Raw genomic sequence first — 108,491 nt, 5'->3', positions numbered from 1 at the left:
CTACGGGTACCTGCCGGCGAAGCCCGGAGCTGGAATCCCTGTACACGTGTCGAGAGTGCGTCGTCGAGACCGTTGAGCCGGATTTGCCCTTGGCGGGCGGCGTTCCGTATGGGGGTCGCTCACCGCATCAGTTCGCCGAGCGGGATGTGCCTGTCGTTTCTCATGATCGCCTGCACGACTGATCGCGACGTCGAGGCACCCGTGCAGACGACCGTGAAAATTCAGATGCTCGAGGTCATCTGCACAACAGGCAGAGGTATCGCACTCGGGGGCCTCTCGAGCGACGGCTGAGGACGGTCAGGAATCGCGGGTTGGAGACCCCGCTCGGGCACGACGCTCGAGCGGGGTCGTGATCAGCTGTGCCGTCTTCAGTTCTGTCCGCCGCTGACGAGGAGTTCACCGCCGCTGACCCAGCGTGCGAGCGGGCCGACGAAGAACTCGACCGCGTCGGCTACGTCATCGACCGAGCCCATCCTCGATCCGAGGGGGCTGGCGGTCTGCACCAGCGTGCGGAGCGGGTCATCATCGGACGCGGCGGCGAAGTACCCGGCGCCGTCCGTCGCGCTGGCGATGATGGTGTTGACGGTCACGCCACGCCCTCCGACCTCCTGAGCAAGCACCCCGGTGAGGTACCCGCCGACCAGCTTGCTGGACGCGTAGAGCCCGAACCCTGCGACGGGTCGCAGTACGGAACCCGATCCGATGTAGAGAATCGTTCCGCCCCGGTTCACCGTGCGTGCTGCCTGCTGGAGCGTGAAGAACGCACCCTTGGCGTTGACGCCGAACATCCGGTCGTAATCCGCTTCGGTGACGTCGACGATCGGTCCGCCGGTTTCATCGATACCGGCGTTCGCCACGACGACGTCGACACCTCCGAACCGCGCTAGCGCTGAGTTGAACAGCGAGTCGACCTGCCTCGGATCCGACACGTCGGCCTGGAAGGCCACGGCGTTGGAGCCGGCTACCGTGATGGCGGCGACGGTGTCTGCTGCTCCTGCTGCGTCGCGTGAGTAGTTCACGACGACGCTGGCGCCGAGGAGGCCGAGTCGGATTGCGATCGCTTGCCCGATCCCTCGGCTGGCCCCGGTGACGACCGCCACCTGGCCGCTGAGGTCCGTCCAAGAGGGTCCGCTACCGCGGGTCGATCCGTTGTCGGTGGTTGTGTCGGTCATGTGCGTTCCCCCTGCCTCAGGCGCCGGCGCCGCCGTCGACGGGCACGATGGCGCCCGTCACGGCTGAGGCTCGGTCGCTCAGGAGAAATCCGGCGACTTCGGCGACCTCGAGGGCGGTCGCCATGCGGCCGAGGGGGCTGGCTGCGTTGTTCGCCTCGATGATGCCCGGCGTCCTCTTCTCCCACTCGTCCATCATCTCCGTTGCGGTTCCACCTGGCGTGATCCCATTGACGCGGATGCCTTCCCCGGCCCAGGTCACGGCCGCGGTCTCGGTGATGCTGTTCAGTGCTCGCTTCATCGCCCCGTAGGCGGGCAGGGGCGGAACGGCGCGGCGGCTGCCGATGCTGGAGGTGTTGACGATCGCACCTCCTCCGGATCTCCTCATGAGGGCTGCTTCGGCGAGCATCCCGACCCAGTGAGCACGGAAGTTCACCGCGAACTGCTCGTCGATGTCGTCGTCGGAAGTGGTGTCGAGGGGACCGACGTTCTGCTGGTTCACGCCGCCGTTGTTGAAGGCGCCGTCGAGGCGTCCGTGGAGCTCCTCGACGTGGTCCACGGCGGCGCGGATGCTCGCCCGGTCAGCGAGGTCCATGGCAACGGCATCAGCCGTGCCGCCCTGACCGCGGATCTCGTCGACGATCGAGCCGAGCGCTTTCGTGTTGCGGGCCGCCAGCACGACAGCGGCACCCTCGCCGGCGAAGAGGCGAGCCGCTGCGGCGCCGATGCCACGGCTGGCTCCGGTGATGAAGATGACTTTGCCGGTCAGCAGGCCGATCGCTGTGGATTCGTTGGTGTGTGTCATACGAACACCGTCGCCGCCCGAAGAATCCGCATCCAGGCACAAACGGTACGAGGATCCATCGCCGGCTCAGGCGCACACTGGGGAGCATGGACAAGGGTGAGCTTGCAGCGTTCCTCCGAAGTCGCCGCGAGCGTCTTCGGCCGGAGGACGTCGGATTACCGTCGGGACCACGCCGCAGAACACCGGGACTGCGCCGGGAGGAGATCGCCGTTCTCGCGCACATCTCCACCGAGTACTACGCCCGTCTCGAACAGGGCCGCGCTCCTCGACCCTCGGACGTCGTCCTCGGTGGTATCGCTGGTGCTCTCCGTCTCACGTCCGAGGAGTCCGACCACCTGCACCGGCTCGCCGGCACCGCTCCGACCCCGTCGGGCTTGCACCGTCGCGACGTTCGACCGAGCGTCCTCGCGCTCCTCGAACGACTCCCGCACACCGCCGGCATCGTCCTGTCCGCCACCTTCGAGGTGCTCGCGTGGAACGATCTCGCAGCAGCCCTCATGGAGGACTTCTCGTTGCTGCCGCCGCGCGACCGCAACCTCGCGAGGAAGACCTTCCTCGCCGCAGAGCAGCCACCGGAAGCGATCTACGGCATCTCGGACGAGATCGCGTTCCAAGAGGGCGTCGTCACGCAGCTCCGCAGCGCTCACGCCACGTATCCCTCGGACCCCGTCGTCGCGGAACTGATCGAGGACCTCCTTGCCGGCAGCGCCGAGTTCGCACGGCTCTGGAGACGGCACGACGTCCAGACGCCGCCACCCCTGCGGAAGACGTTCCGCCGTACACCCGTGGGGGCGATCACCGTCGACTGCGACTCCCTCGCCATCACCGAACGCGACCAGCATCTCGTGCTCTACACCGCGCCGGCAGGCTCACGGGACGCCGAGAACCTCGCCTTGCTGGAGGTTCTCGGCCCCGAGCCGCTCACCGCCCGACGAGACCTCTGACCAGCGAGCTCAGGGCCGGCGCGTCTGTCGAGTCGAGCGGTGGGCGAAGTGAGTCCGATGAGAACTCGTCACCCCAGTCCAAGCCGGCGCGCTTGTCCCGTGAGGGGATTCCTCATCGGGACGGCGAGGAGTCCTGCGCGAGCCGCTCGAGCACCTGCATCAGGGTCGCGCGATCGATGCCGTCGGTGCGATCGACGAGGTGCCTGCGGACAGCGGCGGCGTGGATCGGCCGGGCAGCGCGGACGGCATCCCGCCCCTCATCGGTGATCTGCACGTGGACGCCGGCGTCCGCGCTCCGACGACCGAGCAGACCGCGCTGCTCCATGCGGGTCAGTTGGTGCGAGAGCCGGCTGCGATGCCACTGCATCGAGGTGGCGAGGTCGCTCTGGCGGAGCTCCCCGCCGCCGAGCTCGACCAGGCGCGTCAGGATGCCGAAGTCCGGGTCGGAGAGACCCGTGCCGGTCTTGATCTCCTCGGCGACGCGCTGCCGGACCTGGTCCGCTGCGATCTTCCACGCATGCCAGAGAAGTTGCTCCTGCTCGCTCAGCGGTGCGGTCATCCGCCCAGCCTACGGCGCCGGTGTTGACACGACAACGGCCGGAGCGCAGAGTGTTGACATGACAACACTCGGAGATTCTGCGACGAAGCTCGCCCTCGTCACCGGCGGCAACAAGGGCATCGGCCTGGCCATCGCGCGCGGCCTCGCAAGGCAGGGGTTCACCGTCCTGCTCGGAGCGAGGAGCGTCGACGCCGGCCGGGACGCGGCGGGGACCCTCGACGGCGACGTCCGGCCCGTCCTTCTCGACGTCACCCGGCAGGACCACGTCGATGCCCTCGCGGCGCGCGTCGCGGAGGAGTTCGGGCGTCTCGACGTGCTGGTGAACAATGCCGGCGTCAACACGCTCACCTTCCACCCGATGGATCACCTGCCGACGCCGACCGAGGAGACAGTCGACGACATCAGGAGCGTGTACGAGGTCAACGTCTTCGCCGTCGTGCGGATGATGACGGCGTTCCTGCCGCTCCTCACCCGGGCGGAGGATGGGCGGGTGGTGAACATCACGAGCAAGCGCGGCTCGCTCGGCGAGGAGGGCGCCTGGGTGGGCCAGCCCTCCATGGCCTACTCCAGCTCGAAGACCGCCCTCAATGCGCTGACCGTGCACTACGCCCGCGAGTTCGCCGCCACGACGCTGAAGATCAACGGCGCGGCCCCGGGGCACGTCGCCACTGACTTCAACGACTTCCGCGGCAGCAGGACACCGGACGAAGGCGCGGCGGTCGCCGTCCGCCTGGCAACCCTGCCCGCTGACGGCCCGACCGGCGCGGTCTTCGAGGACGACCGCCGGCTCGCCTGGTGAGCGATCGGCAGGCCATCGCTGACCGGTCACCGTGAGCCGATCGTCTTCACCGACCCGTCGTTCACGACGAAACGGCCGCCGGCATGGTGCCGGCGGCCGCTTCTCGGTCGGGACGTACTCAGGCGCAGCGAGCGAGGTACTGCTTCACGTCGGCGCGGGTGAGGGTCTTCAGTGCGTCGAGGTCGTGGTGGCTGCGGAGGTAGGCGCGGGCGGCGGCGGTGGCCTTGGCGAGGGTGAGCTTCGAGCGGTCCAGGCAGGGGGCGGAGTCGAGCGGGTTGGTGCGCACGGTGCGCAGGTCGCCGTCGATGCCGGTGATGGTCTGGCCGAGTCGCGTGATGGTGAGGGTCTGCGCGCCGTTCATGTCGGGGGAGTCGGGCCACCACTTCTTGTAGGTGGCGTCAGGGCCTCGATCGTCGAAGCCGATGATGTAGTCGGCGGGCTCGAGGCCGCCGACGGTGTAGTCGCCGTTCGCGTCGGTCGTCGTGGAGAAGTAGCCGCGAAAGGGGCCCTGGTAGGCGGACACGACGATCGGCTTCCCGTCGTCTGTGTCGACGTGGCCGCTGATGGAGCCGCCGATCGGGAGCACGTAGTCGGGAAGAGTCAGCGTCCCGCCTGCTGTGAGAGGGAAGGAGTCACCGGTGCCGTCGCGGATCGTGTCCGACCCCAGGTCGATCGGGACGTGGACGCCGTCTTCGTACTCCGTTCTGACGGAGTACGTACCGGCGGCCAGCCCGTCGAAGGTGAAGGTGCCGTCGTCGGCGGTCGTCGCGGAGTAGCCGATCGGATCGAACGTGTTGTAGGTGACCACCTCCGTGCCTGCGGGGGGCGGAGTGTTCGGTGTGCCTTCCAGGATGAGGTGGCCGGTGACGGTGCCGGTCCCTCTGTCCGGGTCTGCGACGGAGGGCGTGGCGAGTGCGGTGGCGGCGACCAGGACGGCGGCGGCGAGAGCGAGCGAGCGCCGGACGGCGCCGCGCGAGAGCGAAGACATGTGATCCCCTCAGCGGGGGCACTGCGCGCCCATCGCTGCCGACACTAGAGGTCGAGCACGACGCGGAGCGAGCACCCGCGCCTCAGGAGAGCCGGAGATCACCGACGCCTTTCCGGCTCGGCGCCCTGCTGAAGGACGGCTCGGCGGTCCGTGTCGTTCTGACGCCGACGGGCGTCGATGAGAGAGAACAGGAAGACGAGGGCGCCCGCGACTGCAAGAGCTGTGGAGACCGGCGCGCATCATTCGGGCAGGCGGTCACCGAGCATGAGGACGCCGAGAAGAACAGTGATCGAGATCGCGAACAGATATCGGCTCAGCAGGACCATCGCTTCAGGCTATCGACGGGTCAGGAGCACCACCCAAAACGTCCGTCAGCCGATGGATCACCGAGACGGCGGCTGGTCGGTCAGCTCCGTGCGCCACCAAGCCGACAGATGGTCGAGCGCCGCCATGCTCGCCTTCGTCAAACGCGTGCGGGTCGCTTCCCGATCAGCACCGGTGAGGACCGCGTCGCCGATGGCTTCGGTGGTCTGCTGCACGACCGCGACGAGTGCGGCTGCTTGAGCACGCCGAGTCATCGAGTCCATCCCCGTGCCAGCCAATTCCGCTGCAACCGCGGTCGTGGCGTCGCTGTAGAACTCCAGAGCCCGGCGCCGGAGCACTGTGCTGAGTCTGCACTGAGCGGGGAACTCCCCTCGTGCCAGGGCCGGATCCTCCTCGACGTACCGATCGATGTCCTCGAGGACGACGGCGCGCATCGCGTCGGCCGGGGACTGCGGGGCGCCTCGCTCGGCGACCGCGGCTCGGATCCTCTCGAGCACCTCGTCCGCTCGATCGAAGACGAGATCGGGCTTGGTCGGGAAGTAGTTGTAGACCGTCTGATCCGAGACGGCAGCGGCACGCGCGACGTCCGAGATGGACACCTCGTCGTACCCGTGCTCAGCGAAGAGCCGCGCTGCGACGTCGCCCAGGCGCGCGCGGGTCTCTCGCTTCCTGCGCTCTCGAAGTCCCGACGCGACGACCGTGCCTGCTTCCCCCATTCCTCCAGTCTGCCATGAAGAGTTGAGTGACTCAAAGTTTCTGTTACGGTGACGAAGTTCGAGTCACTACACATTCGGCGGGAGCCGGGGAACGAGGATGTCCGATGAACGCGCACAGGCAGAGGCGAGTGCTCATCTCGGGAGCGAGCTTCGCGGGGCTCGCGACGGCGCTCTGGATGCGCCGGCTCGGCTACGAGGTCACGATCGTTGAGATCGGATCCGGCCTGAAGCGAGGAGGCACCCCGGTCGATATCCGCGACGACACCATCGCGATCGTCGAGCGGATGGGCCTGCTCGAGCAGATCTCGGCGAAGGCACTTGCTCCTCGCGTGACGGAGTTCACGACGCCGGAAGGGGACCTCATTGCACGGATCGACCCCGAGCCGCCCGCAGCGGACGCGGTGGGCGACGGCTACGAGATCCACCGTGATGATCTGCTCGACGTCCTCGCCGCGGCGACGGAGGGCGAGGTGGAGATGCTGTGGAGCAACTCCATCGCGTCGCTGCACGAGCTCGACGAGGAGAGCCTCCGCGTCACCTTCCGTGACGGCACCGAGAGGAACTTCTCCCTGGTGTTCGGCTGCGACGGCAATCACTCCACGGTGCGCCGACTGCACTTCGGTCAGGAAGCGCTCTACAGCCACTTCCTCCAGACGTACTTCTCCATCGCGACCCTCGACAGCCTGATCATCGCCCCTCAGACGACTCGGATCACGACCTCTCCGGGCGTGACGATGCTGGTGAACTCGTACGACTCCACCACCGAACTCGTTCTCGGCTTCCGCTCCGAGAAGGAGATCCCGTACGACCACCACGACGAGGAGGAGCAGAAGAGCATCCTCCGCGAGCACCTTCTGCAGGCCGGCCCGCCGTTCTCGGATCACGTCGACCAGGCGCTGGACGTCGAGACCTTCTACTTCGACAAGCTCAGCCAGATCAAGATGCCGGCGTGGACATCAGGACACGTCGCGCTCGTCGGCGACGCCGGCTACTGCGCATCGCCTGCCGCGGGCATGGGAGGGTCGCTCGCCATAATCGGCGCCACAGCGCTTTTCGACGCCTTCCGTGCGGCGGATGGCGATGTCGAGCAGGCGTTCGCCGCCTACGAGCAGGCACTCCGACCGGTCGTCGATGAGATCCAGCACAACGCCGAGCACATCGGCGTCAGCAGCTACTTCCCCGCGACCGAGGAGCAGATCAGGGCCCGCAACAGCATGCTGCTCGGGCACTGAGTAACTCGGTGTCTTGCTCGGTCAGCCCCAGAGGACGATGACGTCGATGAACCAGGCTGCACCGTTGCGGTCGGTGAGCCTGCCGCAAGTGGCTATCGTCCCGCGCCTTCCACCAGGACTCTCCCTCACGCTCCATGAAGCCGCGATGCAGAGGCGTCATTCGGCGAAGCGAGCGTCCGATAGCCGGTTGTTCACCGGACGCTTTCGAGGCGTGGTGTCGTTTCTCACGGTCGCCTGCACAACTCTTCGCGCCACCGCGCCACTCGTGCAGACGACCGTGAGCATTTAGATGTTCAAGGTCCCCTACACACGCGACGCGGGCGCCACTGAACCGTTCCGTAGGGGGATCGCTCACCGGTCGTATCTTTTCGGCCGCGAGGCTGGGTTCAGGTGGCGGGCGCTGTGGTGATGTCGATCGGTAGTTCGACGTCGATCGTGTCACCGCTGTGTGTGCGCAGGGCGAGTATGGCGGGGCCGGTTTGCAGATCGGCGGGGAGGTCGAAGGATGCGTCGACCGTCGACCGTTCGCCCTTCGGGATCGGTCGGCCAAGCAGTATTTCCTCGCCGCTTGCGGAGGGGGTGATGGTGACCGTGACGTCTGAGGCGGCGCGGCTCGTGCCTCCGGTGTCCTCGCAGGTCTCCCAGATGAAGTCGGCGCTGAGGTGGACGACTCCGGTGGGATGCAGAGATGACTCATGAAGTTCGACCACTTTGGGCGAGCAGGATCCTGCCGAGCTCGATGTGATGTCGGTGCAACCGCTGACACTCAGCGCGATGGCGGCCGCGGCGACGAGAGACGTCGCTCGTCCTGTTCGTCTGTGCGTCATGCGGGTCAGTGAAGCACTCCGTGCTGCCGCCTGCATCAGGAGTACAGCGAACGTCATCAGATCGTTGAAAGGTTGACTGATCAGCGTTCCGTTAGGGGATCGTCATCCGGGCTTTGAAGCGAGGGGCATCGACGTCACTTGCGCGCATCGCGTCTAGCAATCGATCCTCGACAGCATCGACGGTTTCGTGGGGTATGGATGGGGACGACATCCGGAAAGATGTATCTCTGCTCGTTGCGCGGCTTGCGTCCGTATGGGGATGGGTGAGCGGGACGCTTGCGAGCCGGGGAAAGCGTCAGCGTCACACCGTCGTCGCCTCCCGGGCGAGCAGCTGCTGGATGACCGGTCCGACCGTGGCGACGATCCGGTGGAGATCCGCGGCGAGCAGGGCCGGCACGCCGACGACGCGGCGGCCGACGACGACGCCGATCAGCATCGAGGCGGCGAGGCCTGCGCGGAGCGTCGCGTCCTCGCCCCGGCCGGCCGTGCCGTGGGTGAGCCGGGACTGGATGAAGTCCCGCAGGGTCTCGCTCGCCTGCGCGTTCGTGACGGCGCCGCGGAGCATCGCCATCAGCGGCTCCGACTCCGCGTCGTCGCCCTCGAAGGCTTCGAGGTAGGCGCGGACGACCCGCTCGCCGAGGTGCTCGTCGGCGCCGTCGAAGGCGGTGTCGAAGCGGTGCAGCGCGGAGGCGGGGACCGCCATCACCGCGGCGAACAGCTCGTCCTTCGAGCCGAAGAACTGCATGACCTGGGACGGGTCGACTCCGGCATCCGTCGCGATCCGGCGGATGGTCGTTCCGGCGTAGCCGTCAGCGGCGAAGCTCGCCCGAGCCGCCGTCAGCACGGCGCCCCTCGTGGTGGCGGAGCCGGGGCGTCGACCGGGGCGTGCCGACCGCGGAGTCTCGTTCATGCTCCGACGCTACCTCGCCGTGCTCATGTTCTCAACGCCTGTTGAGTTCGTGACCGATCGGACGTACGCTCGGCCCGACGCGAGCCCACGGAGGACTCACCGCACGATCGCCAGAACCTGGAGCACGCCATGACCGAGAAGATCTACACCGCCTCCCACCCGCTGCCCGCCGTGCGCAGCGGAGTGCTCACCGCGTTCGAGCCCGGTGCCCGCGTCCTGGAGGCAGGCTTCCGCCTCGCCCCGCCGTTCCGGGAGCTGCCGGTCGACGTCGTGCTCGAGAAGGACGTCGCTGTGACGCTGCGCGATGGAGTGACGATCCACGTCGACGTGTTCCGCCCAGTCGGCTCGGAGCCGGTCCCGGTGATCGTCGCGTGGAGCCCGTACGGGAAGGGTCAGGGCAGCTCGCCCAGCGTGATGGGAGTCTTCGGGCTGGTCGGCCTCGACAACGGCGTCGTCTCCGGGCTGGAGAAGTTCGAGGGCCCGGACCCGGCGTACTGGTGCGCCCGCGGCTACGCGATCTGCAACCCGGACGTGCGCGGCGTGGTCGACTCCGAGGGCGACAGCGTGCTCTGGGATCGCCAGGAGGGCCGCGACTGCCACGACCTGATCGAGTGGCTCGCCGAGCAGGAGTGGTGCACCGGCAAGGTCGGCATGTCCGGCACGTCCTACCTCGCGGTCTCGCAGTGGTTCACCGCGGCGGAGCAGCCGCCGCACCTGGCGGCGATCAACCCGTGGGAGGGCGTCAGCGACGTCTACCGCGACCTCGTCTTCCGCGGCGGCATGCCCGACACCGGCTTCGCGCGGCAGCTGCAGGACGGCAGCTTCTTCGGCAGGAACCGCAAGGAGGACGTCCTGGCCGAGGCGGAGGCGCACCCCCTCGTCGACGAGCTGTGGGAGCAGAAGATCCCCGCGTTCGAGAGGATCACCGTCCCCGCCTACGTCGTCGCCAGCTACTCCAACACCCTGCACACCGCCGGCACCTTCCGCGCCTGGCGCCGGATCGCGTCCGAGGAGAAGTGGCTGCGCATCCACAACACGCAGGAGTGGCCCGACTACTACGACGAGGCCAACGTCGAGGATCTGCGCCGCTTCTTCGACCACTACCTCCGCGGCGAGGACTCCGGCTGGGAGCACACGCCCCGGGTCCGCTACTCCCTCCTCGACCTCGAGGGCGGCGACCGCGTCGGCCTCGAGGCGGAGTCGTTCCCGCCCGCGGACGTCGTGCCGACGCGGTACTACCTCGACGGCGCAGCCCGCGTGCTGACGGCGACCGCGCCACCTGCTCCGGTCGAGGCCGCGTACACGGTCGACGCGAACCCCAGCGCCGTGTCGTTCCTGACCCGGTTCGACGAGGAGACGGTGCTCGTCGGCTACCCGAAGGCGCACCTGTTCGTCGAGGCGCGCGGTTCCGACGACCTCGACCTCTTCGTCCTCGTGCAGAAGCTCGACGCGCACGGCACCCCGCTGCAGGCGTTCACCGTGGCGAACCGCACCGCCCGGGCGCACGACCTCACCGACCACGGCGCCACGATCCTCCGCTACAAGGGCTCCGACGGACGCCTGCGCGTCTCGGCCCGCCGCCTGGACCCGGCGCTCACGACCGACGACGTCCCCGCGCACGCCTTCGACCGCGTCGAGAAGCTCGCCGACGGCGAGATCGCCGAGGTCGAGATCGACCTGCTGCCGCTCGGCCTGCTCTTCCACCCGGGGGAGCAGCTGCGCTTCGTCATCAGCTCGCGCAACCTGATGGGCACCCTCATGCCCGGCATCCGCGAGTACGTCGGTGCGAACGCCGGGCAGCACATCGTCCACACCGGCGGCGAGCACGCCTCCTCCCTCCAGCTGCCCGTCCAGAGCCGCTGACCGTCCTCGAATCGAAGGAGCACCCCTCCTGACCGTCACTCTCGTCGATGTCCGCCTCGCCGCTCTCGACCCCTCGCTTCCCGGGGGAGCGGTGGACGTCGAGTTCGACGGCACGATCCGCGGCATCCGCCGCTCGGGCAGCGGGGTCGCGCTCGGCGACGTCATCGACGGGGCGGGCCGGTTCCTCGTGCCCGGGCTGATCGACACGCATGTTCACCTCGGCTCGCGCGGCGCGCTCGAGTCCGCTGCCCGCGCGGGCGTGACGACGATGATCGACCTCGGCACGCATCCCGACAGTCTCGTCGCCGAGCAGCGGATGCAGCGGGGTGCCCCGTCGCTGCGGAGCGCCGGCTCGGCCGCCTCGGCGCCGGGCAGCACTCAGATCGCGCTGATGGGGAACCCCGAGGAGAGCGCGGTCACCGGCGCGGCGGACGCCGAGCGGTTCCTCACCTGGCGGAGCGACAACGGCTCCGACCTGATCAAGATCATCATCGAGGACCCGGACGCGACCGACGTCCCCGCCCTCGACGTCCCGACGATCACCGCTCTCGTCGAAGGCGCCCACCGCCGCGGCTGGACGACCGTGGCGCACGTCGTGACCGCGAACGCGTTCTCGCGCGGTCTCGACGCCGGCGTGGACGTCCTCACCCACGCGCCCCTCGATCGGCCGCTGCCGGAGGAGACCGCCGCAAGGATGCTCGCGCAGGGGACGATCGCGTCGCCGACCCTGATGATGATGCAGGTCATGGCCCGCGCCCGCCTCGGCGACCGCGCCGACGCGGCGATCGGCAACGCCGTCGAGAGCGTGCGCCGGATGCACGCCGCGGGCGTCCGGATCGTCGCCGGTACCGACGCCAATGAGAGCCCGTTCGCCCCCGTCCCGCACGGCGCGTCCCTGCATACCGAGCTCGGCCTCCTCCGTCAGGCCGGTCTCTCCGCTGTCGACGCGGTCCGCGCCGCGACGAGCGGAGCCGCTTCCGCGCTCGGCCTCGCCGACCGGGGAGTCGTCGCCGTCGGCCGACGCGCGGACCTGCTTCTCGTCGACGGCGACCCCGTGAGCGACGTCTCCGTCCTGACCCGGCCGGTCGCCGTCTGGATCGCCGGACAGCCGGTCGCGTGACGACTCCACTCCGCTGCCACGGCACCGACCTCTCCGCCGCAGCCCTCATCCACTGATCCTGAGCAGCGTCGAGTTCCGCTGATGGTGCGTCCCGAAAGGGGGTGGCTCACCGGACGCGATTCACCGCCGTCGCCTCCGGCGACGTCGCCTGTGGATCTCGGCGCTTCATGGCGGTGTTACCACTGGGCTTCGCGTCGCTTGCCGACCGGCTGACCGAGCAACCTGGGCATGCACCCTCGGCCCGTCGGCGTGGAGAGTTTCAGCGTCGAAGCGCCGGCGGCCTCCCAGCGGGCAGAGGTTCAGGTGATGGACATCAAGCAGAGCTCAGCGCTCGTCGGTCCGCGGCGGGGGCCAATCGAGTGCTGGGAAAGCAACTTGGAGCGCTGTTGGTGGCGCGGTCCAGTTCGCGACGTCGGGGAAGGGATCGTAGGTTGAGAAACCTGCGTCCACGATGTCGTGCTGAGACAGGCGTACCGCGTTGCCATCGAACGGGCCGGCGTAAAACACCAAGTCCTCGTTGCCCACGCGACGAAAAAGGGCGATGACTCGTTCGAACGTCACTGAGTACAACCGCTTGTGCCGGTCGCGGTCTGACACGACCCAGATCATCGACGGCCCGTCTGCGGACGTGGGATGGAAGTCGAGGATGAACGAGTGGATGAAGAGCGATACGAACTCTTTCACTGTGAGCTGGGTTTGCTGCCTCGACGTCATGTCGTAGTGCTCCCAGAAGGACCACCGATCGTAGATCCGCGGTATGCGCCCGCTGAGTGGATGTACGCCGCAGGAAACTCGCTCCTGAGGCAAGTTCGATGACGTCTTCGCGGACTCCATCAAACGCCTAATGGCGAACATGCCGTTGATCAAATCCCGCTCGACCAGGAAAGATGTCCGCTGGTTCCACCGGGTCGATCTCGATCTCTTCTCGAGCGCTGTCGCGGAGCGGCAAAGATGCTCGCGCCATGGGACGGAATCCGAGATCATCCGACCAGTGTCTCAGGAACCGCCTGATCCACGCGTAAGACCGACGCGGTGTGCTTCAACGCTCCGAGTCCGCAGCTTGGAGGATGCGACGGATGGATGATCGACCGTCCCTTAAGGGAATCGATCAGCGGGGTTGAACCTCAGGCCCGCGGTCGTCGGTGACGCCTGTAATTGAGAACAATGATCGCTACCAGTGACGCAACCGTGCCGGCCAGCCCGACGATCCACATCGTGTTGAGGAGGAGCAGCACCAGTTCGGAGCCGGGAAGCTGTAGACGTTCGCGATCACGAGCGCCGCTGTCGCGCTGATCACCGCGACTACTAGTACGTAGGTCCAGGTTCGAAACGTCATCAGGCTCACGATATTCGTGGTCAACGGTGGATCTCGTGCTCCGCGCTTGGTCGAAGCCCGGGCCGTGCTCGGGAACGTCACCCGGGCCGTCTCGCGATCGGACCTCAGCCAACGCGACGACGCGAGCTGAGGACCAGGGCGATGGCGGCCGTCGCGCTGACAACGCAGACTCCGAGACCGAGCAGCATGGTGTTCCACGCGGCGCCGAGCTCAGGCGTCCGGACCGTGTTCTCCGTGGGCAGCGAATCCACCAGGACGGCGGATTGGATGGCGCCCTGCGCCAGCACGACGAGGCCAGAGAGAATCGCGGCGCCCAAGATGACCAATGCGGTGATGAAGATTGTCTTCGAGCTCGAAAATGCACCGCTTCGCGGGCGACGACGAGAGGACATGCCTCGAGTGTGCTGCGCTCGTCACGGCAGGCGCATCAATCAGCTGGGGGAGTCGTCAGCGAGCAGCCTGTCCGTCTCGTATGGGGATCGGTGACCGGTCACCCCGAGTTGATCGTTTCCCACGGCCTGTCTGCGATGAAGCGGTCGCAGGCGTGGTGCCGGCGGCCGCATCTCGGGTGGGTCGTGTTCAGGCGCAGCGGGTGAGGTACTTCACGTCGGCGCGGGTGAGGGTCTTCAGGGCGTCGAGGTCGTGGTGGCTGCGGAGGTAGGCGCGGGCGGCGGTGGTGGCCGTGGCGAGGGTGAGCTTCGAGTGGTCCAGGCAGGGGGCGGAGTCGAGCGGGTTGGTGCTCGGGGTGCGCAGGTAGTCATCGCCGTCGTCGCCTTCCTCGGAGGCTCAGCAGCCGGAGCCGTCCGCCACCGCGCCGAGCGCCGCCGCCGTGCCGAGCGCGATCAGCGACTGGTCGGTCGCGACGGCGACCCGCGGGAAGCCGAGCGCGCGCAGCTGCCGGGCGCGCTCCTGGTCGCCCGCGTAGGCACCGGCGACAAGGCCCGCGTTCCGGGCGGCCGCGGCGATCCTCGGCAGCGGGTCCTCGGGTCCATCCGCGGCGAGCAGGTCGGGCAGCTCCCGGCCGAGTCCGATCGCGAGGTCGAACGGGCCGACGAAGACGCCGGCGACCCCCGGCACCGCGAGGATCTCCTCGACGGCGTCGAGGCCGGTCTGCGTCTCGATCATCAGCCAGAGCGCCGGCCGCGCCTCGGCGGCCGACGGGGGCGCGGCGCCCCAGAGGTCGGTCATCGGACCCCAGCTGCGCCGGCCGAGCGGCGGGTAGTGCGCGGCGCGGACCGCCGCGGCCGCGTCCTCGACCGACTCGATCATCGGGACGACGACGACGTCCGCTCCGGCGTCGAGAGCCCGCCCGATCAGCGGGTCCGAGAGCCCGGCGACCCGGACGGCGACGGGCGGCCGCTCGCTCACGGTCGCCAGCGCCCGCATGGTCGCGAGGACCGCGGCGTCGTCGAAGGCGCCGTGCTGCGCGTCCAGGCAGAGCCAGGCTGGCCCGCCGCGCGCGATCTGCGCCACCGTCAGCGGCTCGCCGAGCCGGCACCACACCCCGTCGGCACGACCGTCTCCGAGTACCCGCTCCGCATCCACGGGTCCGATCCTCGCGCATCGGGGGCGGCGGCGAGCGAGGGCCCTCCGGTGCCGATGTCGGTGGGGTCGACCTACACTCGGACGTATTCGAACACATGTTCGATCCCGTGAGGAGGGCCGAGAATGAGCGTGACCGTGGTGGACCGCATCGCGACCCCGGCCCGGGACGCCGTGGCCGTCTCCCTCCTCGTCCCCGCCGACGCGGTGGCGGCGGGCTTCCCGTCGCCGGCGCAGGACTACTTCGACGGCTCCCTCGACCTCAACGACCACCTGATCCGGGACAAGACCTCGACGTTCATCGTCCGCGTCTCGGGCGAGAGCATGACCGGCGCCGGCATCAGCGACGGCGACGAGCTGGTGGTCGACCGCTCGCTGACCCCGATGCACGGGAGCGTCGTGATCGCGATCCTCGACGGCGAGCTGACCGTCAAGCGGCTCGAGCTGAGCCCCGGGGGAGTGGTGCTGCGCGCGGAGAACCCGGACTATCCGCCGATCCTCGTCGCCGAGCTGAGCGACCTCCAGATCTGGGGCGTCGTCACCGTCTGCCTGCATCGGTTGCACCGTGCGCTCTGAGCGGCGGATCGGCCTGGTCGACGTGAACAGCTTCTACGTGAGCTGCGAGCGGCTGTTCGACCCGAAGCTGCAGGGGCGGCCGGTCGTCGTCCTCTCGAACAACGACGGCTGCGTGGTCGCCCGCTCGGACGAGGTGAAGAAGCTCGGCATCGAGAACGGCACGCCCTGGTTCAAGGTCGAGCCCCTCATCCGCTCGGGCCGTCTCCCGGAGGTGATCGCCCGCTCCAGCAACTACGAGCTGTACGGCGAGCTGTCCGCGCGGGTGATGGAGCTGCTGGGCCGCTACTCGGCCTGGCAGGAGGTGTACTCGATCGACGAGAGCTTCCTCGGCGTCGACGGGGATGTGGCGGAGCGGGCGCGGATCGGCCGGGCGATGCGGGCGGCCGTCGCGAAGAACGTCGGCCTGCCGGTGTGCGTGGGGTTCGGGCCGAGCAAGACGCTCGCGAAGTTCGTCAACAAGGGCGGCGCGAAGAAGCACCCGCGCCTGGGCGGGGTCTGCGACACCGACTGGTACACGCCCGAGCAGCTCGACGCACTGATGGCCTGGCAGCACGTCACCGAGCTGTGGGGGGTGGCCGGCCGCACCGGGAAGCGCCTCGCGGAGCTGAGCATCCACACGATCCGGGACCTGCGCGACGCCGACCCGGCGCTGATCCGGAAGAAGTTCTCGGTGGTGCTGCAGCGCTCGGTCTACGAGCTGCGCGGGGTCGACTGCATCCCGCTCGAGGCGGCCCGCACCGTCCGGGACCAGCTGATCTTCTCGCGCTCGTTCGCTACTCCGGTGACGACGATCGCGGACATGGAGCAGGTGCTCTCCGTCTACGCGCAGCGTGCCGCGCACCGCCTGCGCGCGCAGGGGTCGGTGACGAAGACGATGAGCGTCTTCGCGTCGACGTCGCCGTTCGCGGACGCGCCGTACGAGTCCGCGGGCGGCCTCGCCGGCTTCCCCGTGCCCACGGACGTCCGGTGGCGATCGTCAAGGCCGCGATCGGCACGCTGCGGCCGCGGCTGCGCGAGGGCGCCCGCTACGTGCGGGCCGGCGTGATCCTGACGAACCTGTCGCCGCGGGACTCGCACGCCCTCCTCGAGGTGTTCGACACCGCGTTCGACAGCAAGGGCCTCGGCGCGACCATCGACGCCGTCACCAAGCGCCACGGCCGCTCCGCCGTCGGCCTCGGGCTCGCCGGGATCCGCAAGGGGCCGGTCTGGACGATGAAGCGCGGCGCGCTGTCGCTGCGCGCGACGACGCACTGGGGGGAGCTGGCGACGGCGCACGCGCGCTGATCCGCTCAGGTCGGCGGCCGACGGACGTCAGGGAAGGTGTGCGGGCTGGTGCGGCCGGTCGTCCTATCGCTCCGGCGGCCGCGCGACGGTCCTGGTCGAGGAGTTCGGCCTGGATCGCTGCGGCGACCGCCTCGCGGAGGGGGCGGACGTTCTCGGCGCTCCAATCGGTCGGGTCGAGGAGCGTCCATCCCACGAACCGGCCGGACGGAGTTGCGGGCAGGGTGAGGCCGGTCTTCTTCCCGAGCCTGACCCCGCGGCAGGGGAGTTGGGCCGCACGACCTTCTTGCCGCGAAGGAGCTCGATCCTGCTGGCAGCCACCTCGAGTCCTCGGGAGTCAGCGTCGGCGCGCGGCGGGGGTCAGCTCGGTGGCGCCGTAGCTGTTGTCGTCGGGGTTGAGGGTGACACCCGGGGCGACGAGTTCGTCGATGCGGTCGAGGACCTCGGCGGCGAGGACGACGTCGGCGGCGGGCAGCTGAGACTCGAGCTGCTCCCTCGTGCGCGGGCCGATGATCGCGGAGGTGACGCCGGGGTGGCGGATCACGAAGGCGATGGCGAGCTGGATCAGCGGGATGCCGGCGCTCTCGGCGAGGACGGCGAGCTCCTCGACGACGTCGAGCTTGCGCTGGTTGGCGGGGGTGCTCATGTCGAAGCGGGCGCTGGGTCGGGCCGAGGAGGTGGGGGTGCCTGCGGCGTCCTTGCGCCAGCGCCCGGAGAGCCAGCCGCCGGCGAGGGGGCTGTAGGTGAGGGTGCCCATGCCGTGGCGCTGAGTCGTCGGCAGCACGTCTTCCTCGATACCGCGGACGAGGATCGAGTAGGGAGGTTGCTCGGTGACGAAGCGCTCGAGGCCGCGCTCGCGGGCGGCCCACTGCGCTTCGACGATCTGGCTGCCGGAGTAGGACGAGGAGCCGATCGAGCGGACCTTGCCCTGGCGGACGAGGTCGGTGAGCGCGCCGAGGGTCTCCTCGACGTCGGTCGTGGGGCTCGGGCGGTGCACCTGGTAGAGGTCGATGTAGTCGGTCCGCAGGCGTCGCAGCGAGTCCTCGACGGCGCGCAGGATGTACTTCCGCGAGCCGCCGGAGCGGTTGGGTCCGTCTCCCATCGGCATGAAGAACTTGGTGGCGAGGACGACGTCGTCGCGGCGGCCCTGGAGTGCCTCGCCGACGATCTCCTCGGAGACGCCGCCGGAGTAGACGTCGGCGGTGTCGACGACGTTGATGCCGGCGTCGAGGGCGGCGTGGATGACGCGGATCGAGTCGGCGCGGTCCTCGTTGCCCCAGGGGCCGAACATCATCGTGCCGAGGGCGAGGGGGCTGACGGACACTCCGGTGCGTCCGAGGGGGCGGTACTCCATGGGGTTCTCCTTGCGTCGAGGGGGTGTGTGGGGCTCAGCGTGAGCCTGGGTCAGTCATCGGGTGTGCAGCGTCAGCTGCGGTCCTGCGTGCGGACCGCCGCCGGAGACTCCTGCCGGCGAGCCGTGGCGCGCAGCGAGGCGAGCAGGGCGAGGGCGTCGTGCGAGCGGGTGCCGGGCTCAGCGGAGTAGGCGATGAGGGTGAGGCCGTCGTCGCCGGGGAGCTGCATGGCCTCGAAGGAGAGCTCGAGGTCGCCGACGTCGGGGTGGTGGAACTGCTTGGTGCCGGTGCGGTGGAAGCGGACGCGGTGCGAGGCCCACATGCTGCGGAAGTCGCTGCTGCGGGTGGAGAGCTCGCCGATGAGGTTCGACAGTTCGGTGCTGTGCGGGTCGCGGCCGGCCTCCTGGCGGAGGATCGCGACGACGTCCTCGGCCATGCCGCGCCAGTCGGCGAGCTCGTCGATCGAGGCGGGGTCGAGGAAGAGGTAGCGGGCGAAGTTCTGCGGCTTCGCCTCCGGGTCCTCGTCGCGGTGGTAGAGCGCGCGGGCCAGGTCGTTCATGCCGAGGACGTCCAGCCGTCCGTTCTGGACGAAGGCGGGGATCGTGGTCATGCCGTCGAGCAGCTGCTGGACGCTCGCGCGCAGCTTCGGGGTGCTGCGGCGGCGTCCGATCCGCGGTCCGCTGCTCGCGGCGCGGGCGAGGTCGAAGAGATGGGCGCGCTCGGCGTCGTCCAGGCGCAGGGCGCGGGCGAGGGAGTCGAGGACGCTCTCGGAGGCGCCGGCGAGGTTGCCGCGCTCGAAGCGGTTGTAGTAGTCGACGCTGATCCCGGCGAGCAGGGCGACCTCCTCGCGGCGCAGGCCCGGCACGCGGCGGGTGCCGCCGCCGGGGGAGAGGCCGACCATCTCGGGGGTGATCCTCGCGCGGCGGGAGCGGAGGAAGTCGTGCACATCGTCATTCGTCACGTCTTCGACGGTAGGCGCGACAGCGCCGTCGTGACAGGTACGGGCGTTACCGGTAAGACCCGTCACTGCCTGCCTCTGGGTGTCGGCGCTTCACTCGAGGAGTAACTGACCGACCCCCTCGAGAGAGCCCTGATGACCGACACCTCCTCTTCACCCGCCGCGGGACGGCAGCGCTGGATCGCGCTCGTCGTGATCTCGCTGGCCCAGCTCATGGTCGTGCTCGACGCGTCGATCGTGAACATCGCCCTGCCGGACGCGCAGCTCGACCTCGGCTTCGACGACGCCCTGCGCCAGTGGGTCGTCACCGCGTACAGCCTCGCCTTCGGCGCCCTCCTGCTGCTCGGCGGCCGCGCCGGCGACCTGTGGGGGCGCAAGCGCTCCTTCCTCATCGGTCTGGTCGGCTTCGGTCTCGCCTCCGTCCTCGGCGGGCTCGCCCCGAGCATCGGCGTGCTGCTGACCGCGCGGGTGCTGCAGGGCGTCTTCGCGGCGCTGCTCGCGCCCGCAGCGCTGTCACTGCTGTCCCTCGCGTTCCCCTCCGGCCGTGAGCGGGTGACTGCGTTCGGCGTGTTCTCGGCGATCGCCGGTGCCGGCGGAGCGATCGGACTGCTGCTGGGCGGCGTGCTCACCGAGTTCGCGACCTGGCGCTGGACGCTCTACGTTAACGTCGTCTTCGCGATCGTCGCCGTCATCGGCGCCGCGCTCGTCATCCACGACGACCGGGCTGCACGCAACCGCGACCGGCTCGACGTGATCGGCACCGTTCTCGCCTCCGTCGGGCTCGCGGCCCTCGTCTACGGGTTCACCCTCGCGGAGCAGAGCGGCTGGGCCGCCCCGACGACCCTGGTGACGTTCGCGGTCGCGGTCGTCGTGCTGGTCGTCTTCGTCTACAGCCAGACGCGGGTCTCCGCGCCGCTGATGCCGCTGCACGTGGTCGCGGACCGCGACCGCGGAGGCGCCTACCTCTCGGCCGCTCTCGCGATGGCGGCGAACTTCACCCAGTTCCTCTTCCTCATCTTCTACTTCCAGCAGGTCCTCGGCTTCTCGCCTCTGGCCAGCGGCTTCGCGTTCCTGCCCCTCGTCGCCTGCCTCGTGCTCGGCACCACGGTCATCGGCGCCCGCCTCGCGGCCCGCTTCCCCGTCCGCATCGTGATGGGCGCCGGCTACCTCGTCGCCGCGATCGGCATGGCCTGGCTCACCAGGATCACGACCGACAACGACTACGTCACGGTCGTCGTGCCCGGCGCGATCCTGATCGGCCTGGGCATCGGCACCGCGCTCATCTGCTCGATCACGACCGCGACCTCCGGCGTCCGGGCGCAGGACGCCGGCGTCGCCTCGGCCCTCGTCAACACGTCGCAGCAGGTCGGCGGCTCCGTCGGCACGGCGCTGATGAGCGCGATCGCCGCCGGCGCCACCGCGAGCGTCCTCGCGGCAGGCACCGGCACCGCCTCGGCGGCCTCGGTCGCCGGATACAGCGCCGCGTTCTGGATCGCCTCCGGGATCCTCGTGCTCGCCGCGGCCGTCGCGTTCCTCGTCATCGAGGGCGACCGCAGCGACTCCGGCTCGACCGCGGACGCCGAGCAGACCCCGACCGCCGGCTCCCCCGTCCACTTCTGACCCCACCCGCACCACCGACGCAAGGAGACACCATGGATTACACCCGACTCGGATCCTCCGGTCTGACCGTCAGCCGCCTCGCCCTGGGCTGCATGAGCTTCGGCGACACCTCCCGCATGCCGTGGGCCCTCGACCACGACGCCGCGGAGCCGGTGTTCCGCACCGCCGTCGAGCTCGGCATCACCTTCTGGGACACCGCGAACATCTACGGCCTCGGCAGCAGCGAGGAGATCGTCGGCAAGGCGATCACCGAGTACAGCGACCGCGAGAGCATCGTCCTCGCCACCAAGCTCTTCTCCACGATGCACGAGGGCCCCGGCGGCTCCGGCCTCAGCCGCAAGGCGATCCTCGAGCAGATCGACGCCTCGCTGACGCGCCTGGGAACCGACTACGTCGACCTGTACCAGATCCACCGCTTCGACCCCGAGACCCCGGTCGAGGAGACGATGGAGGCGCTGCACGACGTCGTCAAGGCCGGCAAGGTCCGCTACCTCGGCGCCTCGTCGATGTACGCCTGGCAGTTCGCGAAGCTGCAGTCGACCGCCGACCTGAACGGCTGGACCCGCTTCGTCTCGATGCAGGACCAGTACAGCCTCCTCATGCGCGAGGAGGAGCGCGAGATGTTCGGCCTGCTCGCCGACCAGGGCGTCGGCTCCCTACCCTGGAGCCCCCTCGCCGCGGGCCGAGTCGCCCGCCCCTGGGGTGCCGGCGGCACCGAGCGATCCGACTCCAACCCCGCCGTCGACTTCGCAGGACGCCCGCTGTTCCTCGACAGCGACAAGGGCACGGTCGACGCCGTCCAGCGCATCGCCGCCGAGCGCGGAGTGGCCATGGCGACCATCGCCCTCGCCTGGGTGCTGCGCAACCCCGTGGTCACCGCTCCGATCGTCGGTTCGACCAAGGAGCACCACCTCACGGACGCCGCCGCCGCATTCGAGATCGAGCTGACCGACTCGGAAGTCGCGGCCTTGGAGGAGCACTACGCCCCTCGTCAGCCCACCTACTTCTGATCCCGATCCACTCCGAGGAGCGACGATGACCACCGAGAAGCCCGACGCCGAGGACGAACTCCTCGATCTGCTGCACGAGCAGCACGACGCGATGGTCGCCGCGAGCACCGAGCGGCTCGCCGCAGTTCTCGCGAAGGACTTCGTCGCCGTGCACATCACCGGCGACGAGCAGAGCCGACAGGACTGGCTCGCGCAGATCGCGTCAGGGCGGATGCGGTACCACGGCATCCGCGAGGAGTCGGCGAGAGTCGCACTCGACAGCTCCGGCGATCGCGCCCGAGTCCTCTCCCGCGCGCACGTCGACGCCACGATCCGGGGCAGCCGCGCCACGTGGCCACTCGAATCGCTGGCGGACTGCGCCCGCATCGACGGCGCCTGGCGGGTCGTCCGCTCCCGCTCCATCACCTACTGACCCCTTCGAACCATCCACGACAGGAAGAAGAAGCACCATGACTCAGGAGATCGCCGTCATCATCGGCTCCGGCAGCATCGGCGTCGCCATCGGGCGTCGCGTCGGCGTCGGCCGTCACGTGATCCTCGCGGACTTCAACGAGCAGACCATGGCCGGCGTCGCGGACATCCTCCGCGGCGAGGGCTACGACCTCTCCACGCACCGCATCGACATCTCGGACAAGGACTCGGTCGCGAAGCTCGCCGACGACGCCGCCGCCCTCGGCGACGTGACGAGGGTCGTCATCGCCGCCGGTGTCTCGCCGGTGCAGGCCAGCACCGAGCGCGTGCTGCACGTCGACCTGCTCGGCACCGCGTACGTCCTCGAGGAGTTCGGCCGCGTCATCGCACCGGGAGGCTCGGGCCTGGTCATCGCGAGCATGGCCGGCCACATGGGCGACGGCTACTCGAAGGAGATCGAGCACGCCCTCGCCTGCACCCCCACCGCGGAGCTGCTCGAGCTCGACTTCCTCGCCCCCGAGAAGGTCGGGAACTCCGGCGCGGCGTACACGCTCGCCAAGCGTGCGAACGCGCTGCGCGTGCAGGGCTCGGCCGTCACCTGGGGTGACCGCGGCGCCCGCGTGAACTGCATGAGCCCCGGCATCATCTCCACCCCGCTCGCGCAGGACGAGATGTCCGGCCCCAACGCCGCCGGCTACGCCGCGATGATCAGCACCTCCGCGGCGGGCCGCATGGGTACACCCACCGACGTCGCCGACGTCGCCGCGCTCATCATGGGACCGCAGGGAGCCTTCATCACCGGCTCCGACCTGCTGATCGACGGCGGCGTCATCGCCGCTATGCGCGCCGGCCGCCTGGGCTGAGCGCACCGGACGGTGGCGCCGGCAACGGCTCGGCGCCACCGTCCCCACTACCGCCGACGAGACTGCCGAAGAAGAGGAGCACACCATGACCTGGACTCAGGACGAGCTCGAGCGCATCGGCCGCGCGAGCGAGCTGCGCATCGCCGGACGCCGGAAGGACGGCACCCTGCGCCGCCTCGTGATCATCTGGGCGGTTCGCGTCGGCGACGCGATCTACGCCCGCTCCGTCTACGGACCCGACGGCGGCTGGTTCCGCGGCGTCGAGTCGACGTGGACGGGCAGGGTCGAGGCGGGTGGCGTCGCGAAGGACGTCGACTTCACGATCGACCACGACCACGACGCCGAGATCGACCGCGCCTACCGTGCCAAGTACGGCAACGGCGGCCCGGTGCAGGCCATCACCAGCGACCTCGCCACCGAGACCACCCTCCGCATCACCCCCGCAGCCTGACGCCCCGAGGGAACCCTGAACCGTCAGGGCAGACCACGATGCTGTCGACTCCCTCATCTGGACCGGCATCGCCGACGAATCCGCGATCCCCAGGTCAGCGCGGGTGTCGCGTGAACCACCGTCGACGAAACGCCGCCGCTGCGGTCAGGCCGCCGAGCCGGCGAGCTCCGCGCGGACGATCGCCGCACCGGCGGTCAGCGCGCTCAGCTTCCCGAGGGCGACCCCGCGGGGCAGGGGAGCCAGGCCGCAGTTCGAGCTCGGCAGGAGGTCCGCCGCGTCGACGAAGCGGAGGGCCTTGCGGAGGGTGTCGGCGACCTCCTCCGGGGTCTCGACGGTCTCGCTCGCCACGTCGATCGCGCCGAGCATGACCTTCTTGCCGCGGAGGAGCTCGATGAGCTCCATCGGGACACGGGAGTGGTGGCACTCCAGCGACACGATGTCGATCGTGGAGCGCTGCAGGAGCGGGAACGACGTCTCGTACTGGCGCCACTCCGGTCCGAGGGTCTGCTTCCAGTCGGTGTTGGCCTTGATGCCGTAGCCGTAGCAGATGTGCACGGCCGTCTGGGCGCGCAGCCCCTCCGCCGCCCGCTCCAGGACGGCGACCCCCCAGTTCCGGACGTCGTCGTGGAAGACGTTGAAGGCCGGCTCGTCGAACTGGACGATGTCGACGCCCGCGGCCTCGAGCTCCCGCGCCTCCTGGTTGAGGATCGCCGCGAACTCCCAGGCCAGCTCCTCCCGGCTCCCGTAGTAGCGGTCGGCTAGGGTGTCGATCATGGTCATCGGACCGGGGAGGGCCCACTTGATCGGCTGCGACGTGTGCCGGCGGAGGAACCTCGCGTCATCGACGAACACGGGCCGCTCGCGGCTCACGGCGCCGACGACGGTCGGCACGCTCGCGTCGTAGCGGTCCCGGATCCGCACCGTCTCGCGGTTCACGTGGTCCACTCCGGCGAGGTGCTCGATGAAGGTCGTGACGAAGTGCTGCCGGGTCTGCTCGCCGTCGCTGATGATGTCGATGCCGCGCCGGTGCTGCTCGTGGGCGGCGATGCGCAGGGCGTCCTGCTTGCCCTCGACCAGCTCGTCGCCCTCGAGCTTCCAGGGGGACCACAGGGTCTCCGGCTCGGCGAGCCAGGAGGGCTTGGGCAGGCTGCCGGCGATGGAGGTGGGCAGGAGAGTGTTCACGGGTGGCTGTCCTTCTCTGATCAGCGGGCGGGGGTCCGGTGCTGCGACACCCAGGCGTCCAGCAGGTCCCGGTGCGGCTCGATGAAGTGCTCGGCCGTGTAGGCGCCCTGCTCGACGGCGAGCCGATCGCGTTCGGCGCGGTCGTAGTCGATCTGCGTCCGCGAGTAGTCCTGCTGCTGCAGGCTCGGCCGGAAGACGTCCGCCGCCGCGGAGTTCGTGTTGTAGATCTCCGGGCGGTAGATCTTCTGGAACGTCTCCATCGTGCTGATCGTGCCGGCCAGCTGGAGGTTCGAGTGGTCGTTGAGCAGGTCGCCGCGGAAGTAGTACGCGAGCGGCGCGACGGAGCCGGGCGCCAGGAAGTACCGGACCTGCAGTCCCATGCGGCCGAAGTACTCGTCGGTCAGGGACCGCTCGTCCTGCCGGTACTCGACGCCGAGGATCGGGTGGTGGTTCGAGGTCCGGTGGTAGGTCCTGCTCGTCGACACGCTGATGCAGATGACGGGCGGCGCCGAGAAGCGCTCCCGGTAGGCGTCGGAGTCGAGGAAGCTCTGGAACAGAGCGCCGTGCAGATCGCCGAAGTCGTCCGGAACGGTGAACTCCGTCGCGCCCTTGTTCGCGGCCGGCAGCCGCACGCTGAAGTCGAAGTCGCGGACGTAGGACGAGAAGTTGTTGCCGACGATCCCGTGGTGGCGCACACCGGTCAGCGTGTCGCAGATCGTGACGTCGAGGACCTCGAGGAGAGGGAAGTCGCGGACCGCCTCCTCGGCGGGGAACCGCACCTCGACCGAGACGATCTCGAGCTCGACGGTGTAGCGGTCCCGGCCGGGGTTGTCCCAGTGGGCGAGGTCGTTGAACCGGCGGTCGATCATCGTCAGGGCGTTGCGGAGGTTCTGCCGGCGGTGCTCGCCCCGGGCGAGGTTGGCGAAGTTCGTGGTGGCCCGGGAGCTCGACGACGGCGAGTAGTGCTCGTCGAAGCAGGTCGTGGTGATCCTGAAGGTGACGTCGTTCGCCATGAGCGCCCAATCCGATGATCAGCAGGCCGCACCGGCCCTGGTGGAAGCGTGCGGGACCAGAGTGCCCGTCACCGGGAGGCATCGAAGAATCCGGCGCGACTATGCCGAGGTATAGTCCCGTCCTATGGCACGTCGAACGGGCGGGATCTCGCTCCAGCAGCTGCACTACTTCGTCGAGGTCGCCTCCGAGGGGTCGATCTCCGCCGCCGCCGATCTGCTCTACGTCGCCCAGCCGACCATGTCCGCGGCGATGAAGGACCTCGAGACCCGCGTGGGACGAGCCCTCCTCGTCCGCTTCGCGCGCGGCGTCACTCTGACCACCGAGGGGACCGAGTTCCTCGGCTACGCCCGGCAGGTCATCGAGCAGGTGGCGCTCCTCGAGCAGCGCTACCTGGGGCGGCCGCCGTCGCGTCGCCTGCTCGGGGTGTCCACGCAGCACTACTCGTTCGCCGTCGACGCGTTCGTGCGGATGGTCCGGAGCACGGAGGGGGAGAAGTACGAGTTCTCGCTGCGCGAGACCCGCACCCGCGACATCATCGAGGACGTCCGCACTCTCCGCAGCGAGCTGGGGATCCTGTACCGGAACGACTTCAACCGGGACGTCATCGACAAGATCCTCCGGGACGCGGGGCTCGCCTTCCATCCCCTCTTCCTCGCCCTGCCGCACATCTTCGTCTCGCGGAGGAACCCGCTGGCCTCGCGCGAGCGGGTCACCCTCGCCGACCTCGCCGATCTGCCGCGGCTCACCTTCGACCAGGGGGCGGACAACTCCTTCTACTTCGCCGAGGAGATCCTGTCCACGCTGTCGAGCGACCGGGAGATCCGGGTGTCCGACCGGGCGACGATCTTCAACCTCATGATCGGCCTCGACGGCTACACCATCTCGACCGGGATCATCAGCGACGACCTCGACCCGGCCATCGTCGCCGTCCCGCTCGACGTCGACGAGCGCATCGAGATCGGCTGGATCGGGCACTCCGCCATCCCCCTCACCGAGCAGGCCCGGCGCTACCTGACCGAGGTGCGGGCCGTCGTGACCGAGGGCGGCCTCGACCTGCTCGGGTGAGCGGGGCCCGGCGGCGGCCCCGCCCAGCGGCGGGGACGAGGAACAGGCCTCCGTCCTGCAGGATCGGGTGGACCATCACGCCAGCGACGAGGTCGAGCGTCAGCCGGTCTGGAGCAGCTCTCGGTCCGACGCCGCGTCGATCGCGTCGATGTAGCGCGAGATCGCGTCGCGGTTCTGGATCAGGAAGTCGATCTTCTCGCTCATCCGGTCGCGCTCGGTCGTGAGCAGGTCCCGGAGTCCCGGCTCAGCGTTCTCGACCACGATCGTCTGCGGCTTGTCGAGGCAGGGCAGGATGTCGACGATGATCCGGGTCGGGATCCCGGAGTCGACGAGGCCGCGGATCTTCTTCACGCGGTCGACGAGGTAGTCGTCGTAGTCGCGGTAGCCGTTGTCGAGGCGGGTCGGGCGGATGAGGTCGTGCTCCTCGTAGTAGCGGAGCATCCGCGCCGCGACGCCCGTCTTCTTCGAGAGCTCTCCGATGCGCATGTCCGTCTCCTCCTGATCGCTTGACCTTCACACTAGTGCGAACGTTCAGGATGGAGGAAAGGACTCAGTAGAAGGACGGACGGACATGAAGATCGGAATCATCGGCGCGGGAATGATCGGCACCACACTGGCGCAGCGGCTCGGCGAGGCCGGCCATGACGTCGGCATCGCCAACTCGCGCGGCCCCTCGACGATCAGCGCAGCGGCGCTGAGCGGGGGCGCGAAGGCCGTCGAAGCGCGGGACGCTCCTCTCCTGGCCGACGTCCTGATCGTGACGGTCCCGATCAGCCGCATCCCCGACCTCGCGCCGCTCGTGCGCACCGCGCCCGCCGGCGCGGTGATCATCGACACCGGCAACTACTACCCGCTGCGCGACGGACGCATCGCCGAGCTCGAGAGCGGCCAGGTGGAGAGCCTGTGGGTGCAGGAGCAGCTCGGGCGCCCGGTGCTGAAGGCGTGGAACGCGATCACCTCGCAGTCCTTCAGTGAGCACTCCACGGCCGCGGGCACGCCCGATCGCATCGCGATCCCCGTCGCCGGGGACGACCGCGACGGCAAGCGCCTCGCGATGACCCTCGTCGAGGAGACCGGCTTCGACGCCTTCGACGCGGGTCCCCTCGCCGACTCCTGGCGGCAGCAGCCCGGCACCCCCGCCTACTGCACCGAGCGCACCGCCGCCGAGCTGCCGGGCTCCCTCGCCGCGGCCGATGCCGCTCGCTCCCCCCGCCGGCGGGATCTCGCGATCGCCGTCGTCACCGAGCGCGCCGAGGCGGAGGGCTCGATCAGCGCGGACTACCTCGTGCGGCTCAATCGCGCGATCTACTGAGCACCGATTCCGCAGACGTCGCTTGACATTGTCACTGATGTCAAGGTTGAGCATGGAGTCATGACCACCTCCACGCGCCCGCTCGCGCAGCCTCCGCACTCCGACCGGCTCAGGAAGGGGGACGGGCTCGTCATCGGTCTGCTGATGGCGTCCACGTTCCTCGTGCTGCTCAACGAGATGCTCCTCGGTGTCGCCCTGCCGACCCTCATCGCCGATCTCGAGATCAGCCCGGCGGCCGGCCAGTGGCTGACGACCGGCTACCTGCTGACCCTGGCGGTCCTCATCCCGGCCACCGGCTTCGTGATGCGGCGCTTCCACCTCCGCACGATCTTCCTGACCGCCCTCTCGGTCTTCATCGTCGGAACGGCTCTCGCCGCCGCCGCTCCGGGCTTCGAGCTCCTGCTCGTCGGGCGGATCGTGCAGGCGATCGGAACGGCGGTCTTCGTGCCGCTGCTGATGACCACCGCCATCCGCCTCATCCCCGAGTCGCGACGCGGCCGCATCATGGCGATCGTGACGGCGGTCCCGGCCATCGCTCCGGCCGTCGGCCCCGCCGTCTCGGGCCTCGTGCTGACCTACCTGCCTTGGCGCTGGCTCTTCCTCCTGGTGCTCCCGCTCGCGGTGCTCGCCCTCGTCGCGGGCGCGCTGAAGCTGAAGAACATCACCACGCCCGAGCGCGCCTCCCTGGACGTCCTCTCCCTGGCGCTGTCCGCGTTCGGCTTCGGCGGACTCGTCCTCGGGCTGTCCCTGATCGGCGAATCCGTCTCCGGCCACGCGCCCATGCCTCCGCTCCTGCCCCTGGTGATCGGGGTCGTCGGGGTCGGCGCGTTCGTCCTGCGCCAGGTGGCGCTGCGCCGACGAGGGAACGCGCTCCTGGACCTGCGCATCTTCCGCAGCCGCACGTTCGTGGTCGCGGTGGTGATCATGCTGTTCGTCGCGATGAACGGCTTCGGCGTCGCCCTCGTCCTCCCGTTCGTCCTGACCGGAGCGCTCGGGCTGAGCACCCTGTCGATCGGCCTGTTCCTCCTCCCGGGAGGCGTGATCATCTCGGTCGTGTCCGCGCTCGGCGGCCGTGTCTACGACCGCTTCGGCCCGCTGCCCCTGACGATCCCCGGCGCCGTGATCGGGACGGCGAGCATCTGGTTCCTCAGCACCCTCACCGACGCCGACAGCGTGTGGACGTACCTGACCGGCTACCTCGTGATGACGGCCGGGCAGGCGATGATCTGGGCGCCGGTGACCACCCTCGCCCTGTCCTCCCTGCGGTCTGAGCTCTACCCGCACGGCAGCGCCGCCTTCACCACGGTGCAGCAGCTCGCGGGCGCCGCGGGTGGCGCAGTCCTGATCTCCGCCTACACGATCGGCTCGAACGCCGCGGACGCCGGACAGCTGACCGTCGCCGAGACCGTCTCAGCAGGACAGGCCGCCTTCATGACCGGCGGGATCCTCGCGATCGCAGGGCTCATCGGAACCCTGTTCATCGGACGCCGGCGCCGCGCCGACCAGCCCGAGACGGCATGACGCGATGCGGTCGGGGAGGGGAGGGCGCCCCGGTCGTCGACAGGGCGTCCGGTGCCGGGCGGTACGGTCGGACGATGGAGCCCTTCACCGTTCCCCTGGCCGAGCGGTACTTCGACGACTACCGTCCCGGACTCGGAGGCACCTCCGGGCCGATCGAGGTGACCGAGGCCGAGATCATCGCCTTCGCCACGGCGTTCGACCCGCACAGCATGCACACCGACCCCGAGGCCGCCCGCACGGGCGACTTCGGCGGCCTGATCGCCAGCGGCTGGCACACCACGGCGATGACGATGCGGCTCCTGGTCGACACCTTCCTCAACGAGCGCGCCAGCATCGCCTCGCCGGGAGTGGACGACCTGCGCTGGCACCTCCCGGTGCGCCCGGGCGACCAGCTGCACGGGCGCTTCCTCGTCCTCTCCGCGCGCCCCTCCACCTCACGACCCGACAGGGGCCTCGTCCGCATCGGCATCGAGCTGATCGACCAGCACGACGAGACGGTCATGTCCCAGACCCTGCTCGTCCTCCTCCGCCGCGGACCCCGCGGCAGCTGATCCCGCACGATCGCTCAGGAGATCCGCGCGGCTCCGTGCTGCGCCGTGCGGGCGCGGTGGCCGGCTCGGCGCTCGGTGAGGAGGAAGACGACGAGGAGGACGACTCCGACCAGGATCACGACGATGTTGCCGAGCTGTGCGAAGGCGGAGAGGGCGCCGCCGGCCGGGTAGGTGCCCTGCATGAAGATGCTGGGGTCGGTGCTGGCGTGCAGCAGGATCGGCGCGACGATCGTGCGGGTCACGCGCATCGCGAGGTACATGCAGAAGCCGAAGAAGAACGTGTAGAGGATCTGCAGCAGCGTCGGCAGGAGCGGCTGGCCGACGAAGAGGTTGGTGGCGTGCAGCAGGGCGAACAGGGCGGCGGAGACCAGTCCGACGGCGATCTCGGAGCGACCCGACGAGCGCATGATCCGCACGACGTAGCCGCGGGTGAGGAGCTCCTCGGAGAAGCCGATGACGAGTCCGGCGAGCAGCCAGGCGGCCACCCAGTCGAACCCGGCCGCGGAGTAGTCGATGCTCGCGAAGCGCATCACGTTGAAGAGCAGGACGACCGCGATCGCGATCCACATCCAGCCGCCGCCGCGAGGGGACTGCCGCTCGAACGTGCTCCGCAGCCAGCCGAGGCTCGCGCCGAAGCCGACCAGGAGGAGGCTGCCGATGAGGACCGGGACGACGATGAGGACGACGACGTAGCTCGCGGAATCCGCGTCCCCGATGAACGGCACGAACGGAGCCATCAGCAGTGAGGCCGGCTCGTAGATCGCGAGGTAGCCGACCGCGAGGATCAGGGCCTTCCACCACCGCCCGTGGTCCCAGAACCGCGCCCACGCCGACCGTTCCACCGTGCTGTTCATCGCTCATCCCCCCGGATCGGGACCAGTAGACCACGAACGCGAGGTGCTCGGCATCTCGCACTCCTCCGACCCGGTGACCGCCGGCTGATCGAGGGACCGGAGGTCGAGGCCTCGGTCTCGGTCCGCGGCCGACCGTCGCTCCGTCTCGACCTCGAACGCCGCGCTCCTCACCCTCCCTGGGTGAGGCCGGTGATCAGGTTGATGGCGACGGCGACGACGAAGGTGCCGAAGAAGTAGGACAGCAGAGCGTGGGCCAGGGCGATGCGGCGTGAGGGGGTGGAGGACTGCGTGATGTTGCTCGCGCTGTAGGCCATCCCGATCGAGAAGGCGGTGTAGGCGAAGTCGCTGTAGGACGGGTCCTCGTCCTGGTCGAAGTCGAAGCGGTGGCGGTCGTCGAGGTAGTACATGCGCGCGTATTTGAAGGCGTAGACGGTGTTGATGAGCGCCCAGGCCGCGACGACCCCGACGACCGCGAGGATCGCGGCCGCGGATCCGACAGGGTCCTTCTGCTGGCTGCGGAGGAGTGCGATGACCACGAGGACGAGGCTGAGGAAGGTGGCGGCGATGATGAGCGAGTCGACCAGCTTCCGGGACCGGTCCTCGTGGCGGGCGAGGTCGCGGGTGCGCTCGGGGTCGGCGGGCCACGCCGTCGACCAGGCCCAGACGAGGAACACCGCCGCGGCGATCGCCCAGCCGAGCAGAGGCGACAGATCGGGGACACCGAGGAGCGCGGCGATCGCCGCGACGACTGCGCCGACGAGTGCGGCGACGCCGGCCTTGACGGACAGGTGGGACATGACGGTTCCTTTCTGATCGATGGTTCGTCGTCCGGTCGCGCAGTGCCGTGATGCCCCGCGCGGAGCTCGTCCGGGCCGGCTCACCCGGCCCGGGCTCGCGAGAGGGGGACGTAGAGGCCGGCGCGCTCGGCGCGGACGGCCGCGAGCGTGCGCGACGTGGCGTCCAGCTTGACCAGGATGTGCTCGAGGTGGGCGGCGACCGTGCGGGGAGCGACTCTCAGCGCCCGGGCGATCTCGAGATTGGAGCACCCCTCGATCACGTGGCCCAGCACCTCGAGCTCCCGCGGTGTCAGGCCCCGCAGGCGCGTCGCGGGGGAGAGCACGACGACTCCGCGGGTCACTGCGGCGAGTTCCCTCTCGCAGGCCAGCACGGTCACCCGCACGTAGCCGTCCGGCGACTGCCGGCGTCCGCGGGGCCAGAGGAACGAGGCGTAGTTCCGCCCCTCGGCGAGGGCGTCCCTCGCGGCGTCGATCAGAGCCGAATCGGCGGCGAGCAGCTCGTCCGCGGAGAGGCCCGGAAGGGAGGCGACGCCGTGGTCGGGGAGGAGGACCACGCCTGCTCCGGCTCCGTTAACGACCGAGGCCGACGCGGCGAGCGAGCGGACGGGGTCGATGCCCGAGGTGAGCGTCGGCACGAGTCGAGCGAGGCGTCGGCGGACCGCCTGCGACGGCGGTTCCGCGCTCCGGAACAGCACCGTCATGAAGCCCACGTGCCGGCCCCCGTCCTCGAACAGGGCGACGGACAGGGTCTCGTGGAATCCCGCGGGGAGCAGGCACTCCGCCCAGGTCTGCAGGTCCCTCGGCGAGTAGGGGACGTCCGACAGGCTGAGGGGAGGCCGCTCGCGATCGGCGCCGGTCCTCTCGATGTCGAGCGCCATCTGCGGGCCGCTGAGGTAGCGGACGCAGGACTCGTCGAGGTCGGTGCTCGCGACCGAGCGGTACCCCGTGCCGTTCGGCTCGGCCAGCGCCAGCCACGCGCCGTCGAAGGGGATGTGCTGGTGCAGCTCGTCCAGCATCGCCTGCGCCCGCTCGCGGACCGGGGCGGGGCGCGCGGCCGTCTCGGCGAGCTGGAGCGCAGCAGTGCGTGACACGGGATCGACCACCTCAGGACCGGGGGCAGGGGAAGCGAAGGGATTGTCCGAAGACCGTTGCTACTGGGGTACCACCAGGAGCCCCTTCACGGGGACCCCCTCGACGGAAGACCGCATCGGCAGTCCTGCCGATGGTGCCTTCCGTTCCGCAGGGCGTGAGATCGAGGTGTCGCCGGGTCGACCGACCTGCGGCGGCTTCCACGGAACGTCACGCACGGGAGGGAAACGAGCATGAGAGCAGTGGTGTACGAGGGGCCGCGCAGAGTCGCGGTGAGAGACGTCCCGGATGCGCGCATCGAGCGCTCCACCGACGTGCTGGTGCGCATCACGACCACGAACATCTGCGGGTCCGACCTGCACATGTACGAGGGGCGCACCAGCTTCGAGACCGGGCGGTGGTTCGGTCACGAGAACATGGGCGAGGTGATCGAGGTCGGCGACGGCGTCGACAAGGTCGCGGTGGGGGATCACGTCGTCCTGCCGTTCAACGTGGCGTGCGGGCACTGCAAGAACTGCGAGCGCGGGCTGACCAACTACTGCCTCACCGCTCAGCCCGTCCCGGAATGGGCCGGCGCGGCCTACGGATTCGCCGACATGGGACCGTGGGCCGGCGGCCAGGCCGAGCTGCTGCGGGTGCCGTGGGGCGACTTCAACTGCCTCCGGCTGGGAGAGGACGCGGAGGAGAAGGCCGCCGACTACGTGATGCTCGCCGACATCTTCCCGACCGGCTACCACGCGACGGAGATGGCGGGGGTGAAGCCGGGGGACCAGACCGTGATCTACGGTGCCGGCCCCGTCGGCCTGATGGCCGCGCTGTCGGCCACCATCAAGGGCGCGAGCCGAGTCATGGTCGTGGATCGGCATCCGGATCGTCTTCGACTGGCGGAGTCCCTCGGCGCGATCGCGATCGACGACTCGAAGGTCGACCCCGTGCAGGCCGTGCTCGAGCACACGATGGGGCTCGGCGCCGACAACGGCTGCGAGTGCGTCGGCTATCAGGCGCACGACTCCGGCGGCGACGAGCAGCCGAACCTCACGCTGAACCGTCTGGTCCAGTCGGTGCGCTTCACCGGGCGGATCGGCACCGTCGGCGTCTTCGTGCCGCAGGACCCCGGTGCTCCCGACGAGCTCGCGAAGGAGGGGCGGATCGCCTTCGACATCGGCTTGCACTGGTTCAAGGGCCAGACCATGGGAACCGGGCAGGCGCCCGTCAAGAAGTACAACCGCCGGCTCCGCGACCTGATCGCCGCGGGCAAGGCGACGCCGTCGTTCCTCGTCAGTCACGAGCTGCCGCTCGAGCAGGCACCGGACGCCTACGAGCACTTCGACAACCGCGACGACGGCTGGACCAAGGTCGTCCTCAAGCCGGGAAAGGCGGCGTGATCATGGCTGGAAGAGCGGCTGCGGCAGTCGGAGTCGGCATCGCAGGGGTCGCGGTGGGCCTCGTCGCCCGCTCCCTCGTGAAGAAGGATCGGGAGTCCGACGGGGACGGGGCCCACCCGGAAGGGTGGAAGGCGGTCACCGTCCTGGGCGAGGCCCGGGACTTCGAGAGCGGCGGGTATCCCGAGCCGCTGGTGCGTCTGGCGGAGTCGCTCGAGATCCGGATCGATCCGGCCCCCGGGGACAAGGGCTTCGAGGTGCACGCCCGGGTCCGCGAGGGTGCCGATGCCGGGGTGGGCGACGACCCGGGCAAGGCGCTGCGGGAGGCTCTGCGCGACGCGAAGCAGGTCTTCGAGACGGGCGAGATCCTCCGCGCCACACCGAGACCGCACGGAGAACGACCGCGCACCCTGCTCGGTGGCGCGGTCGACAAGGCAGAGGACGAGGCGAAGGGCGAGGGTGTGCTGTGAAGGCTCTGTGCTGGACCGGAGTGAACGAGCTCTCGGTCGAGACCGTCGAGGATCCCGGGATCCTCAATGCTCAGGACGCGATCGTCAAGGTGACCCTGAGCACGAGCTGCGGCTCGGATCTCCACCTGCTCGGCGGGTACGTCCCGACCATGCGAGCGGGCGACGTGCTCGGGCACGAGTTCCTCGGCGAGATCGTCGAGGTCGGATCGGCCGTCACGAAGCACCGGGTCGGCGACCGTGTCGTGGTCTGCTCGTTCATCAGCTGCGGGAGGTGCTGGTACTGCCGCAACGAGCTCTACTCCCTGTGCGACAACGGCAACCCGAACGCGGGGATCCCCGAGATGCTCTGGGGTCAGGCGCCCGGCGGCTGCTACGGCTACTCCCACGCGCTGGGCGGGTGGGCCGGCAGCCACGCCGAGTACATCCGCGTGCCCTACGCCGACCAGGGGGCCTTCCCTGTTCCCGAGGGGATCAGCGACCAGCGGGCGCTCTTCGCCTCCGACGCCGCTCCGACCGGATGGATGGGAGCGGATCTGGGTGGCGTGAAGCCCGGAGACACCGTCGCGGTCTGGGGCGCCGGCGGTGTCGGGCAGATGGCGGCGCGCGCGTCGCTGCTGCTCGGCGCCGAGCGCGTCATCGTGATCGACCGCTTCCAGGAGCGGCTGGCCCAGGTCGAGCAGGTCATCGGCGCGGAGACCATGAACTACGAGACCAGCGAGGTGACGGCCGAGCTCCGCGAGCTGACGGGCGGACGCGGCCCCGACGTGTGCATCGAGGCGGTCGGCATGGAGGCGCACCGCGACGGACCCGACTTCGCCTACGACCAGCTGAAGCAGCAGCTGCGGCTGCAGACGGACAGGCCCACCGCGGTGCGCGAGGCGATCTTCGCCGCGCGCAAGGGCGGCAGCCTCTTCGTGCTGGGCGTCTTCGGCGGCTTCGTCGACAAGTTCCCCCTGGGGGCGGTGATGAACAAGGGCCTCACGCTCCGGTCCGCTCAGCAGCACGGGCACCGGTACATCCCGATGCTCCTCGAGAGGATGGCGCGGGACGAGATCGTCACCGAGCACCTCGCCACGCACGTGATGCCGCTCGAGGACGGCCCCGCCGGCTACGCCATGTTCAAGGAGAAGACCGACGGCTGCGTGCGGGCGGTCTTCCGACCCTGACCGTCGAGGGAGCCGCTCCTCCTCCGCCCTCGCGGCGTGAGGAGGAGCGGCTCCTTCGAGCGCGACGCCGGTGGCGCGGGTCGGGCTGGAAGGTCACGAAGCCGTCGCGTTCGAGGGTGGCTTCCGGGGGGCGTCGAGAACGAGTGCTCTCCGGTCCACAGGAGACCGCACCCGGCGACCCGGGACGGAGCAATGCTCCAGGTCCCCACCCCCCGCATGCGGGGTGCTCGCCGCCGAGGAGGTGAGCGCCGCGTCTCTAGGGTTCGAAGGACCACCATCGGCTGCCCGAAGGAGCCCGACGTCATGGCCGTCCCGCGCGCTCTGCCCGCTCTCCTCCTCGGCCTGCTCGTGCTGCTCGGCGCGCTGGCGATCCCCGCCCCTCCTGCGTCGGCGGCGACTGCGACGCTGTCGCTGTCGCCCTCGAGCGGACCGGTCGGCACGTCGGTGACGGTCTCGGGCTCCGGGTTCGCGAAGAAGACGCAGGGGGCGGTGTCGGCGGGATCCGCGAGGACGGTCTTCAGCACGACTGCCGCCGGATCGTTCTCCGCGGTCGTCGTCGTTCCGGCGGCGACCGCGGGAGTGCTGACTGTGTCCGCGTCGGTCGCGGGGCGCGTCGCCTCGGCACCCTTCACGGTGACCGAGAGCGGGGCCTCGACGACGGCCGGTCCGGGAGCGACGACGAGCACACCGACGGCGGTCCCTCCGCAGCGGACCGCACGTCTGCGCTTCGGTGTCTCGACCCCCGGAGGTGCTGCGGCGAACAGCGAGCTCGACTCCGTCGCCCGGCTCGTCGGCGAGAGCCCGTCGATCGTCCTCTCCTATCAGGACTTCGGCCAGGCGCCTCCGATCGCCGGGCTCGACAGCGTCGCCGCCCGGGGCGCCACGAGCCTGGTCACCTGGGAGCCCTGGCGCTGGGGCGGCGGGGTCGCGCAGCCCGCGTACTCCAACGCCCGCGTCCTGGCGGGCGACTTCGACCCGTACCTGCGGGAGTGGGGTGCGGCGCTCGCCTCGTGGGGGAAGCCGGTGCTCCTGCGGTACGCGCACGAGATGAACGGCGACTGGTACCCGTGGTCGGAGGGGGTGAACGGCAACGCACCCGGCTCCTCCGCGGCCGCCTGGAGGCACGTGCACGACGTGGTCGCCGCGCAGGGCGCCTCGAACGTGTCGTGGGTGTGGAGCCCGAACGTCCCCTACACCGGCTCTACCGCGCTCGTCGGCCTCTACCCCGGGGCGTCGTACGTGGACGTGGTGGCGCTCGACGGGTACAACTGGGGCACCGCGGCCTCCTGGAGCAGCTGGACCGAGCCGTCCGCCCTCTTCGGCGACGGTCTCGCTCAGCTCCGGGCGCTGGCGCCCGGGGTGCCGATCCTGATCGCGGAGACGGCGTCCGCGGAGTCCGGTGGGTCGAAGGCCGCCTGGAACTCGGCGCTCGTGTCCTACCTCGGCGCTCAGCCCGACGTCACCGGTGTGGTCTGGTTCGATCACGACAAGGAGGTCGACTGGCGCATCGGCAGCTCGGCGGCGTCGAGCTCCGCCCTGGCCGCGGCGCTGGCTCAGCGCGGCTGAACGGACCGCGCGGTCAGGGGGCGGCCGGAGTGCGGTTCCTGCAGAGCGACCAGACGTTGTGGCTGGCCGAGCGCTCGTAGTCGAACGTCGTCACGAGCGCCTGGATGAGGGCGATTCCACGACCGGACTCGGCGAACGCGTCGGGCATCGCCCTCGGCGACGTGTCGATCCCGGGCGGATCGGCGCTGTCGACGAGGAGGGCGCGGAGCGAGTCGTCGTCGACCTCGACGCCGAGCCTGCAGACGATCGCCGTCGTCGAGCAGGAGTGCTGGATGACGTTGGCGGTCAGTTCGATGAGGGCGGTCTCGAACGCGAAGCGGTCCATCTCGTCGACGTCCTCGCGTTCCTCCCACAGCTGGGCGAGCATCTCGTGGACGACGTCGACGCTGTCGGGTGGTGTGCGGAACTGGAGGGTGCGCTCAGTCACGGTACGCGTCGCCGGCCGTGTCGAATCGGGCGAGCACGCGATCGAGGTTGGAGAGCTGCAGCACCATCATCACCTGCTTGCTCGGGGCGGCGATCCGCAGATCACCGCCCGCCTGCCGCGCGCTCTTCAAGCACGCGACGAGAGCGCCGAGCCCGGAGGAGTCGAGGAAGGCGACGTCGCTGAGGTCGACGACGAGGCGCGCGCTCCCCTCGGCGATCGAGCGCCGCACGACGTCTCGCAGTTGCGGCGCGGCCACCATGTTGAGCTTGCCGCTCGCGGCGATGACGGTGATGTCGGGATCGATCTTCTCGGTCGTGAACGTCATGCGTGCTCCTTCTCTGCGGGCGCCGGGGTGGGCTCGAAGCCCTGATAGGTGATCGCGCGGAACAGGACGCTCAGCACGACGAGGTCGAAGACGGCCCAGACGATGTTGACCGCGGTGCCGATCACCTCCGCGCCGTCGACGAGGAGGTGGGTCACGCCGATGACGATCGCGACGACGAGCAGCACCATCACCACGAGCTGGACCCGGATGAGCCGCCACGGCACGCCGGTCGACTCCTGACGGGTCTTCGGGGTGACCGCGAAGCCGAGGGGGATGCGCAGCAGCACGTTGTTGATCGCCGTGGAGCAGGCCTCGATCCAGACGGGGAACAGCGCGAGGCTGTACTGCTGCCCCCGCCAGGTCGGTGTCCCCTTCGCCGCCACGAGGAACAGCAGCTGGTTGACGATCATGAACGGGATGAAGCGCACGAAGAAGTCCGCAGCGATCGAGTCGACCGGCAGGATTCCCAGCACCAGGAAGACGATCGGGGCGGCGAAGTAGACGACGGCCGCGTAGCCGCTGAGGTAGCTCCACATCGTCGCGAAGTACATCAGGCGCTGCGGGACGCTCAGCGCGCGCTGCAGCAGCGGGTTCTCGCGGAGGAACACCTGCATCGTGCCCTGCGCCCAGCGCAGCCGCTGGGTGAGCATGGTCCCCGCGTCCTCGGGTGCGAGGCCGTCGGCGAGCAGCTCGTGGTGGTAGACGCTCTTCCAGCCGAGGCCGTGCAGGCGCATGCAGGTCGCCATGTCCTCGGTGACCGAGATGGTCGCGAGCGGCATGATCGGCTGCGCTTCGCCGGGCCGGTCGACGGTGATGCTCTGCAGCACGATCTGCACGGACTCGAGGGCGTTGAGGGGGGAGAGCTCGCGATCGGAGAGGGCGGCGACGATGGATTCGATGTCGACGACGGTGTCGGGAGACGCCGCCACGCTCGCTCGAGCCAGGGCGCGGATCTCGGCGAGGTCGTTCTCGAGGCCGGCGACGTCCGAGGCGACGAGGGAGTAGCTCGCCCGGTCGACTCTCCGGTGCAGCTCGTAGGTGACGGTCGCGATCGGCTCGCCCGCGCTCACTGCGGTGCGGGCCTCGCTGATCGCGGTGGACACGTCGTCGAGGGCGGCGATCACGGCGGGGTCGGCCGCTGCCGGGTGCGAGCGTGCTTTCGCGACGGTGCGGGCCGCGGTGCGCAGGGCGGTGCCGATCCTCCGGTCGAGCTCCCTGACGTAGCCGACGATGCCGAGCTGCATGAGAGCCTCGCGCCGGAGGACCGCGTTCGATCCGCAGAAGAACGCGGCGTTCCAGCCGTCCTTGCCCTGCTGGATCGGTCCGTAGAACAGCGGAGCCTGGCTGCCCAGCGGATCGCCGGTGGCGACGTTCGAGAAGACCTGCGGGGTCTGCACGAGGGCGACCTTCTCGTCGAGGAAGTAGCCGAGGGTGTGATCGAGGATCTCGGGACGCGGGATCTGGTCCGCGTCGAGGATGAGGATGAACTCGCCCGTGGTCAGCTCGAGCGCGTTGTTGAGGTTGCCGGCCTTGGCGTGCCGGGGTCGGTCCTTCCAGTCGGCGGACCGGGTGATGTATCCCAGCCCCGCCCCCTCGGCGGCCGCGCGCATCTCCGCGCGGTCGCCGTCGTCGAGGACCCAAGTCTCGTGCGGGAAGCGGATGGCCTGCGCCGCGAGCGCGGTGGCCATGACCAGATCGATCGGCTCGTTGTAGGTGGTGATGAAGACGTCCACGGTCGCGTCGGGCGCGGGTGGCGGCGGAGCGGGCCGGCCCTTCGCCCGCCACATCGTCATCCCGAAGAGGCAGACGTCGATCAGGCTGTAGGTCTCCGCGGCGACGAGCGGCACAGCGATCCACCAGGCGTCCCAGTTGAGCGAGAACAGCCACCGCCAGGCGACGTAGTTCACACCGAGCAGGATCGTGAGCACGACGATCACCCGGAGCAGGAGCATCCGCGCGGGCGAGGTGAGGAGGCTCTCCGTGCCGTCGCCGGTGGCCGCGCGGCTCATCGAGGCACCACGGCGAAGAGGAAGCGGGTCCTGACCATGAGCCAGAGCAGGGCGAGGACGAGGAGATAGGCGATGGAGTCGATCACGGGATTCCCTTCGCGCAGGACGGGCACATTGGCGACGATGAGCACGAACAGCACGTGCATGACGAAGACGTAGAGGGTCGCCTGACCGAGGGGGATGAAGAACCAGCCCAGCAGGCGGTGGAACGGCTTCCACAGAACGGTCAGTGCCGCGTAGGCGGTGACGACCACCAGGAACAGGTTGAGCACTCGGCCGAGATCGAGCGTCGTGCGCTCGAAGGCGAACGAGTAGATGTCCGAGAAGGTGTTCGCGGGCACGAGTCCCAGCCTCACGTCGTACGTGCTGGAGAGGTACGGGTTGTTCCACGAGAAGATCGCGAGGACGACCGTCGCCATGACGCAGACCGCCAGGACGATCCGGCCCGAGCGAGTCGTGAACCACGCCACGATCTCCCGGCGGTGGAAGCCGGCGACCATCCCCGTCACGAACAGCATCTGCCAGGTGAGCAGCGGGAACGAGTCCTCGAACTGCGACGGGAGGACCCTCAGATGCAGGACGGCCTGAGCGGCGTAGACCGCCCACGACACCGCCAGCACGGCGACCCACTGCCGACGCGACAGCGCCCAGAGGATCAGCGGTGACAGCAGCAGCATGACCACGTAGAGCCCGAGGACGTTCACCTGCCACGGACCGAGCCGCAGTGCCGCGAGGTCGACGACGATCGACGGATCGACGGGGTAGCGGAAGAGGCTCTCGAAGTTCTCGTACAGGTTGTACACCCGGCCGGTCGCGTCGCTCCCTGCGGCACCGGTGCCCTGGTCGACGTAGGTCGTGGCCGGGGTCGATCGGACGGCGTCGAGGAGGCCGACCAGGCCGACCACGAGGGTGATGACCAGGGCCGTCACGTAGAGGGTGACCGCGCGACGGCCGGTGCGCAGGGTGACCTCGCCGATCCCGCCGCCGAGCACCTTCGGGCGGTGGACCAGCCCGAGTACCGCGCCCGAGAACAGGACGAACAGCTCCGCCCCCGACACCATGCCGATCGCCTCCTGCGTGGCGTTCTGCCAGATCGAGACGAGCGCGACGTGGTTGATCACGACGAAGACGATCGCCACTCCCCGCAGGAGGTCGATCCGCAGGTCGCGGTTCGGCGGTCCGTCGTAGGCGAGCCGCCTGCTGCGGCGCAGGGACAGACCCCAGGCCGTCAGCCCTGCGGCCACGATCAGGACGACCGCGACGACCATCCAAGCGGCGGCCCCGCCGATCGTGCCGCCGCCCGTCGGGACCGGGGAGGAGGGCGTGAACGGCTGATAGACGGGGCCGAAGACGAGTGCGCTGGACCCCGCGTCGGCGTCGAAGGCGGCCGCGGTCGCGCCGGATCCCGAGATGCTCCAGTCGATGACGACCTCGCCGACAGCCGCCCGCGTTCCGGCGGAGTCGCGCCAGAGCACTGCGTCGAGCAGGGGGCGGTCGTCGCCGGACGTCTCGGCCATCACCTGGCGCCACCAGGCCTGCTTGACGGTGAGCTCATCGGGTCCGCCGGCGCCCGGACTGTAGAAAGCCGCGGTCTCGAGCAGCATCGGCGTTCGCGTCGCCTCGGCGAACCGGCCGTAGAAGTCGAGGTCGCCGTCGCCGCTCAGATCGTCGGCGAGTTCCCCGGCGGCGGGCAGCGCGTTGCGGGGAGCGCCGCCTCCGCTCGCGTCGTGATAGGCCGCGAGCCCGACCCAGTCGACGACGTCGTCGCCCGGGTAGTACGGCCCGTAGGGGTCGTCGTCTCGCCCGAGCAGACCGTCGCCGTTCGTGTCCAGGGGCGCGGCACCGGTCGGGCCGGCTGCGGTGAAGGGGTACGAGTCTCCGGCGGTCGGCGACCAGACGACGACCGAGTCGGGAAGGCGGTCGTGGAGCACGTCCGCGAACGTGCGGAAGGCCGCGATGTACTCCTCCGGACGCTGCCCCCACGGCACCCAGGTCGAGTTCATGTCGGGCGCGAAGCGCACGTACAGGGGCAGCGCCTCGTCGGCGCGAGCGCGGTCGAGCGCGTCGACCGCCGCCTCGGCGTCGGTGTCGTCGAAAGCCGCGAGATCCCCCTCGGGCCGCAGAGTCACCGCGGCGAGAGCGCCCTCGCCCTCGGCCTGCCGCAGGAACTGCGCGAGGTACGTCGTCTCGTCCTCGCTGATCGGGAGGGACGCCGAGTGCTCGAGCAGCGCGGACGAACGGCCCAGCCGGTCGGCCTGCGCCGCGGCGCTGTCGATGCTCCAGTCGAGACTCGTCCCGAAGTAGGCGCCGGAGGCGGGCGAGAAGACGGATTCAGCAGCCGTGTCCGGCTCCGTCTCCTGCGCGAGCGCGGGAGCTGCCGCCGCCCCGACGGCCAGGGCCGCTCCGACTGCCGCCGACAGAAGGCGACGCGCCCTCCTCCACGACGCCGCGCTCACGTGCGTCCCTTCGTCGGACATCGTTCGCCCCTTCCGTCGGCCCTCGATATCGGCGCACCCGAGTGCCTCGCCACCCGACCGTAGCGCTGGAGTGCGCTTCCTCTCGGACGATTCTCAGGTGAGCAGTCCGATACCACCCGGACGGGGGAGGGAGGCGCAGGGATCGCCGCCGACAGGTGTCGCTCAACGGCGGGGGAACCGGGTTTCGAGAGCGACCCGTCGGCCGATCCTTCAGCGGACGTCGTCGTCGGCCGCGTCGAGGGTCTGCTGGAGGAGTCGAAGCGCTCCGGGTCCCACTCCGTGGAGGGTCGCGAGGTGGTCGAGGCCCACCCGCCGCAGGTCGTCCACGTCGTGCACGCCTGCTGCTCGGAGGGCGCGGGTGGCCGGGGCGCCGATGGCGGGAAGCGGTCGCGGTTCCATGAGTCCGACCCTAGGAACCGCATCGCCGTTCCGGTAGTCGACCGACCGGACGCCGGCTCGCGGCGCGACGGGCGGCTCAGCGCACGGTCGTCGCCGCGGTGTCGGTGTTGCTGCGGACGGACGGGTCGGGGGTCCGCAGCGAGAACGTCGACGCCAGCGCCGTGCCCCTGCCCGCGGTGGTAGCCCTGACGGTGATCTTCTCGGTGGCGGATCGACCGTTCGCGAGGCTCGAGCGGGAGAAGATCACGAGGTTGCCGACCCGGGTGTACGTGCCCGTCGCGGAGACGAACTGCACGTTCGGCGGCAGGATCACCTTGATGAAGACCGACGAGGACGCGGCCGGTCCCGCGTTCGTCGCGACGACGGTGAGGGCGAACGTCCTCCCCTTCACTGCGGAGCTCGGCGCGGAGAGGTCCACGCGCAGGTCGGCCTTGCTGGTCACCCGCTGGGGCGAGACGGTCAGGGTGCTGCTCGCCGTCGCCGACCCCGCACTGCTCGTCGCCACCACCTCGAAGGTGAAGGTGCCGGCGGTCGTCGGCGTGCCGGAGAGGCGGCCCGAGGGAGCGAGAGCGAGACCCGGGGGCAGTGCGCCCGACTTCAGCGACACGGTCGGGGCGGGAGTGCCCGTGACGGTGTAGGTGAAGTCGTAGGCCGACCCGACGATCCCGGCGGCGACACCGCCGGAGACGGCCGGGGCGACCGCCGCCGGAGCCACGACGAGAACGCTGCTCACGGTCGCCGAGCCGGCACTGCTCGTCGCCGCCGCCGTGAACGGGAACGAGCCGGCGGTCGTCGGAGTCCCGGTGAGACGCCCCGCAGGGTCGAGGGCGAGGCCCGGCGGCAGTGCCCCGGACTGCAGCGTGACCGTCGGCGCAGGGGATCCGGTGACGGTGTAGGCGAAGTCGTAGGCCGCTCCGACCGTGCCCGCGCGGACCTGCCCGGAGAGGCCGGGCGCGGCCGTCGCGGCCGAGACGACGAGGGTGCTGCTCAGCAGCTGCCAGCCGTCGCTGTTCGTCGCCTGCACGGAGAACGAGTACGTGCCCGCGGTCGTCGGCGTGCCGGAGAGGCGGCCCGTGGCGCCGTCGAGGCGCAGACCCGGAGGCAGGGCGCCCGCCGCGAGCGTCACGGTGGGTGCCGGGCTGCCGGAGACGGAGTAGGTGAAGTCGTAGGCGGATCCGACGACGCCCGCGGGGACGTCGCCGGTGATGCCCGCCGCCGAGGTCCCCGGGACGACGGTGACCGTGCTGGCGACCTTCGCCGAACCGCCGCTGCTCGACGCGAGCACGACGAAGGAGGAGGTGCCCGCGCTCGTCGGCGTGCCCGAGAGGAGCCCGGTGCCGTCGAGGGTCAACCCGGGAGGGAGTGCGCCCGAGTCGAGCGACACGGCGGGCGTCGGAGTGCCGGCGACGGTGTAGCGGAAGTCGTAGGCGACATCGACCTTGCCGCCCGGGGCGTCGCCGGAGATGCTCGGCGCCGCGGGCTCCGGATCGATGACGACGGTGTCCGCGACCGCGGCCTCTCCGCTCGCGTTCGACACCCGCACGGTGAAGGGGTAGGTGCCCGCGCTGGTCGGCGTGCCGGAGAGGCGTCCCGATGCGTCGAGCGCGAGGCCGGGAGGAAGGGTGCCGGCCTGCGCGGTCACGGTCGGCGCGGGCGTCCCGGCGACGGTGTAGGCGGCGGAGTAGGCGACTCCGACGGTCCCGTCGGGAGCGTCTCCCGACACGGTCGCGGCGGACGCGCCTTGGACGACGATGCTGTGCGCGGTGCCCTCGGTCGCACCGAAGGCGTTCCGGGCGGTCACGGTGAAGGTCGAGCGTCCAGCGGTCGTGGGGGTGCCGGCGAGGACACCGGCCGGGGTGAGGGAGAGCCCGCCGGGAAGAGCGCCGGACGTCACGGTGAACGTCGCGTAGCCGCTCGTGGCGAAGGTGTAGGAGAAGGGGGCGCCGATCAGAGCGCTCGACGGCGGCGCATCGGCGAGGAACGCCGGCAGAGCGCGGACCGTGACGGTGTGCTCCGAGCCGGTGGCGACGGCGGTGACCCCCGTGAGATCGCTCGGGACGGCCAGCTGCCCCCAGAAGCCCTGGCCCCAGTTCACGACCGAGCCGTCCCTCTTCAGCGCGACGTCGTGGTACCAGCCGGCGGAGATCGCGACGACGTCCTTCAGGCCCGCGGGCACGGCGTGGTCGGGCTCGTTCCCCCACGTGACGACGGTTCCGTCGCTCTTCAGCGCCATGCTGTGCAGGTAGCCCGCGGAGACGGCGACCACTCCGGTGAGGCCCGCCGGCGGCGTGCTCTGCCCTCGGGAGTCGTCGCCCCAGCCGACGACCGTGCCGTCGCTCTTCACGGCGAGGCTGTGCACCAGGCCGGTGGCGATGGCGGTGACGCCGGAGAGTCCCTGCGGCACGGTGGACTCGCCGAAGGTGTTCGCACCCCAGGCGACCACGGTGCCGTCGCCCCTGAGGGCGAGGCTGAAGGAGCTGCCCGCCGCGATGGCGGTGACGTCCGAGAGCCCCTGCGGCACCGTGGTCGCCTGGTAGCCGGGCGAGCCCCAGGCGACCACCGTGCCGTCGCGCTTCAGGGCGAGACTGTGGCCGGTGCCGGCCGCGACTGCGACGACACCGGAGAGCCCCTTCGGCACCGAGGCCGCACCGGAACCGTCGTCGGCGCCCCAGGCGACGACGGTGCCGTCGCGGCGCAGGCCGAGGGTCTGCCTGTCGCCGGCGTCGACGGCCACGATGTCCCCGGCATCGGCGGGGACGGCGCTCTGCCCGCCGGTGTCGCCGCCCCAGACCTGCACGCCCGCGGTCGGGGGAGCGGCGGCCGCCGGTGAGACCGCACCGAGGAGCGGTGCCGCGGTGCCGATCAGCAGACCGAGCGCTGCGATCAGTGCCACGAGGCGCCGCCTGGGCGGGTGGGCCGAGGCGAGGCCGGGATCCGCTGCGGGGGGAGGGGTGATCGGTCGGGCGGTCTCGCTGCGCATGGTGCACCTTCGGTCGGGCCGACCGTCGGTGGTCGCTCTCGAACCCTGGCAGCGGAGACCCCAGCGGGACCAGGCCCTGAAGCGGTCATGTCCGCTAGAGGGCACCTCGGAGTGAAGTGGGGATCGCCGAGGGCGCCTCTCCCGCGCGGCGACGCCCGGCGACGCGCGGCGACGCTCGGCTGCGCCGGACGCCGACGCTACGCCTCGGGCGGTTGGTCGACGCCGCGGTCGGCGCTGCGCTTCTCCCGGCGGAGCTGCGCACCGCCGCCCGCGATCAGGGCGAGGGCGAGCGCGATGCTGCCCAGGCGCAGCGGCCAGGGCAGGTCCGGGAACAGGATCATCGGCAGGGCGGCGACGAACGTCGCTCCCACGAAGTACCAGACCGCGGCGGGCGCGGCGAGATTCTCGTTCGACGCCATCCCTCCACGGTAGCTGCGGGGCTCGGCGCGAGCCTCCCCCTCAGGTCGCAGATCCCTCCACTCCAGCGGTGGTCTCCGGACGGGGCCGTCGAGCACCGCGTCGTCGAATCCGGCGTCCCGTCCCAGGATGGTCGACCGGGTGGTCGGAGCCCGGTCAGGACTGCGGGTAGGGCGCGGACTCCTGCTCCGTGTAGTGGATGTCGAAGGCCTTGTTGGTGATGAAGAGGAAGGTGGTGTCGGACTCCGCTGCGCCGTGCTCCATCCAGCCGCCCTCGGGGAACCAGACCCAGCTGCCCGGGCCGAAGTCGCCCTGGTGGGTCCGCAGCACGCCGTCGAGGACGTACATCCCGTGCGCCGCGGAGTGGGTGTGCCAGCGGTTCGTGAAGCCCGCCGGGTAGCGGATGAGCTGCACGGTCATGCCGGTGTCGGGGTCGGAGAGCAGGGGCTTCACGGGGAGCCGGGCGTCGATCTGCTCGACGTGCAGCTCCTGCCAGGGCAGGGTGCTCGCATCGATGGCGAGGACGTCGACGATGTTGCTCAGGCCTGCGGGGCGCTCGGTCATGTCAGGACTCTCTCTCGGTGGTGCACAGTGACGCTCGGTCATCCGCACGGTAGCCGCGGAGCTGTTTCCAGGTGGTTTCGGGCGGATGACGTTCTCGCGGAGGACGCCGAGGCCGGGGATCGAGTCGGCCTCGGCGGCGTTCCACTCAAGACGACTCGTGGGCCGATCCTCTTCGCGGAGGCCCCGCGCCGGAATGTGAATCCCGCGGGGCCGAGGGTCGCGGACGCGTCGATGACGTAGCCGCCCGTCCGGCCCGGCTCCGCCCAGATCGGCAGTCCGGACTGCTGCAGTGCGGACGGGTCCCGCTCGATGGTCCGCACGGACACCTCGAACCGCTCGGCGAGGCGACGTGCGCTCCGCGGCCGGGGCGAGACCGCTCGCAGCTCCTCGACGAGCCCGTAGAGACGATCGGTGCGGTTCACCTGACCATCATCCGCCCCGCCCCGCCGGTGTCGCACAGCGGAGTGGAGAGGGTCCGGGATGAGGAGTCGACGCTCTCGACCGGGGAAGCCGGGCGCGGCGGCGCTCGGCTTCTCCGGAGGCCGGCGCTACGCCTCGGGCGGCTGGTCCCCGCGACGGGCGGCGTCGCGCTTCTCGCGGCGCAGCTGCGCACCGCCGCCCGCGATCAGGGCGAGCGCGAGCGCGATGCTGCCCAGGCGCAGCGGCCAGGGCAGGTCCGGGAGCAGGATCATCGGCAGGGCGGCGACGAACGTCGCTCCCACGAAGTACCAGACCGCGACTGGCGCGGCGGGATTCTCGTTCGAAGCCATCCCTTCACGGTAGCCGCGGGGCTCGGCGCGAGCCTCCCCCTGAGGTCGCAGTCCCCGCGGAGGACGGGCGCGCGCTGCGGGACGCGGCCCGACCCGGCGGACGGGCGGCGCGCGAACCGCTCAGCGCCCCGCCCGCTCGCCGCTCACGGTCGTCCCTCCAGGAGGCGGGTCGTCCACCGGGCCAGCGCGGTGACGGCGGCGCGGGACAGCTCGGCGCCGCGCATCATGCTGGTGAAGCCGTGGAACGCTCCGGGCCAGACGTGGAGCTCCGCCTGGACTCCGGCTTCCCAGAGGCGGCTCGCGTAGGCGACCGTCTCGTCCCGGAAAACCTCGGCGCTGCCGCAGTCGAGGTAGGCCTGGGGGAGTACGGACAGATCGCCGGCTCGTGCAGGCGCGGCGTAGACGGAGACGTCCTCGCCGCCGCGCCGGGCGCCGAGGTAGGCGTCCCAGCCGAACCGGGTCATGGCTCGGTCGGCGACGCCGATCCCGTCGATCTGCCTCGTCGAGACGGTCGAATCGCTGTCGTCGAGCATCGGGGAGATCAGGATCTGGGCCAGGATCGACGGTCCCCGGCGGTCGCGCGCGAGCAGGGCGGTGCCCGCGGCGAGTCCGCCACCGGCGCTCTGGCCGACCAGGACGATGCGGTCGGGGTCGACGCCCAGTGCGTCGGCGTGCTCGGCGGTCCAGACGAGACCGGCGTAGCAGTCCTCCACGGGGTAGGGATCGGGGTGCTCGGGGGCGAGGCGGTAGTCGACGGTGACGAGGACGACGTCGTGGGTGAGCAGCCAGTCGTCGTAGGAGTCGAGGTTCCCGAGGTAGTGGCCGAACATCATGCCGCCGCCGTGAATGGTGAAGAAGCAGGGGGCGGTGCCGGAGCGACCGGCGCGCTGGAGGATGCCGAGGTCGATCGGATCACCGTCGTGCCCGGGGACGGTGACAGTGCGCCGTTCGAGGCCGCGGGCGCGCAGTGCGTCGTCGAGCTCGTGCTCCGTCGTCTCCAGCTCGCGCATGCGCGGGAGCATCGCCGTGGTCAGGGTGAAGGGTCCGCGCTCCTGCAGCCGGTCGAGGAAGGTCGCGAGCTCGGGGTCGAAGGGCGGCGGCGTGAGGGTGTCGGACATCGGTGGTCTCCTGGGTCGAGGTGGTGCGGGAACGGAGGGCGCCGGCGGCGACGAGCACCGCGGCGGCGAGAGAGAGGGCCAGGGCGGCGACGGTGATCGCGTCCTGGAAGCGGAGGAGGTCGGGCGGCGCGCTGACGGATCGCGAAGCCGGTCCCCGCGAGGACGGCGGCCGCCGGTCGCGGCCGAGGAGGCGCCGGTCACCCGCTGCCGGCCCGCAGTCGACGCGTGCAGGTCGCGGCCGAGGGTGGGCAGGGCGACGGTGAGGATCGAACTGTCGAGCATCCCGAGCAGGGACGCCGCCGACAGGCCGGTGAGGGCGATCCGCTCCTCGCGCAGGCAGCGTGGGGCCGTGCCTCGCGGGGCGGATCGGGGGCGTCGGGCACCATGGGCGCACTCCTTCACGGGGAAGAAGTGGCGGATCACTCGATGCCGCGTGTGCGCACAGACCGCGGACGAGCGCGGACTGCTTTTTACCTCAGATGAGGAGAGAGTACACCCGGGCGGAGGCCCGGCGATCGGAACCCGGCGTCGAGCAGGGCGGCTCCGGCGTCGAGTGAGCGGTCAGGCCCCGGGCTCGGAGGAGCGGTTCAGCTGCGCGGCGATCGGCACGGTGCCGGCGACGACGACGTCGCCGGTGTGTGCGGTGGTGACGGTCTCGATCAGCACGATCTCGACCTCCTCCTCGGCCACGGGATTGTGCCGCACGCCCCGCGGGACGACGAAGAACTCCCCGGGAGCGAGATGCACGTCGGGGCGGTCCTCGAGTCGGATGCGGAGCCGGCCCGAGACGACCAGGAACATCTCGTCCTCCTCGTCGTGCGAGTGCCAGACGAGCTCGCCGAGGAGCCTCGCCACCTTCACGTACTGGTCGTTCACCCGCCCGACGACCCGGGGCGTCCAGTGCGACGACACCTGGGCGAGCTCGGAGGAGATGCTGACGCTGTCCTGATCCACGCGTCCAGTCTTCCGGGCGGACCCGCGCCGTCGTCTTCACTCAGGTCACCGAGAATCGCCCTCGGTCTTGTCGCCGTCCTCGAACGAGGCCGGCGAACGCCGCCGCGGCGTCCGAGGCTGCCGACGGGTCGAGAGCCCGCCACAGAGCGCCTCGAGTCAGAGCGCCTCGAGCACCTCGACCGCCCGCTGGACCCCGTGCTCGGTCCGCAGGAGACGGCCCACCTCGGCCGCCCGCTCCCGCCGCGACAGGGCGTCGCTCATCGCGGGCACGAGGGTGGCGGCCGAGAGGCGGCGCAGCGGGACCGGGGCGGCGGCGAGGCCCTGCCGGTGCAGCTGGGCGGCCCAGAACGGCTGGTCGGCGGTGACGGGCACGACGACGGCGGGCACGCCGGCCCGGGCGACGGCGTGCGAGGTGCCGGCCCCGCCGTGGTGCACGGCGAGCGCGGCGCCCGGCAGGACCGCGTCGAACGGCGCCGACCGCACCGCAAGCACGTCGGGACCGCGGCACTCCTCAGGCAGCGTGAGTCCGCCCCACCCGGTGACGAGCAGCACCCGCAGGCCGTGGGCGCGGGCGGCGGTGACGATCGCGTCGCCGCGAAGCGAGGCGTCTCCGGTCGCCATCGAGCCGAACGACGCAACGAGGAAGGGTCCGCCGGCCAGGAACTCGGCGACCGCGGCGTCGGGGGACGCGGCCGACTCCCCGAACCACGCCCCCGTCTGGTGCACCCGCTCCGGCCAGTCGTCGGGACGCGGCAGCAGCGCGGGGCTCACCGCCATGAGCGTCGCGCGCGACGGCGACCGCCGGTCCGGACGTCGCCCGCCCGGCAGCTCGCTGGCGGCACGGGCGACGTCGGCCTCGAAGAGCCGGGCGGCGCTGCGCGGCACGGCGTAGGTGTGCCGGTTGCAGGCGCCGAGGTCGCGGGTGGCGGTGGGCCCTCCGGCGGCGGGGAACCGCTCGCTCGGCGTGGCCACCGGCGCGAACTCCACCAGCACCCGGGGCACGCCGAGCGCGTCCGCCGCCATCGGCGCGCTGAGGATCAGCGGGTGGTGGACCACCACATCGGGCTCGAAGGCGAGGGTCTCCCGCACCGCGGTGGCGAGCATCCGCCGCATCGCGGGCCGCACCTCCCGGCGCAGATGGTTCGCGAGCGCCCACGGGGTGCGGCCGGCGGGGGAGAGCACCCGCCGAGCGTCCAGCCCGAGGGCCACGGTGTCCACGCCCTCGGGGGCGTCGGCGTCGTCGGGCAGGGCCAGCAGGACCTCGTGACCGCGGGCGACGGCGTGCCGGGCGAGGGCCGCGAAGGGCTCCACATCGCCCCGGGTGCCGGCGGTGGCGAGCATCATACGCATCCCCCCAGTGTGGCCCGCAAGTCATCACCCCGCGTCGAGGGGCCGGGTAGCCTCGGGCGAGTGACTGATGGCAGTGAGCGGACGGCGAGCACCGCACCGCTCGCGATCGGCGCGGTCGTGCGCCGCCTCGTGCACATCTCGCGCCCGGTGCTCTGGATCAACACCATCGGCTCCGGACTCGTCGCCGTGTGGCTCACCGGCGCGCTGTTCGACCTGCGGGCGCTGCCGATCATCCTGTGGCTCACCCTGCCGTTCAATCTGCTGATCTACGGCGTCAACGACGTCTACGACCAGGACACGGACGCGTCCAATCCCCGCAAGGGCTCGATCGAGGGCGCCAGGATCCGGCAGTCCGAGGTGCGGCTGATCGCCTGGGCCGTAGCGGCGACCAACGTCCCGTTCCTGGTCTACTTCCTCCTCGCGCTGCCGCCGCTCGCGAACGCCGCGATCCTGCTCTACGCGGGCGTCTTCGTCTTCTACTCCGCGCCGCCGCTGCGCTTCAAGGCTCGGCCCTTCCTCGACTCGCTGAGCAACGCGGCCTACGCGCTGCCGCTGGTCATCGTGCCCGCCGCCTTCGAGGTGTCGCCGGTCTGGCCGGCCGCTCTCGGGCTGATGGCCTGGAGCGTGGCCAAGCACGCCTTCGACGCGGTGCAGGACATCGTGGAGGACCGCGACGCGGGCATCACCACCACCGCGGTGCGGCTGGGTGCGCGCGGGACGGCCCTGTGGAGCGGGGCCTGGTGGATCGTCTCCACGGTGCTGTTCGCCCTGGTGAGCCTGCCGGTCGCCGCGGTCAACCTCCTGATCGCCGGCGTCCTCGTCGTGCGCCTGCTGCGCGACCCGACGCCGGAGACCGGTCACCGGCTCTACCGCCTGTCGGTCGCCTTCCCGTACATCGCGGGCTCCTTCACCGGCGTCCTGCTGCTGGTCTCGATCGTGCTGGGAGGCTCCGCATGAGCCGCATCGTCGTCGTCGGCGGCGGGATCGGCGGGCTCACCGCGGCCGCGCTGCTCGCACACGCCGGCCACCGGGTCACCCTCCTCGAGGCCTCCGCCGAGCTCGGCGGCAAGAGCCGCCGCCTCCAGCTGGGCGAGGACCGCATCGACACCGGGCCGTCCCTGGTGACGTTCCCGGCGGTGTGGGACGAGCTGCTGCGGCGCCTCGGCGACGGCGAGCGCGCCCTCGAGCGCGTCCGGGACGCCGGTCGGCTCGACCTGGTGCGGATGCCCGAGGTGGGCCGCTACTACTACGACGGCGAGGAGACCTCGCTGCCGGTCGCGCCGGACCACCCCTGGTACCCGGCCTGGCGGCGCTTCTCCGAGCTGCACGCGCCCCTCGCCGACGACGTGACCGAGCTGCTGCTCGCCGATCCGCTCGACCGGGCCGCCCTCCCGGCGCTGCGCCGGCTGCTGGCCGTCTACGGCTCGCGCCTCACCACGCGCGCCTACCTCGACGGCCTGCCCTGGCTGCCGGAGGGGCTGCGCGAGATCATCGCGATCCACACCCTCAACGCAGGCGTCTCGCCCGCGCGCACCCCCGCCCTCTACGCGAGCATGCCGGCGATCATGGCCGAGACCGGGGCCTGGGTGCCCCGCGGCGGCGTGTACGAGATCGTGCTGGCGCTGGGCCGGCTGGCCGAGGCGGCCGGCGTCGAGGTGCGCACCGGCGAGGCGGTCGTCCGCATCGAGCGCGGGTCGGTCACCACGGACGCCGGGCACTACCCCGCCGACCTCGTCGTCAGCGCCCTGGACGCCGACCGGCTCGAGGCGCTGACGGGTCCGTCGCGGCTGCCGGCGCTGCCCCGCCTGCGCCCCCGCACCCTCTCCTGCTCGGCGATCGCGCTCTACGGCGTGCTGCGGGAGGAGCTGCCGGCGAGCATCGCGACGCACAGCGTGGTGCTGCCGACCCGGCCCGCCGCGCTGCACCGCAGCCTCGAGGCGGGCGACGAGCCGGCGGACACCATGGTGTTCGTCAACCAGTACCGCGCGGGCGAGGTGTACCCGAATCCGCACAGCACGCTCGGCGTGCTGCTCACCGCGCCCGCCGACGGCGGCCGGTACACCGCCGAGCACCCGTTCGTGCGGCGCGAGGTCGAGCGCGTCTCGCGGGCGATGGGGCTCGACGGGCTCCTCACCGACCTCCTCGACGAGCAGACGGTGCTCGATCCGCAGTACTACGGCGAGGGCGGCGAACCGCACGGCGCGCTCTACGGTGCGGCGCGGCCCTCCTGGCAGAGCGGGCCCTTCCACCGGCCCGCGTACCACGACCGCCTGCGGCCCTGGCTGTGGCGGGTCGGAGCGTCGGTGCACCCCGGCGGCGGAATCCCCGCGGTGGTGGGCGGCGCGATGATCGCGGTGACCCGGCTGCTGAAGTCGAACCCGGCCTAGCCGGCGCCCTCTGCCTGCTGGTCGAGCAGCGCCGGAGGGACGTGTCGAAACCCGCCGCCCCATGCTGGTCGAGTAGCGCCGCAGGCGCGTATCGAGACCGGCCGTCAGCCGCGCGCCGGCGCCGGCGCGTCAGGCGGGCGTGAGCCGGAGGGGCGGTCGGGGCTGGATCGGCGTCGTCCCCGGTGCCGTCGGGGAGATCCACTGCACGACCGGGCTGGTCGCGGTCGAGCCCGGGCCGAACGTGAAGGCGAAGTCGGCCGCGCCGGCGACGGTCGGACCGGTGAGGTAGGCGAACGCGGCGCTGTCCTCGTCGACGACGGTCCAACCCGCGGGCAGGGCGATCGTCGACGCGTCGAAGAACTCGGCGGGGATCAGCAGGAGCCCGGGGTAGCCGATGGCGTAGCAGTCGGCGGGCACCAGCAGCCGGAGCGTCGACGTCCCGCCGAGGACGGCGGGGTTCGTCAGCCACTCGAGCACGGGGAAGCCCCGCGGCCCGATCTCGATGGTCGACGAGACGGAGCCGGTGACCTCGCTCTCGGTCCAGGTGGCCGTGGTCGTCCAGTTGCCGGACAGCTCGCCCCACTCGACGTTGAAGCCCTTGGTCCCCGCGCTCACGCCGTCGGGGGCGAGGATCGTGATCGTCCGGCCGTTGTCGTTGATCACCGTCCACCCCGTCGGCGCGACGACCGACCTCGCCGGGGAGAAGGCGTACTGCTCGAGGACCGTCAGGGTGAGAGTGCCGGTCCCGCGGACCACCGGCGTCCCTCGCGGGGGCGACTCCAGGGTGAGGAACAGGAGGGACGACTCCGTCTGGACGCCCCTCGGGCCGTCCCAGGACAGGCGGGCCGTGAGCCCGGCGGTGCTCGCTGCCGCCATCGGCGCGGCCGTCGCGACCGCGACGACCGGGGTCGACCAGGCCGCCCCGAGCACGGTGCGCCTCGCGACATCGGAGGGGCGGGGGTCGCGGACGCCGTGGGTGCTCATCGGGGCGAGTGTCGCAGTGGGGGAGTGCCCGCGGCAAGATCCTCTAGCGGACATGTCCGCTTGCGGACAGAAGTGCCGGGCGAGCGACCCGTGCCGCAGATCTCGCCGTCCGTCCGCCGACGCCTCACTCGGGTGCGGGGATGGTCCGGCGGAAGGTGATCACCTCGGAAGCGACCTCCCGCAGGTCGAGGGTCAGCGCACGGGCCTCGTCGCGCAGAGCGGCGAACGCCGCGTCCGCGCTCAGATGCAGGCTCACGCTGAGGAAGCCGACCGCCTGCAGGACCGGCACGTCGTCGTCGCCCACCTCCTCGAGCGCGCCGACCCAGGACAGGAAGGGGCCCGGCTCCTCGCCCGGCTCAGTCACGGCGGTCTCCGCCGCCGGCCGGGAAGGAGCTCCGGAGGGCGTTGCTCAGCTGCTGCACCGTTCCATGGTCGGCGATGCGACGACCGGGCGGGGACGGGGTTGCCGGGACCGGCGAGCAGGAGGTAGCCGACCGCGGCTCGTCCTGCGGTGCGAGGCGCTCCGCGCGGCCGCGCGGGCCGGGCCGGCTCCGCACTGCGGCGCCCGTCGGTCACGCCGGAGTGCGCGCAGCCGACGGGAACCCGCGCAGAGGCGGCGCCGCCAGGACGGTGAGCCCCCTCCTCACGGCCTCCGATCCGGATCCGGAACCCCGTGTGTCTGCAACGTAGACCTCCCGAGTCGCTCTGGGAAGCGCTCGGCGGAGCCAGGAGCGGGATGTCGCACCGATATCGACGAAGCGTGAGGATTCCGGCCCGTTCGGGCGTAGCCTCCGTTCCGACCCCATCCGGACCCCTTTCGCGTGGCCACGGCATCCATTCCGGATGCACCCGACGTCAGGATCCCCATGGGACGACTCGTCTACGACTCGCGGCTCGACGTGGACTTCGAGGACCGCGTCCTCGGTCACCTCCAGGTCGTCATCGGCACCAAGCTCGGCCGAGGCGAGAGCTTCTACCTCTCCTGGAAGGATCTGCCGGCCGTGGGCAGCGGTCGCACCTCGATCTGGCTGCATCCCGCGAGCGCGCTCCGGTTCCGGTACGCCAGTGCCGATCGCGTCGTCCTCAACCAGGCCTGGGTGCGGCGCTGGATCGCGGACTCCTACGCCCCGGGCGGGCTGCGCCTCACCGACGAGCCGGAGCCCGAGGGGGACCGCCCGCCGAGGACCGTGACTCCGGCATCGTCCCCGCGAGCACCGCGCCTCTGACGTCGTCCCGGGGACCCTCAGTCGCGCGCCCCGAGCGCGGACTCGGGTGTGCTGCCGTCCCAGGCCGCGAGCAGGCGCAGGCGGTCGGCGCTGTCGCCGTGCTCGTCGGGGTAGTAGATCACCAGGACGAGCCCGTCGACCGGCAGCTTCTCGCGGTGCAGGTCGAGGGGACCGACCCGGGGGTGGTCGATCGTCGCGGTGCCGCCGCGGAGCGGGCGGACGTCGTGCCGGGCCCAGAGGGTGCGGAAGCGGGCGCTGGCGAGGGACAGCTCGCCGACGAGCTCGACCGCGCGGGGATCGCTCGCGTCCTGGCCGAGGGTCTGCCGGGCCACGCCGACGAACGACTCGACCGCCGTCTCCCAGTCGCGGTGGAAGAGGCGCTCCTCGGGATCGAGCAGCAGCGACCGCAGGCGGTTGTGGCCGGGGGCGAGCCGTGGCGAGAGCGACACGGCAGCCCGGTTCGAGGCGAGGACGTCGAAGTAGCGGCCCTCGACGAAGGCGGGGACCTCGAGTGCGGAGAGGAGGTGGTGCAGCCGCGCGGGGACCTGCTCCGCCGGCCGCGTGCGCCGCCGCACGCGGGGCTTCGGTGCGGCGAGCTCGTGCAGCCAGGCGGTCTCGACGTCGTCCAGCTGCAGGACCCGGGCGATGGCCTCGACCACCTGCACGGAGGGGTTGTCGTCGCGGCCGCGCTCGAGGCGGACGTAGTAGTCGGCGCTGATGCCGGCGAGGAGGGCGACCTCCTCCCGGCGGAGGCCCGGCACCCGCCGCCGCGTCCCCGACGGCAGGCCCACCCGCTCGGGAGCGACGAGCGCGCGCCGGGCCTGCAGGTACTCGCCGAGCGCGTTCGCCGGTGCGTCGACATCCATGGGGCCGACGATACCCACCCCGTCGCGCGTGGAGAGAGGCCCTGCCACTCCCCGGATCCGCCGGGACCTGGCTGCCCCCGGCGGCGGCGACGACCATCGAGCCGAGCCGTTCACCGCGGACCCGTTCCCCAGGAGGAGACACCATGGACATCACCGACCGCACCGTCCTCGTCATCGGCGGCACCTCGGGCATCGGCCTCGGCCTCGCCCGCCGGTTCGCCGCCGCCGGCAGCACCGTCGTCGTCGGCGGACGCGACACCGACCGGGTCGAGGACCTCGGGACCGTCCGGATCGACGTCACCGACACCGACTCCGTGACCCGCGCCAGGGACGAGGTGCTGGCGGCGCATCCCGGCCTCGACACGGTCGTCACCATGTCCGGGGTCCTGCTCCAGGAGGACCTCCGCGACCCCGCCCACTTCGCCACCGCGGAGCGGACCGTCGCCGTCAACCTGCTCGGCACGATCCGCGCCGTCGACGCCTTCACCCCGCACCTCCTCGGCCGGGGCGGCGGCGACATCGTCACGGTGTCCTCGGGGATCGCCTTCCTGCCGTTCCCGCTGATGCCCAGCTACGGCGCGTCGAAGGCGGGCGTCCACGCGTACACCGAGTCGCTGCGGGCGCAGCTCGCCGGCACGGGCGTCCGGGTGACCGAGCTCGTCCCGCCGGCCGTCGCGACCGCGGACCAGGAGGCCGTCAACCCGGCCGCCCTGCCCCTCGACGCCTACCTCGACGAGGTCCTCGAGCTGCTGACGCAGGAGCCGACTCCGGACGAGATCGTCGTCCGGGCCGCGCAGCGACTGCGCTGGGCCGAGCGGGACGGCACCTACGCCGAGCTCCTCGCCGCGCGCTCCCGGTCGCTCGACACCCTGCCGGGGCGCTGAGCCGGCGCCGGGAGGCCGGGAGGGGGCACGGCGGAGATCCCGGGGAGGCGGGAACGGCGCGGCAGTCCTATCGTGATCGAGGAGGTCGTCATGGTTCGCTCGGCAAGCAGGAAGTCCCGTCCGTTCACGCCCCGTCTCCTCGTGCTCTCCGTCGCGGTGATCGGCGGACTCGCCGGCGTGACGGGCTGCTCGACGGGGGCGGCTCAGGAGACGCAGGCGTCGACGCCGCCCTCGGCGTCCGCGTCGACGGCCGCGTCCAGCGCGACCGCCGTACCGGCGAGCCCTTCCGCGTCGGCACCGTCGTCCGCACCGCCCGCGTCGTCGACCGGCTGCACCCCGAACGACACTCCCGTCCCGGCCGGCGTCGCGACGGCGGAGATCGGCGACGTCGACGGCGACGGCCGGGCGGACCAGGCGTTCTACGACGAGGACGGCGGCTTCGACTACGGCATCCGCACCGCCTCGGGTGCGACCTTCCTGCAGCAGGACACGCTGGCGGGCCCGGCGACCCACCGCGGCTGGACGGTCGCGGTGAGCCCGACCCTCGCGGCGACGGTCCTCAGCGACGGCAGGACCGCCGCGCTCTTCGCCTTCACCGACTGCGCGTTCGTGACGCCGATCGGCGTCGACGGGGAGCCGTACCGATTCGTGCTCGCCGGGTTCGGCGACGCCGGCACGGGCGTCACCTGCGGCACGGCCGACGCCGACGGCCACCACTCGATCTCCGGAGTCCTCGCCGCGCGGGACGCCGACGGGCGCTACAGCATCACCTCGACGCAGGTGGAGCTCTCGGCCGACGGGCGCACCGCGACCAACGGCGCCGTCACGAGCGGCGGCGACGACCTCGCGCAGGACGACCCCGCGGTCGTCGCCGCGATGACGGCGACCTGCGACGACGTGGCGAGCGTTCAGACCAGCGGGGAGTGACCGTCCGGAGCGCCGCGCCTCCGGGCGGCGTCGAGGACTGTGTCGAGGCACGCGCTCCCGAACGCCGCCTAGGCTCCGGTGCGTGTCGCGAATGCTCTCCGCCCTCGTCCTCTCCGGTGCCGGCCGCGCTGGTGCCGGCCGTTACGGCGACCCCTGGCATCCGTTCGGCGAGACCACGGAGTGCGTGGCCGGCATCCTGCGCCAGTCGGGCTTCGCGCTCACCGTCGCGCCGGACGTGGACGACGCGCTGCAGCGGTTCGAAGACGCTCCGGACCTCGTCGTCGTCAACGTCGGGCTGCCCCGGGACGGCGCACCGTCGCCCGCCGCCGCTGCGCGGGCCGGCCTCGGACGCCTGCTCGCCTGCGGTGCCCCCGTGCTCGCGCTGCACGCCTCCTCGACGAGCTTCGTCGACGCGCCGGAGTGGGAGCAGGCGATCGGCGGCCGGTGGGAGCGGGGGACGTCCTTCCACCCCGAGCACGGCGAGGCCCGCGTCCGCCTCCGCGGCCACCCGCTCACCGCCGGGGTCGGGGACTTCGTCCTGCAGGACGAGCGCTACACGTCCCTCCGCACCGCCGCCGACAACGAGGTCCTCGCGGTCCACGAGCACGACGGCGTCGAGCACCCCCTGATCTGGTTGCGCGAGGCGACCGGCGGCAGCGGCCGCGTCGCCTACGACGCCCTCGGCCACCACCCCCGCTCCTTCGAGTCGCCCGAGCACCGCGAGATCCTCCGCCGCCTGATCGCCTGGGCGACGCGGCAGGACGAGGTCTGAGCGCACCGCCGGAGCGGCACACGGTCGGCGACGGGCCGCGAGGCCGACTCCGTGGCGACGCTCCCTCGTCGGGGCGTCAGTGAGCGTCGTCGTTGCCCATCTCGTGCACGATCCGGCCCTGGCAGCCGGCCTGCGTCCAGTCGTAGGGGCCGGTGGAGGTGAGGTTCGTGCCGTAGAGGGCGGCCATGGCCTCGCTGTCCTCCGCGAGGGGCTCGGAGCCCCGGTCCTCGGGCGAGCGCTCCCACCACAGCTTGAAGGTGTAGTCGAAGCCCTCCTCGCGCATGCAGCCGGCGATGCGCAGCTGCATGTCGACCCAGCTGACCGCGTTGCCGAGCTCGTCGCCGACGAGGCTCGCCGGGTAGGTGATGTCGTCCGGTGCGTCGGAGACGTCGTAGAGGCGGACGCCCCACTGGTCGTACCGGTGCCCGTCGGGGGCGGCGGTCGGCGTCGCCTCCTCGAACGGCGTGCCCGGCTCGTGGGCGGCGGGGGTGATCGAGGGGAGCGGCGACGAGGCGACGTCCTCCTCGACGACTGGCGGATCGGCCGCCCGCGCGGCGGCGAAGCGGTCGTCGTAGTCCTGCACGGCCGACGCCGTGGTGGCGGCGAGGACGGCGCCGAGGCCTGCCGTGAGGAGCAGTCCTCCCGCTGCGAGGGCGATCGTGGCGCGCAGCCGGGTGGTGCCTCGAGGGCGGGGATCCGTCATGTCGTGACCTGGCTTCCGGTGGGGCGTCGGGCGATGGACCAGCAGAGGGCGGCGGCGAGCAGGACGAGTCCTTGCGCGTTCCCCAGCAGCAGGAGAAGGAGGTCGAGGGAGGGCACCGAGGACACGAGCACGGGGACCGTGGCGCTGATGTACCAGAGCGCGTCGACCGCGACCGTCGGGAGGACCGAGACGGCGACCGCTCCCAGCACGGCGCCGGCACGGCGGGTCCGGTGGTGCAGGAGCAGCAGCAGAGCCAGCGCGGCGACGGCGGTCGCCGCGAACACCGGTGCCGTCGTCGCGAACGGCACCGGACTCTCCGTGACGAGGCGGATGCTCGCCCACCCGCCGACGACGACGGAGGCCAGGACGAGCACGAACACGACAGCCCAGAGGGCGGTGGAGAGCGACCCCACTCGCGCGTCGAAGAGCATCTCCGCGCTTCCCTCGTGGAGTCGGGCGCGGCGCCACAGCAGATCCGCCCCGGCGCCCCGGACCGTGCGCGAGGCGATCTGCCGAGCCGTGCGGCGGGGAGCCTGCTTTCTCTCCTCGGCCCACCGGGTGTGCTCGAAGAGGTCGGACGCGATCTCCTCCGCCCGCTCGGTAGCGAAGTGCGGATCCAGCCCGCGGGTGTAGAAGCGGCACCAGCGCAGCGCGGCGACCGTGGAGCGGCGCACCGCCGCCGACGATCGGGCGCTCACGCCGTTCCACCGAGGACGAACGGGGCGCGACCGGCAGCGCCCGAGCGGGCAGCGGCGGCCGCGTGGGCGACGGCGCGTCCCTCGCCGGTCACCTCGTAGCGGCGGCGCGGAGGGCGGCCCTGCGCGTTCGCCTCCGCCTTGTCCTCCCAGGACGACGAGACGAGACCGCGCTCCTGCATCCTCCCCAGCGCCTTGTAGAGCGTGCCGTGCGCGGTGAGCGGCCGGCCGTCTCCCGTGGCGAGCGACGCGGCGAGAGCGAAGCCGTGCGTCGGCTCGCCCGCATCGATGAGCGCGTCCAGGAGGTCGAGCTCGAGGGGGAGGACCGCTCCCTGCTTCCGTCTGGGCATGACCGAAGAATAGGAAGATAGGGGAGGGAGGTCAAGGGCGGCGCGGGATCGGGGTCGCCCGACCGGCGCGCTCCTGCTGGGGTGACTCCGTGCGGAGCGTCCGTCAGCGCCTGCGTTCCGGCCAGGCCTGCCACGCCCGGCTCCAGGGCGCGGACACCTGCTGCCCGTCGTGACTGGTCACCTCATGCACGCCCTCCTCGTTGGTGTAGCCGCTCGACATGCCCAGCTCACCACCGCCTCCGATGCGGTAGGCGACAGTGATGCCGTCGTCGTGAGCGGTGATGCTCTCCTCGTAGCGTCCCGCGACGACGTCGAGGACGGCTCGCTCGAGGTCGTCCGCGAGGGCGGTCCAGTCGTCGTCGCAGGCGTCGCAGCCGCAGACGGGGTAGTCGAACCGCTGCAGTGCTCCGGCGTGGAGGAGGACGCCGGGGAAGACGGTCCAGACGATCGTGAGCGGGGCGGCATCGACCGATCGCGGGGTCACGCGGACGGCGCGGGCGGCCCAGGAGATCTCGGCTTCGTCCCGGGCGGCGAGGGCCGGGTCGTCCTCGACCGTGACGTCGTAGCTGCGAGCGAGGTACTCGAGCAGGGCGTCCGCGATCGTGTGGACGGGTCGGAACCGCTCGGTGTCGCGGGTGAGGGAGTAGCTCTCGTCCGGAGGTGGTCCTCCTCTCCAGCGGTTCCCGTAGGGGATCGGCCGGCCGTCCTCGTCCGTGAAGACGCGGTCCTCGACAGCGGGTCGGGCGTAGTCCGTCATGGGGGAGAGAGTACGGCGGAGCGCCGACCGGATCTCGTGTTCTCCCGCAGTGGCTCCCGGCCCGGACCTGCGCTCCGATGGTGGGCTGAGTCGCGCTGCGCGGCCTGCGGCGAGCCCGATCGTCCGAGCTCGGCGTCACCTGCGATCGACGCGGGCCTCTCCCGGCATCGTGAGCCGGAGGATCAGAGTGAGGACGAGGCCGAGGATGCCGCTGACGAGCAGCGCGGCGCCGACGACAGCGGAAGCGCCGAACGAGCCCTGAGCATCGTTGCTCGTCTCCACCGGTACGAACCAGTAGACGACGGCTCCGACGATGAACAGCACGCTGACGACGAGGGCGCCGATGCAGGTGTCTCGCCGCACCTTCTCCTGGGACCCGTCTCCTGACAGGGTGACGAGCCAGAGGACCCCGATCACGGCGGGAGCGCCGGCGAGGAGCGCGAGGAACACGGGTTCTCCTAGTTGGTCTAGTGGGCGTCGTCATTTATCGCGCCATCTGCCGTGCAGCCGGGATCCCGCTATGACTTCACTCTCCGAGGTTGGGAGCTGCTTCTCTACCATCGCCAGATCATGGGCGCCGAGAGAGCGGAAGAGCTTCCGCTGCCGTGACCGCGGTGCCACCGGCGTCGCCCGTTGGAACGAGCCAGAACGAGCGCATCGACCGTCTCGCCTGAGTATCGATCAACGGCTCACCGGCGCCCGCGGAGATCGTTGACGTCGGTTCAGTCGAACACGCCCGCTCAGCGAATGCAACGCCGCCGGTCGGGCGACCGGGCCTCCCCTCAGGGGATGAGCCCGGACGTATCGCCGAGTCGTCTGCGATCGCTCCCTGAAGTCTGAGACGAAACCGTGCTCTGAGGGCATTCACTACTGAGGGGGTGATGTCGGATGGTCGATGCTGTTGAGCTGACGCTGGTGCATCGTCTTCGCGGCGGCGACCCCTCGGCGCTGGATGCTCTCTTCCGGATGCACGGCCGCGCGGTCCACCGGGCCGCGGGGAGCTTCCTCGCGGACGCCGGCCAGGCGGAGGACGTCGTGCAGGAGACCTTCTTCCTGCTCTGGAAGCGCCGCTCGGGCGTGCGCATCGTGGGGGAGTCGGTGCTGCCCTGGCTGCTGGTCACGGCGCGCAACCTCAGCTCCTCGACCAACCGCCGCGAGCAGCGCCGACGCCACCTGCCCCTCTCCGACGACACCGCCTCTCGCGGCATCGACGCGGAGGCGAGCGACCGGCTGCTCGACGTGCGGCGTCTGGTCGAGCAGATGAGCGCGACGGACCGTGCGATCTGGACGGCGTGCATCGAGGACGACCTCAGCTACAGCGACGCCGCTCGCTCCCTCGGCCTGTCCCACGGGACGGTCCGCAACCGCCTCTCGCGGGTGCGGGCATCACTGGCGAGAACTTTGACGGAACGGACCGAGGACCATGGACAGTCGTGACCTGAGCGATGAGCAGCTCGAGCGCATCAGCGCACGCCTCGCGCACCGCATCCGCCGCCGCCGACGCGTTGGCCAGGCCGCGGCGGTGACGCTCGCCGGTATCGCGGGCGCGATCCTCAGCGCGGCAGTCCTCACGGCGGGGACGACGGAGCGCGGCACTCCGATCGCTGCGCCCGTCACCTGCTGGGAGCCGGACGGGCAGGGCATCGCCCTGTCGGGCGAAATCCGGACGCCCGTCGGCCGGTCCACCGCGGCACTCGCCGCGGCGTGCGCTGCACTCACCGCAGCGGGTGCCGTCGGCGGGACCATCGACGGGACGGACGCCGCCCGGTACTCCCTCGACGGAAGCCAGGTCTGCGAGGAGAGCGGGCGCCTGCGGATCTTCACGGGACTGAGCACCAGGGTCGACTGCACCGACCCGCCGACGACGCAGACCGGAGTCGACCAGTGACCGGCACACGGGCGAGGAGACTTCTCCTCAGCGTCCTCTGCCTCTCCGCGGCGCTCGTCCTGAGCGGCTGCGCGGCGAGCGCCGCCGGCCCCGGCTCACCGTCGACGTCGCAGGTCGCGGGAGATCTGCTCAGCGCCGAGGAAGCGACCGAGTCCGTCTACGAGACCACCGCGGTCATCGCTGCTCGGGGATCAGGCGACTGGCTGCTCGATCACCCGGTCGGCCTCCGCGTCATCGACATCGACGGTCGGTCGAAGCTCAGCGTGGACGGGCCCTGCAACACCCTCACCTACGACCTCCAGTACGCAGGTCTGCAGACGTCCGTCCGGCTCGTCACCGGGGGCCCGGCAACGACCTACATCGGCTGCCTCGATGCCGCCGGAGAACGAGAGCAGTGGCTGAGGGACGTCCTGGGCGCCGGGGACGTGAGCCTCACGCAGACCACGACCACGATGCGCATCCGCTCCGGCCCCGTCACCATCGACGCCACCGCGAAGACGACGCCCACCTCGACGGAGACACAGGCAGCACCGGCGTCGCCTCGGGACCCCCCAGCCGTCTCCACTACCGACGGGAGCCCCGCCGTGCCCCCCCCGACTGCTGACACCGCCTACGGGCCGATGATCGACGTCCAGCAGCTGACGAATCCGGCGCTCGACCTGGCCGACGGCGCCGGAAGTCGCCTCTCCACGGTCAGCGCGGAGGAGAAGAAGCAGTACCCGATCTACGCGGTGCGGGCGACCTCTGCGGAGCTGTCCTCCTGCGCCCCGGGACTCGGCGGCGACACTCGGATCTCACCGGAGGCGCCGATGTGGGCTCTGAGCGTGCACGCCCCCGTCGTGAACGACGCGCCCTACGGGTTTCCGGCTGAGGAGTGGGACGTCTACACCGTCGTCTACGACGGCGATACCGGAGAGATGATCGTCTCCTCGACGGGTGTCGATCTCCAGGCGCTCGGGATGCGCGGTGAGGTGATCACCGCACGGTAGACGATCTCGGAGACGATCGGCGATGGTGCACCGGCCGCCCCATGGGCCGGCGAGACCATCCCGCGACCGTCTCGAGAGGCGGCATCGATCTCGAGATCCTGGCGGCGCCGGGCGCACTGATCACCGCCGGCTGGATCCGCAGTCGACCGCCTCGGAGCAGGGGGAATCACTCGGGCGGATCGTGGGAGAAGTCGAGCGATCCGGCGAGGATCCGTGCGGCGACGTCGCGCACTCCGACGCCTTCCGCGAAGGCGTAGGCGCGGATGATCGCGAGGGCGTCCGCCGGTGTCGACCGGGTCTGGCCGATCACCATCCCGGTCGCCTGGTGCACGTCCCGGCGCGAGAGCGCTGGATCACGGGCGAGTCTCCCGTTCTCCGGCAGGGTGATCGCCTGATCGACCACGGCCCTGGCGAGCGCTCCTGAGAGTCGGCCCGCGAGCCGCAGCTGCTCGGCGTCGAGCCGCATCGAGGTGCTGCTGTACAGGGTGACCGCGCCGATGCTCGAGGTGCCGATGACCAGGGGGACGGCGAGGACGGTCCTCGTTCCTGCCGCCTCCGCGGAGAGCGCGAAGACCGGCCAGGCGGCGAAGTGCCGCTCGTCGTCGACCTGCAGCTCGACAGGGCGATAGGCGCGGTACGCGCTCCAGGCGGGCCCTTCACCGAGGTCGATCTGCGTCTCGTCGAGGGTCGCCGCTCGACGGCTGGTCGCCGCGAGTGTCTGCATCTCGAAGGGAGCGCCGAGCACGGATGTGGCAGCGTCCTCGCCGGGCAGGAGCGTGGTGAAGGACGCGAGGAGCCGGTCGATCTCCTCGCCGAAGGCGCCGCTTCCCGGCCGGCTGGTGCTCACGGGAGGAAGCCGGGTGCGCGAGTGCACGCGTTCGTGCCGAGCTCCGTCCCGATCACGGGCTTCGGGGGAGCGAGGGGCCGGTCGTCGACGTCGGCACCGCTGCCGGAGTCGCCGTGCAGCCTGCCCATGGGAGTCCCGCCGTCGCGTGCGCCCGGGAAGGGTGCGGTTCGCCACGCGAGGTCTCGGATGGACTCTGAGACTAACCCCGTTCCGCACTGCTCACACCGATCCGAGACGATCGATCGCGCAGTCGCCGGGAGGGAGACGCGAAGGGCGGTTTCTGCAGTGTCACCGGGATATTCGTGAAACGCCTCTCCGAGGTCGTCCGAGGCGTACTGTGACGGATGCCGGCCGCGTCGCGGAGGTGCACGAACTCTCTCCCTCCGATCGGTGACATCGCTCGGCCGAGAGGGCTTCTCCTACCGATCCGAGCCGCCATGACCCCGCGGGACGAGAATCAGCACGAGTCCGTCCGTGTCCTCCAGGACCTGATCTCCGCCTTCTCCGGACCGCACTGGGTGCATCCCGCCTACCTCGAGCACGTCCTCGCGCACGCCGCGGACCTGCTCGACGCCGCGGTGATCGTCGGCGGGCCCGAGCGGAGGCGCATGCCGACGCTGATGTGGCCGCGCTCGGCCGTCTTCGAGATCCCGAACCCGCCACCGGTGCCACCCGCGGCGCTCTGAACGGCAGGCGCCTCCCGCCCTCGCTCGAGACGTCCCGGCCGAGCCGACGTGCTGGGCGGGGCTCGGAGCAGGGGAGGGGCACCAGCGGCGCCGGTCGCGAGTGTGGTGGAGTGGAGCGAACCGCCCGTCACCACCCCGAGGAGCCACCATGCACGTCGTCGTCATCGGCGGGAGCGGCCACATCGGCTCCTTCCTCGTCCCCCGGCTCGTCCGCGCCGGACACCAGGTCACGAACATCGCCCGCGGCACCAGCACCCCCTACACCGCCGGTCCGGAGTGGGAGCAGGTGCGGAACGTCGTCGCCGATCGGCAGCAGGAGGACGAGGACGGCGTCTTCGCCGCCCGGGTCCGCGATCTGCGTCCGGACGTGGTGATCGATCTGGTCTGCTTCACCGTCGACTCGGCGCGGGCGCTCGTCGAGGGGCTGCGCGGTCACGTCGGTCACCTGATCAGCTGCGGATCGGTCTGGCGCTACGGGCCCACCCTGAAGCTCCCGATCCGGGAGGGCGAGGGGACTCCCGCGATCGACGAGTACGGCCGCCAGAAGGAGGCGATCGCCCTCCTCCTGAAGGCCGAGACCGCCGCGGGCGGCCTGCGCACCACCACGCTGCACCCGGGCCACATCAGCGGACCCGGCTGGGCACCGATCGGCCCGCTGGGCAACCTCGACCCCGCCGTCTGGGAGACCCTGGCCACCGGCGGGACCCTGCGGATGCCGGGCTCGGGCGCGGAGTCCCTGCACCACGTGCACGCCGACGACGTCGCCCAGGCGTTCGAGCTCGCGGTGGCCCGACCCGAGGAAGCCGCGGGGGAGGACTTCCACATCGTGGCCCCGTCGGCGCTCACGGTCCGCGGGTTCGCGCAGATCGCCGCGGGCTGGTTCGGGCAGGAGGCCGCGCTGGAGAGCATCGGCTGGGAGGAGTTCCGCCGGAGCGCGGGCGACGACCTCGCCGACGCGAGCTGGGGCCACCTGCACCGCAGCCAGTACTTCTCCATCGAGAAGGCGGCGACGCTGCTCGGCTACGCGCCGCGGTACGAACCGGAGGCCGCCGTCCTCGAGGCCCTCGAGAGCCTCGTCGAGCGCGGCGAGCTGACCCTCCCGGTCGCGCTCCCGCCGCGAGCGCACTAGGCCGCAGCACCGGGTCGCGGCGGGTCGATGGGCAGGTCTCGATACGTCCCTTCGGGACTACTCGACCCGCATGGATCGATCTGGTCGAGGTCTCCAGGGCCTGAGCCGTTCATGCTGATCGAGTAGCCCGCTCCGCGGGCGTATCGAGATCCACCGGTGCACGGAGGCGCGGGTCTCGACACGCCCCTGCGAGGCTGCTCGACCAGCATGGGTCGACCAGCTTGCGTGTGCCCTTCCCTGCTGATCGAGTAGCCCGCGGAGCGGGCGTATCGAGATCCACCGCGTGTTCGAGAGCCCTCGCTGCAGTCCGGCGGGCGCCCGCATCACTCGGTCGTGGGCTGCATGCGGATCACCCTCTCACGGGAGACCGCTCAGGCCACTGACGGGGCTGCCCGCGCTCTCCGACCCACTGGAGAGTGCCGGAGGTGACGATCGAGACCAGGGCGACCAGGCGGAGGAACGGAAGGACGCCCAGAAACAGCAACGAGCGGAAGCCGTCCGAACCCTCGGTCGTTCACTCCCAGTGCGAGACGACCGGCGGCGGGGCTTCCCGCTCATGGTTGAGCACTCGGAAAGCGATCGCCAGGATGACGCAGACTCCGGCACCGAGCAGCGCAGCAGCGCCTGCCACCGTCATCCACATCGGCTGGACCGCCGAACCGTCCGCGCACAGTGGATTCCACAGGAAGCTCTCGGGGCTGGAGTAGCTGCCGCGGACCCGACACGCCTCTCCCGGATCCCACAGGAAGATCGAGGACACCACCCCGAGAGCGGCGGCGAAGACGGTGAAGAGCACGGCGAGAACGAGGGGGATCGCGTGATCCGGGCGAGGCGACTGTCTGACGCTCATGGGGACGGAACCTCTCGGACTCGACGTCTCTCACCATTCGTCGCCCAGTCTGCGGAGTCCGTCGTCCTCCGGCAGGGCCTGGCGGGAGTATTCGTGCTCGACCTCGAGCGACGCACTCTCCTGTGCGTCATATCGAGCATCACGGACGGCCGCGATGATGAGACACAGCAGGGCGACGGACAGCGCCGCGGCAGTCGTCGACGTCATCCACATCGGCTGAACCACTGAACCGTCCGAGCACAGCGGATTCCAGAGGAACTTCTCTCCGGTCAATCTGCTTCCACCGCGGGTTCTGCACGTCTCGCTCGGGTCCCACATGGAGAGGGAGGCCAAGGATCCCACGACGGGTCCAAGAGCGGCGAGAACGAAGGCGAAGACGATGAGCGTCACTCCATTCGGCCGCGGGGCCTCTCCGACGTACATCGCGCCATCATGCACTGCGCTCTTCACCGACGCGTGGGATCTCGTCCGAAGGGAAGCGGAACAGGCCCTCGGCCGGCATTCCGAAAGGGGAGGAAACTGTCGCGGGTCATCAGTGAGCGCGACGGCTCCTAGGCTGAGCCGGTGGCTACCCCGGCATCGATCCGCCCACTCGTGGGCGCTGCGCGCATCGCCGTCGGTGCAGCTGCGGTCGCGGTGATCCTCCACACCTACGCGCTCAGCATCGCGGCCGGCGAGCCGAATCCGTTCGACTACTTCGGCTACTTCACGAACCAGACCAGCCTCCTCGCCAGCGCGGTGCTGATCGTCGCCGGTTCGGTCGCGCTCGCCCGCCGTCCGACCCCGGTGTGGCTGAGCCACGTCCGCGGTGCGGCGACGGCCTACCTCATCGTCGTCGCCGTGATCTACAACACTCTCGTTCCCGGTACCGGAACGGCCCCGCCCTGGGTCAGCGCCGTCCTGCACGTGGTGCTCCCCGCGCTCGTCCTCCTCGACTGGATCGTCGTCGCCGACCGCGGACCGCTCCCGTGGCGCCGGCTGTGGGTGGTCCTGCCCTACCCGATCGTCTGGGTCGTCGTCGTGCTCGTCCGCGGGGCGACCGACGGGTGGGTGCCGTACGGCTTCCTGCTCCCCGAGAACGGAGTGCCGTCGCTCGTCCTGCACGTCGCCGGGCTGACCTGCGCGGTGCTCCTCGCGGGCGCGCTCGTCTGGGCACTGAGCCGGCGGCGCGGAGCGGCCTCCCACCTGCCCGCGCGCTCGGTCGTGCGGTGAGCCCTCAGGATCGGCACACGGGTCGACCCGCAGTCGGCCTGCGCGTGCCTTCTCCCTCCGGCCCGGCCTCGGCCGCGACGTTCTCGCGTGGAGGACCATGAGCCGGCGGATCACCACGACGGCCGCCTCCGACGCCGTCGCGTCGATCCTCGCGCTCATCGGAGTCGTCGGCGCCGTCTCCAGCGTCGTCCTCGCAGGGCTCGGCGCCGTGACGAACTGGCTCATCCTCCTCGGCTGCGCGGGCGACTACCGCAGCACGTTCCTCGAGGTGAACGACCCGCCCGTCGACTGCCTCGCCGGGCCGGCCTGGCCGCTCGTCCAATGGTTCGCGCTCGTCGGAGTCGGCGCGCTCCTGACCTTCTCCACCCTCGTCATCGGCGCCTACCGTCCCCGTGTCGCTGTCCCGGTCGGCGTCCTGCTCGCGGCGGTCACTGCGGTGGGTGCCGTGCTGACCCTGCCGGCCGTCGGCCCGTAGAGCGACCCTGTCCGGACAGGTGAGCGACCCTTCGGCTACCGGTCACCCGCCCCGCGCGGTGCAGTGTCCAGCGGGGGAGTGCTGAGCGGTACGACTCCGCCGAGGAGGGATTCGTAGGCTGTTCTCATGATTCCGCGTCGACGACTCCGCCCACTGACGGTGCTGCTGTGCGTTGCCTCGTCCATGACGCTCACGGCGTGCTCCAACTCCGACGCCGCGGTGCAGCGGAGCGAGGGCGTCACCGCGATGGTCGCCTCCGAGGCCCCGGACCTGGTGATGCAGGCGTCGATCGCCGGAACTCTCACGACGACCGAGGAGGGCTGCCTGGCCGTGCAGAACGACGGGACCGCCCTCCCGCTGGTGTTCCCGGTCGGCTCGCGCCTCAGTGGCGACGGCCGGACGATCGACGTCCCTGGTCGGGGAGCGCTGACGACGGGCGACGTCGTGGAGGGCGGCGGTGGCTACCTCACGCTCGAGGACACTCCGGACGAGTGCACACCGGACGGCGACCCCGTCGAGTCGGTGATCTGGCAGAGCCTGCCCGACTGAGAAGCGGCCGAGAGCTCCGCCCGCAGCAGTCCCACCCGCGCACTGCGGCGGGGTGCGCCCGTGCTGGTCAGTGGCGCGCCCCCTTCCGAAGAGGAAGAGATCTCCAGGCATCTCGAGGGCCGCTGTCCGTCTCCCTGAAAGCAGCGGTCCGTCACTCGCTCGGGGTGAAGACCGTCTCGGCGTGTCTTTTGCGTCTCCACTCGTCCGCGAGGATCGCGTAGACCGCTGAGTCGATCCAGGTCTCGCCGCGTCTCTCGCTCTGCAGGAAGAGGGCCTCGCGCCGCAGTCCCAGCCGCTCCATCGCGTGCACGGAGCCGCGGTTGTCGGCTGCGGTGCGGCCGATGATGCGGTGCAGGCCGAGCGACCCGAACCCGACGTCGAGGAGAGCGCCGCCCGCTTCGAGCGAGTAGCCCAGGCCGGACGTGGCCGGGTGGAGGAACATGCCGATCTCACCCTGCTGCCCGTCCGCCGAACGGACGAGCACGGCGTCACCGACGAGCGCCGCCGTCGCTCGGACCTCGACGCCGTAGAAGCGGCGGTGACCCGGCTCGCGCAGCTCCCATTCGGCGTCCCGCTCCTCGAACCAGGAGGTGTACTGCCCCTCCGCGAGCGGACCGTGACCGAGGAAGCGGGAGGCGGGGGCGTCACCCCGGTACGCCGTCACCGCCGCCTCGTCCTCCCGGGTGAGCCGCCGGAGCCGGAGTCTCCGTGTGAGCAGATCGACCGTGCCGTCCATCCGCCCAGGCTAGGTGCCGGTGAGCCCGGGCCCGCGGGACAGCGTCGCGGCCGCGGGACAGCGTTCCGTTCGGGACCCGCCTCGGCGCTCGGCCTCACCGGTGACCGTTCCCCGCTACCCGATCGCGATGACCCGCTCGGCTTCTCGCTGCCTTTCGTCGACGACGAAGCGGCCGCCCGCGAGGTGCCGGCGGCCGCTTCTCGGGTGGGTCGTGCTCAGGCGCAGCGGGCGAGGTACTGCTTCACATCGGCGCGCGTGAGGGTCTTCAGGGCGTCCAGGTCGTGGGAGCGCAGGTACGCGCGGGCGGCCGCGGTGGCCTTCGCGACGGTCAGCGTCGAGCGGTCGAGGCAGGGGGCGGAGTCCAGCGGGTTCGCGCGCGCCGTGCGGAGGTCCGCGTCGATGCCGGTGACGGCCTGGTCGAGGCTGGTGATGACGATGCGCGCGGCGCCGTCCTGGGTCGGGCTGTTGGGCCACCACTCCTTCGGGTCGCCGGTGCGGTCGTCGAAGGAGACGTTGTAGAAGTCGAGGTCGAGGCCGCGGATCGTGTAGTCGCCGTTCGCGTCCGTGCGGGTCTCGACGTAGCTGCCGTACGGCGGCCGGTTGAAGGCGGTGACGGGGACGGAGACGCCGTCATCGGTGTCGACGTGGCCGCTGATCGTGGCTCCCAGCGGGAGCACGTACTCGGGCAGGGCGAGGGTCCTGCCGGCGCTCACGGAGAAGACGGTGCCCGAGGCGTTAGGTCGGTCCGAGCCGAGGTTGCGCTGGACGTGGAGGCCGTCCTCGACGAGTGCGCTGATCGTGTAGGTCTCGTCGGGTACGACGGCGGCCTCGAAGGCGCCGGCGGCGTCCGTCGTCGCGACGACGAGCGGCTTCACCTCGCTGGTGCTGGTCGGGCGCAGGAGCACCTCCGTGCCGGCGGCCGCGGGCGTGTCGGGCGTCCCCTCGAGCAGGACCCGCCCGGTGATCGTGCCCGTGGGCCCCTGATCGGCGGCGGACGCGGGAGTGGCGAGTGCGGAGGCGGCGACCAGGACGGCGGCGGCGAGTGCGAGCGTGCGCCGGACGGCGGCGCGCGAGAGCGAAGACATGTGATCCCCTCAGCGGGGGCGGCGTGCCCCCATCGCTGCCGACACTAGAGGGCGGGGGAGACGCAGCGCGAGCACGCCCTGAGCCGGACTCGACCGACGGGGACCCCGCCTCGGTCCGTAGGCTCTGCTCGTGAGTACACGCGGTCCACTGCTTCGTGACGCGTTCCCGTGGGAGCTGTTCCCCTGGTTCTCCCTCGTGCTGCTGCTCGCTGTCGTCGCGTTCCCGCTGATCCGACTCCGCGATCCCGACCGCCGCCGCGACGCGCAGCTCGTCCTCACTGCCCGCCGGGGAGCGCGGACCCTCTCCGTGATCCTGGGCGTGATCGGAGCCTGCGCACTGACCGCCGTCGGCGTGCTGGTCATGGCGGCGGGGATCCCCGAGGGGTGGGGATTCCTCCTCCTCGCGCTCGGCGCTCTCGTTGCGCCCGCCGTCACGGTCCACCTCGTCGGCGGACGTCGTTCGTAGACCGCGGGGCCGTCGCCCGCTCCGGTCCCGCCTATGCTCGCCCGTACCGCTCGCCACCGGGGAGGATCGATCGTGACGCGCAGCTCTCGCGCCGTGCCGCTTCTGGCGGCCCTCGCGGCCACGGCACTGCTCACCGGCTGCGCCCCGACCCTCTACGGCCCCGGTGGCGCGACCAGGGAGGTCGCCGAGACGACCGCGCGCGAGAGTGCCGCCGCGCTGGCGGATCGGATCGGCACCGACCGGCCCGACGACATCGACGAGGTCGCGAGGGAGGCCGCCGCCGAGGGCGCCGACCTCGTCGGGATCGAGTCCTTCGACGCGCCCGAGCTCGGCGATGCGTTCGGCGCCCTCACCACGCGCACGGTCGGCGTGGACGGACAGCCCTACTGCTTCCGGATCGAGTTCGACTTCTACGGCCGGCACAGCGTCGACGGCGTCACCGTCTTCGGTACCACGACCGGGGTGCAGGACGTCGAGTGCGACGCGTCGACGCCGAGCGTCACTGCGCCGCCCGACACGCGCGAGGTCGTCGTGCCGGCCGCGAACGCGGAGGAGGCCGCGGTCGAGGTGCTGACCGCGCTGCCCGAGGACCCGGGCACGATCGAGGACATCGCCGCCGCGATCAGCGAGCGTCTGGCGACTCCGACGGGACCTCGGGAGGTGGCCGCGCAGCCGACGGTCGCGCTGCGGGGGACGGACGTCGGAGTGGCGATGGGGCACGCCGAGGACTGCGTCCTCGTCAAGCGCGAGGCGGGCGCCGTCACCCGCGTCGTCGTGGCCCCGGTGCTGCTCCAGCCGGGCGAGCTCGGCTGCACCGCCGACACGGCTCTGAGCCCGGCCGAGTCGCTGCGCCCACCGCACTGACCCGGCGTCGAGACGTCGAGCGCGACGCGACAGGAGGCGGCGTCAGCGCGACACGCGGCGACCGGCCCGCCGGTTCTCGACCGCGAGGATCACGGCGGCGAGGAGCGCGCCGAGGACGGCGCCGATGGTGTTCATGAACCAGTCGTTCGTGTCGCAGGAGCGGCCGATCGCCGGGACGCTCGCCTGGACCAGCTCGATCAGGGCGGACAGGCCGGAGACGGCGGCGGCGACGAGCACGGGGCGGCCGACCGCGACCGCGAGCAGCAGGGTCCCGGGGAGCAGGAGGGCGATGTTCGCGAGGGTGTCGATGCCGTCGAACGGCACCGAGAACTGCACGGTGCAGAAGACCAGCGGCGTGCCGTCCGGCGGGTACATCGTCAGCGCGACGCCCGCGAGGAAGGCCACCGCGGCGAGGACGAGGGGGGTCCTCCTCGCGCCGCGCCGGTGCAGCAGCCAGGCGAGCGCCGTGACCAGCGCGACCGCGATCCAGAAGCCGATCGGCACGAGCGCGGCGTGCTCGACGAGGAAGGTGCTGATCATGGCGCTCTGCTCTCGGGTGGCGGGGTGGCGGGATCGGAATCAGCGGGCGGAGGGACGGAGGCGCGATCACCGACGGCGTCGACGTCCGGGGGAGACGTCCGCGCAGCCCGCATCGAGCCCTCGGCGGAGGCCGGCCCCGGAGGTCGGCCCCGGAGGCCGGCCCCGGCGGTCAGCTCCGGGGCCGGCGCCGGAGGTCAGCTGCGGAGAGGAGAGCCCACGACGTCGAAGCGGTGGCCGCCGAAGGCGCCGCTGAGCAGCGGGCGCGCCCGCTCGATCGCGGCCTGGACCTGCGGGAGGGCCAGCGAGGCCCTGTGCGTCTCGGCGCTCTCCCACAGCTCGACGACGAAGACGGTGTCCGGCTGCTCGTCGTCGACGCCGACCTCGTAGGCCAGGCAGCCGACGTCGACGAGGGCGGCGTTGTGCTCGGTGAGGAGGGCGACGAGCTCGTCGCGTCTGCCGGGTGCGGCCCCCAGGGTGCCGACGTTCGCGAAGGTCATGACGCGAGGCTACCGGTGCCGCCGCCTCCGCTCACCGCCTCGATCCTCCGCGCCGGTGCTCGGCGGCCGACTCCGGCGGCGGCCGTCGCGACCGCGGCGACGGCGAAGGCGACCGTGGCGCCCGGCCCGTCGAGCAGCGCTCCGAGGCCCACGGCGCCCACGGCCTGGCCCGCGATGAGCACCACGAAGAGTAGTGCCGTGCCGGTCGCCGCGCGGTCCGGGTCGAGGGCGGTGGTCCAGGCGATGAGCGCTCCGGTGCCGGCGGTGTAGCCCCAGCCGAAGAGGAGGCAGGCCAGGAGGGCGAGCGGCGAGGAGGCCGTGAGCGCCAGGCCGAGGGTCCCGACGGCGGCCGTCGCCGTGGTGATCGTCCAGGCCGTGCGCGGCGGCAGGGCGCTGGTCCAGCGGGCGGTGGCGATCGCGACGGTGCCGCCGATCCCGAGGACGATCCACGCGACGACCGACTCCGCGGTGCTGCTCCCGCCCTCGACCAGCAGGGTCCTGCCGAAGTTCCAGACTCCGGCGGATCCGGCGCCCAGCAGCGCCGCCGCCAGGATCGCCCCGCGATGCGCGCGCAGCCAGGCCGTGGAGAGCGCGGTCGGATTCTCGCGGCGCGCGGTGGCGCCGTCGAGCACGGCGACCGCGAGGGCGGCCGCGACCACGACGACCGCCGCGACGACCCACACCGTGCGCCAGCCCGGGAGCAGCGTCAGGGCGAGGACACCCGCTCCGACCAGTCCGGGGCCCGTCCCGGAGTTCACGATCGTCTGCGCCCGCGCCTGCAGTCCCGGGCTTACGCCCCGTCGGAGCACGTCGACCAGCGCGGGGGAGGCGAGTCCCGCGCCGACGGAGCTCACGACGGCGGCGATCGCGAAGGGGACGAACTCGTGGCTGAGCGCCATCCCGAGCGCGCCGGCGCCCGCCGTCGCCCCGGCGGCCAGCACGAGGACGCGGGCCGCGCGGGAGGCGAGCAGGAAGCCCGCGACCGCGCCGAGGCAGTAGGCGAGGGAGGCGCCGGCCGAGACACCGCCCGCCGTGGCCGCGTCGAAGCCCAGCTCGGCGTGCATCTCCGGCAGCAGGAGACCGTAGGCGAAGCGCACGAGACCGTAGGTCGCCGCGATGAGCGCGGTGGCGGCGAGGACGAGGGAGACCGGAGACGAGAACGAAAACGTGCGTTTCATATTCAGAGTCTAGGCTGGAGGCATGACCACGCCACTCCGAGCCGCTTCGATCAGGCCCCGCACCGAGGCGAAGCTGCTCGACGCGGCCGAGGAGCTCTTCTTCAGCCGCGGGATCGCCGCGACGCCGATCGACGCGGTGCTGGCACTGGCCGGCGTCTCGGCCGCCACCCTCTACCGCGGCTACTCCAGCAAGGAGGCGCTGGTCGCCGCCGCCCTCGCCCGTCGGCAGGCGGCCTGGCTCGAGACCTGGGAGGCCGAGATCGAGCGGGCGGACTCGGACCGGGAGCGACTGCTGGCCGTGCTCCCCGCACTCGAGCGCTTCCGGGAGCGGCCGCACGGCGCCCGCTGGTGCGCGTTCCTCGCGTCGTCCGCGGAGTACCTCGACCCGCCGGCCGAGCTCGCCGACGCGGTCCGCGCCGACACGGAGTCCCTGCGCGGACGGCTGACCGAGCTCGCCGAGCCGCTGGTGGGGGAGGAGGCGCCGCGGCTCGCGGAGGAGCTCCTGCTCGTCGTGACCGGCGAGCTCGCCATGCGGCTGCGCGGCGGCCCGCTCGGTGGGACGAGCGCGGCCGGGCGCGTGGCAGACGCGGTCGTGAGCGCATCCCTGCGGGACCAGGGCCTGCGGGCGTAGCGTGCGGGCTCTTCGTCGTCCGTGATCGGCCGTCACCGAGTGGAGGCCCGACGCAGGGGCGACGGTCGAGCCGACATGATCTCGGCTGTCAGATCTCCCGGTCTGACGAGAGGGGATCTGCCACTCGGGCCGGCTCGGTTCGGCTCGCCAGAAGGCGGTGGGCCTCGTCCGTACTGAGCGCGCGGACGGGAAGCGGCGTCGACTTGTGCGGATGCGTGCGCAGAGAGTCGAGCGTGAGCCAGAGGTATCGGCGGTAGAGCTCCGATGGTTCGTCGGTGACCAACGAGCTGTCGCTCGCGCTGGGCGAGGCTTCGGCGATGGCGATGAGGCCGATCTGCAGGAACACCAGATCCGTGCCTGTCACGTCGGGGCGCACGACTCCTTCCGCTCGGGCCCTGCTGATCAGCTCGTTCACGAGCGGCGCCAGACGGTCCCGTTCCCAGTCGTGCTGCTCGGGCCGCAGACGGCGGCCGGAGAACGCTTGCGCCAGGCCGAGGTCTCGCGCTTGCAGTGCGACAGATCGTTCCAGGTAGAAGACCAGCCCCGCCCACGGGTCCGGGTCCGCGAGAGCAGTACGGAGGACGTCCTCGAGCTCATCGATCTGCTGCTCGAAGACGGCGTCGAAGAGCGCTTGCTTGTGCGGGAAGCGGCGGTAGGCCGTGCCGATTCCGACACCGGCGCGGTGTGCGATGTCGTTCAGCGTCGCCTCCACACCTCTCTCGGCAAGCAGCTCGCGGCCCGCCTCGATCAACCGCCGTCGATTCTGCTCGGCGTCTTTGCGCAGTGCCTGCTCGCTCATGAAGCAACGATAGCAGGAAGCGGATGCGTTGACTCCGCTTAGGTGGTACGATCAAGCGGATACATGAGCTCCGCTTATGCTCGTTCGACCTCTGCTGCGAAAGGACAAGACCAGTGACCTCACCCCTCCTCACCCTCAACAACGGAGTGACCATGCCGGCCCTCGGGCTCGGGGTGTTCCAGAGCACTCCGGAGGAGACCGCCGCCGCCGTCACCACAGCGCTGAACGGCGGCTACCGACTCATCGATACGGCGTCCGGCTACTTCAACGAGCGCCAGGTCGGTGACGGCATCCGCGCCGCCGACGTCGCGCGAGAAGACGTCTTCCTGACGACCAAGCTGTGGATGGGCGACTACGGCTACGACCGTGCGCTGCACGCGTTCGACACCAGCCTCGCCAAGCTCAAGCTCGACTACGTCGACCTGTACCTGCTGCACTGGCCGGTCCCGGGCTCGTTCGACGACACCGTCGCGGCCTACAAGGCGGCCGAGAAGATGCTGGCCGTAGGGCGCACTCGCGCGATCGGCGTCTGCAACTTCACCCCGGAGCACCTCGCGGCCCTGATCGAGCGCGCGGACGTCGTGCCCGCGGTCAACCAGGTCGAGCTGCACCCGTACTTCCAGCAGGCCGACGTGATGGCGGCGAACGCCCGGTACGGGGTGATCACTCAGGCGTGGTCTCCGATCGGCGGGATCTTCACCTACGTCGACGGTGCCGACCCGGCGCTGAACCCCCTCGACGACCAGACCCTGATGTCCATTGCGGACGCGCACGGCAAGACGCCCGCGCAGGTGATGCTGCGTTGGCACTTCCAGAGCGGGCGCAGCGCGATTCCGAAGTCGGTCACGCCGCACCGCATCGCCGAGAACCTCGACGTCTTCGACTTCGAACTCACCGGCAGCGAGCTGTCGGCGATCTCCGCACTGGACCGCGGTGCCCGCGGAGGCCCCGACCCGGATCAGATCACCCCCGAGATCTTCCCGCTCGACATCGACGAGGCCTGACGGCCTCTCGCTCCGCTGGTGCGGGTATCGCAGCATCGTGCGGCGGACGGTCGAGACGGTTCCGGTGGCGCTCGATGCTGACGCGAGCGCCCGGCTCGCTCCGGCCTGCGACCTGGTGCGAACCGGTCAGCGCTTCAGCAGCGGATTCGGGAGATGACCGTGGACGCTGTCAGCCGCGCGACGAGAGAGGTTCTGACAGAACCCTTCACGTCGGCATCAGCCCCTCCTACCGTTGCGAGCATGGATCACCGAGCAGAGGTACGCGAATTCCTGACATCACGTCGGGGGCGCCTCACGCCGGAGCAAGCCGGGATCGAGCCGGGTGGCGGCCGCCGCCGGGTGGCAGGCCTCCGTCGCGATGAGGCCGCACGGCTGGCGGGCGTGAGCGTCGACTACTACACGCGACTGGAGCGCGGGAACCTCGCCGGCGTGTCCGACTCCGTCCTCGATGCGATCGCCAGGGCGCTGCACCTGGACCGTGCCGAGCACGATCACCTCTGCGATCTGGCGCGGACCGCGAACGAGGCCGGAGTCCGCACGAGGAGGGCCCGCACCGTCGCGAACGTGCGGCCGGAGGTGCAGTACCTGCTCGACGCGATCACGGGTGCGCCCGCCTTCGTGTCGAACACGCGGATGGATCTCGTCGCCGCCAACGCGCTCGGCTTCGCCCTCTACTCGGAGATGTACCGCAGTACGGCGCGGCCGGCGAACCACTCCCGGTTCATCTTCTTCGACCCCCGCGCGCACACCTTCTACCCCGACTGGGAGCGCGCGGCCGACGTGAACGTCGCGATCCTCCGCCGCGACGCCGGCCGCAATCCCCACGACGCCCGACTCGCCGCTCTCATCGGCGAGCTGTCGATGCGCAGCGACGACTTCCGGACCCGGTGGGCCGAGCACAACGTCCGGCGTCACTACAGCGGTCTCAAGCAGTTCGAGCATCCCGTCGTCGGGCTCCTGGAGCTCACCTTCCAGGTGACCGAGCTGCAGGACGACCCGGGTCACTCGATGACGGTCTACCCCGCAGTTCCCGGAAGCGCCTCCGACGAGAAGCTCCGGATGCTCGCGACCTGGGCCGCCACCGAGGACATCGCGCGCCTCACCGCCGGCTCCGCGAGCTGATTCCTCTTCCTTTCTCCTCATCCCCGCCTCACGGTGGGTAAGGCCTCATTCGCCGGCACGAACCCTCGAAGGACCTCATGACCTCCACTGCGCCCGTACGCCTCCCTGACGGAAGCGAGCGTGTCGAACCGCGGACGATGCCCTGGTTCGCGCTCGCTCTGCTCGCCACGATGGGCTTCCTCCTCGTCGCCGCCGAGACGATGCCAGCGGGCCTGCTGCCGGTCATCGCTGACGGAATGGACACCAGCGAAGGAGTCGTCGGGCAGTTCATCAGCGTCTGGGCGCTCGGCACCGTCATCGTCACCATCCCCGCGATCAGCCTCACCCGAGGATTCCGCCGCAAGCCGCTGCTCCTCGCGAGCATCGCCTGCCTGATCGTCGCGAACACCGTCACCGCGCTCTCCAGCGACGTCGCGGTCTCCCTCGTCTCACGATTCGTCGCCGGAGCATTCACCGGGATCATCTGGGGGATGCTCGCCGCGTACGGCCGCCGGATCAGCCCGCCCCGCAGAGCGGGCCTGGCTCTGTCCATCGTGTCGGTCGGCGCCCCGGTCGGCTTCGCGCTCGGCACGCCACTCGGAGCGTGGCTCGGCACGGCCCTCGACTGGCGCTGGTCGTTCGGCGGTCTGAGCCTTCTCGCCCTGCTCGCGTTCGTCCTGATCGCCCTCTTCGTCCCCGACGCCCCAGGCCAGCCGCGAGCCGCAGCCGGAAGCCTCCCGCTGGCCCGCGTCTTCGCGATGCCGGGCGTGGCGATCGTGTGCCTGACGATCCTCGTCTGGATGCTCGCCCACAACACCATCTACACCTACATCGCGCCGTTCCTGCGCGAGGGCGGATCAGGACTCCGACCCGACCTCGTGCTCCTCGTCTACGGCGTCTCCTCGATCCTCGGCGTCGCGATCACCGCCGCGACCATCGACCGCTTCCCGCGGGCGCTGCTGCACTCGAGCCTCGCGGTGTTCGTCCTCGCCGGTCTGATCCTGCTCGTGGGCCGCGGCGCACCCGCCGCTGTCCTGATGGCGAGCGTGCTGTGGGGAATCGGCTTCGGTGGCGCCTCCGCGCAACTGCAGTCGGCACTCAGCCGCTCCGGGCGCGAGAACTCCGACATCGCGAATTCGTTCCTCCCCGTCGCGTTCAACCTCGCGATCTTCGCGGCGGGCATCATCGGCGCTCTTCTCCTGGAGAACCTTCCCGCACTGGTCCTGGCGGCCCTCATGGCAGTCCTCGGCGCTGTCGCCCTCATCATCACCCTCTACGGCCGACGCACCGCGTTCACCGTCGACCACCTCGACGCGCGCTGATGCGACACCCAGCGATCCACCAGAGCAGGAGCTTCACATGACGACGAACTCGCGCGAGGCGACGCCGATAGTGCTCGACATCGGGGGAGTCGAGGTCACCGCTCGGCTCGACGGCTCTGCGACCAGCGCGTTCCTCCTGGCGCGGCTCCCGCTCACTCCGAGCTTCCGGGACATGGGAGGGCAGGAGAAGCTGGCCGACCTCGGAGAAGCGCTCAGCCTCCGTGGCGCGCCGGACCGCAGCGACGCGCGACCACGCACGATCGGCTACTACAGCCCCACCCGCAATCTCGTCCTCTACTACGAGCACGTCGGATCGTTCGCCGGGATCGTGCCCTTCGGCACCTTCGACGCCATCGAACCCGTGCGAGATCTCGCCGACGGCACCCTCGTGACACTGAGGTTCCCGGAATCCCCCTGAGCGCCCGCGAGAGGACGCCCGTGGGTACGTCCCCGACAGGAGAGGGAGTCCCTGACAGCACCTCCTGCACTGAGAGAGCCCTCAGGTACGGTCGACCCGAGCGGCGCCGCAGCCATCGATCGCTGGGTCTCGATCCCCTCGAGCAGGCGTCAGTGCTCACCCTGGTCCTGACGTCGAACCGGCATGGTTCCCACGACTCCAGGACAGCCCATCCTCGGTGTTTCGTGAGTATCCGGTGCTGCGGCGCCGCTCGCTTCCCCGTCCCCCGCCGGTAAGGACCCTCAGATGAAGAGATCCCAGGACGTCGATGAAGCCCCCGAACTGTCCCGTGAGCAGGTGCGCACGGTGATCACGGGGGCCTGCATCCTCGGCGATACCACCCTCGACGCACACATCGACGACCTCTGGGCGGCGAAGTCCGACCCCGATCGGATGCGCCACCTGCTCGATCGGTTCCACTGCGAGGTCGAAGCAGCGCGCACACTCCTCGCCGCGGCGGGCGGACCGGAATGGTGGTCGACCGTCGACGCGGACCGATTGGCGGCGGCATGCGTCGCCGCGAGGACATGGGCTGAGGGTGATCCCACGTGCGCAGAACTCGAGCGGGGATTCGCCTCCCGCCTGCTGACCGTCTTCGGGGTGGACATCGCAGGGATTCCGCGCACCGGCCGGCTGCCCGCGCGCTCGAGCTCGTGAGAGCGAGCGTCACGACTTCGCAGCGGACCTCGAAGAGTGGTGAGTGAGGGGTTCTGAGAGAACCTCTCAGAATCGACGAGGCGCTTCTACGGTGAGGGGAACCCCAGGTATCCCGAAAGGAGCTCCCCGTTGAGCGCGACCTCCCCTCACCGTCCTCTGACACCCTTCCGCCGCCTGACCGCTCCCTCAGTCTTCGGGCTGGCCGCGACGATCGTTCTTCTGACGCCCGCTCCGGCCGCCGCTCACCACGGCTGGGACGGCTTCGACACCGACGAGCTCGTCTACATCGCGGGGACGGTCGCGTCCGAGGGGAGCTGGGGTGAACCCCACACCTACTTCGACACGACCATCGACACCGACCTGCCCGCCGACACTCCTGATCTCAGACTCCCGGAGGACCTCCAGGGACCGGAGGACAGCATCCGCGTGGAGTCCGCCCTCGCCTATGCCGGGCCGCAGGACGAGCTCGAGGTGATCATCGCCCCACCGGCGTACACGGGCCGCTGGGGGCTCGACCGGCCCCTGACAGTGGGGGAGCGCTTCCAGGGCGTCGGCTACATCAACCGGTCCGACGACGCGCTCTTCCGTCCCGTCGCCTTCTGGTACGGAGACGACGCGGTGCCGGTCAACCAGGTGCTCGGGAGCACGCTCCCCGTCCGCGCACCCCTGCCGACCTCCGCCGGCGGGGGTCCGGGCGCGACGACTCCCGCGCCGGCGACCACGTCGACGGCGGCCGATCCGCTGGAGGAAGCACCTTCCGATCCCGAGGAGTCCGTTCCCTCCGAAGGCGACGCCGAGGCGACTTCCGACGAGGCGTCCACTGGTGTGGCGGGAGTCTGGGCGGTGTTCGGCATCGTCGTCGCGGCGGGTGTCGCGGGCGGTCTCGTCTCCCTGCGTCGCCGCAACCGGCAGAGCTGAGGGAGAGCACATGCCGGAGTGGCTCGAGAGTGCGCTGCAGTGGCTGCAGGGGACGACGCTCGGCGAGAGCGTGCGGGGCACCCCGTACCTGTATCCCACCCTCGAAAGCATTCACATCCTCGGAATCGCCGTCCTGATCGGACCGGCGTTCGCCTTCGACCTTCGTCTTCTGGGGGCCGGGGGCAGGGTCGTCTCTGTGACGACAGCCGCTCGCTCTCTCCTGCCCGTGTCGCATGTCGGTCTCGTCATCGCGCTCGCCACGGGTGTCGCGCTGTTCAGCGCGCAGACGACGGTCGTCGCCGAGTCCGGGGCCGCGCCCTGGAAGCTGGGGCTGTTGCTGTTGGCGGGGCTGAACGTGCTCGTGTTCCATCGCGGCGTCTACCGCCGCGTCCCGGAGTGGGCGATCGCCACCGTGACGCCTCTCGCGGCGCGGATCGCCGCCGCGGTCTCGTTGACCGCCTGGACGGGCGTCGTCTTCGCCGGACGCTTCCTCGCCTACACCTGATCCCTATCGGCGAGGGCGGCCAGCTGACGCAGCCGCGTCTGCGACTGCGAGCCGGGCTCGGCGGTCCACACGATGATCGTCGTGCTCGGGTCGGCACCGACCGTGAGCGCTGCCCAGTCGAGCACCAGCTCGCCGACGAGAGGGTGACGAAGGATCTTCGCCCCGCTGCTGCGCGCAGCGACCTCGTGTGTCTGCCACAGCTGAGCGAAGGCGGCATCACTGGTGGTGAGGTCATCGACGATCGCGTGCAGCTGCTGGTCATCGGGATCACGAGCGCTGTCCATCCGGAGCTGCGCGATCGCCAGGTCGACGACGCTGAACCAGTCGGCGTAGAGCTCGCGCATGCGGGGATCAGTGAAGAGCAGTCGTATGAAGAGGCGATCCTGCTCCGGGATCGCAGCGAAGTCCGTGATGAGAGCGGCGCCGAGGACGTTCCAGGCGAGGATCTCCGTACGCGGGCCCATGACGAACGCAGGCGTCAGGGAGAGATCGTCGAGCATCCTCTGCACCGGTGCGGCGACAGGCCGGCGCCCGGCTGCGGCAGGCGCGAGAAGCATCTTGCCCGCCAGCCCGCCCAGATAGCTCCGCTGGTCCGCGGACAGTCGCAGCACCCTCGAGAGTTCGTCCAGGACCGGTGCCGAAGCGGGCAGCCGACCCTGCTCGAGGCGGGTGTAGTAGTCCGTGCTGATCGATGCGGCCCGGGCGATCTCCTCCCTCCGAAGGCCCGGGACGCGGCGAGTCCCGGCCGTATCGACGAGCCCTAGATCACCGGGCTTGAGCTCTGCCCGCCGCGCGCGCAGGAAGTCGCCCAGCTCCTGCCATCGCACCTCTGCTGCCACCGCACCATCCTCGCAAACCGATTGACCTCGAGGACCACCGGACACGAGAGGGGGCATTTTCCCTCCCCTTCAGCGGCGCCGAGGGCGGTGGCACCGTGGAATCACGACGTCACCAGCGGCCTGCTGAGAGGCGTGGAAGAGAAAGAGGAGTGCACCCCGTGAAAGCCATTGGTCTGACCACCTACGGCGGTCCCGACGCCCTGCAGGTCCTGGACGTTCCCGAGCCGCACGTCGGCCCTGGGGAGGTCCGGATCCGCGTTCGAGCTGCCGCCGTGAATCCGGTCGACGCCATCATCCGCTCCGGCGGCTTCGCCGGCAAGGACGGCTCGATCGCTGATCCCGTCGTCCCCGGGATGGACGTCTCCGGCGTCATCGACGAAGTCGGGCCGGGCCGGCCGAGTGACATCGACGTGAGCATCGGTGACGCGGCGATCGGCTTCGTCGTGCCGGAGAACAGCCACGGGGGCTACAGCGAGTACGTCGTCCTCCCCAGCGAGTCGGTGACGAGGATGCCCGCAGGGCTCGACTTCGTGCACGCCGCCTCCTTCCTGTCCAATGCCCTCACCGCCGAGATCACCCTCGAGCACTTCGCACTCACGCCCGGCGCCGCACTCGCGGTCACCGGCGCGACCGGTGCCGTCGGCGGCTACCTCGTCGAGCTCGCCGCGCGACGCGGACTCACCGTCATCGCCGCCGCCACCGGGAACGACGAGCCCCTGGTCCGCGAATTCGGCGCAACACACGTGATCGATCGTCGAGCCGACTTCAGCGACGGCGTCCTCGCTCTCACCGGCGGACGTGGAGCGGACGCCCTCGCTGACGCCGCGATCCTCACTGACCAGGTCACGCGCGCTGTCCGCGACGGCGGGCAGATCGCCTTCTACCTCCCAACGGACGTCGACCCCGGACGCGGAATCGACGTCTTCGGTTCCTACGTCATGCGCTCCAACCTCCGACACGATGCCATCGCGATGCTGGCTCGCCTCGCCGGATCCGGAGCTGTCAGTAAGCGCGTCGCTGCCGTCCTCCCTGCGGCTCAAGCCGCCGACGCTCATGTCCGCCTCGCACGCGGCGGCCTCCGCGGCCGCCTCGTCCTGGAGTTCTGACCGACCTGTCCGCTACGCCCAACCACCCCGAAACCATCACCACTGAGAAAGAAGAGCACCTCATGAACAGCACCGCACGACTCCCCAGCATCGGCCAGACCTGGCTCGCCGACCTCGGCCCCGACACGCCACTCGGGCACTTCACGGTGGAGATCAGCTTCACCGAGACCCACGTCACTTTCACCGTCACCGGCGGAGCCATCAAGGGCCGCACCGAGACGATGGAGTACACCGCCACCCGGGTCCGCGACGGGCTCTACGTGGTCCGCTGGACCGAACCCGACTCCGGAGATCACGTCACGCACATCGAGGACTACACCGACGGCGCCTGCATGGCCAGCTCCGTCATCGGCGGGCAGTTCATCCAGTTGCACGGCACCTGGACCCGCGTCCGCTGAACGGCTCCACGACTCTGCAGAGGGGCCCTGACCGACCCTCCCTGCGCCTCGTCGACGCCGCTTACGGTCGTTCAGACCCGCCCCGACGAACCCGAGAGGACGCTTCGTGACCACCCGAAGACTGATCGCCCCCGCCCTGGCCGCCGGCCTCCTGGCCACCCTCACCGCCTGCTCCACCGGCACAGGCTCAGCCGAACAGGACCCCGCCGAGAGCACCGCCTCTGCCGGCTCCGCCTCACCGGTCGGAACCTGGTCGATGACCCTGCTCGAGGACAGTGCTGCGGGGGAGTTCCAGTCCATCCCCTACAGCGGCCAGATCGTCATCACCCCCTCCACCGTCTCGGTTCAGGCGATGAACCCGGACACCACCGCTCCCGACGGTCCGTACACGATCGACGGCTACGAAGCCTTCTACGGCCCCGCGACCATCGACGACGACGAGGACACGTTCTCGGTCGACGTCGAATCGGCTGCCGTGCGCGAACTGATCGGACAGACCCTGACCCGCAGCTTCGAGGTGACGGACGACACTCTCGTGCTCACCCCGACCGACCCTGCCGAGACCTGGCGCGTGTCCTACGAGCGCGTCACCGACTGACCCCTCCTCCTGAAAGGAACACCATGAAAGCCACTGTCATGTACGGCGCCGGCGACGTCCGCGTCGAAGAGGTCCCGGACCCCGTCATCCAGCAGCCGACCGAGGCCCTGATTCGCGTGACCTACGCCTGCGTCTGCGGCTCCGACCTCCACCCCTATCACGACCTCGGCGACACCCCCGCGGGCCGCCGAATGGGCCACGAGGCCATCGGAGTCGTCGAGCAGATCGGCGACGACGTCACGACCCTCTCCGTCGGCGACACCGTCATCGTGCCCTTCGCCTGGTCGGACGGAACCTGTCCCTTCTGCCGCGACGGCATCACCACCTCCTGCGTCCACGGCGGGTTCTTCGACGGAGCCCCCTCCGCAACCCAGGCGGAGAAGCTCATCGTCCCGCAAGCCGACGGCACCGCCGTCGTCATCCCGGCAGGCACTGACGAGTCGCTCATGCCGAGCCTGCTGACGCTGTCCGACGTCTACCTCACCGGCTATCACGCCGCCCTGCGCGGCGACGTCGGGCCCGGCAAGACCGTCACGGTCATCGGTGACGGCGCCGTCGGCCTGTCCGCCGTTCTCGCGGCGAAGCAGCTCGGCGCCGAGAAGATCATCCTGATGGGCCGGCACACGGCCCGCACCGATCTCGGTCGCGAGTTCGGTGCCACCCACGTCGTCGCTGAGCGCGGCGACGAGGGAGTGGCGAAGGTGATGGAGATCACCGATGGCGAGGGGTCGCACGTCGTCCTCGAGGCCGTCGGCCACATGCCGGCCTACGAGCAGGCCTACCGGGTCGTCCGCCCCGGCGGCACCATCAGCCGCGTCGGCGTCCCGCAGTACGAGGACGCGGCCGTCGGCTTCCTGTCGCTCTTCGGCAAGAACGCCACGCTCACCGGCGGCCCCGCCACCGTCCGCGCGTACATCGAGCAGGTCCTCCCGCAGGTCCTGGACGGAACCATCGAGCCCGGCCGCGTGTTCGACCGTGAGATGCCGCTCGCGGAGATCGCGGAGGCCTACCGCCTGATGGACTCCCGCGAGGCCCTCAAGGTGCTGATCCGCCCGTAAGCCCACGCCACCGAATGCCCTGCCGTCCTCGGCAGGGCATTCGTCGTTCCCCGACTGCTCAGCATGAGCGAGACACCGGACCGCACGTCACGCGGTCAGCACGAGTGGTCCGGCCTCTGTGATCGCGAGGGCGTGCTCGGTGTGCGCCGCACGGCTCCTGTCCGCCGTCCGCGCCGCCCAGCCGTCAGGGTCCCTCCGGACTCGTGATGTCGTTCTCCGAAGCGTCCTGGGCACGTGCCTCCGTCGACTCGAGACCGAACTCCGTGTCGAGAGCGTCGAGTTCGGTCGTGAAGTCCTCGTGCAGTCGGGCCTTCTCCGCCGCAGGCAGCCACGACGCGTCGACCCCCGTCAATGCCATCGCGCGCAGTTGCGCGTGCGTCGCCCCGATCGGACCGGCGGCGATGCGGTACTCGTCGGCGAGGGTGGTCGGGAACATGCCCGGGTCGTCCGAGCAGGGAGTGACGTGCAGACCGGCGTCGAGCATCGCGCGGATGGAGGCGCGGCGCCACGGGCGCCAGGAGCGGCGGGAGGTGGTCGACGCGACGGTGAAGACGACGCCGTCCTCGCGCATCCGCTCGACGACCGCCGGATCTTCGAGCACGAAGTAGCCGTGGTCGATGCGGTCGCAGCCCAGCAGGTCCAGGCAGGTGATCGTGTTCGCGGCGGTGGGCGCGTGCTCGGAGGAGTGCGCGGTGCGGCCCAGTCCCGCCCGGCCGGCGAGCGCGTACGCCTCGGCGAAGCGCTCGGGCGGGCCGGCGGTCTCGAGGTTGTCGAGGCCGATGCCGGCGACGTATTCGTGCGGGGAGTCGACGACCTGCTGCACGAGGGCGAGGGCTTCCTCCCCGCTGCGGCTGCGGTCGATGCCGGCGATCATCCGCCCGGTCATGCCGAAGTCGCGCTCGGCGGCGCGGATGCCGTCGGTGTAGGCCTCTATGCTGCCGCGGTACCCGAGCCCCGCGAGGTGCTCGGGCACGCCGTCGAAGAAGAGCTCGAGGTGGCGCGTGCCGCTGCGGTGGTGCGCGTCCTCGAAGGCCTCGTAGACGATCCTCGTCAGATCCTCCGCGGAGCGGAGCACCTGCACGACCCACTCCGAGACCTGGAAGAGGGAGTAGGAGACGTCGGGCTCGCCCGCCGAGCGGTCCTGCGGCACCGGGACGACGGTGTCGCGGTAGAGCGCCGGGTCGGGCGGGAGGGAGTTGATGTCCGCGAAGATCCGCTCCGGGTCTGCTGGCAGCGCGAGGCCCTCCCGGCGGGCGAGCTCGGCGAACGTGCTCGCGCGCACGGTGCCGATCAGGTGGCAGTGCAGGTCGACCTTGGGGATCCGACGGATCCACTCGTCGGGGACGGAGGCGGTCGTGGCGGCGGTCTCGGTGCTCATGGCGATCTCTCCGGGTGGTGCGGGTGGTGCGGGGAGGGAGGGTGTCCGGGCGCGGCACGGCGGCCGCGCCCGGACGCACCGCCTACTGGGCGGTGACCTCGCGGGCGAAGCGGTCGACCCAGTCGGAGCGGGTGGGGACGAGCTCGGTGGGGTCGAGGGTCTCGTAGCCGGCGGCGGTGGGGTCGGCGGCGATGTCCCCGACGACGGCGGTGATCGACTCCGGGACCTGAGCGGCGAGGTTCACCGGCAGGTCGCCCACGATCTCGGCGGAGGAGGTCTGCGCTTCGACGGAGAGCAGGTAGTCGATGAACTGCTCCGCGGCGTCGGTGTTCGCGGCTCCAGCGGGGATCATCGCGCGGTTGGTCGCCATGTAGCGGCCGGTGGCGGGCGGGGTCCAGCCGATCGGCTCGCCCGAGGCGACGAGGTCGGTGGCGAAACCGCTGAGGGCGTCGGCGGCGGTGATCTCGCCCTGGGTCAGCAGGTTGGTGACCTCGGTGGAGGAGCTGTAGAACTGCAGCACGCCGGGCGCCCAGCCGGAGAGGGTGTCGAGCGCCGTGTCGATGTCGTAGGGGCCGTCGCCGTAGGTGGCCGCGACTCCGCTGATCATCAGCTGGCCCGCGGTGACCGAGATGTCGGGCAGCGCGACGCGGCCGGCGTTCGCGGTGTCGCCGTAGAGCTCCCAGTCGGCGGCCTGCTCGGCCGAGAAGGCGTCGGTGGAGTAGAGCGTGCCGTTGAGCTGGTAGCTGTAGGCCGGGCCGAGGTAGACGTCCTCCTTCGCGAAGTCGGCGATGTCGGCGATGGCGGGGACGGCGTCTGCGTCGACCTGATCGAAGAGGTCGTCCTCCTGGCCGAGCGCGGCGTAGTAGTCGCTGATGAGCATCACGTCGACTCCGGGGTCGTCGCCGCCGGCGAGCTGCAGCTGCGACAGCCGGTCGGAGTTGGAGCCGGTCTCGACCTCGACCTCGATGCCGGTCGCTTCGGTGAAGGGGTCGATGACCGCTTCCTGGAACTGCTCGACCCCGAAGGGGAAGGTGCTGACGACGAGGGTGTCGGAGGCGCCCTCCGAGCTGCCGGAGTCGGAGCCGCCGGAGCAGCCGGCGAGGGCGAGTGCGCCGATGACGGCGCCGGCGGTGAGGCTTATGGCACGCCGGGGAGTGATGCGGGACATGGCGGTTCCTTTCGAGGGGATCTGGGGAGGGGAGCTGCGGGGGAGCGGAGGCTTCGGAGGAGGGGCGGGGGCGGGAGGAGCCGCGCTCAGTCGCGGGCGATGGCGACCATCTGCGACGCCACGGCCGAGACGATCACGGGGTCACCGGGCGCGACACGTGCGGCGGAGTCGGCGCGCACGTCCGACACGAGCCGCACCCGGTCGCCGGCGGGGTCCGTCGCCTCGACCGTGACGAGCACGTCGACCCCTCGGTACGCGACATCGACGACGACCGCGGCTAGCGACAGGGCGGACGAGCCGGTGGCCTCTCCGCTCGTCACCGCGAGGTGCTCCGGCCGCACGGTCGCGAGCGACCCGTCGGCGAGGCCGAGGAAGTTCTCGTAGCCGAGGAAGTCGGCGACGAAGCGGTTGGCCGGAGCGCCGAAGACCGCGGCCGGAGCGCCCTGCTGCATGATGCGCCCGGCGCGCATGAGCACCATCTCGTCGCTCATCTCGAGCGCCTCGTCCTGGTCGTGGGTGACCAGAACGACGGTCAGGCCCGTCTCGGACTGGATGCGGCGGATCTCGGAGCGCATCTGGACGCGGAGCCGCGCATCGAGGTTCGACAGCGGTTCGTCGAGCAGGAGAAGCCGCGGGCGGATCGCGATGGCGCGGGCGAGGGCCACGCGCTGCTGCTGACCGCCCGAGAGCCGCCGCGGCCGGCTGGCCGCGAGATGCGCGAGCCCGACCATCTCGAGGCTCTCGGTCACCCGCTGCGCCCGCTCGGCGCGTCCGAGGCCGCGCAGCTTGAGGCCGTAGCCCACGTTGTCGGCGACGCTGAGGTGCGGGAACAGCGCGTACGACTGGAACACCATGCCCAGCCCGCGCTTCTCTGGGGCGAGCCGGGTGCTGTCGACGCCGTCGATCAGGATCCGGCCCGAGGTCGGCGTCGAGTAGCCCGCGAGCATCCGCAGTGACGTGGTCTTGCCGCATCCGCTGGGCCCGAGGAGGGTGGTCAGCTTCCCGGCCGGGATCGCCAGGTCGATGCCGTCGACCGCGGTGAAGTCACCGAAGACCTGACTGACGTCGACGAATTCCGCTGCTGCGCTCATCGGTTGATTCCTCCGAAGATCTGGGCGAAGCCGACGCTGCGCTCGGCGATGATCGCGATGACGACGGTCGCCGCGAGGATGAGGGTGGACGTGGCCGCGACCATGGGGTCGTAGCTCTGCTGGACGTAGTCGAGCATCGTCACGGGCAGGGTCCTGGCGTCGCGGCTCTGCAGGAGCAGCGACAGCGGGACGTTGTTGAACGAGGTCACGAATCCGAGCAGCGCGGCCGAGAAGACGCCCGGGCGCAGGATCGGAAGCGTGACCGTGAAGAAGGTGCGCAGAGGACCTGCACCGAGTCCTCGCGCGGCCTCCTCGAGCGCGGGGTCGCTGGTGGCGAGCGAGGCGCCGGTCACGCGGACCGCGTAGGGGAGCAGGAGCGCCGTGTGCCCGATCAGCAGCACGGCCGCGTTGTCGACGTCGAGCGTGACGACGAGCTGCTGGAACAGTGCCAGGCCGACCACGAGCTCGGGCACGATCAGCGGCGAGAGGAAGAGACCCTCGATCAGCGAGCGCCCGGGGATGCGGCCCCGGTAGATCGCCAGGGTGGCGGGGATGCCGATCAGCAGGGCGATCGCCGTCGAGAGCACCGCGAGCTGCGCGCTGGTCGCCAGCGACTCCAGGAACGGGTCGTACGAGAGCGCCTCGCCGAACCAGCGGACCGAGAATCCCTCCGGCGGGAAGCGGAGCGTCGAGCCGGCAGTGAAGGCCGTGGCGACGACGAACAGGATCGGCACGATCATGATCACGTAGCCGGCGACCGCGAGCGACGCGGCGACGGGGCGGCGGGTCCTCATGAGACGGCTCCCTTCCGGGCGACGAGGGAGGAGAGTCCGGAGACCAGGAAGACCAGGACCGTCATGACGATCGCCGTGGCGGAGGCTCCGGCCCAGTCGATCGTGACGCTGGAGTAGGAGAACAGCTGGGTGCTCAGCATCCGCTGGCTCGACCCGCCGAGCAGGTAGGGCGTCGTGTACGCGGTGACGGAGCCGGCGAAGACCAGCGTCGCCGCGACGACCACTCCGGGCAGCGAGAGCGGCACGACCACGTCCCAGAAGGTGCGGGTGGGGCTCGCGCCCAGTCCGCGGGCGGCGTCGTCGAGGCCGACGTCCACCTGGGAGACCGCGGAGTAGCAGGAGATGATCGCCAGCGGCAGGAAGAGCTGCGTCAGGCCCAGCACGATCGCGAGCTCCGTGTAGAGCAGCTGCGGCGCCTCGGACACGATGCCCAGGCCCACGAGCAGCTGGCCGATCGCGCCGTTCGAGCCGAGCACGACGAGCCAGCCGAAGGTGCGCACGACGTTGCTGAGCAGCAGCGGGAAGATCGCGAGGGCCAGCAGGACGCCGGACCAGCGGGATGAGGAGCGCGCCAGCAGGTAGGCGATCGGGAAGCCGAGGACGACGCAGATCAGCGTGACCACGAGCCCGATGCCGACCGTGCGGCCGATGATGCGCAGCTCGTAGGGGTCGGTGAGCATCTCGCCGACGCGGGCGATCACCTCCAGGGGACCCGTGCCGGGAGGCGCGAAGAGCATCACCAGCGAGGGGACGACGAAGAAGAGCAGCAGGAAGCCCAGCCCGGGCAGGAGCAGGAGGGGAGCGGTCCTCGACCTCACGAGTACCTCCGATCGGACGCGTCGGGCGGCGTCATTGAAGCCGCGGAGTGGATGTAACCGGTTGCATTGACAGTAGACCGGCGAAGCTACCCACTTCGATTCGTGCATGTAAACACTGTGTTTCGGAGCCGGAGGCCGTCGGCCGCACCCGATGTGACCGGTTGCAGGGATGCCCCTATGATCACGGGAGAGCGAAAGGGGAGCACATGGCCACGCTCGCCGATGTCGCCGCTCTCGCCGGGGTGTCCAAGGCGACCGCGTCGCGCACGCTCTCCCGCCCCGAAGTCGTCTCTCCCGACACGGCCGCGCGGGTGCTCAGCGCCGCGGCCAAGCTCGGCTTCATCCCCAACTCCGCCGCGCGACAGCTGGCGCGCGGCCGCACCGGCGTCGTCGCACTGGTCGTGCCGACTCTCGACAACGCTTTCTTCACCCCGATCATCGGGGGCGCCCAGCGGCGCGCCGACGAGGACGGCCTGCAGCTCACCGTGGCCGTGCACCCCCTCGAGGCGGTGCGCGAGCTCGAGGCGTTCGACCGCCTCTCGCGCCAGGTCGACGGCTTCATCGTGGTCGCGCCGCGCGGCAGCGACGAGCTGCTGCTCGCCGCGGGATCGCACAAGCCGACCGTGCTGGTCGACCGCGAGGTCGACGGGATAGCCTCCGTCGTCGCCGACACCGCCTCGGCGTTCGGCGCGCTCGTCGAGCGCTTCGCGGCCGACGGTCACGAGCGCGTGCTCTACATCGGCGGGCCGGACGGGTCATGGCAGGACCGGCAGCGCGCGGCCGCGGTCCGCGAGGCGGCTCGGCGCGGGGGAGTGGAGCTGACCGTGCTGGGCCCGTTCCCGGCCACGTTCGCAGCGGGAGTGGGCACCGCGGCGGCGGTGCGTGACTCCGGAGCGACAGCCGTCGTGCCCTACGCGACCGCACTCGGCCTCGGCGTGCAGTACGCGCTGCTGTCGTCGGGCGGGGTGCCGGAGGGGCTCGTCGTGAGCTCGGAGCGCTCGATCGTCGACGCGCTCGGTCTGGTCGGGGTGCCCGCGGTCGACGTCGACGGCGAGCAGCTCGGGCGGGAGGCGGCCGATCTCCTGATCGACCGGCTATCGCGTCGTGGCGCAGCGCCCGAGCGGAGGCGACTGGCGGTCCCCGTGCAGTGGCCCGTCGGCGGCTGACCCGCCTTCCGAAGATCGAGCGCGGCCCCGACGGGGACTGCTCCTTCGATTCAGAGCGAAGTCCAGTTCATCTCACGTCGATCCGAAATGACATAATGTGCATTATCGGATGTCTGCGCAGCGAGCGGGCGGGAGCGCATGTTCCGCGACCGGGCACGGTCCACCGTTGCTCCCGCGTACCAGTCGCGTGCTGCGCGTTCGTCGAGGCTCGGGCCACGCAGCGGTGAAAGCACGCATGGAGAGCTCGCTGACCGCCCCCTGAGTTCAGGGCGCGGGCGCCGTCACCGGAGGCTCCGGCAGCACGCTCAGGCCTCGGCTGCTGTTCGCCTCCGCCATCAGGGCGCGCAGCCAGAGCGGGTTCGGGGCGACCTCGGCGGTGCCGCGGAGGGTGAAGGCGAGTGCGGTCGACGGGTGCATCCAGAGCGTGCGGCGGCCGTGGCCGAGTGCCGCGCCGATCGGGAGCTGGAAGCAGAAGCCCTCGCCGCGACGGAGCTTCGCGAGGATCACCGCCTGGAGGTGGACGAGCGCGCGATCGTCGAACTGGAAGGGGACGGGCGGGGATCCGTAGAGCAGTGTGCCCACGAGCTGGAGAAGTCCTCACGGTCGGGAGAAGGCCTCGACCGGATGATCGAGTCTGCTCAGCAGGCTACGAACGACCACCGACATCGGCGGTCCGCGAGGGTCCCGGCCGGCCGAGCGGTCGGCTCTCCTCGCGCCCGAGCGGGGCCCGGGGTAGCGTGCCCCATGCCCACTCCGCCCCGTGTCCTCCGCCGCCTCGGCAGCGTCTCGCTCTCCGTCGCGAACCGCGCCGAGACCGGGCTGCGCGATCGTCTCTCCGCTCGGGCCCGGAAGCAGGGCTGGTTCCCCGCGCTGCTCCCCTTCTCCGGCTACGCGAGCGCGGGAACGGCGCGGATCCTGGCGCGGGTCGTCCTCGCCCCGGCCGCGGTGGAGCCGTCCGCGCGGCGGGGACTGCGCGCCTGGCATCGCCTGCTCACCCTCGAGAGCCCCGGAGTGCCGGTGCGGATCGAGTTCGCGGGCGCGAGCGCCACGGGGACGAGCGACGGCGCGGGGATCGTCGACGCGCGCTTCGCGGTGCCCGACGGGCTCGAGCCCGGGCCGGCGGAGGCCCTGCTGCACGTCGCCGGTCGCGCTCCCGTCCCGGTGACGGTGCACGTCGTCACCTCGGAGCCGGCCCGCGGGGTGGTCTGCGACGTGGACGACACGGTGTGGGTGACCGGGATCTCGCATCCGGCGCGCGCGGCCTGGCGGACCTTCTCGACGACGAGCGCCACCCGGCGATCGGTGCCGGGGATGGCGGAGCTGCTGCAGGAGGCGATCGCCGGGCAGGACGGGACCGCCGTCGTCTACGTCAGCAACGGGCCGTGGAATCTGGCGGGCGTCGTCTCGCGGTTCCTCGCCCGGCGCGGCTTCCCCGCCGGGCCGGTCCTGATGACCGACTGGGGCACGAGCCCGCGGCGGTGGTTCCGCGACGGCGAGGAGCACAAGCGGGACTGCCTCGCCCGCCTGCGCGAGGACCTCCCCCACCTCTCCTGGGTCCTCGTCGGCGACGACGGCGAGCACGACCCGCAGCTCTACAGCGACTTCGCCCGCCGCCACCCGGACGCCGTCACCGCGATCGCCCTCCGCCGGGTCGCGCCGGCCCATCCCGGAGCGGCGCCGGACGTCGACGAGGTGGCCGGCGTCCCCGTCGTGCGCGGCGTCGACGGCGACGCCCTCCGGCCCCTCCTGCAGGAGGCGCTCGGCCGCTCCCGTCGCTGACGCCCCTCCGGGCAGCCGGCTCGCCCCGGCGCCGGGGACGCAGCGAGTCCTCGGCCGCCCCCGGAAGGGGCCGGTCGGCGAGGCCGTGCGCTGGAGGCGGCCCGCCGTCCCGCCCGTAGAATCGCGGCCGTGCACTCCCCCGTCCTGACGACCGTCTTCCAGCCGATCGTCGACCTCACCACTCGTCGGCCGGCGGCGTACGAGGCGCTGACGCGGGTCCAGGGGGCCGGCGGGGACGCGTTCCCGTTCGAGCTCCTCGAGGCAGCGCAGGCCGATGGCCGGATCGCCGAGTTCGACGGCGCCTGCTGGCGGAGCGCCTTCGGCTCCGCGACCGCGGCGGGCCTCACGACTCCGCACGCGCTCTTCGTGAACGTGGAGGCGGACTCGCTGCGCGGGGGCCTCCTCGAGCAGGTCGCCTCCCCCGCGCCGATCGTCCTGGAGGTGACCGAGCGCGCCCTCCTGGCCTCGCCCGGTGGTCTGCTCGCGGTGATCGAGGAGGCGCGCCGGGCCGGCCACGCGATCGCCATCGACGATCTCGGGACCGACCCCGCGTCCCTCGCCCTGCTGCCGCTGATCGATCCCGACGTGATCAAGATCGACATGCGCATCATCCAGGGGCACGCGGACACCGACGCCGCCCGGATCATGAGCACCGTGAACACGCTGACGGCGGCGCGCGACGTGGTCGTCGTGGCGGAGGGCATCGAGACCGAGGAGCATCTGCTCACCGCGCGGGCGATCGGCGCGACCCACGGGCAGGGCTGGCTCCTCGGCCGGCCGTCCCCGGTCGTCCCGGCGGCGCCCTCCGCCTCGCTCCTCCGGCACGTCGTCGAGCCCGCGGCGGACGAGGCGGGCGCGGGGACGCCCTTCGAGATCGTGGCCTCCGTGCTGCCCAGCCGCCGCTCCTCCCGCGACCTGCTCCTGCAGATGAGCCACTTCCTCGAGGCGCGTGCGCGAGCGAGCGGGGACTCCGCGATCCTCCTCTCGACCTTCCAGCAGGGGTCGAACCTCACGCCGCGCACCGCCGTCCGCTACGCGGCGCTGGCCGAGGAGTGCGCTCTGGTCTTCGCCTTCGCGGCGGGAGCGCCGGACTCCCTCTCCACCGCCATCCGGGTGCAGGAGATCGACGAGGACGAGCCGCTCGCGGCGGAGTGGGACGTCGTCGTCCTGACCGCCGACTTCGCCGCGACCCTCGTCGCGCGGGAGGTCGATCCGGCTCGGCACGCGGCCGGGCTCTACGACTTCGTGCTCACCCACGACCGCGGGCTCGCCGTCGACGTCGCGCGCCACCTGCTCCAGCGGACGACCCGGAGCGCCTGACGCGGGCCACCGCCGCCGACCGCGCCCGCTGAGCGCGCCCCCTGATCACGCGAACAGGACAGCCCTACCAGGTCCGGGCGGCTCCCGGAGCGCCTTGTGGGCGCGCCGTCGTCCCGGCACTGTCGTGCCGAGACGGACTGTTCGTCACCGAGAGGGAGTCATGGACGACGAGACCCTGCTGGGCATCCTGCTGCGCGGGCGGCCCGCCACGCTCGAGGACGCGGTGCTCGCGACCCACCTCGAGCCCGAGCAGGTCGCGGCGGCCGTGCAGCGGCTCCGCGACCGCGGACTCATCGGCGGCGCGGGCGACCTGCTGGCCTATCCCCCGCCCGCGGACTGGGCGAACGAGGCCGTCTCGGTGCACACCCGCCGGGTCCGGGTCGCGGCCGAGGACGCCATGTCCGGCATCGAGAAGATCCTGGAGAACCTGCCCACCGTGCTCCGCGCCTGGTCGACGGGCGAGGCGGCGGCCGACCTGGTGCCCACGGTGCTGCGTCACGGGCCCTACGCCGCGGAGGACCTGCTGTGGGAGCTCGTCGGCACCCCGTCGGGCTCCCTCGTCGCGGTGTTCGCCAGCATCGACCGGCTGATGACGGCGCCGATCGACCGGGCCGTCCGCTTCGGTGACGCGCTGCAGGAGAGGGACGCGGTGCGCATCATCGTCCCGTCGTCCGCGGCGGCCGACCCGCGAGTGCTCGAGCGGATGGCCGTCTACGGACGGGTCGGGCTGGAGTACCGCTCGCTCGACCGGCCGCCGGGCTGGTTCTGGGTCGACGGCGACCACATCGCGCTCCCCTTCGTCTGGGGCGAGGCGACCCCGACGAGCGTGCTCGGAGTCCGCCACGCAGGACTCGCGAACATCGTCCGCGCCTACTTCGACGAGCTCTGGCAGCGCGCGGACCCGCTGGGCAGCGACGAGCACTCCTGGCTGCCGCTCCTCCGCCTGATGCAGCAGGGCAACACCCTCGACAGCGCCTCCAACCGCCTCGGCATCAACCCCCGCACCGGCCGCCGCCGCATCTCCGCCGCGATGGAGCACTACGGCGTGGACACGCTCTTCGGCCTCGGCGCGGCGTGGGGCGCGGGCCGGGCGGGCAACGCGACGCGATCCGACGGGTGAATCCGACACGGCCGATCCCGCGGGGTCTCCGGCGCCTCCTGTCGCACGATGTCGGCCGACAGCGGGAGATCGCTGCGGCGGGATGTGCTCGGCCGAGGCGCAGGCGCGCGTGAGTCGGCCGCGCTCCCGTTGAGCGTGACACAAAGTGAATGGAAACCTTGACGGGCAGGTTCCACTTGTGTCATGGTCTCCTCAGGAGATCACGGAGTCGTGATGCGGAGAGGCGAGACGATGAAGCTCGAGAACGTTCTTCTCGGAGTGCTGCTGCGGCACCCGAGCACCGGGTACGAACTGAAGAAGTTCATGGACACGCACGGCCGCTTCCTGCGGTCCAACACGCAGATGAGCCAGGTCTACCGTGCGCTGGCGGGCATGGAGGAGCGCGGCTGGGTGAGCCACACCGTCGAGAGCCGGCCCGGTGCCACCGATGCGAAGACCTACCGGGTGACCGAGGAGGGTTCGACGATCTTCCTCGACTGGCTGACCGGTCCCTACACTCCGCCGACGCGGTTCGAGGACCCCGACCTGGGCGTCCGGATCGCCTTCGCGGGCTTCATGACCCGGGAGCAGCTGCTGCATCTGCTCGACGTCGAGATCGAGGCGCGTCAGCACGAGATCGCGCTGTACCGCAACCGCGACCGCCGGGCCGACGTCGAGACCTCGATCCCCTTCGATCCGGAGCTGGCCGAGCTGGTCGCCGAATGGCAGCACCAGGGTGGCGCCCAGTCCAAGGACGCGCACGTCGCCCGCTGCATCGCTCTGCGGTCGCTCCTCCTCGACGCGCCGGAGGGTGCACCCCTCCCCCCGCTTCCGCCCCTCGCCACGGGGATCGGAGCAGAACTGTGAAGGCGATCGTGCTGATGTTCGACAGCCTCAACCGCCACCTCCTCTCGCCGTACGCCGACACGATCGTCGACGCCCCGAACTTCGCCCGTCTCGCGGCGCGCGCGGCGACCTTCGACAACTTCTACGCCGGTTCGATGCCCTGCATGCCGGCGCGCCGGGAGATGCACACCGGCCGCTACAACTTCCTGCACCGGTCCTGGGGTCCGCTGGAGCCCTTCGACGACTCGATGCCGGAGCTGCTGCGCGACGCCGGCGTCCACACTCACCTGGCGAGCGACCACCCGCACTACTGGGAGGACGGCGGTGCGACCTATCACACGCGCTACTCGACCTGGGAGTTCTTCCGCGGCCAGGAGGGCGACCCCTGGAAGGGACACGTGTCCGAGGTCGATCCGTCCGCGCCGGTGCATCAGCGGATGCTGCGCCAGGACGTCGTCAACCGCTCCTACATGCCGACCGAGGCCGAGCACTCGCAGACGCTCACCGTCGACGCGGGGCTGCACTTCCTCGACACGAACGCGGACGCGGACCGGTGGATGCTGCAGATCGAGCTGTTCGATCCGCACGAGCCGTTCTTCGCGCACCAGCAGTACAAGGACAGGTACCCGCACGAGTACGACGGACCCGTCTTCGACTGGCCGGGCTACCAGAAGGTGACCGAGCCCGAGTCGCAGGTCGAGCACGCCCGCCTCGAGTACGCGGCGCTGGTCTCGATGTGCGACCGCTCGCTGGGCCGGGTGCTCGACGCGATGGACGAGCACGACCTGTGGGACGACACGATGCTGATCGTGAACACCGACCACGGGTTCCTCCTCGGCGAGCACGGCTGGTGGGCCAAGTCCGTCCAGCCCTGGTACAACGAGCTCGTGCATCTGCCGATGTTCCTCTGGGACCCGCGCACGGCCGAGCGGGACACCCGCCGCGGCGAGCTCGCGCAGACCATCGACATCGCGCCGACCCTGCTGCGCTTCTTCGACCTGCAGCCCACCCCCGACATGCAGGGCATCGACCTCGCCCTGCCGGAGGAGGCGCTGACCCGCGACTCGGTGCTGTTCGGGATCCACGGCGGTCACGTCAACGTGACGGACGGCCGCTACGTGTACATGCGCGCGGCGGCGGAGCAGTCGAACACTCCGCTCGAGGAGTACACGCTGATGCCCACCCACATGCGCTCCCGGTTCGCGCCGGCGGAGCTGACGGCCTGGGAGCCGTCCGAGCCGCTCCCCTTCACGAAGGGCGTCCGCACGATGCGGATGCCCGCGACGCCGGGCTGGATGAACCCGTGGCAGCACGGCACCCTCCTCTTCGACCTCTCGACCGACCCCGGCCAGGAGCACCCGCTCGTGGATGACGAGGCCGAGCTGCGCATGATGCGGCTGCTCGTCGACGCCCTGCGCGCCGCCGATGCTCCCGGCTCGCAGTTCGCACGACTCGGACTCCCGGCCGAGGGCGAGCCGGGCAGGGAGCACCTGCTCGTGCGTGCGCAGCGAGAGCGTGCCGTGGCCGTAGCGGAGCCCCTTCCGCGCGCGGAGGATCTCGCCGCTCACGAGCTGCTCCTGCTGCCCCTCGTCGACCTCCTCGCCGTGCCCGGAGCCCGCTCCGCGCTCGAGGCGCACGTCCCCGGACTCGTCTCCACCGAGCCCGTCTCCGTCCCGATCGGCATGAGCGTCCTCGACCTCGCCCGATCGGCCGCCCTGACCACCGCACAGCTCCTCGACCTCGGCGACGCACTCACGAAGCTCGTCCCCGTCACCGCCTGAGAAGGCGCCCCCCTCCGCCGGCCATCCCGCCGGCGCCACTCCCCTCGCATCCCCGAGCGGCGTCACCACCTGCGTGGCGCCGCCCTGCGGTGCACCCTCTGCACCTGACGACGAAGACAGGACCTCCTGATGAACACCTCCCTGCCCACCACCACCAGCGCCCCGACCGGCATCCCCGCCGCTCCCGTGAAGGTGCCGCACCGCTGGCGCAACCTCGCCACCCTGACCGGCGTCACCGTCGTCGACAACACCGAGGCCGGCCTCACCACCACCCTGTTCCCCTCCATCGCCGCAGCCCTGAGCCTGAACAGCGGGCACCTCGGTGTCCTCGCCGCCGCGGGCAAGGTGATCGCGGTACCGGCCGGGCCCTTCTGGGTGTGGCTCGCCTCCAGGATCGGGCGCCGCGCCGCCCTCGTCCTCACCACCGTCATCGGCGGGATGTTCGGCATCGCCGCGGGCTTCTCGCAGGACTGGATCCAGCTCCTGATCTTCGCGACGCTGATGTCCGCCAGCCTCATCGGCGGCTCCCCCATCGCGAACGCCGTCATCTCGGACTCCTTCGACGACGCGAACCGCTCGAAGGCGGTCGGCTACTTCTACGGTGGCGTCAGCGGGATCGCCTCCGTGGTCGGCCCCGCCATCGCCCTGTTCACCGGCCTCACCGACGGCTGGCGGTACGGGATGTGGACGATCGGCGCGGTCTGCATCCTGTCCGGGATCCTGGTGCGCCTGGTGTTCCGTGACCCCGGTGTCGGCGCCTCCGAAGCCCAGCTCGCGACCCTGGACGAGAGCGAGCGCGCCAAGCAGAAGGTCACCGTCCGGTCCGTGCTGTCGCTGTTCACGATCCCGACGTTCTCGATCATGATGCTCTCCCGGCTGCTGTCCGGGCACCTGCTCATCACCATCTTCGGGATCCAGTTCCTCGTCGTCGAGCGCGGCTTCGAGAACCCCGTCGCCGCTCTCGTGCTGCTCCCCTTCGGTCTCGGCTACATCGTCGGCACGATCGGCGGCGGATGGACGATCCCGGTGCTGGACCGCACGCTGGGCCTCCGCGGCCGCGTCGCGTTCATCCAGCTGGCGCAGGTGTTCTTCGCGGTCGCCGCGTTCTTCGCCACGCAGCAGCCGCACGAGAACATCGGTGTCTACAGCGTCTTCTGGGCGCTGATGGGCCTCGCGCAGGGCATGAACCCGCCGGTCAACCGGCCGATCGTCTCCTCCGTCGTCCTCCCGGAGCTGCGAGGCCAGGCGTTCGCGATCTGGCTGACCGTCTTCGAGACCGTGGGCTGGGCCGTCTTCTCCCTCGGTGCCGGAACGCTGGCGCTCACCCTCGGCCTGCAGGGCGTGTTCCTCTACGTCCTCGTCGGCGCCATGCTCCTCAACGCGGTCGTGCTCGGTGCGCTCTACGTCGTGTATCCGCGCGACGTCCGCCGCGTCGAGGCCGAGTTGAACCGGCGCGCGGCGCTCGCCCGCGTCTGAGCCGCCGTGATCCGCACTCCCCCGCGCTCGTCCCGTCCGGTCCTCACGACAAGGCGGGGCGAGCGGCATCCCCGAGGCCGCTACCTCGCCGGTCGCACGACGCGACAGCGCATCCTGCACGCCGCCCTCGCCTGCCTCACCTCGAGGGGGCTCACCGGCGTGACCGTCAGCGCCGTCGCTCGGAGGGCCGAGCTCAGCACGACCGGCCTCCTCCATCACTTCGGCTCGAAGGACGCTCTGCTGCTCGGCCTCATCGGGATCGAGGCGCGGGCTGTACTCACCTCACCGACGACCTCCGATCCCCTGCTCTCCCGTGCCGCCGGTGAGCTCTACGTCGGGATACTCTCCGATGGCGGTCGGCGCCTCCCCCTCAGCTACTCGCTGACGATCCGGCTCCGGAATCGCGTCCGAGGACGAGCTTCCGGCGCGGACGCCGCCGTGCAGCTCGCGGCGTTCGACGCGGCCCTCCTCGCCACGATGGCTGGGGACACGGATCCTGCTGACGACACGGATCCTGCTGACCACACCGATCCTGCTGACGACACCGAGGAGTGACGATGAACCCCCGCACGGACACCGACGCAGCGCCCGCCTGCTGCGCACCCGCCCGACCCGAAGCGAAGGCGCTCCTCCCGGCCCCCGCACCCGGGCCGCTCGCCTCCGCCTCCGCGCGGTCCGCTCACCTGATCGAGCAGGTCCGCATCCCGGCGCAGCGGTTCCTGATGGGCGACGCCCGAGGAGACGGCCGGAGGGGGGACGGAGAGACTCCCGTGCATCCGGTGTCCCTCGCGGCGTTCGCGATCGACGCGACGAGCGTCACGAACGGAGACTTCGCGAGATTCATCGGAGCGACGGACTACCGCACCGACGCCGAGCGCTACGGCTCCTCGGCGGTGTTCCACCTGGCTCTCGCCGCTCCAGCCGCCGACATCATCGGTCCCGTCAGCGGCACGCCCTGGTGGGTCGCGGTGGCGGGAGCCGACTGGGCTCATCCCGGAGGCGGAGAGTCGGACGTGCTCGACCTGCAGGACCATCCCGTCGTGCACATCAGCTGGAACGACGCACAGGCGTACTGCGAGTGGGCCGGGCGCGCGCTGCCGACCGAGGCGCAGTGGGAAGCGGCGTCCCGTGGCGGACTCGACGGCGCTCGCTATCCCTGGGGAGAGGAGCGGGACGAGACCCGGATGAACATCTGGCAGGGCGTGTTCCCCGTCGAGAACACCCTCGAGGACGGCTACCTCACGACCGCTCCGGTCCGGAGCTACGACCCCAACGCCTACGGCCTCTGGCAGACCGTCGGGAACGTGTGGGAGTGGTGCGCGGACTGGTGGGACCCGCGGTACTACGCCGTCTCTCCCGAGAACGACCCGGCCGGCCCGATCCGGGGAACCGTTCGCGTCCTGCGGGGCGGCTCCTATCTCTGCCACGACTCTTACTGCAACCGGTACCGGAACGCAGCGCGGTCGTCGAACACGGCCGACTCGTCGATGGGCAACGCCGGCTTCCGCACTGTCGCGCGGACGAGCAGGTGAGCGCGTCGCGCCGTTTCCCGGCGATGGTCTACCGGCGCGGAGACGAACCGGACGCTCGCTTCACTCTCGCGAACGAGCGGACCTTCCTTGCATGGATCCGCAGCGCCCTCGCTCTGCTCGCTGCCGGCGTCGCCCTGGAGGCCCTCGGCCTCGGCCTGCACACCGGCTTCCGCCTCGCTGCTTCCCTTCTCCTCGTCACCGCCGGGATCCTCACCCCGATCCAGGCGTGGGTCGGATGGATCCGCACCGAGCGCGCACTCCGCCTGCACACTCCGCTGCCCTCCGCCGGGCTCGCCCTCCCTCTCGCCGTCATCGTGATCACCGCGGGCGCCCTGGTGCTGCTCGCCATCGTCTTCGCATGACCTCTCCCGACCGCGCGGCTCACCCGTTCGATGCCGGGCTGCAACCCGAGCGGACGGCTCTCGCCTGGCGACGCACCGCCCTCGCTCTCACCGGAGGATCCCTCGTCGCGGCACGGGTGCTCCCGCCTCTGCTCGGGGTGTGGTCACTCCTTCCTGCCGGTGCAGCCCTGCTGCTCTCGATCGGGGTGCTCGTCGCGTCCCACCACCGCTACCGCGCGCACCATCGCCTTCTCACGACCGCCGATCACGACCGCGTCGCGCTCCCGGACGGAGTGCTGCCCGCGCTCGTCACCGGTCTCACGATCCTGGGCGGCGGCCTGTGCCTCGCTGTCGTCCTTCAGCGCGTCTGAGCCGCACGGCTTCGCGCCGTACCCGCTGCCGAGGTCTCCTCGATGATCCGGATCATCGCGGCGCCGGCGTGTTCCGCGCCGTCGGATCCGCGTTCAGCGCGGGCGGGATCGTGCCGGCCACCGACCACGAGCGCCAGGACGCGTCATGACTCCGAGCCGGGCCGCCGCCGTCAGGACGGACGCCTCGACTCCTCCCGAAGCCGCATCGCGGCCTCGTCGTCGAGCCAGTTCGGCCCGGTGTTGCGGAGGAACACCGCGTAGACCACCAGGGAGACGGCGATCACGGCGGTCGCGTAGCCGATGAAGGCCGGCACCTGGTCGGCGCCGAGCGCGCCGGCGTAGAGCAGCGGCGCGGTGCCGCCGAAGACCGAGTTGGCGAGCGCGTAGCCGAAGCCGAGCCCGAGGGCGCGGACGTGCGTGGGGAACAGCTGGGCCTTCACGACGGCGTTGATGGAGGTGTAGCCGGTGAGGATCACGAAGCCGCCGACCAGGATCGCGAAGGCGGCGAGCGGGGCGGTCTGCTGCGGCAGGGCGGTGAGGAGGAACCAGGTGTAGAGCACTCCCCCGATCCCGAAGAAGACCAGGAGGGTCTTCCGGCCGATGATGTCCGAGAGCCAGCCGCCGAGCGGCTGCAGGAGCATCAGCGTCGTCAGGGCGATGAGGTTGATGACGGTGCCCGTGACGACGTCGTCTCCGGCGAAGGCGCTCTTGATGATGCTCGGGCCGGTCACCGAGTACGTGTAGAAGGCGACCGTGCCGCCCATCGTCACCGCGAAGCAGAGCAGCAGCGGCCGCCACTGGTGGACGAGGAGCTCCCGCATCGAGCCGCTCCGGCGGGACTCCCCTGCTCTGACGGCGTCGATCCGGGTCGTCGCCAGCGATTCGTCCATGGTGCGGCGGAGCCAGAACACGACGACCGCGGCGACGCCGCCGATGCCGAAGGCCACCCGCCAGCCCCAGGCCGAGATCGCCTCGTCGGGCAGGGTGAGCACCATGACGAGCAGCGTCAGCTGGGCGAGGACGTGGCCGCCCACGAGGGTGACGTAGTGGAACGACGAGAGGAAGCCGCGCCGGCCGGGGATCGCCGCCTCCGACATGTAGGTGGCGCTCGTCCCGTACTCCCCGCCGGTGGCGAAGCCCTGCAGCAGGCGCGCGAGCACCAGGAGGACCACCGCTCCCCCGCCGATCGACTCGGCCGTCGGCGCGAACGCGACGAGGAGGGAGCAGGCGGCCATCACCGAGACCGAGACGGTCAGCGCGAGGCGGCGCCCGTGCCTGTCCGCGAAGCGGCCGAAGAACCAGGAGCCGATCGGCCGCATGAGGAAGGTGACCGCGAAGATCGCCCAGATGTAGAGCGTCGAGTTCTTCTCGCCGGGAGCGAAGAACTGCGACTCGAAGTAGACGGCGAAGACGGAGTAGACGTAGACGTCGAACCACTCGACGAGATTGCCCGCCGATCCCTTCAGGGTGTTCGACACGGAGCGTCGGAGGCTGGTGGGGGTCGTCGTCGTCGTCGACATGATGGTCCGATCATCAAGGGTTCCGGGTGGGACGGATCTCGGGGCGGCGAGGGAGCTGCGGCGTCTCCGCCGTCGGCGCCCCGCGTCGCGGCGAGCCCAGGGGCATCTCTACCGCATTCCCGGCGGCCTGTCCGGAAACTTGACGGTCTCCTGACGCGATCGGGGTCGGACCGCGACGAGGTCGCCGCGTCTCGCGCCGATCGGGCCGCAGGTCTGACATACGTGTATGATCCTCGATGGAGGTGCATCATGAGGATCCATCACGAGCGCTCGCCGCGATCGTCGGCGGCCAAGACTCTTGCCGTCGTCTCGATCGCCGTCATCGCCGGTTCGCTCTCCAGCTGCTCAGCGCAGGATGCTCCGCCGCCGAGGCCGACCGTCCCTCCGCTCCCGGCTGCCGAGGTGGAGCGCGCACTGGCCGAGAAGCAGGACGCCGCCTGGGAGCTGTTGGCGGTGAAGTATCCGAACGCGGTCCGACCGGAGGTCGACGTGATCCGCACCGTGAATCCTGCGGAGTCGACGTCATCGATCGCGGACTGCATGGTCTCGGCCGGCTTCCCGGAGACGAAGGCCACTCCGGACGGCGGCCTCGACTACGGTTCCTTCCCCACGGAGCAGACGCAGACTCACGACATCGCCCTGTTCGTGTGCGAATCGCAGTATCCGATGGATCCGAGATTCGACACGGCAACGAGCGAGGCGCAGTACGAGTTCCTTTACCACTACTACGCGCACGACCTCTCCGAGTGCCTGGAGAGTCACGGCATCGACGTGCCGGAGGCGCCCACCTACGAGACCTTCCGCGACACCATCGATTCGCGAGAGGCGTGGAACCCCTACCTCAGTTTCGAACCCACCGGGGACACGCAGTGGCTCGCGGTGAACAAGGACTGCCCGGAGACGCCTCCGGGCTACTTCGGGGAGTGATGAGCGCCTCACTGCTCCACATGCCTGATCACTGCGACCGCCTTCACCCACGTCACGGATTTCGTGGCAGAAACAGAATGGAGAACATGATGAGGAAAGCACGTCCAGCAGCAGCAGCAGCAGCAGTGGCTCTGGTGGGGGGAATCGCTTTGGCGCTGATAGTCCCGGCTCCGGCCAGCGCTGCGTCCTATTCGTGCGGGGGCAACCGCACAGTCGGCATCTCGGCGGTCTACTCGACGTCGAGCGACGGGGACGGGGGGATTCTCCACGGGTACGAGTCGACCAATGGTCGGACCTACGGCAAGGATTTCAGTTCACCCGCCAAATTGCCGGGTTCGCACAGAACATTCTCCCAGTCGGCGTTCCGCGACGTTTCGAGTTGGAGTGTGGGAACGAACGGCACGGCCAGCCTGAACAGCTCGGGCGCGAGTTGCTACCAGTAAGAGAGCTCTCGCCCTCGATCAGCGATCGCTGATCAGGCGTGGTCGGTCGGAGGGCGACAGCTGCCCTCCGACCGATCTCCGTGCGAAAGGCCTCTGCTGGTGAAAGGACTCTGCTGGTGAAAGGACTCTGCTGGTGAAAGGACTGTGCTGGTGAAAGACGATCGATCGCCGCGGAGACGTCTTCTCTCCCCCGTCGCGGCTCTCGCCGCCTGCCTGGTGGTGCTGGCCTGCGCGGCGGGTCTGTGGGCCGGCGCGGTGATCTTCACGCCCGCGGAGGAGGTGGTGCCGGTGACCGACTACACGACCGCTGTCGCTCGAGCCGGTGCTGTCAGCGCGTCGGTGAACCTGGTGGCGACCGCCCACTGGACCCAGTCCCCCGCGGGGACCAATTCGGCGAAGGGCACGGTGACGACGGTCGATCATGTGCCCGGCGACGTCGCCGATCAGGGCGAGGAGCTCTACACCGTGGACCTTCGGCCCGTGGTTCTCGCGCGCGGCGTGATCCCCGCGTTCCGGGACATCGACGGGACGAGCGAGGGCGAGGACGTGGGTCAGCTCCAGGAGCTGCTGGGCGACCTCGGGTTCTACCGCGGCGCTGCGGACGGTGCACCGGGACCGCGCACCGCGGCCGCGATCAAGGAGTGGCAGAAGGCTGCGGGATATCCGGTGGACGGCGTCGTCCGTCGGGGCGACCTGGTCTTCGTGCCCGAGGTGCCGACCCGGCTGGTCGTCGACGAGGCCCTCATCGCTCGAGGAGCAGTGGTCTCGGGCGGCGAGGTCGTCGCGAGGACGCTGCCGACGACGCCGACGTTCTCCGTCACGGCGACAGCGGCGCAGGCCGTCCAGATCGGCGTGGGAGTCGCGGCGGAGATCACCGGACCGAACGGGCCCTGGCGGGCGGTCACGGCCGTCCAGGAGGTGAAGCCCGAGGTCGGGGTGTCGATAGCGCTCGCCGGCGTGGACGGCGAGATCATCTGCGGCGAATCGTGCGCGGATCTCGATGTGACGCAGGACACCCTCCTCCCCGTCCTCATCACGACGACACCCGAGACGTCAGGTCTGACCGTCCCGACCGCGAGCATCCGGACCGATGTGAACGGGGACCTCGAAGTGATCGATTCGGCCGGCGGGAGACATCCTGTGGAGGTCGTCGCTGCAGCGAAGGGCGTCTCGGTCGTGACCGGTCTCGTGGAAGGCACGGAAGTGCGCGTCCACGGTGATGACGCTGCACCCCGATGATCACTGCTGAGCGCATCGACTTCCGCTATCGACGAGGTCCGCGGATACTGAC

The 108,491-nt window shown here is 71.0% G+C and carries 121 protein-coding genes and 1 pseudogene (2 of these 122 cut by a window edge); 64 read left to right on the top strand and 58 right to left on the bottom strand.

Annotation, left to right across the window (positions count from 1 at the left end; all coding sequences use genetic code 11):
- Positions 1–76 carry the 3' portion of a hypothetical protein gene (locus C1I64_RS07370; RefSeq protein ID WP_127886773.1) on the top strand. 383 nt of this gene lie to the left of the window's left edge, so the window shows 76 of its 459 coding nt (coding positions 384–459); its start codon lies off the left edge, out of view; its stop codon occupies positions 74–76.
- A gap of 292 nt (positions 77–368) precedes the next feature.
- On the opposite strand, the gene C1I64_RS07365 is transcribed toward C1I64_RS07370, so the two are convergent.
- Entirely contained in the window at positions 369–1,172 is an 804-nt protein-coding gene (locus C1I64_RS07365; protein ID WP_127886772.1) for an SDR family oxidoreductase, read from the bottom strand.
- 16 nt (positions 1,173–1,188) lie between these two features.
- Entirely contained in the window at positions 1,189–1,974 is a 786-nt protein-coding gene (locus tag C1I64_RS07360) for an SDR family NAD(P)-dependent oxidoreductase (RefSeq protein ID WP_127886771.1), read from the bottom strand.
- A gap of 86 nt (positions 1,975–2,060) precedes the next feature.
- Here C1I64_RS07360 and C1I64_RS07355 point away from each other — a divergent pair, with 86 nt between their 5' ends.
- Positions 2,061–2,918: a helix-turn-helix transcriptional regulator gene (locus C1I64_RS07355; protein WP_127886770.1), complete on the top strand. Its 858-nt coding sequence runs from the start codon at positions 2,061–2,063 to the stop codon at positions 2,916–2,918.
- Between the two features lie 112 nt (positions 2,919–3,030).
- On the opposite strand, the gene C1I64_RS07350 is transcribed toward C1I64_RS07355, so the two are convergent.
- On the bottom strand, positions 3,031–3,477 hold the full coding sequence (locus tag C1I64_RS07350) for a MarR family winged helix-turn-helix transcriptional regulator (protein WP_127886769.1): 447 nt from the start codon (positions 3,475–3,477) through the stop codon (positions 3,031–3,033).
- Positions 3,478–3,535: 58 nt separating this feature from the next.
- On the opposite strand from C1I64_RS07350, the gene C1I64_RS07345 reads away from it, so the two are divergent.
- A complete protein-coding gene (locus C1I64_RS07345; protein WP_127886768.1) occupies positions 3,536–4,276 on the top strand; it encodes an SDR family oxidoreductase in 741 nt (246 codons plus the stop codon).
- A 118-nt stretch (positions 4,277–4,394) separates the two neighbouring features.
- On the opposite strand, the gene C1I64_RS07340 is transcribed toward C1I64_RS07345, so the two are convergent.
- The 3 genes and pseudogenes from C1I64_RS07340 to C1I64_RS20870 all read right to left on the bottom strand — a co-directional run.
- A complete protein-coding gene (locus tag C1I64_RS07340) occupies positions 4,395–5,264 on the bottom strand; it encodes a carboxypeptidase-like regulatory domain-containing protein (RefSeq protein ID WP_127886767.1) in 870 nt (289 codons plus the stop codon).
- 383 nt (positions 5,265–5,647) lie between these two features.
- Positions 5,648–6,022, bottom strand: coding sequence for a hypothetical protein (locus tag C1I64_RS20525; protein WP_244209606.1), 375 nt, complete (start codon positions 6,020–6,022; stop codon positions 5,648–5,650).
- Positions 6,023–6,115: 93 nt separating this feature from the next.
- Positions 6,116–6,304, bottom strand: a pseudogene (locus C1I64_RS20870) (TetR/AcrR family transcriptional regulator); the annotation flags it as partial.
- 104 nt (positions 6,305–6,408) lie between these two features.
- Between C1I64_RS20870 and C1I64_RS07330 the strand changes: the two are divergent.
- Complete coding sequence (locus C1I64_RS07330; protein WP_127886765.1) at positions 6,409–7,536, top strand: FAD-dependent monooxygenase; 1,128 nt, start codon at positions 6,409–6,411, stop codon at positions 7,534–7,536.
- 386 nt (positions 7,537–7,922) lie between these two features.
- Here the strand turns inward: C1I64_RS07330 and C1I64_RS07325 are convergent, their stop codons facing one another.
- Positions 7,923–8,363 carry a hypothetical protein gene (locus tag C1I64_RS07325; protein WP_127886764.1) on the bottom strand — a complete coding sequence of 147 codons (441 nt, stop codon included), beginning with the start codon at positions 8,361–8,363 and terminating at the stop codon, positions 7,923–7,925.
- A gap of 301 nt (positions 8,364–8,664) precedes the next feature.
- Positions 8,665–9,273, bottom strand: coding sequence for a TetR/AcrR family transcriptional regulator (locus tag C1I64_RS07320; RefSeq protein WP_127886763.1), 609 nt, complete (start codon positions 9,271–9,273; stop codon positions 8,665–8,667).
- A gap of 129 nt (positions 9,274–9,402) precedes the next feature.
- Between C1I64_RS07320 and C1I64_RS07315 the strand changes: the two genes are divergently transcribed.
- Positions 9,403–11,136, top strand: coding sequence for a CocE/NonD family hydrolase (locus tag C1I64_RS07315; RefSeq protein WP_127886762.1), 1,734 nt, complete (start codon positions 9,403–9,405; stop codon positions 11,134–11,136).
- A gap of 91 nt (positions 11,137–11,227) precedes the next feature.
- Positions 11,228–12,256, top strand: a complete 1,029-nt coding sequence (locus C1I64_RS07310) for an amidohydrolase family protein (protein WP_164874477.1) — start codon at positions 11,228–11,230, stop codon at positions 12,254–12,256.
- A 324-nt stretch (positions 12,257–12,580) separates the two neighbouring features.
- On the opposite strand, the gene C1I64_RS07305 is transcribed toward C1I64_RS07310, so the two are convergent.
- From C1I64_RS07305 to C1I64_RS07295, 3 genes are all read right to left on the bottom strand, one after another.
- Positions 12,581–13,240: a hypothetical protein gene (locus C1I64_RS07305; RefSeq protein WP_127886760.1), complete on the bottom strand. Its 660-nt coding sequence runs from the start codon at positions 13,238–13,240 to the stop codon at positions 12,581–12,583.
- A gap of 456 nt (positions 13,241–13,696) precedes the next feature.
- Positions 13,697–13,984 carry a hypothetical protein gene (locus C1I64_RS07300; protein WP_127886759.1) on the bottom strand — a complete coding sequence of 96 codons (288 nt, stop codon included), beginning with the start codon at positions 13,982–13,984 and terminating at the stop codon, positions 13,697–13,699.
- A gap of 394 nt (positions 13,985–14,378) precedes the next feature.
- Entirely contained in the window at positions 14,379–15,137 is a 759-nt protein-coding gene (locus C1I64_RS07295) for an HpcH/HpaI aldolase family protein (RefSeq protein ID WP_164874476.1), read from the bottom strand.
- A gap of 123 nt (positions 15,138–15,260) precedes the next feature.
- On the opposite strand from C1I64_RS07295, the gene C1I64_RS07290 reads away from it, so the two are divergent.
- Genes C1I64_RS07290 through C1I64_RS20820 form a run of 3 tightly spaced genes read left to right on the top strand, consistent with a single transcriptional unit; the run spans position 15,261 to position 16,994 of the window.
- Positions 15,261–15,710 carry a LexA family protein gene (locus tag C1I64_RS07290; RefSeq protein WP_127886757.1) on the top strand — a complete coding sequence of 150 codons (450 nt, stop codon included), beginning with the start codon at positions 15,261–15,263 and terminating at the stop codon, positions 15,708–15,710.
- Positions 15,700–16,755 (top strand): Y-family DNA polymerase, encoded by a 1,056-nt coding sequence (locus tag C1I64_RS07285; protein WP_341867820.1) that lies wholly within the window; start codon positions 15,700–15,702, stop codon positions 16,753–16,755. The genes C1I64_RS07290 and C1I64_RS07285 overlap by 11 nt, the downstream gene beginning before the upstream one ends.
- Positions 16,677–16,994 (top strand): DUF4113 domain-containing protein, encoded by a 318-nt coding sequence (locus C1I64_RS20820; RefSeq protein ID WP_341867819.1) that lies wholly within the window; start codon positions 16,677–16,679, stop codon positions 16,992–16,994. The genes C1I64_RS07285 and C1I64_RS20820 overlap by 79 nt, the downstream gene beginning before the upstream one ends.
- Before the next feature lie 334 nt (positions 16,995–17,328).
- Here the strand turns inward: C1I64_RS20820 and C1I64_RS07280 are convergent, their stop codons facing one another.
- A complete protein-coding gene (locus C1I64_RS07280) occupies positions 17,329–18,345 on the bottom strand; it encodes an aldo/keto reductase (protein ID WP_127886756.1) in 1,017 nt (338 codons plus the stop codon).
- Between the two features lie 71 nt (positions 18,346–18,416).
- Entirely contained in the window at positions 18,417–19,304 is an 888-nt protein-coding gene (locus C1I64_RS07275) for a helix-turn-helix transcriptional regulator (RefSeq protein WP_127886755.1), read from the bottom strand.
- Between the two features lie 132 nt (positions 19,305–19,436).
- Between C1I64_RS07275 and C1I64_RS07270 the strand changes: the two genes are divergently transcribed.
- The 5 genes from C1I64_RS07270 (at position 19,437) to C1I64_RS07250 (ending at position 23,656) form a co-directional block, all read left to right on the top strand.
- On the top strand, positions 19,437–20,921 hold the full coding sequence (locus C1I64_RS07270) for an MFS transporter (RefSeq protein WP_127886754.1): 1,485 nt from the start codon (positions 19,437–19,439) through the stop codon (positions 20,919–20,921).
- Between the two features lie 32 nt (positions 20,922–20,953).
- A complete protein-coding gene (locus tag C1I64_RS07265) occupies positions 20,954–21,931 on the top strand; it encodes an aldo/keto reductase (RefSeq protein WP_127886753.1) in 978 nt (325 codons plus the stop codon).
- A gap of 25 nt (positions 21,932–21,956) precedes the next feature.
- Positions 21,957–22,343, top strand: a complete 387-nt coding sequence (locus C1I64_RS07260; protein WP_127886752.1) for a nuclear transport factor 2 family protein — start codon at positions 21,957–21,959, stop codon at positions 22,341–22,343.
- A gap of 37 nt (positions 22,344–22,380) precedes the next feature.
- Complete coding sequence (locus tag C1I64_RS07255) at positions 22,381–23,205, top strand: SDR family oxidoreductase (RefSeq protein WP_127886751.1); 825 nt, start codon at positions 22,381–22,383, stop codon at positions 23,203–23,205.
- An 85-nt stretch (positions 23,206–23,290) separates the two neighbouring features.
- The gene (locus C1I64_RS07250; RefSeq protein WP_127886750.1) at positions 23,291–23,656 is read left to right on the top strand and encodes a DUF2255 family protein; all 366 of its coding nucleotides are present in this window, start codon (positions 23,291–23,293) and stop codon (positions 23,654–23,656) included.
- Positions 23,657–23,800: 144 nt separating this feature from the next.
- On the opposite strand, the gene C1I64_RS07245 is transcribed toward C1I64_RS07250, so the two are convergent.
- Together C1I64_RS07245 and C1I64_RS07240 are read right to left on the bottom strand one after the other, a co-directional pair.
- Positions 23,801–24,838: a methionine synthase gene (locus C1I64_RS07245; RefSeq protein WP_127886749.1), complete on the bottom strand. Its 1,038-nt coding sequence runs from the start codon at positions 24,836–24,838 to the stop codon at positions 23,801–23,803.
- A 20-nt stretch (positions 24,839–24,858) separates the two neighbouring features.
- Positions 24,859–25,851, bottom strand: a complete 993-nt coding sequence (locus C1I64_RS07240; protein ID WP_127886748.1) for a putative oxygenase MesX — start codon at positions 25,849–25,851, stop codon at positions 24,859–24,861.
- 124 nt (positions 25,852–25,975) lie between these two features.
- Between C1I64_RS07240 and C1I64_RS07235 the strand changes: the two genes are divergently transcribed.
- Complete coding sequence (locus C1I64_RS07235; protein WP_127886747.1) at positions 25,976–26,917, top strand: LysR family transcriptional regulator; 942 nt, start codon at positions 25,976–25,978, stop codon at positions 26,915–26,917.
- Between the two features lie 99 nt (positions 26,918–27,016).
- Here the strand turns inward: C1I64_RS07235 and C1I64_RS07230 are convergent, their stop codons facing one another.
- Positions 27,017–27,403 (bottom strand): MerR family transcriptional regulator, encoded by a 387-nt coding sequence (locus C1I64_RS07230; RefSeq protein WP_127886746.1) that lies wholly within the window; start codon positions 27,401–27,403, stop codon positions 27,017–27,019.
- A gap of 85 nt (positions 27,404–27,488) precedes the next feature.
- On the opposite strand from C1I64_RS07230, the gene C1I64_RS20735 reads away from it, so the two are divergent.
- The 3 genes from C1I64_RS20735 to C1I64_RS07215 all read left to right on the top strand — a co-directional run bounded on the left by C1I64_RS20735 (position 27,489) and on the right by C1I64_RS07215 (position 30,301).
- Positions 27,489–28,229 (top strand): NADPH-dependent F420 reductase, encoded by a 741-nt coding sequence (locus C1I64_RS20735; protein ID WP_127886745.1) that lies wholly within the window; start codon positions 27,489–27,491, stop codon positions 28,227–28,229.
- A 60-nt stretch (positions 28,230–28,289) separates the two neighbouring features.
- Positions 28,290–29,750 carry a DHA2 family efflux MFS transporter permease subunit gene (locus C1I64_RS07220; protein ID WP_127886744.1) on the top strand — a complete coding sequence of 487 codons (1,461 nt, stop codon included), beginning with the start codon at positions 28,290–28,292 and terminating at the stop codon, positions 29,748–29,750.
- Between the two features lie 74 nt (positions 29,751–29,824).
- Positions 29,825–30,301: a MaoC family dehydratase gene (locus C1I64_RS07215; protein WP_127886743.1), complete on the top strand. Its 477-nt coding sequence runs from the start codon at positions 29,825–29,827 to the stop codon at positions 30,299–30,301.
- A gap of 14 nt (positions 30,302–30,315) precedes the next feature.
- Here the strand turns inward: C1I64_RS07215 and C1I64_RS07210 are convergent, their stop codons facing one another.
- The 3 genes from C1I64_RS07210 to C1I64_RS07200 all read right to left on the bottom strand — a co-directional run bounded on the left by C1I64_RS07210 (position 30,316) and on the right by C1I64_RS07200 (position 33,043).
- On the bottom strand, positions 30,316–31,155 hold the full coding sequence (locus tag C1I64_RS07210) for a CPBP family intramembrane glutamic endopeptidase (protein ID WP_127886742.1): 840 nt from the start codon (positions 31,153–31,155) through the stop codon (positions 30,316–30,318).
- 167 nt (positions 31,156–31,322) lie between these two features.
- Entirely contained in the window at positions 31,323–31,952 is a 630-nt protein-coding gene (locus C1I64_RS07205; protein WP_127886741.1) for a DUF1345 domain-containing protein, read from the bottom strand.
- A gap of 80 nt (positions 31,953–32,032) precedes the next feature.
- Positions 32,033–33,043 (bottom strand): helix-turn-helix transcriptional regulator, encoded by a 1,011-nt coding sequence (locus C1I64_RS07200; RefSeq protein WP_127886740.1) that lies wholly within the window; start codon positions 33,041–33,043, stop codon positions 32,033–32,035.
- Between the two features lie 270 nt (positions 33,044–33,313).
- Between C1I64_RS07200 and C1I64_RS07195 the strand changes: the two genes are divergently transcribed.
- The 4 genes from C1I64_RS07195 to C1I64_RS07180 all read left to right on the top strand — a co-directional run bounded on the left by C1I64_RS07195 (position 33,314) and on the right by C1I64_RS07180 (position 37,625).
- A complete protein-coding gene (locus C1I64_RS07195) occupies positions 33,314–34,426 on the top strand; it encodes a glutathione-independent formaldehyde dehydrogenase (protein ID WP_244209420.1) in 1,113 nt (370 codons plus the stop codon).
- 2 nt (positions 34,427–34,428) lie between these two features.
- Entirely contained in the window at positions 34,429–34,893 is a 465-nt protein-coding gene (locus tag C1I64_RS07190) for a hypothetical protein (protein ID WP_127886738.1), read from the top strand.
- The gene (locus C1I64_RS07185) at positions 34,890–36,059 is read left to right on the top strand and encodes a zinc-dependent alcohol dehydrogenase (RefSeq protein ID WP_127886737.1); all 1,170 of its coding nucleotides are present in this window, start codon (positions 34,890–34,892) and stop codon (positions 36,057–36,059) included. Before C1I64_RS07190 ends, C1I64_RS07185 begins: the two co-directional genes overlap by 4 nt.
- 303 nt (positions 36,060–36,362) lie before the next feature.
- Positions 36,363–37,625: a glycoside hydrolase family 26 protein gene (locus C1I64_RS07180; RefSeq protein WP_127886736.1), complete on the top strand. Its 1,263-nt coding sequence runs from the start codon at positions 36,363–36,365 to the stop codon at positions 37,623–37,625.
- A 13-nt stretch (positions 37,626–37,638) separates the two neighbouring features.
- On the opposite strand, the gene C1I64_RS07175 is transcribed toward C1I64_RS07180, so the two are convergent.
- The 13 genes from C1I64_RS07175 to C1I64_RS07115 all read right to left on the bottom strand — a co-directional run bounded on the left by C1I64_RS07175 (position 37,639) and on the right by C1I64_RS07115 (position 51,415).
- Positions 37,639–38,052: an ATP-binding protein gene (locus C1I64_RS07175; RefSeq protein WP_123446403.1), complete on the bottom strand. Its 414-nt coding sequence runs from the start codon at positions 38,050–38,052 to the stop codon at positions 37,639–37,641.
- Positions 38,045–38,377, bottom strand: coding sequence for an STAS domain-containing protein (locus tag C1I64_RS07170; RefSeq protein WP_123446404.1), 333 nt, complete (start codon positions 38,375–38,377; stop codon positions 38,045–38,047). Before C1I64_RS07170 ends, C1I64_RS07175 begins: the two co-directional genes overlap by 8 nt.
- Complete coding sequence (locus C1I64_RS07165) at positions 38,374–40,329, bottom strand: glycosyltransferase (protein ID WP_208645178.1); 1,956 nt, start codon at positions 40,327–40,329, stop codon at positions 38,374–38,376. The genes C1I64_RS07170 and C1I64_RS07165 overlap by 4 nt, the downstream gene beginning before the upstream one ends.
- Positions 40,330–40,382: 53 nt before the next feature.
- Positions 40,383–42,863: an OpgC domain-containing protein gene (gene opgC / locus C1I64_RS07160; protein ID WP_127886734.1), complete on the bottom strand. Its 2,481-nt coding sequence runs from the start codon at positions 42,861–42,863 to the stop codon at positions 40,383–40,385.
- Positions 42,864–43,073: 210 nt separating this feature from the next.
- Positions 43,074–43,262 (bottom strand): helix-hairpin-helix domain-containing protein, encoded by a 189-nt coding sequence (locus tag C1I64_RS07155; RefSeq protein WP_123446407.1) that lies wholly within the window; start codon positions 43,260–43,262, stop codon positions 43,074–43,076.
- A gap of 76 nt (positions 43,263–43,338) precedes the next feature.
- Positions 43,339–46,155: a putative Ig domain-containing protein gene (locus tag C1I64_RS07150; protein WP_164874475.1), complete on the bottom strand. Its 2,817-nt coding sequence runs from the start codon at positions 46,153–46,155 to the stop codon at positions 43,339–43,341.
- A gap of 284 nt (positions 46,156–46,439) precedes the next feature.
- Positions 46,440–46,661, bottom strand: coding sequence for a hypothetical protein (locus C1I64_RS07145; protein WP_127886732.1), 222 nt, complete (start codon positions 46,659–46,661; stop codon positions 46,440–46,442).
- A 154-nt stretch (positions 46,662–46,815) separates the two neighbouring features.
- Positions 46,816–47,223 carry a cupin domain-containing protein gene (locus C1I64_RS07140; RefSeq protein ID WP_123446410.1) on the bottom strand — a complete coding sequence of 136 codons (408 nt, stop codon included), beginning with the start codon at positions 47,221–47,223 and terminating at the stop codon, positions 46,816–46,818.
- A gap of 38 nt (positions 47,224–47,261) precedes the next feature.
- Complete coding sequence (locus tag C1I64_RS20865) at positions 47,262–47,645, bottom strand: helix-turn-helix transcriptional regulator (RefSeq protein ID WP_425272898.1); 384 nt, start codon at positions 47,643–47,645, stop codon at positions 47,262–47,264.
- 126 nt (positions 47,646–47,771) lie between these two features.
- Positions 47,772–47,993, bottom strand: coding sequence for a hypothetical protein (locus C1I64_RS07130; protein ID WP_123446411.1), 222 nt, complete (start codon positions 47,991–47,993; stop codon positions 47,772–47,774).
- Positions 47,994–48,136: 143 nt separating this feature from the next.
- Positions 48,137–49,111 (bottom strand): alpha/beta hydrolase, encoded by a 975-nt coding sequence (locus C1I64_RS07125; RefSeq protein WP_127886731.1) that lies wholly within the window; start codon positions 49,109–49,111, stop codon positions 48,137–48,139.
- Between the two features lie 561 nt (positions 49,112–49,672).
- Positions 49,673–50,065 (bottom strand): cupin domain-containing protein, encoded by a 393-nt coding sequence (locus C1I64_RS07120; RefSeq protein ID WP_243586970.1) that lies wholly within the window; start codon positions 50,063–50,065, stop codon positions 49,673–49,675.
- 156 nt (positions 50,066–50,221) lie between these two features.
- Positions 50,222–51,415, bottom strand: a complete 1,194-nt coding sequence (locus C1I64_RS07115; protein WP_127886730.1) for a glycosyltransferase — start codon at positions 51,413–51,415, stop codon at positions 50,222–50,224.
- 60 nt (positions 51,416–51,475) lie between these two features.
- Between C1I64_RS07115 and C1I64_RS07110 the strand changes: the two genes are divergently transcribed.
- Together C1I64_RS07110 and C1I64_RS07105 are read left to right on the top strand one after the other, a co-directional pair.
- A complete protein-coding gene (locus C1I64_RS07110; protein ID WP_127886729.1) occupies positions 51,476–52,372 on the top strand; it encodes a UbiA family prenyltransferase in 897 nt (298 codons plus the stop codon).
- Complete coding sequence (locus tag C1I64_RS07105) at positions 52,369–53,802, top strand: phytoene desaturase family protein (RefSeq protein ID WP_127886728.1); 1,434 nt, start codon at positions 52,369–52,371, stop codon at positions 53,800–53,802. Before C1I64_RS07110 ends, C1I64_RS07105 begins: the two co-directional genes overlap by 4 nt.
- 129 nt (positions 53,803–53,931) lie before the next feature.
- Here C1I64_RS07105 and C1I64_RS07100 read toward each other — a convergent pair whose 3' ends face one another.
- Both C1I64_RS07100 and C1I64_RS07095 read right to left on the bottom strand, forming a co-directional pair.
- Positions 53,932–54,786 carry a hypothetical protein gene (locus C1I64_RS07100; protein ID WP_127886727.1) on the bottom strand — a complete coding sequence of 285 codons (855 nt, stop codon included), beginning with the start codon at positions 54,784–54,786 and terminating at the stop codon, positions 53,932–53,934.
- A gap of 124 nt (positions 54,787–54,910) precedes the next feature.
- Positions 54,911–55,150, bottom strand: a complete 240-nt coding sequence (locus C1I64_RS07095) for an ANTAR domain-containing protein (protein WP_127886726.1) — start codon at positions 55,148–55,150, stop codon at positions 54,911–54,913.
- 502 nt (positions 55,151–55,652) lie between these two features.
- On the opposite strand from C1I64_RS07095, the gene C1I64_RS07090 reads away from it, so the two are divergent.
- Entirely contained in the window at positions 55,653–56,012 is a 360-nt protein-coding gene (locus C1I64_RS07090; protein WP_127886725.1) for a DUF7882 family protein, read from the top strand.
- Positions 56,013–56,029: 17 nt separating this feature from the next.
- Here the strand turns inward: C1I64_RS07090 and C1I64_RS07085 are convergent, their stop codons facing one another.
- Entirely contained in the window at positions 56,030–56,878 is an 849-nt protein-coding gene (locus tag C1I64_RS07085) for a helix-turn-helix domain-containing protein (RefSeq protein WP_127886724.1), read from the bottom strand.
- A gap of 143 nt (positions 56,879–57,021) precedes the next feature.
- On the opposite strand from C1I64_RS07085, the gene C1I64_RS07080 reads away from it, so the two are divergent.
- The 3 genes from C1I64_RS07080 to C1I64_RS07070 all read left to right on the top strand — a co-directional run bounded on the left by C1I64_RS07080 (position 57,022) and on the right by C1I64_RS07070 (position 59,461).
- Positions 57,022–57,762 (top strand): SDR family oxidoreductase, encoded by a 741-nt coding sequence (locus C1I64_RS07080; RefSeq protein ID WP_127886723.1) that lies wholly within the window; start codon positions 57,022–57,024, stop codon positions 57,760–57,762.
- Positions 57,763–57,852: 90 nt separating this feature from the next.
- Positions 57,853–58,689 (top strand): hypothetical protein, encoded by an 837-nt coding sequence (locus tag C1I64_RS07075; RefSeq protein WP_127886722.1) that lies wholly within the window; start codon positions 57,853–57,855, stop codon positions 58,687–58,689.
- A 91-nt stretch (positions 58,690–58,780) separates the two neighbouring features.
- A complete protein-coding gene (locus C1I64_RS07070) occupies positions 58,781–59,461 on the top strand; it encodes a ThuA domain-containing protein (protein ID WP_127888489.1) in 681 nt (226 codons plus the stop codon).
- Positions 59,462–59,537: 76 nt separating this feature from the next.
- Here the strand turns inward: C1I64_RS07070 and C1I64_RS07065 are convergent, their stop codons facing one another.
- The 5 genes from C1I64_RS07065 to C1I64_RS07045 form a co-directional block, all read right to left on the bottom strand.
- Positions 59,538–60,164 (bottom strand): hypothetical protein, encoded by a 627-nt coding sequence (locus C1I64_RS07065; protein WP_127886721.1) that lies wholly within the window; start codon positions 60,162–60,164, stop codon positions 59,538–59,540.
- The gene (locus C1I64_RS07060; protein WP_127886720.1) at positions 60,161–60,862 is read right to left on the bottom strand and encodes a hypothetical protein; all 702 of its coding nucleotides are present in this window, start codon (positions 60,860–60,862) and stop codon (positions 60,161–60,163) included. Before C1I64_RS07060 ends, C1I64_RS07065 begins: the two co-directional genes overlap by 4 nt.
- Positions 60,859–61,209, bottom strand: coding sequence for a PadR family transcriptional regulator (locus C1I64_RS07055; protein WP_123446431.1), 351 nt, complete (start codon positions 61,207–61,209; stop codon positions 60,859–60,861). The genes C1I64_RS07060 and C1I64_RS07055 overlap by 4 nt, the downstream gene beginning before the upstream one ends.
- A 103-nt stretch (positions 61,210–61,312) precedes the next feature.
- Positions 61,313–61,966, bottom strand: a complete 654-nt coding sequence (locus C1I64_RS07050; protein ID WP_127886719.1) for a DUF6226 family protein — start codon at positions 61,964–61,966, stop codon at positions 61,313–61,315.
- A gap of 135 nt (positions 61,967–62,101) precedes the next feature.
- Positions 62,102–62,416 carry a hypothetical protein gene (locus C1I64_RS07045; RefSeq protein ID WP_127886718.1) on the bottom strand — a complete coding sequence of 105 codons (315 nt, stop codon included), beginning with the start codon at positions 62,414–62,416 and terminating at the stop codon, positions 62,102–62,104.
- Positions 62,417–62,854: 438 nt separating this feature from the next.
- Between C1I64_RS07045 and C1I64_RS07040 the strand changes: the two genes are divergently transcribed.
- Genes C1I64_RS07040 through C1I64_RS07030 form a run of 3 tightly spaced genes read left to right on the top strand, consistent with a single transcriptional unit; the run spans position 62,855 to position 64,843 of the window.
- Positions 62,855–63,403: an RNA polymerase sigma factor gene (locus C1I64_RS07040; RefSeq protein WP_127886717.1), complete on the top strand. Its 549-nt coding sequence runs from the start codon at positions 62,855–62,857 to the stop codon at positions 63,401–63,403.
- Positions 63,390–63,854: a hypothetical protein gene (locus tag C1I64_RS07035; protein ID WP_127886716.1), complete on the top strand. Its 465-nt coding sequence runs from the start codon at positions 63,390–63,392 to the stop codon at positions 63,852–63,854. The genes C1I64_RS07040 and C1I64_RS07035 overlap by 14 nt, the downstream gene beginning before the upstream one ends.
- Complete coding sequence (locus tag C1I64_RS07030) at positions 63,851–64,843, top strand: META domain-containing protein (RefSeq protein WP_127886715.1); 993 nt, start codon at positions 63,851–63,853, stop codon at positions 64,841–64,843. The genes C1I64_RS07035 and C1I64_RS07030 overlap by 4 nt, the downstream gene beginning before the upstream one ends.
- Before the next feature lie 166 nt (positions 64,844–65,009).
- On the opposite strand, the gene C1I64_RS07025 is transcribed toward C1I64_RS07030, so the two are convergent.
- Positions 65,010–65,690 (bottom strand): GAF and ANTAR domain-containing protein, encoded by a 681-nt coding sequence (locus C1I64_RS07025; protein WP_127886714.1) that lies wholly within the window; start codon positions 65,688–65,690, stop codon positions 65,010–65,012.
- Positions 65,687–65,818: a hypothetical protein gene (locus C1I64_RS20730; RefSeq protein ID WP_279630157.1), complete on the bottom strand. Its 132-nt coding sequence runs from the start codon at positions 65,816–65,818 to the stop codon at positions 65,687–65,689. The genes C1I64_RS07025 and C1I64_RS20730 overlap by 4 nt, the downstream gene beginning before the upstream one ends.
- Positions 65,819–66,127: 309 nt before the next feature.
- Between C1I64_RS20730 and C1I64_RS07020 the strand changes: the two genes are divergently transcribed.
- Positions 66,128–66,376, top strand: a complete 249-nt coding sequence (locus C1I64_RS07020) for a hypothetical protein (protein WP_127886713.1) — start codon at positions 66,128–66,130, stop codon at positions 66,374–66,376.
- Positions 66,377–66,524: 148 nt separating this feature from the next.
- The gene (locus tag C1I64_RS07015; protein WP_127886712.1) at positions 66,525–67,505 is read left to right on the top strand and encodes an NAD-dependent epimerase/dehydratase family protein; all 981 of its coding nucleotides are present in this window, start codon (positions 66,525–66,527) and stop codon (positions 67,503–67,505) included.
- A gap of 514 nt (positions 67,506–68,019) precedes the next feature.
- On the opposite strand, the gene C1I64_RS07010 is transcribed toward C1I64_RS07015, so the two are convergent.
- Positions 68,020–68,355 (bottom strand): hypothetical protein, encoded by a 336-nt coding sequence (locus C1I64_RS07010; RefSeq protein ID WP_127886711.1) that lies wholly within the window; start codon positions 68,353–68,355, stop codon positions 68,020–68,022.
- A gap of 30 nt (positions 68,356–68,385) precedes the next feature.
- Positions 68,386–68,778, bottom strand: coding sequence for a hypothetical protein (locus C1I64_RS20325; protein WP_208645096.1), 393 nt, complete (start codon positions 68,776–68,778; stop codon positions 68,386–68,388).
- A gap of 141 nt (positions 68,779–68,919) precedes the next feature.
- Between C1I64_RS20325 and C1I64_RS07000 the strand changes: the two genes are divergently transcribed.
- From C1I64_RS07000 to C1I64_RS06990, 3 genes are all read left to right on the top strand, one after another.
- A complete protein-coding gene (locus C1I64_RS07000; RefSeq protein WP_127886709.1) occupies positions 68,920–69,567 on the top strand; it encodes a Pr6Pr family membrane protein in 648 nt (215 codons plus the stop codon).
- Positions 69,568–69,664: 97 nt separating this feature from the next.
- Complete coding sequence (locus C1I64_RS06995; RefSeq protein WP_127886708.1) at positions 69,665–70,042, top strand: hypothetical protein; 378 nt, start codon at positions 69,665–69,667, stop codon at positions 70,040–70,042.
- A gap of 183 nt (positions 70,043–70,225) precedes the next feature.
- Complete coding sequence (locus C1I64_RS06990; RefSeq protein WP_127886707.1) at positions 70,226–70,591, top strand: hypothetical protein; 366 nt, start codon at positions 70,226–70,228, stop codon at positions 70,589–70,591.
- A 151-nt stretch (positions 70,592–70,742) separates the two neighbouring features.
- Here the strand turns inward: C1I64_RS06990 and C1I64_RS06985 are convergent, their stop codons facing one another.
- On the bottom strand, positions 70,743–71,327 hold the full coding sequence (locus C1I64_RS06985; RefSeq protein ID WP_127886706.1) for a GNAT family N-acetyltransferase: 585 nt from the start codon (positions 71,325–71,327) through the stop codon (positions 70,743–70,745).
- 215 nt (positions 71,328–71,542) lie between these two features.
- Positions 71,543–72,412, bottom strand: a complete 870-nt coding sequence (locus C1I64_RS06980; protein ID WP_127886705.1) for a carboxypeptidase-like regulatory domain-containing protein — start codon at positions 72,410–72,412, stop codon at positions 71,543–71,545.
- A 130-nt stretch (positions 72,413–72,542) separates the two neighbouring features.
- Between C1I64_RS06980 and C1I64_RS06975 the strand changes: the two genes are divergently transcribed.
- Positions 72,543–72,878: a hypothetical protein gene (locus C1I64_RS06975; RefSeq protein WP_127886704.1), complete on the top strand. Its 336-nt coding sequence runs from the start codon at positions 72,543–72,545 to the stop codon at positions 72,876–72,878.
- Positions 72,879–72,950: 72 nt separating this feature from the next.
- Positions 72,951–73,742 (top strand): hypothetical protein, encoded by a 792-nt coding sequence (locus C1I64_RS06970; protein WP_127886703.1) that lies wholly within the window; start codon positions 72,951–72,953, stop codon positions 73,740–73,742.
- Positions 73,743–73,784: 42 nt separating this feature from the next.
- On the opposite strand, the gene C1I64_RS06965 is transcribed toward C1I64_RS06970, so the two are convergent.
- The 3 genes from C1I64_RS06965 to C1I64_RS06955 all read right to left on the bottom strand — a co-directional run bounded on the left by C1I64_RS06965 (position 73,785) and on the right by C1I64_RS06955 (position 75,957).
- Positions 73,785–74,282 carry a VanZ family protein gene (locus tag C1I64_RS06965; RefSeq protein ID WP_127886702.1) on the bottom strand — a complete coding sequence of 166 codons (498 nt, stop codon included), beginning with the start codon at positions 74,280–74,282 and terminating at the stop codon, positions 73,785–73,787.
- Between the two features lie 194 nt (positions 74,283–74,476).
- A complete protein-coding gene (locus C1I64_RS06960; protein WP_127886701.1) occupies positions 74,477–74,779 on the bottom strand; it encodes a putative quinol monooxygenase in 303 nt (100 codons plus the stop codon).
- Entirely contained in the window at positions 74,776–75,957 is a 1,182-nt protein-coding gene (locus tag C1I64_RS06955; RefSeq protein ID WP_127886700.1) for an MFS transporter, read from the bottom strand. The genes C1I64_RS06960 and C1I64_RS06955 overlap by 4 nt, the downstream gene beginning before the upstream one ends.
- Before the next feature lie 22 nt (positions 75,958–75,979).
- Between C1I64_RS06955 and C1I64_RS06950 the strand changes: the two genes are divergently transcribed.
- Positions 75,980–76,588, top strand: a complete 609-nt coding sequence (locus tag C1I64_RS06950; RefSeq protein WP_127886699.1) for a TetR/AcrR family transcriptional regulator — start codon at positions 75,980–75,982, stop codon at positions 76,586–76,588.
- Positions 76,589–76,676: 88 nt separating this feature from the next.
- On the opposite strand, the gene C1I64_RS06945 is transcribed toward C1I64_RS06950, so the two are convergent.
- Positions 76,677–77,387, bottom strand: coding sequence for a TetR/AcrR family transcriptional regulator (locus C1I64_RS06945; RefSeq protein ID WP_127886698.1), 711 nt, complete (start codon positions 77,385–77,387; stop codon positions 76,677–76,679).
- Positions 77,388–77,500: 113 nt separating this feature from the next.
- Here C1I64_RS06945 and C1I64_RS06940 point away from each other — a divergent pair, with 113 nt between their 5' ends.
- The 7 genes from C1I64_RS06940 (at position 77,501) to C1I64_RS06910 (ending at position 83,351) form a co-directional block, all read left to right on the top strand.
- On the top strand, positions 77,501–78,391 hold the full coding sequence (locus C1I64_RS06940; RefSeq protein WP_244209419.1) for an aldo/keto reductase: 891 nt from the start codon (positions 77,501–77,503) through the stop codon (positions 78,389–78,391).
- Positions 78,392–78,631: 240 nt separating this feature from the next.
- Positions 78,632–79,513: a helix-turn-helix transcriptional regulator gene (locus tag C1I64_RS06935; protein ID WP_127886697.1), complete on the top strand. Its 882-nt coding sequence runs from the start codon at positions 78,632–78,634 to the stop codon at positions 79,511–79,513.
- A 137-nt stretch (positions 79,514–79,650) separates the two neighbouring features.
- Positions 79,651–80,814 carry an MFS transporter gene (locus C1I64_RS06930; RefSeq protein WP_127886696.1) on the top strand — a complete coding sequence of 388 codons (1,164 nt, stop codon included), beginning with the start codon at positions 79,651–79,653 and terminating at the stop codon, positions 80,812–80,814.
- A 37-nt stretch (positions 80,815–80,851) separates the two neighbouring features.
- Positions 80,852–81,232 (top strand): cyclophilin-like fold protein, encoded by a 381-nt coding sequence (locus C1I64_RS06925; RefSeq protein WP_127886695.1) that lies wholly within the window; start codon positions 80,852–80,854, stop codon positions 81,230–81,232.
- A gap of 285 nt (positions 81,233–81,517) precedes the next feature.
- The gene (locus C1I64_RS06920) at positions 81,518–81,928 is read left to right on the top strand and encodes a hypothetical protein (RefSeq protein WP_123446471.1); all 411 of its coding nucleotides are present in this window, start codon (positions 81,518–81,520) and stop codon (positions 81,926–81,928) included.
- Between the two features lie 129 nt (positions 81,929–82,057).
- The gene (locus tag C1I64_RS06915) at positions 82,058–82,846 is read left to right on the top strand and encodes a hypothetical protein (protein ID WP_208110607.1); all 789 of its coding nucleotides are present in this window, start codon (positions 82,058–82,060) and stop codon (positions 82,844–82,846) included.
- Positions 82,847–82,856: 10 nt separating this feature from the next.
- On the top strand, positions 82,857–83,351 hold the full coding sequence (locus C1I64_RS06910) for a DUF6644 family protein (protein WP_127886694.1): 495 nt from the start codon (positions 82,857–82,859) through the stop codon (positions 83,349–83,351).
- Here the strand turns inward: C1I64_RS06910 and C1I64_RS06905 are convergent.
- Positions 83,342–84,190, bottom strand: coding sequence for a helix-turn-helix domain-containing protein (locus C1I64_RS06905; protein ID WP_208645095.1), 849 nt, complete (start codon positions 84,188–84,190; stop codon positions 83,342–83,344). The two genes, C1I64_RS06910 and C1I64_RS06905, sit on opposite strands and share 10 nt — an antisense overlap.
- 158 nt (positions 84,191–84,348) lie before the next feature.
- Here C1I64_RS06905 and C1I64_RS06900 point away from each other — a divergent pair, with 158 nt between their 5' ends.
- From C1I64_RS06900 to C1I64_RS06885, 4 genes are all read left to right on the top strand, one after another.
- Positions 84,349–85,296, top strand: coding sequence for an NADP-dependent oxidoreductase (locus tag C1I64_RS06900; protein ID WP_127886692.1), 948 nt, complete (start codon positions 84,349–84,351; stop codon positions 85,294–85,296).
- A 62-nt stretch (positions 85,297–85,358) separates the two neighbouring features.
- Complete coding sequence (locus tag C1I64_RS06895; protein WP_127886691.1) at positions 85,359–85,694, top strand: MoaF-related domain-containing protein; 336 nt, start codon at positions 85,359–85,361, stop codon at positions 85,692–85,694.
- A gap of 106 nt (positions 85,695–85,800) precedes the next feature.
- The gene (locus C1I64_RS06890; RefSeq protein WP_208645094.1) at positions 85,801–86,292 is read left to right on the top strand and encodes a lipocalin-like domain-containing protein; all 492 of its coding nucleotides are present in this window, start codon (positions 85,801–85,803) and stop codon (positions 86,290–86,292) included.
- A gap of 23 nt (positions 86,293–86,315) precedes the next feature.
- Positions 86,316–87,350, top strand: a complete 1,035-nt coding sequence (locus C1I64_RS06885) for a zinc-binding dehydrogenase (RefSeq protein WP_208645093.1) — start codon at positions 86,316–86,318, stop codon at positions 87,348–87,350.
- A 184-nt stretch (positions 87,351–87,534) separates the two neighbouring features.
- Here the strand turns inward: C1I64_RS06885 and C1I64_RS06875 are convergent, their stop codons facing one another.
- From C1I64_RS06875 to C1I64_RS06855, 5 genes are all read right to left on the bottom strand, one after another.
- Positions 87,535–88,728 carry an adenosine deaminase family protein gene (locus tag C1I64_RS06875; RefSeq protein ID WP_244209418.1) on the bottom strand — a complete coding sequence of 398 codons (1,194 nt, stop codon included), beginning with the start codon at positions 88,726–88,728 and terminating at the stop codon, positions 87,535–87,537.
- A gap of 82 nt (positions 88,729–88,810) precedes the next feature.
- Positions 88,811–89,896, bottom strand: coding sequence for an extracellular solute-binding protein (locus C1I64_RS06870; RefSeq protein WP_127886690.1), 1,086 nt, complete (start codon positions 89,894–89,896; stop codon positions 88,811–88,813).
- A gap of 86 nt (positions 89,897–89,982) precedes the next feature.
- Positions 89,983–90,987: an ABC transporter ATP-binding protein gene (locus C1I64_RS06865; RefSeq protein ID WP_127886689.1), complete on the bottom strand. Its 1,005-nt coding sequence runs from the start codon at positions 90,985–90,987 to the stop codon at positions 89,983–89,985.
- The gene (locus tag C1I64_RS06860; RefSeq protein ID WP_127886688.1) at positions 90,984–91,781 is read right to left on the bottom strand and encodes an ABC transporter permease; all 798 of its coding nucleotides are present in this window, start codon (positions 91,779–91,781) and stop codon (positions 90,984–90,986) included. The genes C1I64_RS06865 and C1I64_RS06860 overlap by 4 nt, the downstream gene beginning before the upstream one ends.
- On the bottom strand, positions 91,778–92,599 hold the full coding sequence (locus C1I64_RS06855) for an ABC transporter permease (RefSeq protein WP_127886687.1): 822 nt from the start codon (positions 92,597–92,599) through the stop codon (positions 91,778–91,780). The genes C1I64_RS06860 and C1I64_RS06855 overlap by 4 nt, the downstream gene beginning before the upstream one ends.
- 206 nt (positions 92,600–92,805) lie before the next feature.
- Between C1I64_RS06855 and C1I64_RS06850 the strand changes: the two genes are divergently transcribed.
- A complete protein-coding gene (locus tag C1I64_RS06850) occupies positions 92,806–93,765 on the top strand; it encodes a LacI family DNA-binding transcriptional regulator (protein WP_127886686.1) in 960 nt (319 codons plus the stop codon).
- 264 nt (positions 93,766–94,029) lie between these two features.
- On the opposite strand, the gene C1I64_RS06845 is transcribed toward C1I64_RS06850, so the two are convergent.
- Positions 94,030–94,347 carry a DUF7882 family protein gene (locus tag C1I64_RS06845; protein WP_208645092.1) on the bottom strand — a complete coding sequence of 106 codons (318 nt, stop codon included), beginning with the start codon at positions 94,345–94,347 and terminating at the stop codon, positions 94,030–94,032.
- Between the two features lie 162 nt (positions 94,348–94,509).
- On the opposite strand from C1I64_RS06845, the gene C1I64_RS06840 reads away from it, so the two are divergent.
- The 10 genes from C1I64_RS06840 (at position 94,510) to C1I64_RS06795 (ending at position 104,310) form a co-directional block, all read left to right on the top strand.
- A complete protein-coding gene (locus C1I64_RS06840) occupies positions 94,510–95,544 on the top strand; it encodes an App1 family protein (protein ID WP_164874474.1) in 1,035 nt (344 codons plus the stop codon).
- 129 nt (positions 95,545–95,673) lie between these two features.
- Positions 95,674–96,864 (top strand): sensor domain-containing phosphodiesterase, encoded by a 1,191-nt coding sequence (locus C1I64_RS06835; RefSeq protein ID WP_127886684.1) that lies wholly within the window; start codon positions 95,674–95,676, stop codon positions 96,862–96,864.
- Positions 96,865–97,024: 160 nt separating this feature from the next.
- Complete coding sequence (locus C1I64_RS06830; protein ID WP_127886683.1) at positions 97,025–97,984, top strand: hypothetical protein; 960 nt, start codon at positions 97,025–97,027, stop codon at positions 97,982–97,984.
- Between the two features lie 231 nt (positions 97,985–98,215).
- Positions 98,216–98,830, top strand: coding sequence for a PadR family transcriptional regulator (locus C1I64_RS06825; RefSeq protein ID WP_127886682.1), 615 nt, complete (start codon positions 98,216–98,218; stop codon positions 98,828–98,830).
- A complete protein-coding gene (locus tag C1I64_RS06820; protein WP_127886681.1) occupies positions 98,827–100,590 on the top strand; it encodes a sulfatase in 1,764 nt (587 codons plus the stop codon). Before C1I64_RS06825 ends, C1I64_RS06820 begins: the two co-directional genes overlap by 4 nt.
- Before the next feature lie 129 nt (positions 100,591–100,719).
- Complete coding sequence (locus tag C1I64_RS06815; RefSeq protein ID WP_127886680.1) at positions 100,720–102,066, top strand: MFS transporter; 1,347 nt, start codon at positions 100,720–100,722, stop codon at positions 102,064–102,066.
- Between the two features lie 6 nt (positions 102,067–102,072).
- The gene (locus tag C1I64_RS06810; RefSeq protein WP_127886679.1) at positions 102,073–102,621 is read left to right on the top strand and encodes a TetR/AcrR family transcriptional regulator; all 549 of its coding nucleotides are present in this window, start codon (positions 102,073–102,075) and stop codon (positions 102,619–102,621) included.
- Positions 102,622–102,623: 2 nt separating this feature from the next.
- The gene (locus tag C1I64_RS06805) at positions 102,624–103,598 is read left to right on the top strand and encodes a formylglycine-generating enzyme family protein (protein ID WP_127886678.1); all 975 of its coding nucleotides are present in this window, start codon (positions 102,624–102,626) and stop codon (positions 103,596–103,598) included.
- Positions 103,599–103,621: 23 nt separating this feature from the next.
- On the top strand, positions 103,622–103,960 hold the full coding sequence (locus C1I64_RS06800) for a YidH family protein (RefSeq protein WP_127888483.1): 339 nt from the start codon (positions 103,622–103,624) through the stop codon (positions 103,958–103,960).
- Positions 103,957–104,310 carry a DUF202 domain-containing protein gene (locus C1I64_RS06795; RefSeq protein ID WP_127886677.1) on the top strand — a complete coding sequence of 118 codons (354 nt, stop codon included), beginning with the start codon at positions 103,957–103,959 and terminating at the stop codon, positions 104,308–104,310. The genes C1I64_RS06800 and C1I64_RS06795 overlap by 4 nt, the downstream gene beginning before the upstream one ends.
- Positions 104,311–104,480: 170 nt before the next feature.
- Here the strand turns inward: C1I64_RS06795 and C1I64_RS06790 are convergent, their stop codons facing one another.
- Positions 104,481–105,788, bottom strand: coding sequence for an MFS transporter (locus C1I64_RS06790; RefSeq protein ID WP_244209416.1), 1,308 nt, complete (start codon positions 105,786–105,788; stop codon positions 104,481–104,483).
- A 291-nt stretch (positions 105,789–106,079) separates the two neighbouring features.
- Between C1I64_RS06790 and C1I64_RS06785 the strand changes: the two genes are divergently transcribed.
- From C1I64_RS06785 to C1I64_RS06775, 3 genes are all read left to right on the top strand, one after another.
- Entirely contained in the window at positions 106,080–106,757 is a 678-nt protein-coding gene (locus tag C1I64_RS06785; protein WP_127886675.1) for a hypothetical protein, read from the top strand.
- Between the two features lie 593 nt (positions 106,758–107,350).
- Entirely contained in the window at positions 107,351–108,439 is a 1,089-nt protein-coding gene (locus tag C1I64_RS06780; protein ID WP_164874473.1) for a peptidoglycan-binding domain-containing protein, read from the top strand.
- A protein-coding gene (locus C1I64_RS06775) for an ABC transporter ATP-binding protein (RefSeq protein WP_127886673.1) crosses the window boundary here: on the top strand, positions 108,436–108,491 show its beginning. It continues 577 nt past the right edge of the window; 56 of the gene's 633 nt are visible here — the first part of the coding sequence; it begins with the start codon at positions 108,436–108,438; its stop codon lies beyond the right edge, outside the window. The genes C1I64_RS06780 and C1I64_RS06775 overlap by 4 nt, the downstream gene beginning before the upstream one ends.

Source organism: Rathayibacter festucae DSM 15932 (assembly GCF_004011135.1).
Classification (GTDB): domain Bacteria; phylum Actinomycetota; class Actinomycetes; order Actinomycetales; family Microbacteriaceae; genus Rathayibacter; species Rathayibacter festucae.
Note: the sequence above shows the minus strand (reverse complement) of the source record. Positions and strands in the feature narration are given on the sequence as shown.

Bases quoted from the DNA above. Each gene is read 5' to 3' on its own strand.
- C1I64_RS07155 (WP_123446407.1), bottom strand. From the start codon at position 43,262: ATGGAACCGCGACCGCTTCCCGCCATCGGCGCCCCGGCCACCCGCGCC.
- C1I64_RS07040 (WP_127886717.1), top strand. From the start codon at position 62,855: ATGGTCGATGCTGTTGAGCTGACGCTGGTGCATCGTCTTCGCGGCGGC.
- opgC (WP_127886734.1), bottom strand. From the start codon at position 42,863: ATGTCCGACGAAGGGACGCACGTGAGCGCGGCGTCGTGGAGGAGGGCG.
- C1I64_RS06860 (WP_127886688.1), bottom strand. From the start codon at position 91,781: ATGAGGACCCGCCGCCCCGTCGCCGCGTCGCTCGCGGTCGCCGGCTAC.
- C1I64_RS07100 (WP_127886727.1), bottom strand. From the start codon at position 54,786: ATGAGCACCCACGGCGTCCGCGACCCCCGCCCCTCCGATGTCGCGAGG.
- C1I64_RS06950 (WP_127886699.1), top strand. From the start codon at position 75,980: ATGACCACGCCACTCCGAGCCGCTTCGATCAGGCCCCGCACCGAGGCG.
- C1I64_RS06805 (WP_127886678.1), top strand. From the start codon at position 102,624: ATGAACCCCCGCACGGACACCGACGCAGCGCCCGCCTGCTGCGCACCC.
- C1I64_RS07170 (WP_123446404.1), bottom strand. From the start codon at position 38,377: ATGACGTTCACGACCGAGAAGATCGATCCCGACATCACCGTCATCGCC.
- C1I64_RS07205 (WP_127886741.1), bottom strand. From the start codon at position 31,952: ATGTCCCACCTGTCCGTCAAGGCCGGCGTCGCCGCACTCGTCGGCGCA.
- C1I64_RS07350 (WP_127886769.1), bottom strand. From the start codon at position 3,477: ATGACCGCACCGCTGAGCGAGCAGGAGCAACTTCTCTGGCATGCGTGG.
- C1I64_RS07230 (WP_127886746.1), bottom strand. From the start codon at position 27,403: ATGCGCATCGGAGAGCTCTCGAAGAAGACGGGCGTCGCGGCGCGGATG.
- C1I64_RS07320 (WP_127886763.1), bottom strand. From the start codon at position 9,273: ATGAACGAGACTCCGCGGTCGGCACGCCCCGGTCGACGCCCCGGCTCC.
- C1I64_RS06920 (WP_123446471.1), top strand. From the start codon at position 81,518: ATGAAGAGATCCCAGGACGTCGATGAAGCCCCCGAACTGTCCCGTGAG.
- C1I64_RS06980 (WP_127886705.1), bottom strand. From the start codon at position 72,412: ATGTCTTCGCTCTCGCGCGCCGCCGTCCGGCGCACGCTCGCACTCGCC.
- C1I64_RS07130 (WP_123446411.1), bottom strand. From the start codon at position 47,993: ATGGCTTCGAACGAGAATCCCGCCGCGCCAGTCGCGGTCTGGTACTTC.
- C1I64_RS06945 (WP_127886698.1), bottom strand. From the start codon at position 77,387: ATGAGCGAGCAGGCACTGCGCAAAGACGCCGAGCAGAATCGACGGCGG.
- C1I64_RS07075 (WP_127886722.1), top strand. From the start codon at position 57,853: ATGGTTCGCTCGGCAAGCAGGAAGTCCCGTCCGTTCACGCCCCGTCTC.
- C1I64_RS06875 (WP_244209418.1), bottom strand. From the start codon at position 88,728: ATGAGCACCGAGACCGCCGCCACGACCGCCTCCGTCCCCGACGAGTGG.
- C1I64_RS07080 (WP_127886723.1), top strand. From the start codon at position 57,022: ATGGACATCACCGACCGCACCGTCCTCGTCATCGGCGGCACCTCGGGC.
- C1I64_RS06800 (WP_127888483.1), top strand. From the start codon at position 103,622: ATGGTCTACCGGCGCGGAGACGAACCGGACGCTCGCTTCACTCTCGCG.
- C1I64_RS06935 (WP_127886697.1), top strand. From the start codon at position 78,632: ATGGATCACCGAGCAGAGGTACGCGAATTCCTGACATCACGTCGGGGG.
- C1I64_RS07315 (WP_127886762.1), top strand. From the start codon at position 9,403: ATGACCGAGAAGATCTACACCGCCTCCCACCCGCTGCCCGCCGTGCGC.
- C1I64_RS06895 (WP_127886691.1), top strand. From the start codon at position 85,359: ATGAACAGCACCGCACGACTCCCCAGCATCGGCCAGACCTGGCTCGCC.
- C1I64_RS07105 (WP_127886728.1), top strand. From the start codon at position 52,369: ATGAGCCGCATCGTCGTCGTCGGCGGCGGGATCGGCGGGCTCACCGCG.
- C1I64_RS07140 (WP_123446410.1), bottom strand. From the start codon at position 47,223: ATGACCGAGCGCCCCGCAGGCCTGAGCAACATCGTCGACGTCCTCGCC.
- C1I64_RS07165 (WP_208645178.1), bottom strand. From the start codon at position 40,329: ATGCTCCTGCTCCGGGTGATCGTCGTGCTCACGATCCTGCTCGGTGTG.
- C1I64_RS06960 (WP_127886701.1), bottom strand. From the start codon at position 74,779: ATGACCTTCGCGAACGTCGGCACCCTGGGGGCCGCACCCGGCAGACGC.
- C1I64_RS07035 (WP_127886716.1), top strand. From the start codon at position 63,390: ATGGACAGTCGTGACCTGAGCGATGAGCAGCTCGAGCGCATCAGCGCA.
- C1I64_RS07125 (WP_127886731.1), bottom strand. From the start codon at position 49,111: ATGTCCGACACCCTCACGCCGCCGCCCTTCGACCCCGAGCTCGCGACC.
- C1I64_RS07290 (WP_127886757.1), top strand. From the start codon at position 15,261: ATGAGCGTGACCGTGGTGGACCGCATCGCGACCCCGGCCCGGGACGCC.
- C1I64_RS07065 (WP_127886721.1), bottom strand. From the start codon at position 60,164: ATGACGGATCCCCGCCCTCGAGGCACCACCCGGCTGCGCGCCACGATC.
- C1I64_RS06925 (WP_127886695.1), top strand. From the start codon at position 80,852: ATGACGACGAACTCGCGCGAGGCGACGCCGATAGTGCTCGACATCGGG.
- C1I64_RS06870 (WP_127886690.1), bottom strand. From the start codon at position 89,896: ATGTCCCGCATCACTCCCCGGCGTGCCATAAGCCTCACCGCCGGCGCC.
- C1I64_RS07145 (WP_127886732.1), bottom strand. From the start codon at position 46,661: ATGGCGTCGAACGAGAATCTCGCCGCGCCCGCCGCGGTCTGGTACTTC.
- C1I64_RS07235 (WP_127886747.1), top strand. From the start codon at position 25,976: ATGGCACGTCGAACGGGCGGGATCTCGCTCCAGCAGCTGCACTACTTC.
- C1I64_RS06825 (WP_127886682.1), top strand. From the start codon at position 98,216: ATGAAGCTCGAGAACGTTCTTCTCGGAGTGCTGCTGCGGCACCCGAGC.
- C1I64_RS07345 (WP_127886768.1), top strand. From the start codon at position 3,536: ATGACAACACTCGGAGATTCTGCGACGAAGCTCGCCCTCGTCACCGGC.
- C1I64_RS07210 (WP_127886742.1), bottom strand. From the start codon at position 31,155: ATGAACAGCACGGTGGAACGGTCGGCGTGGGCGCGGTTCTGGGACCAC.
- C1I64_RS06930 (WP_127886696.1), top strand. From the start codon at position 79,651: ATGCCCTGGTTCGCGCTCGCTCTGCTCGCCACGATGGGCTTCCTCCTC.
- C1I64_RS07055 (WP_123446431.1), bottom strand. From the start codon at position 61,209: ATGCCCAGACGGAAGCAGGGAGCGGTCCTCCCCCTCGAGCTCGACCTC.
- C1I64_RS06990 (WP_127886707.1), top strand. From the start codon at position 70,226: ATGACGCTCACGGCGTGCTCCAACTCCGACGCCGCGGTGCAGCGGAGC.
- C1I64_RS06850 (WP_127886686.1), top strand. From the start codon at position 92,806: ATGGCCACGCTCGCCGATGTCGCCGCTCTCGCCGGGGTGTCCAAGGCG.
- C1I64_RS07190 (WP_127886738.1), top strand. From the start codon at position 34,429: ATGGCTGGAAGAGCGGCTGCGGCAGTCGGAGTCGGCATCGCAGGGGTC.
- C1I64_RS07305 (WP_127886760.1), bottom strand. From the start codon at position 13,240: ATGATCTCGGATTCCGTCCCATGGCGCGAGCATCTTTGCCGCTCCGCG.
- C1I64_RS06955 (WP_127886700.1), bottom strand. From the start codon at position 75,957: ATGAAACGCACGTTTTCGTTCTCGTCTCCGGTCTCCCTCGTCCTCGCC.
- C1I64_RS06840 (WP_164874474.1), top strand. From the start codon at position 94,510: ATGCCCACTCCGCCCCGTGTCCTCCGCCGCCTCGGCAGCGTCTCGCTC.
- C1I64_RS07270 (WP_127886754.1), top strand. From the start codon at position 19,437: ATGACCGACACCTCCTCTTCACCCGCCGCGGGACGGCAGCGCTGGATC.
- C1I64_RS07180 (WP_127886736.1), top strand. From the start codon at position 36,363: ATGGCCGTCCCGCGCGCTCTGCCCGCTCTCCTCCTCGGCCTGCTCGTG.
- C1I64_RS06815 (WP_127886680.1), top strand. From the start codon at position 100,720: ATGAACACCTCCCTGCCCACCACCACCAGCGCCCCGACCGGCATCCCC.
- C1I64_RS06795 (WP_127886677.1), top strand. From the start codon at position 103,957: ATGACCTCTCCCGACCGCGCGGCTCACCCGTTCGATGCCGGGCTGCAA.
- C1I64_RS07300 (WP_127886759.1), bottom strand. From the start codon at position 13,984: ATGTCCTCTCGTCGTCGCCCGCGAAGCGGTGCATTTTCGAGCTCGAAG.
- C1I64_RS07330 (WP_127886765.1), top strand. From the start codon at position 6,409: ATGAACGCGCACAGGCAGAGGCGAGTGCTCATCTCGGGAGCGAGCTTC.
- C1I64_RS06885 (WP_208645093.1), top strand. From the start codon at position 86,316: ATGAAAGCCACTGTCATGTACGGCGCCGGCGACGTCCGCGTCGAAGAG.
- C1I64_RS07050 (WP_127886719.1), bottom strand. From the start codon at position 61,966: ATGACGGACTACGCCCGACCCGCTGTCGAGGACCGCGTCTTCACGGAC.
- C1I64_RS07240 (WP_127886748.1), bottom strand. From the start codon at position 25,851: ATGGCGAACGACGTCACCTTCAGGATCACCACGACCTGCTTCGACGAG.
- C1I64_RS07220 (WP_127886744.1), top strand. From the start codon at position 28,290: ATGACCACCTCCACGCGCCCGCTCGCGCAGCCTCCGCACTCCGACCGG.
- C1I64_RS06865 (WP_127886689.1), bottom strand. From the start codon at position 90,987: ATGAGCGCAGCAGCGGAATTCGTCGACGTCAGTCAGGTCTTCGGTGAC.
- C1I64_RS06965 (WP_127886702.1), bottom strand. From the start codon at position 74,282: ATGATCAGCACCTTCCTCGTCGAGCACGCCGCGCTCGTGCCGATCGGC.
- C1I64_RS07115 (WP_127886730.1), bottom strand. From the start codon at position 51,415: ATGCGTATGATGCTCGCCACCGCCGGCACCCGGGGCGATGTGGAGCCC.
- C1I64_RS20325 (WP_208645096.1), bottom strand. From the start codon at position 68,778: ATGTACGTCGGAGAGGCCCCGCGGCCGAATGGAGTGACGCTCATCGTC.
- C1I64_RS07015 (WP_127886712.1), top strand. From the start codon at position 66,525: ATGCACGTCGTCGTCATCGGCGGGAGCGGCCACATCGGCTCCTTCCTC.
- C1I64_RS20735 (WP_127886745.1), top strand. From the start codon at position 27,489: ATGAAGATCGGAATCATCGGCGCGGGAATGATCGGCACCACACTGGCG.
- C1I64_RS07355 (WP_127886770.1), top strand. From the start codon at position 2,061: ATGGACAAGGGTGAGCTTGCAGCGTTCCTCCGAAGTCGCCGCGAGCGT.
- C1I64_RS07265 (WP_127886753.1), top strand. From the start codon at position 20,954: ATGGATTACACCCGACTCGGATCCTCCGGTCTGACCGTCAGCCGCCTC.
- C1I64_RS06995 (WP_127886708.1), top strand. From the start codon at position 69,665: ATGAGCCGGCGGATCACCACGACGGCCGCCTCCGACGCCGTCGCGTCG.
- C1I64_RS06830 (WP_127886683.1), top strand. From the start codon at position 97,025: ATGGACGACGAGACCCTGCTGGGCATCCTGCTGCGCGGGCGGCCCGCC.
- C1I64_RS07280 (WP_127886756.1), bottom strand. From the start codon at position 18,345: ATGGAGTACCGCCCCCTCGGACGCACCGGAGTGTCCGTCAGCCCCCTC.
- C1I64_RS07340 (WP_127886767.1), bottom strand. From the start codon at position 5,264: ATGTCTTCGCTCTCGCGCGGCGCCGTCCGGCGCTCGCTCGCTCTCGCC.
- C1I64_RS06985 (WP_127886706.1), bottom strand. From the start codon at position 71,327: ATGGACGGCACGGTCGATCTGCTCACACGGAGACTCCGGCTCCGGCGG.
- C1I64_RS06785 (WP_127886675.1), top strand. From the start codon at position 106,080: ATGAGGATCCATCACGAGCGCTCGCCGCGATCGTCGGCGGCCAAGACT.
- C1I64_RS07090 (WP_127886725.1), top strand. From the start codon at position 55,653: ATGGGACGACTCGTCTACGACTCGCGGCTCGACGTGGACTTCGAGGAC.
- C1I64_RS07070 (WP_127888489.1), top strand. From the start codon at position 58,781: ATGCTCTCCGCCCTCGTCCTCTCCGGTGCCGGCCGCGCTGGTGCCGGC.
- C1I64_RS06910 (WP_127886694.1), top strand. From the start codon at position 82,857: ATGCCGGAGTGGCTCGAGAGTGCGCTGCAGTGGCTGCAGGGGACGACG.
- C1I64_RS07020 (WP_127886713.1), top strand. From the start codon at position 66,128: ATGACCCCGCGGGACGAGAATCAGCACGAGTCCGTCCGTGTCCTCCAG.
- C1I64_RS20730 (WP_279630157.1), bottom strand. From the start codon at position 65,818: ATGGGCAGGCTGCACGGCGACTCCGGCAGCGGTGCCGACGTCGACGAC.
- C1I64_RS07010 (WP_127886711.1), bottom strand. From the start codon at position 68,355: ATGAGCGTCAGACAGTCGCCTCGCCCGGATCACGCGATCCCCCTCGTT.
- C1I64_RS07215 (WP_127886743.1), top strand. From the start codon at position 29,825: ATGGAGCCCTTCACCGTTCCCCTGGCCGAGCGGTACTTCGACGACTAC.
- C1I64_RS07360 (WP_127886771.1), bottom strand. From the start codon at position 1,974: ATGACACACACCAACGAATCCACAGCGATCGGCCTGCTGACCGGCAAA.
- C1I64_RS07365 (WP_127886772.1), bottom strand. From the start codon at position 1,172: ATGACCGACACAACCACCGACAACGGATCGACCCGCGGTAGCGGACCC.
- C1I64_RS07255 (WP_127886751.1), top strand. From the start codon at position 22,381: ATGACTCAGGAGATCGCCGTCATCATCGGCTCCGGCAGCATCGGCGTC.
- C1I64_RS07250 (WP_127886750.1), top strand. From the start codon at position 23,291: ATGACCTGGACTCAGGACGAGCTCGAGCGCATCGGCCGCGCGAGCGAG.
- C1I64_RS07260 (WP_127886752.1), top strand. From the start codon at position 21,957: ATGACCACCGAGAAGCCCGACGCCGAGGACGAACTCCTCGATCTGCTG.
- C1I64_RS07325 (WP_127886764.1), bottom strand. From the start codon at position 8,363: ATGACGCACAGACGAACAGGACGAGCGACGTCTCTCGTCGCCGCGGCC.
- C1I64_RS20525 (WP_244209606.1), bottom strand. From the start codon at position 6,022: ATGCGCGCCGTCGTCCTCGAGGACATCGATCGGTACGTCGAGGAGGAT.
- C1I64_RS07085 (WP_127886724.1), bottom strand. From the start codon at position 56,878: ATGGATGTCGACGCACCGGCGAACGCGCTCGGCGAGTACCTGCAGGCC.